Origin of the sequence: Hyphomicrobium sp. CS1GBMeth3 (assembly GCF_900117455.1) — a bacterium.
Taxonomy (GTDB): Bacteria; Pseudomonadota; Alphaproteobacteria; order Rhizobiales; family Hyphomicrobiaceae; genus Hyphomicrobium_C.
This window is the reverse complement of the sequence record NZ_FPHO01000003.1, coordinates 845,573-959,331: the sequence shown is the minus strand read 5'-3', so window position 1 is coordinate 959,331 and position 113,759 is coordinate 845,573. Positions and strand designations below refer to the sequence as shown.

Sequence of the window (113,759 nt, the reverse complement as noted above, 5' to 3'; positions counted from 1 at the left end):
GCGCATGCGTTCGCCTTCGCCGGCGCCGTAGTTCTGGCCGATGATGGGGCCGATGGAGGCCGACAGCGCGAAGATGGCGCCGAACGCTACCGGCATGATGCGCCCGATGATGGCCCAGCCCGCAACCGCGCCATCGCCGTGGGCCGCGATCGCGGCGGTAACATAGGCGTTGGATGCTGGCGTTGCGACATTGGTCAGGATCGCGGGGACAGCGATGGCAGTGAAGGCCGGCGTGTCGGCCACGAACGCGGGCAGGCGGGGGCGCGCAATGAGCCGGTGCACGCCAATGACGCCGTAGAGGCCCACGGCCAGGAATGCGAGGCGCGCAGAGACGGTCGCCCAGGCGGCGCCGTCGATGCCGAGGCCGAGTCCGAATATGAAAATCGGATCGAGGATCGTGTTGACCACGGCGCCGTAGAGCGTGACGTTCATGGCGCGGCGCGCGTCGCCTGCTGCGCGCAGGACTGCTGCCGAGGTCATGGCCACGGTCAGCAACGGCACGGACGGTGTCAGGATGTAGAGATAGCGCGCGGCGAGTTCGTGGGTACGGTCCATGGCGCCCATCAGCGTCAACAACGCCGGGATGGCGAGAAAGACGAAAAGCGCCGTGACGCTGCCGAGGACGAGGCTTGCAAGGTGAGCATTGACGGAGAGGCGGCAGGCCCGTGCACGACGTCTCGCGCCGAGGGCGCGCGAGACGAGGGCGCTCGAGGCGATGGCAAGGCCGATGCCGATCGAGATGGTGAAGAACAGGATCGAGCTTGCGTAGCCGACGGCTGCGAGCACGGCCTGATCCTCGAGCCACGACAGAAAGACGATGTTGGCCAGGTCACTGAGGAAGATCGCGCCGAGGCCAACGCCGCCGGCCCCGCTCATAATCAGGATATGACGCAGGAGCGAACCCGAGACGAATTTCGGTTGCGCGTATGTGGGCGCTGGCGCCTCGGGTCGGGCGTCCATGAACACGTCCTCGGATTTGTCCTCATGAGCCGCTCGAGACGCGGCGCGGGAGGCGGCTACAATCGTTTGCGGGCTTTTATGGCTGCCGCCAGCGTGCCCTCGTCCAGGTAGTCGAGCTCGCCGCCGATGGGAACACCCTGGGCCAGGCGCGAGACGACGACGCCGGTCGGCGCCAGCTGCTCGGTCAGATAGTGGGCGGTGGACTGGCCTTCAACCGTGGCGTTGAGGGCCAGGATGACCTCCTTGGTATCGCCGGAGGCAGCGCGCTCGACGAGGGTCGCGATGTTCAGGTGATCGGGTCCGATGCCGTCCAGCGGCGACAAGTGGCCGCCAAGCACATGGTAGGTGCCGTTGATCACGGCCGCCCGCTCCAGCGCCCAGAGATCCCCCATCTCCTCGACGACGACGATCATGCTCTTGTCGCGGCGATCGTCGCGGCAGATTGTGCACGGCGATACGGTGTCCAGGCTGCCGCAAACCGGGCATTCGACGATTGTACGTACGGCCGTGCTCATGGCTTCCGACAACGGGATCAGCAAATCCTCGCGGCGCTTCAAGAGGGCGAGCGCGGCTTTACGGGCTGAGCGCGGGCCTAGGCCCGGCAGGCGTGCCAAGAGCTGAACGAGCCGCTCGATCTCGGGGCCGGCGATTTTTTTCGACATTTCTGCTTCTTGCTGACGGTCTCGTGCGCGAGACCTATCCCATTTCGGGCGGGACTGGAATATTTCCGGCGCCGGCGCGCAAACGGCTGCCCACACGCACGATCGATGCGGGTGTCCGGCTGCTCTGCTACGCGGTTGCTTTTGGTCCGGATCTCAAGTCAGCGACTGATCCAGTGCGCGTGCGCGTCTCAAGGTGCGCTTCGGCTGGATGATGTTTGCAGGCTGGGCGGCGGCAGCTTCGACGGCAAATCGCCTGTAGTCCGTCGGCGTCAATCCATAACGGTCCTTGAAGCGCCGCCCGAAGTGCGAAAGGTCCGAGAAGCCCCAATTGAACGCGATCTCGCTGATGGACCGGTGGGCCTGTGTGCGGTCCTCAAGGGCGTTGCGGCAGCGCTCAAGGCGGCGCTCCAAGATGAAGCGCTCGATCGAGGTGTGTTCCTCCGCCAGCAAGGTATTGGCGTAGCGGACTGAAATTCCGGCTTCCGCTGCGACGCGGTCGGGCTTCAGGCCGGGCTCGGTGAGGAGGCGTTCGACGGTGGCCTTGAGCCTTACGAGGGCGGTGGCGCGCGGGGAAGAGAGTGTCGGGCCTCTGTTTTCCTCGGCCGTGAAGGCCAGTGCGACGAGGTCCAGCATCTGCTCGGCAACCTTGACGCTTGTCGTGCCGTCGATCTTCTCGGCCTGCTTGGGCAGAAGCTCCAGGAAGCCCATCGCCAGGGCGCCGATGCCGCTTTCCGCCGTGATCGGCCGGGCCGTCAGACCGGCAACATTGCCGACCCGGGCCTCGAGCCGGGCGCGCGGGATGCGAACTATGAGGTGCGAGCAAAACGACTTCAGGTCGACTTCGAACGGACGTTGTGAATCTACCAGGAATAGCCCGCGCCCATGAATGGTCACGTCCCGCCCGTCTTGAGCGATCCTGGTTTCGCCTGCGCGGACCATGCTGATCAGAAGATCGCCGTTGTCGGAGCGGGCGGCTGCTCGCTCGGTGCGGCGGACGCGAGCAGGTGCAGCATCAAAGATGGCCATACCGACCCCCGGCAGGGTTGCGATTTGAACGCTACCCGTGAACGAGGCGACGTCCTCGGCCTGGAACTCATGTTCCACGTAGCCGCGCGTCGCGACTTCGAGCCAGTAGCTCAGCCGTTCGCGAGGGTGAACGTCGTGCGTTGAGTAGATCATCCGCTGGCCATTTCTCGGATAACTGCCCCGTCAGTCGACAGATAAAGCCGTGTGGTGCGAGCGCCACCTCACCCTTTGCTATTTCAATACAATTCCCGAACTGAGGTGTCGACGGACGATTCTGCATAGCAGCAAATCGTGGCATGTCAGGCTCTTCGAAATGCAACTACACCGCGAGCAAAGGAACGGTAGGGCAGCTATGGCGCGTAACTCAACTGAAGCAGATCTGGGGCAGTCGCCTCTGCATCTGTTCCACCGCGCGGTCCAGGTGGTGACCGAGATCTATCAGGCCGAGATGGCGAGCTACGATCTCACGGCCCGCCAGTACGCCGTGCTCTTCGCACTTGCACACTCGGATGGCATGAGCCAGAGCAGGCTGGTCGATGCGACCGGGATCGACCGCTCCACCATGGCGGACATCGTTCGGCGGATGCTCAAGAAGGGCATTATCCAGCGTAAGCGCGACAAGGACGACGCGCGGGCTTACGACGTGAAGATCACTGAGGAAGGCCAGCAGCTCTTCGAGTCCGTGGCGCCGATCGTACGCCGTATCGAGGAGAAGCTTCTTTCCTCGCTGAACGGCAAGCGCGTCGATGAATTCCTCGACAATCTCGGATTGATCGTCGGGGGCGCTCCTGCGGCGCCGGTCGGTAACGGTCACTTTGCCGAGGCCGACGCCCGGAAATAGCCAGGGCCCCGCGATATCCGCTCTTTTTGGTCAGGCCCGGTCTTCCGGGCCTGATGCGTTTCCGCTTCGTTAAGGATGCCGTTACGGCTCGCGGTTAGGATCTTGCCGTCGGCCCTGGGGCTTTTTTGCCTTGGGGCAGGCTCGGGCAAGCTCTCGGCCGCAGGATTGGCTGCCGAAAGTGCGATTCGCGGCATCGCTGCCGCGCGGGTGCAGGCGGCAATCGGGGCGACCGCGTCAAAGAGCCGGCGATGATCTCCACTTTCGTTTCCTATCGCATGTTGACCGCCGACCTCGCCAAGTCGACGCAGCGGACGCTGTCGAGCGCGCAGGTGGCGCGCGAGCACGCCTACTACAAAGAGAACATCGGCAAAGTTCAGTCAGTCGATGATCTGCTCAAGGATCAGCGTCTTTATGCCTATGCGATGAAAGCGCATGGGCTCGAGGACATGACCTATGCCAAGGCATTCATGCGCAAGGTGTTGGAGAGCGACGTCAACGACGCCAACAGCTTCGTGCGCAAGCTCGTCGATTCACGGTATCTGGCGTTCGCCCGCGCGTTCAATTTCAATGAGGACGGGACGGTAAATGCCGGAACGCCCGTCATTCAGGATGCGATGGACCTCGAGAACATCGTCGGGCTCTACTCCGAGCAGCGCATGCGCAAAGGACAGGCGGCCGCCGCAGAGGTCGAATACTATCAGGCGCGCATGGCGACGATCACGTCGGCGGACCAGTTCGTTGCCGACGAGCGTCTGTTCACGTTCGCGCTGACCGCGTACGGCATAGATGCCAGCATCGCCTCCACGTCTGCGATCAAGAGCGTGATCACCGGCGATCTGTCGGTGGTCGCAACCTCGCCCAACTATGCAAAATACGAGAAGCTCGCGGCCGCGTTTTCCTTCGGAGCCGACGGTAGCGTGGCGGCCGGGCAGGCGCAGACGGCGGCGAAGCTCAACGAGACGATCTATTTCAACTACGATGAGACCGGTGCCGGGGCTTCCCCCGCCGCTGCCGCCTTCAAGACCAGCGTCTATAACGGCTCGATCGCGAACGTCACCTCGGTTGACGATCTCCTCTCCAATCCCATCCTGCGCGAGTACGTGCTGGTGGCGGCGGGCATCGATCCCATCCTGGTCTCGGACCAGATGGTGCGTGACATGCTGACCAGCGACCTCTCGGATCCGGACAGCTACGCGAACACCAAGCCGGAGTATGCGCGGCTTGCGGCGATGTTCAATTTCAATAGCGATGGGTTGCTCGATACCGGCGTGCCGGCGCAGTCTGCTGAGCAACAGCAAACCCTGATCGACGGCTACTTCGCCAACTACGAGGCGAAGGCCCTGGACAGCGAGGTGTCGAGTACGAAGGACTATCGGTTCGCGATGACGTTATTCTCGTCGGTTGACGATATCCTGAAAGATAGCCGGGTTTTCAATTATGTGATGAAGGCATTCGGTCTCGATCCGGACGAGGAATCGAAGGTCAAAATTCGCCAGGTTCTGACCAGCGACACCAGCGATCCTTTCAGCTATGCCAGGAGGCTGCGTGACTCCCGTTACGTGGCGCTCGCGGAGGCCTTCAATTTCGGTGCCGACGGCAAAGCGCAGGGTCCGCTCCAGGCACAGTTCGCCTCTTCGAAGTCCGAGGCGATCGCGCTCTACACCGAGACGCTCGGGCCGTATGATCACCAGAAGGCGGCGGGCGAGGTCGAGAGCGATTATTACAGCGCCACGATCGATACCATCGAGACCGTGGATCAGCTCATCGCCGACAAGCGCCTCGTCAGCTTCATCAAGACCGCCTACGGCTTCGGCCGCGAGGCGATCAGCGACGGCATGCTGCGCCAGATCCTGAGCAGCGATCTCGACGATCCGCGCAGCTTCGTCAACACCGGCACCAACACGCGCTTCCGCTCTCTCGCGGAGGCGTTCAACTTCGGGACCGATGGTGTCGCGAAACGCGTCACGCTCGGCCTGGCACAGGACGCCAACTCTCTGAAGGACACGCAAGACCTCTATGTCCGCCAGACCATGGAGCAGAACGCGGGCAACGAGAACCAGGGCGTGCGCCTTGCTCTCTACTTCCAGCGTAAGGCTTCGAGCATCACCTCCGCCTACAGCATCCTCGCCGACAAGGCTTTGATGGAAGTGGTGATGACGACGCTCGGCATTCCGGATGCCGCGACGCAGGCGGATACCGACGTGCTCGCGAAAATGATAGCGAACCGCATCGATCTCGCGGACTTCAAGGATCCGGAGAAGGTCGAAAAGTTCCTGGCGCGCTTCGCGGCGCTCTACGACATCGAGAACCCGACCACGACGGACTCCATTCCCTCCATGCTGCTCGGCCAGCAGGAGGTGCTTGGCTTCGGCCAGGATCTGCTGGCCAGCATTCAGGCTATGAAGGTCCGCATCTAGGCGTCGCGCAGAGCTTCACGGCCTCGCCCGGATTCAATCTTAAATAGAATTTTTCCCGCTGACTTCGGCGCGCGGCGACGTACGCTGTCGTAAGTCCTCATTCGAATAATCGTTATTTCTCCAAACTCTAACGATCAGCTTTTCGTGTTATTTCCCCAACTCTTAGCCAAGTTCGTGCTGTACGTATACAATTTATGGTTGCACAATAGATTTCTCACCCCTAGAACTTGCGCACGAGCAGAAAGGCGGCAATCGCCCGCGCGTCGCTACTCTGAGTTGTCGGCCTTTCGTGCGCCACGTTCGTCATTTGGCTCGGGGGATATGCGATGCCAGATCTGGAGACACGCCTCGCTGCGCGTCCGCTTTATCTGCAGGTGCGCGACGTCCTGGTGCAACGGATCATCGTCGGACATTGGAAGCCCGGCGCGTCGCTTCCCAACGAAACGCAACTTGCCCAGCAACTCGGGATCAGCATCGGCACTGTACGCAAGGCGCTGGATCTGATGGAGGTCGAACGCATCGTCACGCGGCGGCAGGGGCGGGGCACGTTCGTCAACGACTACGCGTCGTCCGAGACGACATTTCCGTTCTCAATGTTTCACAATTTCGAGGGGCGGCGTATCTCCGGAACCAAGCATGGCCGCTCGATCTCGCGTGTGCAAGCCTCGGCCGAGGAAGCGGCCAAACTTGGATTGAGGCGCGGCGACGAGGTTATCCGTGTCGAGCGAACGCGCGATCACGAGGAGCAGACGTTTCTCACCGAAGTGTGTCTGCTGCCGGCGAAGCTGTTCACCCGCTTGCCTGAGGATTTCGGCAGCTACCGCCTTTCGGCGCTCGCTCAGCTCAACTCGATCCTGGTCGGCCGGGCGGACGAGATTGTCGATATCGCGCTTGCCACCGAGCAGCAGGCCCGCGATCTCGATATTGCGAAAGGAACGCCGGTGCTCAGGCTCGACCGGGTCATTTTCTCCGATCAAGACGAGGCGCTTGAGTGGCGCGTCGCCTACTGTTTCCTGCGCCACGAGCGGTATCTGGTGCGCTTCAATTGATACCCTGCTCTATCGGTTGATGACGCAGCAGCCCTGCTGAAAGACCTCGTCGTTAGAAAGCAGCACCTCGAAGGCGTAGTCGTAGTCTGACATGCCGTCCGAGCACCAGCTCTGGCGGGAGACCGTGGCCTGATACTTTTGCCCGCTTGCATCCTTCAGCCGATAGAGCAGCGGGAACAAGCGTGCGGTGGATGGCTGGACGCTCTCGGTGGTCAGCTTCGTTTTTGATTCCGGGTCGGAATACTCGCCTTTGGATGGGCCGAGCGTGACGCCCCAGAACGGCTCGGTTCCGGAGCAGCTGAAGGTCTCGGTCTTGAGATCGGCGGGATCACCCGCTTCGAGAAACTTGCCGTTCACCCATCCGCGTGTCTCGCCAACCACGACTTCGAACCAACGCTGCGCTCCGACGCTCTTCGAGCGGCCGGTGCCGAGGACGTCCTTCGTGTCAGCAGGGAGACTTGCGATCTCTTTCCAGTCGGAAAGCTTGCCGCCGTCGAACGGCTCCTCGCGCACGACGAGCTTGTCGGCCGCCGCGACGCCGGTGATGCGATAGCTCTCGAATGCGTGGGCACCTGTTATGGGCGCGGCGGCGCACAGCAGGGCTAGGCCGGCGCGGAAAGGTTTAAAGATCTGGGGGCTCATGGCGATGATGCGGGCTCGGCGGAGAAAGAAGGAGCCGCGTTCATGCCACGAGATCAGCGTGCGGACAACTGAAGCCATCTGGCCGTTGGTGCTGGCTGAAGCGGGTTTGTTGTGGCGACGTCATCTCTTCGCAAGGCAAAGCGGGCGGTACGAACCTAGTGGGCTCGCTCGTCGGAGGGGCATTAATCCGGTTGCAGAGATCATCAATGTTGCCGTTGTGCCGACATCCTTCGGACCGGTCCTTGGTGGACTTTCGAAGAGCTCTCCTTTGCAACGCGCTCAGCGTTTTCCAGGAGCTCATTGAGACCTCACACGAAATCCTGACCTGCTGACCTATGCGTGTCGGATTACGTCGCGAATGTTTACGCACCCATAAGGACGCAAACCGATACCTCTGGCAAAAGATCAGTCCGCACACATACAGTTTTGATGGGCGACCTGTGATTTTTGGTCGCTGAGCTAGAAGACGTTTTTTTAAGCTTTTCTCTGGGAGCACTTTCATGCGCGACACCCGCGAACCGATCAATGTCGTACAGGCAACGAGTGCCGAAGCCGCACAGGAAGCGCCGGCCGATTCCTCACGCCTCAACAGACATCGCGGCCTGTGGAGCTTCCTGACGCGCAGCTTCTTTCTCGGTCAGATGCTTGTTGCCCTTCCGGCCCTCAGTCGCGGCGCACAAGCCAGCCAGGTAGACGGCGACATTGGAGCTGGTCTGAACGCGACAAGCGATCCATCTGCATCAACACCCTTTGGGCCTGCTCAGCATCTCACGGTAACAGGGGCGGACGATCTGGCTATTTCCAGCGCTGCGAACACGGAGCCCGCTGCGACCATAGCAGGCACACCGCCGCAAGCCTTCAGCGCTGTCGACGTCTCCCCTGTTGGCGGTTTTCAGACGACCGCGTCGCTAACGGTTGGTGCTGCGACTCAAGGCAGCAGTACGCTCGTAACAAGCAGCAAAAGCATTCAGGGGCCACTGCCCAACGTTGCTCTTCCCGAGCAACCGCCTCAGTCGGGCGGCCCGATCGCTCCCGAGCACCCGGGCCACGGTATCAATCCGGTCGAAACGATTGTGGAAACGGTGGTGGTCACGGTTTCTGAGCCTAGTGAAACGATCGTGGAAACTGTGGTCGTTACGCTCCCTGAGGTCGAGACGGTTGCCGGAACCGTGGTCGAGCCTGTTCTCGATATCGTGGATGACGTCGGGAGCATCGTGGAAGAAGTTCTCAAAGGTGTCGACGACACCGTTGACGCCATTGCGGAGCTCGTCGACGATACTGTCGATACGCTCCTTTCGACGGTCGACGAGACGATCGATGTCGTCTTCGATGTACTTCAGGGCGTCACGGGGGCGTTGCCACTCGTCGGCCCGGTTCTTGCCGAGATCATAGACTTTCTGGATGAGGTCGTTTCTCCAACGCTGGAGGACGTGTCGACAACCTTGAGCGGCGCTGTCGACGTTGTGACGGACACGCTCGTTGAGGTGGGGGGCGTTTTTTCTGCTCTCGGGGATGCCATTGGCTCAGATGTCATTCCGGCCTTTACCGAGACCTTGTCGAATGCTCTTTCCGATCCACTCGGCGCGCTCGTGGGGCTTGATGTCGGAGACATTGTCGCGCCGGTCGAAGATGTGGTGTCGAGCGGCGCCTCATTTGTCGACACGCTGCTCGATGGCGTCGGCAATCTTTCGATCGTGCCCGTGGCTACGTTGACCGAGCCTCTCCTCGAGGTCGTGAACGACGTCGGTGCCGTCGTGGAAGACGTTCTCGAAGCCGTGGACGAAACCGTCGGCGTGACTGCTGATCTCGTCGATGACACCGCCGATATCGTCGTTGCAACGATCGATGAGGCCACGGATCTCGTCTTCGATGTCGTTCAGGACGTCACGGATTCAGTGCCGCTCGTCGGCACGGAGCTAACCGAGGTCACGGACGTCGTAGAGGATATCGTATCTTCGGCGCTGGTGGCTGTAACGACCACCGTGAGCGATTCCGTCGACGTCGTGACAGAGATGCTTGCTGATGCAGGCGGCATTTTCTCGGCGCTTGGCGAAGCCATCGGGTCGGACGTTGTTCCAGCTCTTACCGACACGGTGTCGGACATCTTCTCCAATCCCTATGTCGAGAACGGCCTACACACGGATCTGGGTGTTGTCCTGCAGTCTGACATCATCGTTCCGGTCGACGACGTGGTGTCCGGCGTCGACTCTGTCGCCGACACGCTGCTCGATGGCCTCGGCGATCTTGCAGGAGGCGATCAGGACGCAATCGGAACTCCTGCCTTCAGTCTAACAAGTCCATTGAGCGGGCTTAAGAGCGGGTTTGCCGACCTATTCGGCTAATTGCTGCTCGCAACGATGGGCGCGCCGCGGCGTCGCTGATCGTCGTCGGGGCACTGCCAGGCGCGGCTAAAGAGGAAAAGCGCGAAGCCGCCTCAGACGCCGCCGACGGTAAAGCGCCGGAGCCCGTGGCCGATAAGAAGCCCGGCCGTAAGCGCTCGCGCGCGCTAGACGACATCCTCGCGAAGATCGAAAGCGCCGGCGGCCAGCTCGAGGGCTCGATTGACGAGATTGGCGGGCGGCTGGGCTTGTCGCGCTCATCCGCCCATCGCGCACTTCACGCGTTGGACGGCTCGGCGCTGTAAGCCTTGCTACGAGCGCTGCGGGGACGTTGGTGCAGTTGCGGGCTTAAAAAGGGATCTCGTCATCAAAAGGCGAGGTCTCCTTTCCCTTCCTGGCGGGGCGCGGAGGCGGAAGCTGCTTCGTCTCCGCGCGACCAAGCGCCTTCTTCGTCGTCGCAGCGATGCTCGCGATTTCCTTTTCGAGATTGTTCTCGTCTTGAAGGATGACCAGAACTTGGTGAACGGCGTCTCGCAGCTTCGTGTCGCCGTCCCATACCTTGGCGACGATATCAAAAACTGCCGAGAGGGGCGTTCTAACCTTTTCGATTTCTCGCTCTAGCCGCGAGATGGCGCCCAAGATGTCTTGCTTCTGCCAGTCCGCGACACGCTCCGAGTCGACGATGCTGCGGAGTTGGGCGAGATGGAAGCGCAGCTTTTCTTTGGCTACCGGGCCTAGAGCTACGGTGTTGGGGTCGGAGGTTGCTCGGGCCGCATGCTCGAACATGATGCGCTGCGAGATCATTGTGGCGGCTGCGCGGAAATCGCGGCAGATCATCGCCCACTCATCTTCGCTTCGCGAGGGCAGCTTCCAATCTGCCAACTCGCTTATCCCGAATGCTTGTGCCGCGGGGAGAACCGCGGACATATAGTCGAAGTCGTCAAAGACATGCGTTTCGTCGAAGTTCGTGGTGGTCTGGAGACGCCTCAAGGCGAGCCGCTCAACGTACCGAAACTGTTGTGTCGGTTCCTTCGCGTGAAGTGCGGCATCTGCCAAATCATCTTCATCGATCATCGCACGGTGTCTCCCGCCATGGATGCAGCATAGGCGGGCGTTGTGTGATTCGTTGGCAGGCTGAGAAATGTCCACAGACTTTGGGTGGTGGAACCCCAGTGGAACCCCCAAGCGTCGCATGCAGCGCTGCGCGCCGCTAGAAAGAACGAAATTACCTAATGGAAAGGGTTGGTTGCGGGAGTAGGATTTGAACCTACGACCTTCAGGTTATGAGACTTAAGGTCATGGAAAATGCAGTGATCTCGCCGCTTTTGGCTCGCTCTCTATTGCTGCATAATTTATATGCAAGTCGGAGAGTTACTGCCTTTTTCTTATTCTGTATGTGAGAGTCGCGCGACGAAGATGGGTCAGGGGATGTCACACTTGATTGCCACGTTATTGCCACAGCCGTAGACAGGTTCAGCGCTTCGTGGTAATCCTTGCCTGAAGGTCATTTACGGGGGGCGCACATGCCAAGGGCAAGCACAAACAACTTCAGCACCGACGGAGAGCTGGTCTCAATAGCGAAAGCTGCGAAGGGAAATCCAAGGACCGAGTGGCGAGACACCACCACGCGCGGCCTTGTATTCATCACGCAGCCGACCGGAAGCTGTTATTGGTACTTGTTCTATGTTCCCAAGACAGGCGAAGGACTGCGGAAGCTGAAGCTAGGCGAGTACAGCCGAGAGTTCAGCCTGAAGAAAGCGCGTGAGATCGCCGTTGCTAAGCGTGCGGATGTTGATCAAGGGGCTGACCCGGTTGTCGCGGCAAAGGCAGCTAAAGCGCGCATTCATGGACTAAGGTTCCGGGGGCTGGCTGAGCGCTTCCTAGCCGAGAACCACCGCCTCTCTGCTTCTACGCGCAAGGTCTATGAGTACGCGCTGAAGAAAGATGCTTACCCGCGTATCGGTGACAAGCTCGTAGACGATGTGACGCGCGAGGACATCATCGGTATCTGTCAGGCCATCGAGAAGCGCGTGAAGGTGGATAAGGACACCAAGGAACGCCACAAGCCAACCTCTCAGTCAGACCATACGAGGTTGACGATCAGTGCCGTCTTTACGTGGGCAGTCGAAGAAGGGTTGGCCAAGTCAAATCCCGCACTTGGCATCAAGAAGCGTGGTGAGAAGCTTGCACGTGACCGCGAGCCTACGGCTGACGAAATCAAAGCGCTCTGGAACGGCATTGAGGATCGCCTGTCTGAGGCGGTGCGCTGCATCATCCGACTTTCAATCCTTACTGGTCAACGGAGAACTGAGGTCGCAGGCGCGCGGGTATCTGAAATCCATGGGCTGGATACTGATGCACCGACGTGGGTGATACCGGGTGACGTAAATAAGCGCGGGAAGCTGATTGAGGGACGGACGAAGAACGGGCTCACCCAAATTGTGCCGCTATCTGTCCAAGCCGCGAAGCTGTTCCGGGAGGCCATGGAGAAATGCGCCAACGGTGAGTTCGTCTTTCCCGCCGACACGGGTCGCGTAAAGGCCGGTAAGAAGCCACGGCTGCCGCATGTTCACGGAGAAAGCGTGACAATGGCGATGCGGCGGCTGCGTGTGGACTTTGAGTTGGATGACGTTTCCATCCACGACATGCGGCGTGGTGTCTCGAACTGGCTCAAAAACGAGGGCGTTTCCCGTGACGTCCGTGACTTGATCCTGAACCACAAAGATCAGAGCGTGACGGAAAAGAGCTACACGCAGAACGCGCGTATGGAGAAGCAAGTTCGGGCGGCGCTACAAGCTTGGGCAGATCACGTGACTTTGATCGTAAGGGGCAAGGCCGCAGGTGGCGACAAAGTTGTGCAGCTACGCGCCTAAAGCCCGATTTGACTCAGCTTGCGGCAGTTCGGACCTCGCGCGCACGCATACACGCGCGTCTGTGCCGCAATCTTCTCAGAACACAGGATTTCTGTGGACGCATTATTTGCGCCGTTTGCTGATTAATCGGAGCTTCGCCACGGATATCGAGACAGCAAATTTCTTCGGGGTATCATGCTGGTTTTCGACGGGCCAATCCATATTTCTCAGTTGCCCCCTGAGTGCATCGAGGCGTGCTGGTTCAAGGGCTATGAGAGCGGCGCAGCGCAAGCTTGGGTTCGGCGCTTAGATGTCCACGTCAACAGACGGAAAGCCATAGATGCGCTGTCAGGCTCTCCGTTCTGGTCGGGCGACAACCCGAGCGAACTGGATGCCGATGAGCTTGCCGCTGCGATCTTAGAGCTAGCCTGTGGCCGCTTCGCTGAATACTTGCATTGGCGCAAACGCAATCCCTATGCTGAGACGGCTCAGTGTCCTCACGGCTCCCCGTACTTTGAGATGTAAGCTGCTGATCAAATCAACGGGCAGGTGCTAGGCGAAACTGAGGGAGCGCATCGTGCGGAGTGACTTCGAATTTGGTCTCCTGATGGGGTTCTTAGCTGGCATGGCGACCGCTCTTATATTTCCTCTCGTCACTCAAGCTTCGTGGCTGAAGGACTGGCAGACGTTGGCGACGGGCGGCATAGCGATATTCGCTGCATTCATAACCGTCCAGCCTGCTAGGCGCCAACTCAAGCTCATGGCTGTGCAGTCGTCCATTATGGCGCGCGATAGCTTAGCCGCACGCTTGCGTGAGACAAAAACGCGGGGCGCAACATTAGTGCTCGAAGTGAATAAGCTACTCGATGACTGGCGCCGCGCTGCTCCTTTTGGGGATCACCTCGAACGAAAAATTGAACCTGAATGGGCTTTCGATGCCGAGAAAGCCGTAACGCGAGTGCGCGACCTGATTAGGTCTGATCGCCTCGCGAAGAACGATCCCGCGCATTTAGACGAAAGCAAAGTAGCGTTGCAGAAGTGTCTTAGCGCTTTGAGCAAGTGCCTACGCGACATTCATTTCCCGGACAGCGCTGACTTAGCTGATCCTGCACGAGGACATTCGGACCAAGAACGCTCAGAGCTGCAGGCGGAACTCGATAGTGCGGCTGAGATCGCTTTGAATCTTCTCGGAACGCGGTATTCTGACGTAGACAACGCACGCATTGCTCTCCGACAGGCCTATGCGGCGCGAGTGGCCGATTTGCGGAGACGGCTACGAGCGATCGATGATCTCATAGATGAGAGATCGATGGGAGATCGCGAAGGAGGGCGGTGACAGCAAAGCATTCGAATGATTGGGGCGGGCGGAGTTTAGCTACTAGCTACTCGCGACCGGACAACCGACCTACGGATCGCACCAACTCGGGGTAGGTTCTGAGGACGCTTCTTCCATCGAGTTGTGGCGATACTCCACTGCCAACCTTATTCAACTCTTCGAGGAAGCGGTCATACACCCAACCACGCACACCCTCCTCCCTCCTAGCTACGTTGACAATATCAATGAGCTTTGAGCCTGCGCGCTCCAAAAGACGTTGCGTAGGTTCAAAGATTCCCGCGCGAACTGGCTGTCCGTTCTGTCTTTGCTTGGTTGGTAGGAAGATGTTGGAACCTGCCCATTGCTTTTGAAGCTCACCCGCATCGAACCGTGCAAGGCTGTCAAACAAAGACTTATCGCTTCGGCAGTAAGCAACGGTCAACGGGAGCAAGTAAGCAAGCTCCAATCGCGCTCCCTTGCTTTGATAGGGCCATATGGTTATAGCACTTCGAAGCACATCCATGCAGCGTTCAATCTCGCGAAGACTGAGTTTGAAAGCCTGGGCGACACCGGATGTGTAGCCGACGTGATCATTCAATACTGGCGAAGACAATAAATCGTCGGGCACCTGATACTGGCCGAACTGAGTCGCGATGAAGTCGTTTGGATCGGGTGTCGCAAACTTGTAGGTTCGGTCGAAGAACCGCAGCAAGTAACCCGATCCGTCAAAACCTGAGCCATAGATTGCGCTGACTGCATGCCGCAACTGTTCAGTGTCAGTCGCCACAACGAATACAATGTCTTCAATATCGAAAAGATGTTTGACGCGCTCCAACAGCGCAATAGCGTAGGAGGGTCGGCAACGGTCAAGCTCATCGACGAGCACGAAGAATGGCCTGCGAACACTCTTTAGCTCTATAGCTTTAGAGAGCTTCTGCTTAAAATCGGTTATTGTTTCTTTCGCGATCTCAAACTTTTGCAAGGCAGCGTCGGCGTAGTGACCGACGATGTCTTCGACGGCTTCCTCCGAACTCTCTTCGATCTGGCTCGCGGCGGCATCCGAGATGGCCTCCGATATGTCGTCGATACCCTCTTGCCCAATGAGCCGTTTGGTCAGTCCGATCGCGGCATGCTTGGCTGCGGTAACGGCTATCTTGCCCGACGCTCGTTTGACGGCTGCTAATGTTTTAGATGCTTTCTTCCCTTTCGCGATGAGCGCAGTCTCTATTGCTATCATCATCGCAATCAAAGGATCGTCGGCGTGATCGTCCTCCCATGCGTTGACGTAGGCAACTGAGTAGCGTTCCGACAGATCTTGCTTGAAGCGCTCAAGGAAATAGGTTTTCCCCTGCCCCCAGCCGGCGTCGAGATTTAATACGTATGCTCGCCCCGCTCCCCGTGCTCGACGTTCCTCAACACGACTTACGAGGAAATCGCGAAGAAACACGCTGTCGTGCTGTCGGCCCAAGCGATCGTCGGCCCAACGGTCGCCATTTAAAGGTTTCGTACTCATGCTCGCTGTCCGATTGACACTAGCCGTGATCAGTATACGTCGGTTTGGACCGCTCAATGCTTATGGCTCAAACATCGGCGATTTGCTAAGAAACCCTGAATGGACGGGCACGGCATTCAACGAGTCAGCCGCTCTATCACCAGCACCCACAACATCCCCGCACCTAATATCGCTAGCGCAGCTTTCCACTTGAAGAATTGTCCTGACTTCCGCGCCTCGCGGTTCTCCTTTCCCAGTGACCCATGCGCTTTAGTCAACCCAGCGGCTTCTTTTCCTTCATCAGCATACACGTCTTCGGCACTTCTGGCGGTCGCGTCTCTGGCGGTACCACATACGGTCCACTGCACTTTCGCCGTCCCGTCCGCACTTGAGCGAAACCGCAGTCCGCCGACACCATCGCAACAAAGCGATCAAGTGTCATGTCGGCCCCGCACTCTTTGATCAAACGCGCACGCCGATAGCGCCCTTTGCGCGGGCAATACCGACACGCCAGGTCGATGAATTCATACGGATACGTTCCTAGCGTTGGCTCACGCACACTCACCTCGCAAGTCGGTGACCGCTCGCCATCAAGACGGAAGCGGGAGCGGGGGAAAGCTTCAGTCGAGAACGCAGGCGAGCGGCTTGACAGCAGTAGCATCTATGGAACAAAAAGGGAACACGCAATTTATGGAGGTAAGTTAGATGACCGAGTTGAACCGAACACATGCCGCGCTTTTCGATGAGCTAGAGCGCCAAGGCATCTACTGGGCCGATGTCGTCAAGCACACCCAGGCAGCGTTGGCAGCGCAGACGATTATCGCGAGCGCGCACGGTTCGGCGTGTGGCGTCGAGCCCTATCAACGATGCGAGACGTGCGAGTAAGCTGCTGTGGTTCGGCGCAAGGGAGAGATGACCAAATCCGCAGTTGATCGGGGCTGGCCGTACCAAGTGGCGCTCGAAGCGCGGCTAAGCATGGGCGACCGCTACTACACAGTGCACTACTTCTGCAAAGAGCTGAGCCTTTGCCCACGTGGTCACGGCTTCTATCGCGACGGCAAAGACTTCAATGTGTACTGCTTTGCAGAGCGAGAGCACGCCGAGCAATTCCGCGCGAAGTTCGGTGGTGAGCTTCACGACGCTACGTTAGAGCCGCGATGGTGGCGACAACCGTGGCGGTAACCAAGCTCTTGCGCTAGGTTCGGAGCACAATGTTGGTGTCGGTGACTCTCAGAATGGCTCGTAAGCCTCATGTATTTCAATCACGCGATGAATTGCTAGCTGCGCTGGCCAGTAAGAAAAATGCCATTGCGGTTGCCAAGCTTCTAATGCCGCGAGAAGCGCCTATCAAAGCGCTCGTAACGCAGAGCGTGAGCGGAAACACGTTTAGGGCGTTTGCAATCAGAAAGTTTGGGGTGAGGCCTTCTGAGGTCTACCGAAACTGGGCATCTCACACCCTAAAAGACGATCTGCCAAGGTTCGCGGCTTTTGATACGGAAATGGAGTTGCGCAACTATTTGTTCGAGCGTGCCGAGAGGCTTCAGGCGCGCTGGTTAGAAGCGACTGGTGGAAAGCACTCGCTAGGTTTTGGGCGCGCCACTAAATTGCTGAACCTGTCCTTCAAGGTCGTCAGCGGTTCGTCAATGCTACCGCAGACGCAGCGTACTGCTCTCCTACGTATGCTAGATGTCCCGCTGGATAGCTTTACTCTTCGAGGTATCCGCCTGCTTGCTCCGCAGCTTCGTATTACAAGACACGCATCGATGAGGTTCGTAACGACGCGAGAGCAGTATGTGGAAATCCAGACAGTCATCCGAGAACTTTGCAGCCCCGACTTCTTTCCAATCCACTACGAAACCGCTGCCTGGGATTTGGCACACGACACATCCGAGAAAACTTCATGAACAAAGTGTCGAATCTGGCCCTCCTCATTCAGATCGCGGTGTGCACAAGTGTCCTTGCCGTCGAGAGCGAATTGCATACCCCTAACCCAGGCACCCCGGAGCGCAAGGCCATCATGGACGCCATCCGCTTAGGAGTTTGCCGCGAAACGATTTTCAAGGTCCATCATCTCAAAATCATGAGGCTCGATAAGAGCGCCATTGCCGTTGCCGAGGTCTCGGACGCATCGGAACAAACCGAATGCGGGGGCATAGTTTTCCTGGAAGCGCTCAATCAACAATGGCGTGCCAATTTCCTGATGGACGCAGGGGGCGGCTCGGCCTTATGCACCGACGCCAAATCGATTCATGAAACCGTACTTGCGCGGATCGATAAATTCGGGTCACCGCGCACCATCCTGCCTGCGGGGTTTTGGCTCTCTCTTAAGGAAGCCACTGACGGAGCTATCAGCCCCGATATTGGATGCGGTAACGCGGAGAAGCTTTAGTCACACGTGCTTTAGATTATGTGCACCCTCTACGCCAATACCAAACCACGCGAGCTGATACGCAACCTCTTTCTCGTGTCAGACAACCGCGCCGCAACGTTCGAACCTAAAGACGCGATCCTTCCGAGTGACAGTGCGCCAGTGGTTCGTTTGGCTGACGACGGCGAGCGCGAGCTTGTGAACCTGTCGTGGGGCTTCGTTCGCCGTGAGCCAGGGAAAGCACCACGCCGCGTCGTCAACACGAGAGATGAGCAAGTGCGAGGCAATCCATTCTGGCGCGAAAGCTTCATCAAGCGACGTTGCCTTGTGCCAGTGACGGCCTATTCCGAGCCCAAAGGCGTGAAGCCTGCGACTTGGTACTGGTTCGCGATCAATGATGCTGACGACACGCGTCCGTTGTTCGCTTTCCCTGGCATCTGGCGTCGCTACTCCGGGCCGCTCAAGACAGACGGGCCAGAAGTCGAGCTTGACGTGTACTCGATCATGACGACCACGCCGAATGAACTGACGGCCTCGATCAATCACGAACGCATGCCGGTGCTGCTCACGTCGGAGGCGGAGTGGGAGACGTGGATGCAGGGAACGCCCGCTGAAGCATTTGCGCTATGCAAACCTTGCTTAGCGGATGCTATGCGGATTGTTGGGTCGGGGCTGGAAAGGCGGGATAGCCTGTCGCGCATTGCCTAGGCCGCTTTAGCGCGTGTCCGACCTCTCAGCGCGCTCCGCGAACATTTTCGCAAGATCGGGAAAAGCGTCGGCGGTCACGGCGAAGCTCCGATAAAAAAAAAAAATCGAAGCATCGCTCAAACGGATTATTGCGCAGACGGCTGAAGAACGTTAATCTCGTCTCACGTTCTGGAATTTCTTTCGACTAAGTTTTACTAGCTGCGCTCGCCGCCGCACTACGTCCTTATCAAAAAGCAAAATTTCCGAGGGTTCGATGGACCATAAGCATGGGCACCACGGGTGCTGTGGCTGCTTTTCGTCATTCCAACTCAACCGCCGAACTTTCCTGGCATCGACAGCAGCTCTCACGCTGGCTGGTAGATCGGCAGTCGCGCAAGAGCAATGGAGCTTCGACCTTGAGAACGCGTGTAGCTTCTACCCTGAGGACGAGTTGGAGGCGGAGATCTATACGTTTGGATCTGTGCAGCAGGCTCAGGAAGTAGTGCAGAAGATTGCGGATGCAGTCGGCCTCGAACCAAACTTCCAAGTCTTACAGGCCAACGTCCCAAATGCGTCGGCGGTCATCCAGAACGGTCAGCGCTTCATCCTCTATAGCCAGGTCTTCATTGCTCAAATCACTCAGTCCGCAGCGACCGAATGGGCATCGTGGACGATCATGGCTCACGAGGTTGGTCACCATCTCAACGGCCACACGCTTTCCGGAGCAGGAAGCCGACCGCCGATAGAACTACAGGCTGATCGCTTCGCTGGGCACGCCGTGGCTCGAATGGGCGGAACATTGCAGCAAGCGCAATCGCCCTACCAACAGATGGACCCTGCAGGATCTCCCACGCATCCTCCGAGGAGTGCGCGGCTCGAAGCCGTTACGAAGGGCTGGACACAGGCGCAGAATGGCAAAGCACCTGACAAACCGAAAAACGAACAGCCAGGAGTGGGAGACGTAGCCAACACGCTCAAGATAACGATCGAACAGATACGAGCCGGGACACCCCCCTACAATAAAATGACGCCGCAGCTCGCCTCTGCCGTCCAGCAACAATTGCAGATGGTAATCGCGCGCATCCAGCAGTTGGGAGCCGTTAGGAGCACACAACAAAAGCAGCAGCAGACCGGTCCTGACGGAGCGACATACTACCAGTTTGATGTCGGTTTCCAGAATGGCCAGACGACGTGGCAAATCGGATTGATGCCGGATGGAACAATGACCGCGCTGTATTTCCAATGAGATGGCCGGAGGGCCATCAGACGTTAGCAGGATATCTTTCTGGAACGGATCGCTTTAGCATCCTCATCGACGCGTCCCCACGATGCCAAACGTGTTGCCACCGGCTATCATTACGTTGCTGTCAGACGTAGTGGCTGGCCAGATAGGGCTGGCGTCATATCTGAAAACGGACGGAGCATATTGGCCAGTGGATTTGGCAACAGCCGCTGTCGCGCGTTGTCGTCTACACTTTCGCAATTGTACAATCTTCAGATCAACCATGCTGTCTCAACTCTGCCCCCGCTCGATGGTAAGCTGAGAACACTGCGTGTTGCGACTTCCGTCGATCATCCACAGGCATAGTTGCGAAGCTTACTGATCAATTGTAGGTTCGATGAGGGGGCGCACTATGTTTCAGCGTCACGCATTGATTGCTTTAGCTCTTTCCGTTTCTGGATGTGCCACGGTAACTGCGCCGCCAGTTGAGCAAGCGCTTGTGTCCGAGCAAGCTTGGGTAACCTCAGACAGACAGGAAACATCCGAACGTTCGCGCGTTATTGTTGGGGCACCTTCCTCATTGCCTACGCAAACCGCGCAAGTTGATGCCAGTCCACATGTTTCCGAGACAGGTCCGACCGAGAAAGCTCCGCGGCCGAAGAAGTCATCCGATCTCAGTGACAGCGTAATCATTCAACAACTGATCGCTGGGTCTCGCACCCGCTATCCGGGGAACTGTGCTTGTCCCAATGATCGCGACCGAGCCGGACGGCGTTGCGGTGCCCGAAGTGCATATTCAAAGCCGGGAGGTTATGCGCCGCTCTGTTATCCGCGTGACGTAACGGCAGAAATGATCCAGAAGGCGCGGCGAGAGATGAGGCTCTAGCGTGCGGGAGGTGACTTGGTACATCTACCGTGACGGTGCGCAGTATGGTCCGTTCTCCGATCAACAGTTCCGCGATTTATGCGACAATGAGCAAGTTTATCCTGACGACTTAATATGGCGTTCGGGGCGGGAAAGTTGGACTCGCCACGATCATTTTCATGCACGTACAAAGACGCCGGAAATTCAGTTGGCTTTGCGGGTGCTGGTTCGAAACATCATTTCGCGGTTTGCTAGGTTCGCAAGGACTGTTCGAAACATCTTGTTCGACCCGGCAGTCCTGGGGCTACAGCTAATTGACCAGCGTCCCGGAGATACTTGGCGCGCGGTGAGCTTTCACGTCAACATATTCGTGTTCCTGTTCGCGCTGTCTAATGCTCTGTCGTCCATTTCGTACTTTGGCGGACTTTCCCAATGGCGGGCCGTTTGGCAGCACGCTACCCAAGTAGTCCTTGGTGCGCTGATTTTCTATCTGCTGAACATAGCATGTCGCCAGCGGGTTCGAGTGTCAGGAACAGCTCAGTCGGTACTCTATGTTGACGGTGTTTTCCTGATTGCGCTTTCTATCTTTAACCTCGCCATCGCAGCGGTTATTTTCGGATTGGTGGGTCAAGGTGGAGACGTCGATATTATCGAGACGGAGTACCAGAGGTGCTTGGCGGAAAGCTCCCCTATTTACAATTTCCTGCACGGCAAACAGGTGTTCTATACGCACGCTGAGTATTCTCCCCTAGCAAGCTCTCTGGACTGGGTCAGAGAATACTCAGATTTCATTCTCTTCATTCCGTTTTGTTATCTTATCGCGAAGGCGCTCAATGCGCGGTACGGTGCGTCGGTACCGCTAAACGTATTATTGGCGCTACTTGCTTATGTAACTGTCACTTTTGGCCATGCGCAGATTAAATCCACTATTGGCAATATTGCCGCCTCGAATTCAGGATGCATACAGAGGATCGTTCCGGAAGTTACGCGAAAGTACGGATTACAAGTCATTCTCGAACAGTTGCAAGCTCGGATAAAACCAGAATTTGACAAGATGGGCGAGCCAAGCGGGCTGGTGCCAGCACTTAGGCTTGATGGCCTAGTGCCAACTTGGGTGCAGCCGGTTCCCGGCACAACCGTGCTCTCCGACGAGAGAGGTGTTCGTTTTCGTGAGCTTGTTAAGTCGATCTACTGCAGCGAATGGCTGGAATTTCAAGTCATCCGGGAGGCTGGTTTAGGCCTTCGCTACGAAATTGTCGCAAATGAAAGCGGTGGCCTTTTCCACCGGGGACAAATACAACGATCCGAATGTTCTTCGTCCGACAACGAAAATTGAGGTTCGTCGTTCGCTTCGGGAAAAAAGGGCGGTTAGGCACTGGCCGCCCTTGCTGTCGATTTACTTAAGACAGTTCACGCAATCAACCGCAGCATTGTTCCGTTCCGCGTTGCCTCGGCAGCGATCACACCAGCCGTCACAAGGCCGTTGATCGCACGGCGCATGGTGGAGCGGTTCGCACCAATCAACTTTGCCAGACCGCGCTCGCCACTTGAGACTGAGCCACCGCTGACTTTGAGCTGCTTCACGATTGCTGCCTTAACTTTTTCTCGCGTGTGGTCCACGGGCTCAGCAGCCGCCGTCTTTTCAGCGTGAACCACCTGAACCGGCCTGGTCTGGACCGCCGCTGGTTCGTTCTCTTGTTTACGAATTGCAGGAGCTTGAACCGCACGGGCTGGACCAGCGAACGACTGGGCAAGAATGCCTGCCATTGCCGAGCCAACTTCAAGAGCTAGCACGCCAACAAGCACGAGCCATTCTGAAAGTACTGCTGGTGCGACCGCAAATCCGAGGAGCGAAAGATATGCCGATAGCGCCGACGCAGCGGGATCGGACTTGCTGACGGCCTGCATTGACGATTGAGGGATTGAAGGGAGGGGAGTAGCGAGGATGCTCTCAAGCTCGGTGCGGCGCTCGGCTCTTGCTCTCTCTGCTCGCAACGCTGCCACCTTCGGGCAGACTTCGCGCGTCACCTTGCCGTTGATCTCGGCGCATTCGTCTGCACCTGGCGTTAGCAACAAGCCATCGATCTCTGCTTGAAGCTCGGATGCTGGGCGTGTGGAAGGAAGCGCATCAAGTTCAGCCGTTGCTCGCTCGTACCGATCTCGTGCCCGCTGCGCTTCGTCCTCTATGGCGGACGCTGCTTTGATTGAAGCTTCACGGTTTGCCGCGAGGTCTCCACGACTTGTCGCCATTAGAGACAGTTCCGCAGTCAGTGAATAGGCTACCGCCACGGCGGCGAGGATCGCAAGAGCTGCGCCCCGAAAGATGGACCATGAACGGAACGCGGCGAAGGCGGCTGCAACTGACAGGGGCTTTGCCAGTTCGAGCGCGACCGCCATCACGACCATGAGACAGCCAAGCGCGATACCGTGGTGTGCTCCGGTCGTCCAAGCATAGACAGCACCGAAACCAGTGCTCGCGATGACGAGACCGATTGCAGCCGCATTCGCGAGTCCTGCCGACATCTTAGAGGTGATTTGCTGAGATGGTTGTGAGCCGACAGGCAGTAGCAGTCTGAGGCGACTCAAAAATGTCGATGAGTCTGTGCAACTAGTCCAATTGGTGGTAGCGATAGACATGGGTTTCAGTCCTCTCTACGGAAGGATTGAGATCAAGAGCCCTCGGCAGCGCGCCAACGCTTCCGGGGGTTCGCTGTTTTTACGCGGTATTCACTGCGAATTTCTTTCGTAGCTCTCTCGTGCGCACAACGCGGGCAGTCACGGCGGCCTCGTGTCTCGCGAGCAAGTCGGCTAGCTTTTGCGGCACAGCTACTTTGTGCTTACGCAAGAGGCGGAGTGCCGCGAATAAGGCTTTCTTCGTCTCGTTTAGCTCCTGTTCGTGCAGACGATGCCAGCGCTTTCGGTTCTGTTCACGCCGGGTCTGACGATTTATAATTTTCTGTTTCCGCGAGACGTAGGCGACACGCGGTGGTGGTTCGGACGGTTCAGTTTCGATGACCGGCAAACTAACTCGCCGGTCTTGACGGCTGCCTGAGTAATCTTTGACGACAAGCTCAAATGGCTGCTGAAGCCTGGGCATATCCAATTCCGAAATAGGCGCGCCTTCTAGGACGTGCACGAACCTGAGGACGGAGGCCAAGTTCAGCAGCCTTGCGCCGCTTAATCCGCTCGTCCTCGCGATATTCTCGGTACATTTCCCGCAGCTCAGCTAGAGTGATTGTCCCGGCGCAGAGATCGAGGATTTCAGCCATATGGGCTACGCTCATTCTGATCCAATTTGGAAGGGCGTCGTTCGTTGTCCACTCATGCAATTTCGTCGCTGCGGTTGATAGGGAGGCGGCGAGGCTGTGTTGAATGTAATTCATAGCGATCTCCATTTGCGTGACGGCTTCAGTTGCCGTCTAAAGAAACACTGCTTCGCCGCTGCTCTTGCAAATATATTTCCTTCTCCCTTGATTGGTTGCGTCGACTCCTGTGACTCCGAAGACTCAAATTTCATCTCAACGCGTAAGAATTACTCTCAATCGAGAAAGTCTTGCTCCAAACAGTGGAAGGTTCGAGAACGTACGTATGCTCCCGAACCTTTACCCGCTGTCTTGCTCAGCAGCTTCGGGCTAGTCGCTCATCGCAAATCTCTTCGCACGATTTGCCGTCGTCGCAGCGCCACCGGATGAGGTTGCAGAAGTATTCCCACGCTCGGACACCGCGCCACAGCGTATCGTCGTAATCCATTGGGTCATCGGTTTTCGATGGAACCCAGGGAGGATCGAGCTTCCAGAACTTGCGGCTCGACGGCCCGATATATTTTCTTCCGCTGACACCGCCGCGCGGATTGCGGAACTGGTCAAGGGTGAGCTTCACGCCTTCAGAAGTCACGTAGCGATAAACGTCAGACTCGACATCACGCCACTTCAAAACTTGATCGTTCAAAATCATTTCCTCAAAAATGGACTCGCACACCGGAGGCGCGTCGTGGCCAAAGAAGCGGTGTGCGAAGGTTTAGATTAGCTTTGGATACGCAGCAACGAAGCCCGCCATCATCTCGACAAGCAGCTTTGCGCTTCCGACTTTGCACCCTGCCTTCCGAAGCCAACGCGGAACTTTCTCGACTTCGCTGAAGGGGATAAGCTTGGCTTCGAGGTGGTTACAGGCAGGCGGCATGTACGCAACTAGCCACGACGTGCCAGTAGTCGCGAGGACGTGGAACCAGCTCGCGATGAACGTTCCTGACGCAATGTGCCAATAGCCGCCCGCCACCTTCTCCCCCTGGGCTAACAGCCGCAGCTCATAGCCAAGAGGTGCCCGGAGAAGATCGGCAGAGGATGCCTGCTTGAAGAGGACAAAGGCTGCATCCGCAACCGACGTATTTACCCGACTACGCGCTTTCAGGCGACACGGTGCCGCTGTAATGCCGTTTAAACGACTCTGGCGGGGTGCTACGCGGCGATTTGGCGTTTTCGAGTCCTCTGCAACCCCGGAACGACGACGAGTCTCAGCGGCTCTCTGACGAGGCTTGTCGGTTGCACGCGCAACGTTTTCCTTAGATCGCTGGCCCATCGGCTAGTGGACGCCGTGGCCGTCGGGATCGTTGAGCCAGCGCTGCACGTCACGCTCCATCTGCGACTTAGGACGATGGCCAGCTTTGAACTGCGTCTTGCTGGCAAACGAGGCTTCCTCGACATCCGGCACGAAGCTGTCTTCAACCATCTCGACTTGGCCACGATCATTGCGGAACCAGAGCTGGTAGCTCGGCGGCCGCCCTCTGCGCACGTCATCTGTCGTTTGCGCAGTCGGGATCAGGCGGATCTCAATCGACTTTGCCTTGTCCTCAGCTTCCTTCCATGCTGGCACCGCTTCCTTGAAGTCTCGGCCTGACTTGCCGCCAGCAAGACCGGGATCACCTTTGATACGTCCCGTGGTGAGCAGATAGACGGCCACTCGGTTACGCGCCTGCTCGATTATCCAGGCATGTCCGTCATTCTCGCCCCAGCTCGCCAAACTTCCGAGGGAAGGGGAACGGCTCCATTTCGACTGCCCGTCCCAAAGCGCCGGATAGTGGGCCTCAGGCGGGTGCATCGTAATGATTGCGCCACTCGACGCTGCGGCGGACGAAACACCGAAAGCAGACCGCAGCGAAGTCATAGCCAGCGCGTCCGCCTCGCTCTTGTCCTTACCGTCTTCGCGTGCATCACGATAAACTGTCTCGTAATGCGACCGGATCAATGGCGTCAGTCGGTTCAGGTCGTAGTCCGCCGAACCCACGGAAAGCGATCCAAGCGGCGTGTGCGCTCCGCTGAAATTTGAAATCAACTTCCTATCCGTGACCTTGCCGAGTTCCTTGTTGATGTCGCTCGACATGACTTGCGAACGAACCTTGCCGTCTTCAGAGCGTGCCTTGTCGATACGCGAGATTGCTGTTTCAGGTGGAAGCAACATCTCCGTCGTGTACGCTTCGAACTCTTCAATGCGCTTCTTGGTGTCGCCGTCAAAGTTCGAGGCGTTGAAGGCGGTGCGGTCTGCTTTGCGAAGGTCAAGGAGAGTGCCGTAGACGCGCGACTTCGCAGATGGCTCGCCGGTTTCCAGTGTCGTCCGCATCGCATTGCGCAACGGCTCGGGGATGTGACGCACTTCGCCAGCGATGGAGCGAACCGTGCTGAGCGAACCGCCGTCACCTTGTGCGATGCCTTCGACCAGCGGAGGGAAATTGAGCTCTAACGCCTTCTCGACATCCTTCTTATGATCCGAGCTGTACGGGTCCATAGGAAGTTCGCCATTAAGCCGTGCCCGTCCGCGCTCAAGTTCGAGGTTCGCCTTCTGTTCTTTGCCGTAATCCGCAATCACATCCTCGGCAGTCTTAGCCAAGTCTGCGGCGGTGACGTGCTGATTGTCGGGCGAGATACCGGCGAACTGAGTAACGAACGTCTTCGCGCGATCTTCGACAGTGAGGCCAGCGCCAGCCGTGATCTTGCCGACTGCGTTCTTGGCGCTCCCCATCTTCTGCTCGTAGTTCGCGATGACCTGTCCGACCGTCATTCCCGGCTTATACATTGACGGGTTATTGTTGAGTGCGGTCTGTACGAATGCCGGACCCTTCGAAGCCCACACGCGCGACAGAACGGTTTCGATGCGCTCGTTCGGATTTGCACGCATCACCGCAGCAGCCGCGCCTTCGCCAAGGTTCCACATCATGTACGTCTTGCCGGGCGTCGGCTCGATACCATTGGCGCGCATCCACTCTTGCTTGCGGACAAGGAACGTGGACAAGCCAGCGGAGACTTTGTTTACGTCTCTGACATCGGCACGAGTGAGCCCGAGAGCGTTGCGCGTAGCCTCAGCGGTCGGGTTGTCGCCAGCCAGGACTTGGAACATCCCTTCGGCCGACGACATCTGCGTTCCGTCTTTGCGCGTCGGTCGGCCAGCGTTCGGGTTCAGCCTGCTTTCGATCCAGCCAATCGCCAGGATGGTCTGCGGGTCTGCGCCTTGGGCCTGTGCGTTCGCAATGGTCGTCGAGATGTGCGGCGGCAGCACTGCGCTATTCGCGTCGGCGCTGATCGTCTTCTTGTAGTTCTCAAGGAACGCCTCTTTATCGCGACCGGCCAGCGAGGCGATGTACGCCGATTGAATGGTGCGAAGGCCGTACTTATAGCCCTGCTCGCGGACCTTCGGGTTGACCGAGATCGACTTGTCTACGAACTCTTTGAACTCGGCTTCGGCTTGTTCGAGCGTGACGCCAGGGCCAGCAGCGAACGAAGACGAGATGCTTGCCACCTTCTCGTCGAGAACGGTCTTCCGAAACTCTAGGCTCTTCGTGAACTCGAATTTGGAAGCGCCGTCGATTAATGGGTTCTGCGCCTGTGCGATCTTGAGACGAACGTAGTCCTGATCGTGATGGTTCGCGTACTTCGTCGTAAGCGCAGACACGTCGTCTTCCATGCCGCGCTGATAATCTTCGGTGAAGTTCGCTGCGTCAGGGGAAGAGTTTTCCTGCGCCTCTTGAAGCTTCTCTTGCCAACGGTTTTGGGTCTGCAAGAGATCGTATTCGAGTTGCAGGTTTTCGCTGCGCTCGCGTTCGGCCTGAAGCTTGGCGTTCTGCTTCTCATTACGGCGAGAGATGTCTTCGGACGCGTCGATAAGCGTGCGACCGACGCTCGAAAACGCAGATGCGATAGCCGTGTCAGGCGAGCGGAGACGCGGGCCACCGCCGATGTCCAGCGTGCCGCCTGCTTGGTAGGAAGGAAGTTTCATTCGGAGTTCAGTTCCTATTGATCGATGGGATTTGTTGAAATGAAAACCCGCCGATCCGGTGTGGAACGACGGGCCAAAAGTTGACGTGATGTTGGCTAAGGCCGGATCAAATGCGGAAGCGCTCTACGTTGCCACCAGCTTCGATGATCCAGTTGGGACGCCTTCCACGGCCGGTCCACGTCTGTGATGGATCATCCGGGTTGCGGTACTGGACTGTAGACTGAGAACGCCGACCGCCCCGCCCGAAAAGCTCATTGACACTGAAACCGGCTTTGGACGCCATATCGGACAGCTTGGCTTTTAGCTCAGCGCGCTCGACACGCTCACGCTCGGCAATTTCGTCGTCAACGCGTTCGCGAAGACTGCGACGTTCCTTAAGACTCATTCGTCCCAGGGCGACCGTTGCCATTTACTCTACTCCATTGCGCCGTTTGCGAAGTGGCCGTACCGAACTCGCGAATTGCAGTCAACAATTCAGTTTCGGTTTCACTAAAGCGGCGCCCACTGCCGACTGTACGGACGAAGCCGCAACGCCACATCCGGACAAGCAAGGAACCTTCGCAGCTCAGCATACGCCCCTTGATCAGTCACGCGAACCGTCTTGTGCGCCCATACATGATGAGCGGCATAGTCGAGGTACGATGCGTCGGCCGACTGCCACTTTCGCCAGATGTGCAAGCCAGTGACGACCACGCGCGCCTTCATCTTGAGCGACTGCGGTTGCGCACGTTGCCACGCTTTGATGGTTGCAGTTTCGAGATCAGGAAGTGCGCGAGCTACGGTTTCGACGGTGAACACGAAACTTTCAGGTGTGAAATCCGTAGCGCGGTAGGTTTTTAGGGTGAAATCCTGCATTTTGAAGCGGAACCCTGGCATTTTGCCAACCCTGAGCCGTGGGGTTGGCAGTCAGTTTCCCCCTATTTTTCCGTATGTTGCATCGTTTCTGCCAACCCTGCCAACCTGTCAACCCTATTTCACTTCTCCGTCCTATGCGTGCGTATGACCACACGTAGGCGGAGCGGCCTCTATATATATACCCTTATATCTATTTAGGGTTGGCAGGGTTGGCAGAAGACCAAGTTGTGCCCGAAAAATAAGGATTACTTGACTGCCACCCTCCCTGGCAGAGGGCCGGCAGGGGTTGGCATTATCCGTCGATATTGACGTTGAGCGCTCTTCGCACGTTGTCTCGAAGCTTTGCGAGTGGCGGAAACAAATACGCGCGCTTGTTATCGGCGCGGACGTATTGAACGCCAAAGCGCTCTAGTTCCTTGCTCGCTACTGTGTGGAGATTGCGTGCCTCATAGGGATTACAGAACTCTTTTATCGCTTCACGAACGCTCTCAGCGTGCAGTCTCTTGTGTTCCTTGCCTAGCGTGCCGTTTTCAGTTCTGAACGCTCTTTGCTCGGGCAATGGAACGCATCCCTCGCGAGCTGTTGACAACATGAACTTCTCGCAACCCGTCAAACCGTGTTCCCGCTGTTCCTTGAGCCCATCAGTATCAGGCGGGTTCCGAAGGTCCGACGTGATCAAGCGGTTTTGGAGATCGTGCATCATCGCTCTCACGCCAGCGAAATCGTTACCTTCCATCTGCTCAAAGATGGGATCGAAGTACTCAGCCTTCTTGGCTTGATCGGACTCGAAATCCAATACGAAGTAGCGGCGCTCGTCTGTTTCAGCGGGCACCGCCCAATTTTCGTTGCTCGTGAACAGGAGCGCCAAGTAATTCTGGATGGTGACGAGATCGACGCCCTTTCCTTCAACGGCCAACGTCTTGTCGGTAATGAGCGTCTTGAGTTTGCTTTTCGCTTTGTTATCGCCAGCCCATAAAGCTTCGGAGATCACGACGAACTTGAGCCGCTTCATGTGGGCGTTAAACCGGCCCGTGAGGTGTTGTTCGTCGGAAATTTCCATCGCGTGGACGCCAAACATGTGGGAGATGAACCGACCCACCATGCTCTTGCCAGTGCCCTTGCCTTTTGACTTGAGCACGACCGCACTACCCGGCTTCTCCCCTGGACGCTGGACAAGGTGAGCCATCCAGTCCATGAGCCATCGGAAATGGTCTTCATTGCCTTTGCAGACAACTTTTCGCAGGTGCTTCCGGAACAGCGACCAGTGGCCTTGCTTTGGCTCTACTGGCCATCCGGTCCAGAGGTTCAGGTAATCCTTTGGAACCGGGGTGGATTTGCTGTGTGGCCCGATCCCCTGCGGATAGAACCCCACTCCTGCATACTGCTTGCGCGAGCGCCACGTCTTCCACTCGTCGAATGCCGTGACGACTTGTTTCCCTTTCCCAGAGAGCACGACACCCTGGTATAGCGCGGCCATGTCTTCTGACCGCATGAACATGATGTCTTGACGACCTTGCTCATCGGTGACGTTGCGCGTGTACCTCACTGATGAGCCAATGGGGACAACGCTGTGCTCCCTATTCATACGCGAGAGCATTCCTTGACGTTCGGCGTCATCGCTCCATCTGCGGTTTTCCATCGTGCCCCAGCGAACTGCTGAAAGGCCATCACCATCTGTCGCCACCTCGTCGAGTTGCTTGGGCGTGAAACCCTTCCATCCGAATTGCTGCGCATGAGCAATGATCGAGCCGAGCGTGACAGGAGTTGCGGGGTTCGGTCGCTCCCACATCCCGTCGATTTCATCAGCGTCATACACGTCAGAGTGTTTGGAATACTCGTGTGCGATGTCGCGGCCGTCATCGCTTCCGTGCGACCAATGTTGCAGGCCGAAAATGATCATGCGCCAAGTGTCGTGACCATCGCAGTTGGTATCGTGTTCTCGGATAAAATCTAGCAGCTCGCGCGCCTTGTCAGGAACGAATGGTTCCGATTGCATACGGCTAAAAGCTTTGATGGCTTTCGGTGCCGTGCTGTTTGATTTCGAGCTAATCGGCGTCTTTGGCCGGTCGTGCGGTTTAAAGGCTTCGATTAGTTCCGAGGCTGTGTAGATATCAGCTTCCTCGTCGCCCCCAGATGCAAACCGGACCTGATAGGGCGTACCCTTTGTGTGGTAGAAGCCAGGAACGCGAAGAACGCGAGCAAGATCCTTCGCCCCCTTGTCACCGCCCCAGTCCGAGACGATGCACCTCATTATTCGGTCGAATTCGTCGAATGCGAGCGGTTCTTCGTAGTCGTCGTCGCCTTCCGCGGCAACTAACCAGTACGCCTGATACTTTCCAGGGCTGGTGTTGACGACCATTGACGGCTTCAGCGGAAGTTTGCCGTTTGGTCTGCCGTGATCCCAATCGGCCCACACTGCGCGAACGCGGGTGACATCTTCCTTCTTCCGGCGACCCTTCGAGGTTTCGTTGACGGTAACGAAGATGCCGTAGCCTTCCTTGTTGTGCCGAACCAGCTCATCGCGCAAATTATCGAGAGTCCCGCTGAGATTGCGGGTTTCTCGCTGTCCGTTTGGGTGGATTGCGCGCCACTCAAAGTGTTTCGTGTTAGGATCGAGCTTACGCAGAAATTTTTCTGCTCTTGCAATCGCCGGCTCATTTTTGACGCTGCCGGCGGTGGCAGTACGTTTCGTGGTAATAGTTTCTTCTCCGCTCTGCGGCTGTTTCTGGTTTCTAGATGTGTTACTCAAACTGACTGAGGATCGCTCGTGCCGCCGCGAACTGGCCAATCATGGATAGCGTGGTCCGCGTGGCTAACAAGGTCGTGCCGCGTGATTATTTATCTGGCTTCTTCGATCGCGAGACGCTTCGCATAATTTGTGCTGCGTTGCGCTCCGCCGTCTGCAGTTTGTGCTTCGCCGCAAACTCGGCTTGCAGTTTCTCGCGGTACGCGATGACCTCGGCACGAACGAAGAACCAGCTACGCCCTACTTTAAAGGCCTTGGGAAAGTCGGGCTTCTTGCGCATCGCGTCCCAGATGCTGCGGCGTGGCGGTCCCAGGATCTCGGAGACCTCGTTGATTGTTATGACTTCTTTCGGTGGCTTGCGGTCATCGCTCATTGGCTCTGGCCTCAATCCACTCGCGAACTTCGGTTGCGCGCCATACGCGTTTCCTCGGTCGTCCAGCCTTGTCGCGGAGGACGACGATGGGCCGTGGAAACTCACCGCGACCGGCCATATCGAAAAGCGTGAGAGCCTTGAGCCCGATTGCCCGCTCCACTTCGCGTGACGACATGAGCTGAACGTCCGCGAGCGTTTCGGCAATGGTCGCGTGAGGATTGTTGATTGCTCGTTCTGAGAGCACGTTTCATCTCCTTTGGTTGCAAATGCAAAGGCCCCTAAAGCGGCTTGGGTCGCTTTAAGGGCCTCTAATAAATAGGTGGCCAAAAACAGAGGTAATTAATTCGATGTACTCGTCCTGTCTCACGCAACTAGCTGGAAACTAAGATCATTTTCTATTTCAGCTATTTCCTGTCCGTGCAGGAGGTTGTATTCGCAGCCTTTAGATCCCTCAGCGCCGCCCTAAAGCTTCTTACTGTCTTTACCAGCGCATTGTCTTTTCGGTCTTCAGGCCAACGCAACTCTGCGACCTCCCTAAGTGTCAGCCCCTTTTCAAACACGTCGTCGAGTGGCCAAAAGAGCGGCATGTTCTTCAGCGGATGTGTTCGCCGCCTGTCTCTTAGCCGTCCTCGCGCTTGCATGACTGACCTGATCACCGCTTCTCTCGGGCTGCTCGCTCGACGACACATGAGCAAGTGCATCGCAGATCCGCGCCACCACTTCTCGTGTCCGTGTTTGCGACACCCGCTCGCTTTTTCTTCGCGCGCTTCGTTCCATTCTTCTTCAATTGCTGCGAACAGCCCCTTGCTGCCGGGCTTTTCACCGCCGACGTAGAAACCGATGGCCTGTGCTTCAGCAAAGAGCTCTTCAATAGGCGTGACAGCAGCGGTGGTGCCTACGCCGTTGGCTAGCTGCCACGTGCATAGAGCCCTCTCATCTTCCAAGGACATAAGGGGTTCACGTCTCATCCCTGGTACGCCTCGAAAGTTCAACTCTGCCACGTCGCCCGCGCGATAACCTGCCTTGGGATTGTAGCCCGGATCGCCAGAGCGTTTCTTTCGATAAGGCTCGCGCTCGCGATTTGTTTGTCTCTCTGTCTTAGGCTTCCAAATAGGCAGGTCAGACCGCTGCGCATTCTTTGCCTCACGCAGAGTGGCGCGGTCCAACTCCGAGAACTCAACTTTCACTACAGGATTGGCCGCAAGCCATTCTCGAAATCGCCTGTCCTCGGCGGCTCTGAGACGCAGGGTAAATTCGCCTGGGACACGGCGTTGCAGCTGGCGCGAGGATGTGGACCAAGAGACTGCAATTCGAACGTGCGTACTTCGGCGGTCTAGGCAAAATAGGTCATCAGATCCGGTGGTCTTCAGTACGGCCCGCTGGTAGGAATATAAAAGCCGTGCTCTACTCGCAGCCAGCGCTTTGTTCGCAGCATCGTCCGCGTCAGCGAGAGCGTTGGCTTTCTTTGTTACGTAACCCTTCCACTTCGCGAACACAGCATCGACGCCCTGTGCGACTAGCTCGGCGCGGAAAGCCTCCAGCCTTTCGCTATCGGGTTCAAGCTCCCACCAATCAGGCAACTCATCCGATGCAGGTCCAAGTATATCGGCGGTGGCTGTAGGTGAGAGAAAGCGAAGTAGATCGAAGTCCCGTGCGCGTTCAAGCACAAGCTGGTCATACGCAGACCAAGGGCGACGATCAGAATGGTTCGCGATCTCTTTCAAGCCGCGTTCAACGTCGGGCCAGCCCGGTTTAAGATGCCATGACGGTATCTCGACGTAACCACTTGGCTCGGGATACTTTTCGAAATGTTCAACGAAACAGCGGTGGCGCTCGGCGGGATCGTCTAACTGATCTCTCTTACTCGGGACATCGCCGATAAGCGCATCTGCGCTCATCCCACCTTTGAACTAGAGGTCTCGATCTCACGATGCGGTACTATGATCGTGGTCGGAATAGAAATCTGGTGAAGAGCCATTGTTCTCCAATTGCTAATGGCTCACTTATAGTCTGATTTGCAGCCCTATGAAACATCTAATGTTTCTGTCTCAATTGCGACAGAAGGGGCCAGGATTATCTTTTTCTGCGCCTTCCGCAGTTTCTTGGAAATCGCTCGAAGCTCTGCCTCTAATCTCAGCAGCTCTTCCTTCACCTCGTGGAAGCCGCCGCGTTGAGCGCAAGCACGCGCGTCGCGCATATAGTGACCAGCGTTGACGCAATAGTCCGCCAGATCCTCTGTGCGCTTGTATTCCTCCATTCGCGCGAAAACGTCTGGGCCTAGCTCCGCATCGACGGCGCGCTTGAAGGCAATGAGGTTCACGTCGTTTGCACCATCTGCTGCTGCCTGGACCAGCCTTTTGAGAAGACTGTGTACCCTACCAGCAGCGACTTTTACCGAGGCGGGATAATTATCGATGATAGTCAGCGCGGCTCTTACGTTCCCTTGTCCGGACGCCGCTGACCGTGAGAATGCCGCCCGGTCTACCTCAGCCCACTCCACGAGCCGCTTTTCTCTCTGATCTGCACGGAACTGGTTGTGAAACTGCCACTCTCGCAAACGTTGAGGGGAAAGGGACATTTGGCTCTCCGAGGCACGTTGGTATTAATCACCCTGCGAAATCGAGACTTCTGGCGCGCGCTCCTAATCATCCATAGAGTCTCATCTGCGAGTTTGGACCCCCGGGGGTGCCTGCCGTGATTTACGCGAGGGGGTGTACCCGGTCAGGCGGCGCGCTGTTTCGAAATGCAGCAACTGCGTCCATGGTGATCGCGTGAGCTAGCGGCGACGCTTCTTCGTCCGAGCAATCTCCCCCTTGAGCCACGCGTGTACGTCGTCCGCCTTGAAACGCACGGCTCGTTCCATCCCCGGCACGGGCAATGGCCTGGGAATGTCGCCAGCGTCTACCGCTCGCTTGACCGTGGACAGGGAGACGCCAGCGCGCTCGGCAACCTGCTTCCACGAGAGCGGTTCTTCTGGGTCGTGGACCGCTCCCAAGTGAACGACTGGCACGGCGACCATCGGCACTTGGCCTTCATCGTTCACGTATGGTGTGCCGTTGCTGTCAACGAACACTGCGTAGATGCGGCCGTCATTTGGTTGCTGATCGGGGTGCGGGACTTCCGTCATAGCAAAAGCGCGCTCGCGGAACTCGGTCACGCGGCCATCGCTCATCAGCACGTGGATAACCGGACGGTGCACGTCCTTGCGCACCTTCTCCATACTAAGCGTAACGGTCGCTATGTCGTCGGCGCTAGTGGTGTCGTCTGTCTTGGTCATCGCATTGCCTGGTGCGGGCTACAACACGACGACGGTCATTGATTTGCCGACCCAACGCAACGAGCACGCGCCGTGTGCACACAAGCTTGGTTGGCAGGGGTCGTGGACTTTGATTGCCACGGCATTACCACAGCGAGCAAAATGCAGCGGTGCGCGCTGTCTAGCCAACAACTCGTAAACGCTTGATTTTATTGATTAAAGGGTTGGTTGCGGGAGTAGGATTTGAACCTACGACCTTCAGGTTATGAGCCTGACGAGCTACCGGGCTGCTCCATCCCGCGATACCGACATGTCGACCCGCCATGAACCCCAAAGGAGCCCTGTCGCGTCGTTCGAACGATCCGGCCACCGCATCTGGTCTTGGTTTGATCAGGGCTAGGGGCTTGATCAGGCCTGTGTCCGTTTGATCGCGGACTGGCCCGTTCGAAGGCCGCCTCCCGGGGCGGCTCGGCAGGGTCTATAGCACGATTTTCGACTTTGTGAACCCCACTCGGACTTGGCCTTGCCGCCGCGGTGGATTACTCACCCTTTCAAGGTGCGACAGGCTGATTTTCTCGTGCTCCGTCGCGGCCATCCGCCCGTAAACGTCGTATAAGCTCGTTCCGGTAAACGAGCGCCTGGCACTGAGACGAGACCTCGCACGCATGACTGCAGCAGACCCGAAACGCGCCGACCGAACGCAGGAAACGCGCACGGGCGCCGGGCTCGACGAAACGTTCGTCCTGCTCGACAACAGCAGCGGGCGGGGCGCGCCGACGCTCTTGTTCACCGAGCCGGTGGAGATCGTCTCGGCGGCGGCGCCCGAGGACGTGCCGGCGGCGCTGGCGCGCCTCGAAGCGGCGACGGCATCGGGGCTCTATGCGGCCGGCTATTTCGCCTATGAGCTCGGCTATGTGTTCGAGCCCAAGATCCGCAGCCTGCTTCCGGAAGGCCGCAGCGTACCGCTTCTGTGGTTCGGGCTCTACAAAGCGCCGCGCGAGATGAGCGAGCGCGAGGTCGATCACTGGCTTGCGACGCACACTCGCAGCGGCTCCTACCAGTTCACGTCGGTGACGTGCGCCTGGGACCAGGCTGAATATGAAGCGCGGTTCTCGGCCGTGCAGGACAAAATCCGGGCCGGCGATATCTATCAGCTCAATCTGACGTTCAAGGCGCGCTTCCGGCTCGAGGGCTCGCCGCTGACCTTCTACCGCGACATGCGCCAGCGCCAGCGCGTGGCTTACGCCGGGATCGTCGACACGGGCGAGGTGACCGTGCTGTCGGCGAGCCCGGAGCTGTTCATTGAGAAGCACGGGCAGGTGGTTTCGACGCGGCCGATGAAGGGCACGGCGCCGCGGGCCGGCACGCCCGAGGCTGATGCCGATCAGAGGCGCGTGCTGGCGACCGACATCAAGCAGCGGGCCGAGAACCTGATGATCGTCGACCTCATGCGCAACGATCTCGGGCGCATTGCAGAAATGGGCAGCGTTGAGGTGACCGACCTTTTCACGGTCGAGACGTTCCGGACACTGCACCAGATGACGTCCGGCGTGCGCGCGACGTTGAAGGATGGTGTCGGGCTTGCCGATCTCATCCGCGCGATCTTCCCACCGGGATCGGTGATCGGGGCGCCGAAGATCCGGGCCATGGAGCTGATCCGCGATTACGAAACCGAGCCGCGCGGGGTCTACTGTGGCGCCATCGGGCACATCACGCCTGAGGGCGGAGCGCTGTTCAACGTCGCTATTCGCACGCCGGTAATTTTCCGCGGCGGGCAGGGCGAAATGGGGATCGGCTCGGGCGTCGTCTACGATTCCGTCGGCGCCAAGGAATACGCCGAGTGTCTGCTCAAGATGAAGTTCCTCACCGATCCGCCGAAGACGTTCGAGTTGATCGAGACGCTGCTCCATGAGCCGGGGCCAGGGTTCTGGCTGCTCGAAGGGCATCTCAACCGGCTCGCCGCGTCGGCTGCCTATTTCGAGTACGCCTACGATGAGCAGAAGGTGCGGGTGGCACTCAAGGGCGCGGTTGCGGGCCGTGAGGGAGAGCGGCTGCGCGTACGCCTTTTGCTGGCCGAAGACGGGACGCTGACCGTCACGGCCACTGAACAGCCTCCGCAAGCACCGGATGCGATCATGCGCGTTGTCGTCTCTGATACGCGGGTCGACAGCACGAACGCTTTCCTGTTCCATAAGACGACGCGGCGCGAGCTCTACGATCGCGAGTGGCAGCACTACGCAGAGACGCTCAAGGTGGACGAGGTGCTCTATCTCAACGAGCGAGGCGAGCTGGCGGAGGGAAGCCGGACCAACGTGTTTGTCGAGTGGGACGGCAAGTTGCTGACGCCGCCACTGTCGAGCGGGCTACTGCCCGGCGTGTTGCGCACTTCACTTCTCGCAGCCGGCAGGGTGCACGAAGCTGTGCTGACGGGCGACGACCTTGTCGCAGCCGATGCGATCTATGTGGGTAATTCCGTGCGTGGGTTGGTCAGGGCAGAGTTGATCGGCGTGAGCGGCGATTAGTCTGTTTAAGATCGCTTCGTGCTGCCGAACGCAAAAGCTGCTCAGTTGGATCGGCTTTGGGGAATATCGGTCGGACCGGTTATCGAGGCCGTCTCAGGTCCGGCGTTCTGGATCGCGGAAATCACAAACACCACAGCGGCCAACGTCAGCACCGTGGCGAGCGCAATCCCTCGCGCAGAACGGCGAGCGCGCTCAGCAAAGGGGCTGGACTGGAACTTGCGCAGGATCCTCATCATGGGTGCCAATCTGCGGACGCGGACGCCGTCTCGCCAGAGTGCTCAACGCCGCGCGACAGATCGGCACAGCGTTCGGTCGTAACCTTGATCGAAGTCATTTTCGCGCTGCAGCGTACGTCCGATCAGCGCCCGTCGGGGTGCGGCTTGCCGCTCAAAGCCCTCGCATGATGCAGCCGAAGACGAGCACGATCTGAGCGATCACGAGCACCCAGAATTCTTGACCCGTAATGTAAGGAATTGATGCCCCGAAGAAATATGTGACCAGTGCGAGCACCGTTAGGATGACTGACAGCATGTAGGTCAGGATGCCAGGTGCCTTCAGGACCATGGTCGATTACCCCCTCGTGGCTAGGCCTTAGTGAGCGGCGACTCGCTCGATGCATAGGGCTTATAGCAGCCGGCTGCAGCCCTGGCACGGGCTTGAGGGCCACACTTGCAGAGCCTGTGCCGGACTGCTGACGGAACTATTTGGAACCAGCGCTGTTTTGCCTCGTGGAATCACCACGTTATCCATGGTTTCGTAGAAGTGTTGGATGGGGGCGGGCGCGCCCTGTAGAGGTTTGTCTCGTTTCCGGCAGTTACCTGTGGACTGGGGCGGGCCGGCCGAAGTCAAGGAGACTGCAATGCTACGTGTGAGCCCGATTGCCATCGCCCTTGCCGCTTGGCTTCTCGTGCCCGCTAGTGCGGCGGCCTACGGACCCAAGGTCAGGAAACTCTGCGCTAACGACTATATGGACAATTGCCACCTTTATCGGCTCGGCACGCCGGAGGTGCGCGCGTGCATGCGCAAGGCCGGCGCCAAGCTGAGCCCCCGCTGCGTCGACGCGTTGATCGAAGAGGGCCACGTGTCCGCTTCCGAGGTCCAGCAGCGCCGCGCGGCCGCCGGCAGATAAGCTTTTCACTTTTCTTTGGCTCGCGTGCCTAGGTTCCGCGGGGTTTAGCGCGTGCCGTCGGCATGGCGTTGGCTGGGTCATCCGGCCAGGGGTGCCGCGGGTAGCGGCCTTTCATCTCCGCCTTAACGGCTGCCCAGGATCCTTGCCAAAATCCCGGCAGGTCGCGCGTGATCTGGATCGGGCGCTGGGCTGGCGACAGCAGATGCAGCGTCAGTGGCAGGCGGCCGTCCGCGATCGTCGGGTGCGTCGTGAGGCCGAACAGCTCCTGCACGCGGATGTGCAGCGCTGGCGCGCCGGCGCCTTCGTAGTCGATGGCGTGCCGGTTGCCAGTCGGGGCCTCGAAATGCGTCGGAGCTTCCTCGTCGAGACGGCGACGCAAGGCCCAGGGAATCAGTGCGTCGAGCGCGTGACCAAGATCCTCGGCGATGACATCGGCAAGGCGTGTTTTTCCGGCGAGGTAGGGTCCGAGCCAATCGGGCAGCGTTGTGGTGAGCGCGGCATCGGAGAGGTCCGGCCAATCCGCTTCGCCCGCGGCGCGTAGGAAGCCGACGCGGTCGCGAAGCTGGAGCTGAGCCTTGCTCCAGGGAAGCTTGTCCGCACCGAGCGTGGCGAGACCGGAGGCAAGGATGGCCGCGGTTTCCGGCGTTGCGTCGGCTGGGCGAGGCTCGCTCGAAAGGGTTATCGCGCCGAGACGGCGCACACGCCGTGCCCGGACACCTCGGCTTTCCTGATCAAAGGTGATTTCGTCGGTGGTCCTGACGCGGTCTCCGGCGATACGCAGCGTTTCCGCTTCGTCCGTCTCGGCGGCGAGCAGGATGCGTGTCGCGCCGGCCGCGCCTTGCATTTCCGCGACGACGAGATAGGGCGCGCGAGCCAGAGGATCGGCGGGATCAAGGTTTGCGCCGCGGCCGTTGGCGAGCAGGTATTGGCCGCGCGGACCTCGCGCCTTGGCCATGCGCTCCGGATAGGCGAGGGCGAGCAGGGCGGCAGTTGATGGCGGCTGTTCTCCTCCCCCCTGGTGGGGGAGGCCGGGAGGGCGGGATTCCCGCAAGCTTGCCGTCGGGAATCCCCCCACCCCTGCCCCCTCCCCACGATGGGGAGGGGACGAGGCACGTGCCGTCTTGGCCCAGCCTTGGGCCAGGCGGCGCATTTCGGTGGCGCGGCGGGAGCGATCGCGACGGAAGGTGTCGAGGCGGTGGTCGAGGGCTGTGTCGTTGCCGCCAAGCCCGCGCTCGACGAGAACCGCCGCAATTTCCGCTGCTTCCTCCTCGGCGCCAAGGTGCGCGGCGCCGATCAGCATGGCGGCAAGGCGGGGCGGCAGCGGAAGCGCGCGCAGGCGCCGGCCGGCTTCCGTGATGCGTCCGTCCGCGTCGAGCGCGCCGAGCGCCTGCAGTTCCTCGCAAGCGGCATCAAGGGCGGCAGGGGCCGGCGGGTCGAGCCACGCCAGCGTGCGCGGGTCTGTGACACCCCATTCGGCACAATCGAGCATAAGCGGCGCAAGGTCGGCGGTGCGGATTTCGGGGTCTCCGAAGGCGGGAAGGCTCACCGTTTCGGCCTCGTCCCAGAGTCGATAGCAGACGCCGGGCTCGGTGCGGCCGGCGCGGCCGCGGCGCTGATCGGCGGAAGCACGAGGGACGCGTACGGTTGCGAGCCGTGTCACGCCGACGTCCGGGTCGAACCGCGGGATGCGGGCGACGCCGCAATCGATGACGACGCGCACGCCTTCGATGGTGAGCGAGGTTTCGGCGATGGAGGTCGCGAGGACGACCTTGCGCTGGCCAGGTGGCGCGGGTGCGATGGCGGTGTCCTGCTCGCGACGGTCGAGCGCGCCATAGAGCGGGGCGATGATGGCGTCCCTGGCATCAATGCGCTCGCGCAGGCGTTCCTCCGTGCGGCGGATCTCGCCCTGGCCGGGCAGGAACGCCAGGATTGAGCCCGGCTCTGCGCGCAGCGCGCGCACGATGGCACTCGCCACGCGGTCCTCAAGGCGCTCGGACGGATTTTTGCCGAGGTAACGCGTATCGACCGGAAAGCTGCGACCCTCGCTTGCGATCAATGGTGCGTCGCCCAAGAGGCCGGCGACTTTGTCTCCGGCGAGTGTCGCGGACATGACGAGGAGGCGCAGGTCTTCGCGCAGGCTGCGCTGGGTGTCGATGGCGAGCGCGAGGCCGAAGTCGGCGTCGAGCGAACGTTCATGGTACTCGTCGAACAGGACGGCGCCGATGCCCTCAAGCGTCGGATCGTCGAGGATCATGCGCGTGAAGACGCCTTCGGTTAGCACCTCGATGCGCGTCTTCTTGGAGACGCGCGTTTCGAGGCGCGCACGCAGGCCGACCGTCTCGCCGACCTCCTCGCCGAGGGTTGCTGCCATGCGCCGGGCTGCGCCGCGGGCGGCAAGGCGGCGGGGCTCGAGCAGCAGGATTTTTCGGCCCGCGAGCCACGGCGCGTCGAGGAGGGCGAGCGGCACACGCGTCGTCTTGCCGGCGCCCGGAGGCGCGACGAGCACGGCGGCCGGCCCGCGCGCGAGCGCTTCCGCCAACGGCGCAAGCGCATCGTCGATCGGCAGCGGCTCCGCGAATCGCCGTAAGGAATTGGGGGGCGTGGCGCCTGTCATCGTGGCGGGCTTAGCACGGCGCCGACGTGAAGAAGAAGGTTCTCGACGCGCCGCCTTTACAACACGGCGGCGCTGGACGATACGGGTTCCGGACGAGTGCGAGCAAGCTCGGTCCGCCGCGTGCTGTAACAGTGGTCAGCCAATCCAATGTGCTGGGGGAGCAGATTGATGCCTCGCTTTGCAGCCACGTTTTTGTCGCGCGCCGCAGGTGCGGTGCTTTTCGCCGTCATGGGCGTCTTCTCCGCCGGTGCGACGGAGCTCGACGGCTACTGGATGGATTCCCACGGCGAGGTCGTGCTCGAGGTCAAGAATTGCGGCGACGCGATGTGCGCCAAGGTCGTGTGGCTGAGGCTGCCCTACGGCCCAGATCGCAAGCCGCTCAAGGACTACCGCAATCCGGACACGTCGCTGCAGAACCGGGAGGTCTGCGGGCTTCGGGTCATCGAAGGGTTCACGAAGCAGCCGGATGGGACGTGGGGCGGCGGCGACGTCTACGTTCCGGACCTCGGCATGGGCTTCAAGGGCTATGCTACGCCGATCAGCCCGACGCAGATGGAGGTCAGGGGCTACGTCTTCCTGCCGCTGTTCGGGTCGTCGGAGGTGTGGAGCAAAGTGGCGAAGCCAGCCTACCACTGTGAGCGCGATGGCGTGCCGCCCGCGCCTCCAAGACCGGCTGAGTGATCGTCAGCCCGGAGGGCCGATGCCGCGCGTGGCTTCAAGCTCGCGATAGGCGCGCTGGGTGTCGGTGATGTAGTCGCGCGCGAGCGGCACTGCGTCCCGCTTCTTGGCAAGCTGCATGTGGAAGACGAGCTGGCTGCCGGTGCGGAACATCATTTCGGCACTGATCAGGTAGAATTCCCACATCCGGCAGAAACGCTCGTCATACATCTCCGCGACGCGCGCGCGGTTCGCCTGGAAGCGCTGATCCCAGTGCGCCAGCGTCTTAGCGTAGTGGACGCGCAGGAATTCCAGATCGGTGACCCAAAGGCTGTTCTGCTCGACGGCCGTGAATACCTCCGAAAGCGCGGGCGAATAGGCGCCCGGGAAAATGTACTTGCGCAGCCACGGGCTTGCGGTGCCGGGCGGGCTCATGTGGCCGATGGAGTGGAGCAGCATCACGCCGTCGTCGGTGAGGAGATCGTTCACCTTGGTGAAGAACTCGCCGTAATGATGCACGCCAACGTGCTCGAACATGCCGACCGACACGATGCGGTCGAAGCGCTCGGTGAGGTCCCGATAATCGCGCAGCTCGAAGCGGACTCGGTCGGCGACGCCGAGCTCTTTCGCTTTTTCGTTGGCAAGCTTGCACTGCTCCTTGGAGAGCGTGACGCCGACGGCTTTGATGTCCGCAAGGCGCGCCAGGAAGAGCAGCATGTCGCCCCAGCCGGAGCCGATGTCGAGCACCTTCTGACCGGGCTTCAGGTCCAGCTTGGAGGCGATCAGGCGCAGCTTGTTCTGCTGGGCTTCCTCCAAGGTGTCGCTGTCGGAGAGGAAGTAGGCGCAGGAGTACTGCATGCCGCGATCGAGGAACAGGCGGTAGAAGTCGTTGCCGATGTCGTAGTGGTGGGCGACGTTCTTCTGCGCCTTGCCGATGGGGTTGGCCTGCTGGAAGCGCTTCAGCCCGCGCGAAACGGTGCGCAGTACTTTCTGCAGCGGATATGAGCCGAGCGAGAGACGGTTGACGGAGAAGAGAGTCAGGAAGTCGCGCAGCGTCGAGTTCTCGAAGCTCATGCGGCCGTCCATGTAGGCTTCGCCTGCTGCCAGCTCCGGGTTGAAGAACAGCGAGCGATAGAGCGTCGGGTCGGTGAGGCGCATCGTCACCTCAGGGCCCGGTGCACGGCCGCCAAAGATGTGCACGCGGCCTTCGGCGTCGATTACCTTCAGCGTGCCAAGGCGGACGAACGATTTCAGCATGTGCGAGAGCGGAAACATATGACCTCGCTATTGGCGATCGAGCGAATAAAGGGAAGCGGATGAACGTCTCAGGCCGCGGATCTTGCCGTGCGGGCCTGTTCGGCGGTGGAGCGAATGGCCTTGATGTTAGAGGCGTAGCTTTCTTTCGTGCCGCCCTTGAAGACAGCCGAGCCCGCGACCAGCACGTTGGCGCCGGCGGCGACGACAAGCGGCGCCGTCTCGGGCGTGACGCCGCCATCCACCTCGAGGTCGATGTCGCGCTCGCCGATCATGGCGCGCACGGCGCGGATCTTGTCGAGTTGGGCCGGGATGAAGGCCTGGCCGCCGAAGCCGGGGTTCACTGTCATCAGCAGGACAAGGTCGACGCGGTCGAGGACATGCTGGAGCGCGCTCTCGTGCGTTCCGGGATTGAGCGAGACGCCGGCGCGGCAGCCGACAGCGCGGATGGCCTGCAGCGAGCGGTCGAGGTGTGGGCCTGCTTCGGCGTGGACGGTGATGATCTCGGCGCCGGCCTTGGCGAAGGCTTCGATATAGGGATCGGCCGGAGCGATCATCAGATGGCAGTCGAAGGTCTTCTTCGAGCTTGCCCGGATGGCACTGATGACGGGCGGGCCGAAGGTGATGTTGGGTACGAAATGGCCGTCCATCACGTCGAGGTGGATCCAGTCGGCGCCTGCGGCGTCGACGGCAGCAACCTCCTCGCCGAGCTTCGAGAAGTCCGCGGACAGGATCGAGGGCGCGATGATAAGCGGCCGGGGCATCGGGGTTCCGCCTCCCGTTCAGGGTTTCGAGCCTCTGCCCTACACGGCGCGCCGCGGGCGGGCAAGGGCACAAGGGATAAGACCTGGGGAGCTTGCCGATGTCGGCCTATTTCGGCTGAGCGTGCAGGCGGCGCCAGTCGGCTGGATTGTCGAAGGTTCCCGACCAAATGCCGCGTTTGCCGGCCTTGGCCTCGCTTTGCTCGCTCGCGTAGGGCGCGGTGAAGCCATCCGTGACGGCCCAGCCTTCTTTCACCATCCAGGCGTTGATGTCGGTGCCGTCTTTCTTCGTGCAGGTTACGACCGAGCGACCGAAGTTGTCCCGGGCCCGCGAGCGGCAATGGACGGTCTCGTTGCCCAGATATCTTCTGAGTGTCCGCGTGGCGTCACGCCCGCAGGGCCAATCGCGTCCGTCGCGTTTGCAGATCTGGTCCCCCTCGGGTGCATCGATGCCCGTCAAGCGAAGCTTCTCGCCTGCGATCAGCAGCGTGTCGCCGTCCAGTATTTTCGCTGGGCCTGCGATCTCGAAGATGGGGCCGATGACCCACTCGTTTATGGCCGTGAGCGCGAGCAAGACCAAGCCGCTGGCCACGAGGAGGAGGATCGCTCGCATGCTGTTCGTCCGCGACGTGATATGTCTCATTTCTAGTATAAGGAGTTTATACTAGAAAATTGGTCCGCGAATTTTACCTCGCGATTATCTTTATTGCCCCTTAACTCAAGACTTCGTTTCGAACCGTGTTTTTGTGCCCCCCGTACCCAGCGAGTTCGGGAGCACACGCCATGATGAAAGTGCTGAAACGTCCGATCAGTTTTGTTGTGCTGGTCGGATTCTTCGCTTCGCCCGCTCACGCAGATGATGAGCTTACCCCATTAGCCAGCGCCATCGCGTCCAATGCGGGCCGTGCTCTCGACTGGCCACCGACGCCTCGCCAGACCGCCGTGCAGGCGTTCTACGAGGAGCGCGGCTATAGCCCGTTGTGGGTCGACGAGACGGGTTTCAAATCCGAAGCTCAGTCTGTGATCGAAGAGATGGCCAAAGCCGACACGTGGGGGCTTTCGGCTGGGAGCTACACCGTGGCGCCTCCTCGGGACATCAGCGATGCAAGCCTCGCGGAAGCGGAGATTCGGCTGTCCTTCACGATCCTGGATTACGTCGAGGCGGCGCGGGGCGGCCGTATAACCCAGCCGTCAGAGCAGCTGAGTTCCTATCTCGATCGCCGGCCAAACCTGCCCGATCCGCTCACGGTTCTGCGCGAGTTCGGGACCAGCCATGAACCTGTTGCCACTCTGCTCTCCTATCACCCGCAACATGAGCAGTTTGCGAGACTGCGCGCGGCCTATCTCACCATCGTGAGCGATGCACAACGCATTCGGGATACGGCCATTGCGATAAGAGGGCCCAACCTGCGCAAGGGCATGGATGATCCCGAGGTCGCGGTTCTGAAAAAGCGGCTGGGTCTTGCTTCGACCACCACGCTTTTCGACGACGAGCTGGATGCGGCCGTGAGACGCTTTCAGCGCGAGCATGGTGCGCGGGGTGTCGATGGCATCGTGGGCTATCGCACGCGCCGCGCCTTGAACACTACGGATACCTCGAAGCTCGCGACCTTGCGCGCCAACATGGAGCAGTGGCGCTGGATGCCCGCCGATCTCGGCGCGTCCCATGTTCTGGTCAACATTCCCGAATTCAAAGTCGAGCTGATCAGAGATGGCGCGGTCGCCTTCAGCGAGCGGGTGGTCGTCGGCAAGACGGCGACACAAACGCCGATCTTCTCTCACAGAATGCAGACGGTCGTTCTGCATCCCCGCTGGTATGTGCCGGAATCCATCAAGGTCAAAGAGTTTTTGCCGTCTCTTCTGAGGGGGCGATCGCTCGAGAGCCGCGGGTTCGTGCTGTCTCGCAACGGCAAGGAGATCTCGTCCCGGCGTGTCAACTGGAGCAAGGCCGACATCCGAAACTATGATGTCTACCAGTCGTCCGGCGATTACAACGCTCTGGGCCAGGTGAAGTTTCTTTTTCCAAACCAGCATGCCGTCTATCTGCACGACACGCCGAAGCGACATCTGTTCAACTCGTCGGTGCGCACTTTCAGTCACGGGTGCATCCGAGTCAGAAATCCGCTCAAGTTCGCAAAGCTGCTTCTCAACGACGACAAGGGCTGGAGCGAGCAGCACGTTAAAGATCTGGCCGCCGACGGTCCGTTGGATAACGCAATTACCCTCGACGACACCGTGCCCGTGCACATTGCGTACTTTACCGCGTGGGTCGATGATGACGGTACGCTGCGCACCGTGCGCGACATCTACGGCCACGAAAGGCGTATCAAGCTGGCGCTCGAAGGTCGTTGGTCGGAAATCGACAAGGGGAAGAACCACCTGGCTCCGGTCGACATGGCCGAGGTGAAAAGGTCCCAACCAAAGCGATCAAGCTCGCGCAGGAAAACTGCGACGGCATCCTCTGGGTGGAGTGCCCCCATGGGTTTGTTGGGCGGCAGCTCGGCTCAGCGTCCGCGCCGCTCTTCTGGCTCCAGTGCGAACGATGTCATTCGTCGCGCCTTCGGATTTTGAGTGGTGGCTGTGATGATCTCTTACCAATTGAGAAGCGCGATATCCGGTTTTGGACCCAGGGCCTGCCTGGCGCTTGGTCCGATTGCAGTCCTCGGGCTCGCCATGTTTGCGGGAGGGCGCGCCGAAACGGCTCACGAGCGTGAGGATGCTCGGGAGATCAATCGGTCCGCTCCGAGTAAGAGAAAACCACCCGTGCGTCTGCGGTTGCTCAATCCACATGCGGAGTCCGTCACGACGGTACGTCACGATGAGGCGTTGGGCGATGTTGCCGAAGAGGCGCCGAGCGAGATCGTGGCGGCGCGGCCGAGCAAGGCTGTTCGCTTTAGAACCTGGTGCGTGCGGCTGTGCGACGGCTTCTATTATCCGATGAACTATCTCACGACGCGCGGCCGGCTGCAGGCAGACGATGACAAGTGCCGGGCGAGCTGCTCGTCGGAGGCACGCCTTTTCGTCAACGCTGTCGTTGGCCGCAAGGCCGCGCCGCTGATGGATCTTTCGGGGCTTCCCTACACGGCGCTACCAACCGCTTTCGCCTATCGTCGTGAGGTCAGCTCGTCGTGCACCTGTGACGGATCGCAAATGATGGTCACCAGCTCTACGCTCGGTCATGGCCCGGATTGAGCGGCACAGTTCCGGGTACGGATACAGGCGGCGCGCTCTGAGGGGCGTGCTCAGAGCGCTTCGAGGTAGGCGAGGAGGGCGGCGCGCTCAGCGGGTGTCAGCTCGAATGGCTCAAGCTGCGGAGATTTTCGGGCGGCAGCCTCACGCAGTGCGTGCCGCTCGGGTGGGAGTTGTTGCTCCATGCGCACGCGTCCTCCGCCCGCCTCGTAGAAGCGGATCAGCCCGGCGAGCGAGGGGAATATGCCGTTGTGCATATAGGGTGCCGTGCGCGAGACATGGCGCAGCGAAGGCGTCAGGAAACGGCCGGCGTCGGCGGGATCTCCTGTTACGCCGTGGCGGCCGAGGTCCTCGAGCTTACGATTGAAGAAGCTGAGACCGATGTTGTGGAAGCCGCCGTCGCTGAGCGTCGGGCCGGAATGGCAGTTGGCACAGCCTGCCTTGGTGCGGAAAAGGTGCAGGCCCCAGATTTGAGTGTCGCTCAGAGCGTTGGCGTTACCTTGCATAAAGCGATCGAAACGCGTTGGCCGCTCGAGCGTGCGTTGAAACGCTGCGAGGGCGCCGGTGACATCGGTGAGATAGATTTCCGGATCCTGCGTGATGGCGGAGAAGGCTGCACGATAGCGCTCCGTGGCATTGAGACGTTCGAGAAGCGCGGTGATGTCGTGGTTGGCCATCTCGCGGTCGTCCGTGAGCGGGGCCAACGCCTGTTGCTCAAGCGAGGTTGATCGACCGTCCCAGAAGAACTGCGATTTGTATCCGACGGTGAACAGGCTCTGGGCGTTGCGTTTGCCCTTGGCGCGCGCGTGGCCGAACGACGTGGGCAGTGCGTCTCCCCAACCGAGGCGGCGGTTGTGGCAGCTCTGACAGGAGACGTGGCCGGAGGCTGAGAGCAGCGGATCCTCGAACAGGCCCGCGCCGAGGCGGGCGAGCTTGCGCGCCTCGCCTTCGGGTGGTGCGTGGAGGGCGAGCGGGGCCATCTCGGTGAAGCGGGCGCGAGGCAGCAGGCGCGGGCGCGGCCAGGCGCTCGGCGGGCCGGCGTAAGCCTGGCGGAGCGCGGCGAGGTCCGCGGCTTGGGGCGCGGCAGGGAAGCGAGCGTCGAGCGGCACGCGGTGCTCGGGGCGGAGCGTGAGGACAGTAGCGATCACGACGCAGAGGACGGCGAGCGCCATCGCGCTCGCCGTCCAGGTTGTGATGTGGGGTGTCGTGGTGTCGTCGGCGTTGGTCATCAGAACCGCACGGTCGAGCCGACCCAGTAGCTGCGGCCGCGAACCCAGGGGATGTTCGAGGTCGTGATGGCGTTGCCAGGGGAGTTGGTCACGTTGTTCACCGAGAAATCGATGGAAGCATATTCGGTGACGTTGATCTGCCCGAACATGTCCAGCTTGAACGCCGGATCGAACGACGTGTCATCCCACACGTCGTGCGTCACGCCGTTAAACAGCTTGTTTATACCGGTGTCGTAGACGCCGTCGTAGCCAAAATTGTACCCGGCGCTAAAGCCAAGCAACAACAGATCGTCGAACCAGTTCGTGGACAGTGTTGCGCCGACGCGGATGGGGATGTCGAGGTTTCCGGTTACCTCGTTGAACGTCAACGGGGTGTACGATTTGCCTTTGTAGAGAATGTAGATATCGCCGTCGTAGTCGTCGTGGAAGGTGTTCCGCGACGTATTCTGTTCCGACCAGGTCACTGTCCCGGTGAGCGCGGCAGCGTTGAGGTGGAACGAGTTGTTCAGATTGAACCAATGCTTCGTGTATTCGGCTGTCGCCGATCTGTAGAAGCTCTCGCCGTCGTTGGTCAGGCGGTAGCATTGCGGGTCGACGCCGGAGACGGAGCAGTTCTCGCGAGCAAAGCGGTCCTCTCCGTAACGCTCAAGGTATCGCAAGCGAAGGTGGCCGCCGAAAAGCGGATCCTTGATGTTTACCGCGCCGGTGTACTCGTCGTTATAGGGCGTGTCGAGATCCGAATCCCTGTAGCTCAAGGTATAGGGCGCGCCTGGTTCCACAAATTCGTTGGGTACGCCGGTTGCGGTATTGTGGTTGCGCGTCACGGTGTATCCGCGAGGCTGCTTGTCGCGAATGGCGAAATAAAGCGTTTCGCCCAGGTAATAGCGATTGAAGCCGGCGGTAAAGCTCAGGCCATGGAACGGCGTGATTGTGCCGGCTACGCGCGGGGCGAGATTGAGGTTCTCGAAATAATCTTCATAGTCGAGGCGAACGCCTGCGCGGATGTTGAACCATTCCCATGTCTGGTCGATTTCCGCGTAGGTGTGGAAGGCGTTGACGCTTGCGGTGACGTCGTATTCCTCGAAGATCGAGACGGAGCTTGCGTACTGTTCCGGTGTGCAAAAGCGATCGTCGCCGCAATTGAAAGATCCACCGACAGGGTTGGCGTCGGTCGCCAGTCTACTGACCGCCACGAAGTAATAGTCTTCGAAACGCGCGCGGCGTCCCTCGATGTTCTTGGCCTCGGCTCCAACTTTGAAATTACCGAGAAAGACGTCGCCCGTAACGTGCGCCTGAATGCCGAGGTCTTCCTGGCCCTGCAGCTTGTTGCCGTAACCGCCTTCGCGGCAGCTCAGGACTCCGCCCGCGTCCGACGGAGCTGTTGCGGGATCGACGCCGCGGCACCAGTCGTCGTGAAGCGTGGTGTCATAGTTCTCCGTCCAGCCGGTATCGGGATTGTAGTTCGTCAGGCGCTGGTTGTACCACATGTACGTCGTGTCGCCGCCGGACAGGTTCTTGGTTTCGCTCTTGTTGTAGTAGGCGCGGCTCTTGAGGTTCACGTTCCCCAGTCCGATGCTGTCCACGGCGATGCCCGGGAACCTACCTTCGTATTCGAGCTTCGTGGTCGAGCCCTGGCTTTCGGTGTCGATGTAAAGATCGCGGCCGTAGATGTTCTCCCAGTGCTGCGTGTAATCGGTGAATGACGAGTCGAGCGTGAACTTGCCGATATCGGTGCGCAGCGTGGCCGCGAGGCGGAAAAACTTGTTGTCCGAGTCCTCGTCGACCCAGTCGTCGCTGATGTAATAGGCCTTCTGCTTCCGCGTCTCGGCGGTCTGTTGGCTGACTTGCGCGATAAAAGACAAATCGATCGTGATGGGTGCTCCGACGGAGGCCGCGAGCTTGTTCTTCTCGAACTCGGGTGGTTTACGATTAAGCGGGTTTGTTTTCGACGGCGTGGCCAAGAGGTAATTGACCATTGCATCCGTCTGCCGTTCGTAGCTGACAGATCCGTGGAGGCCGTCGGTCGGCGGTTTTTGCAGATCGTAAATAACGACACCGCCCTGGAACTCTCCGTATTCCGCCGATGCGTTGCTGTCGATGATCGTCGCCTGCCCAATGAAGTCGGTCGGGACGAACACCTGCTGCGGGTGAAGCCCGAACACGGCATACTGGTTCGGCGTCAGCTCGCCATCTCCGAGCTCAGGATCGCTGAGCTCGACAGGTCCGGTAATGTTGTTGATCGAGACGCCGTTGAGAATGAAGTTGTTCTCGTAGGTTCTGCCGCCGTTGATCGACAGCAACTGGGGCTTCGTGTCGATCGTCTTCGCGGCCGTGATGCCGGGGTTGTCATCGGTGTCGTTCTGGTACTGCACGTTCGGCAGATTGCGCATGAAGCTGTTGGCGTCGCCGCTTCCGTCCGTGCGGATGCGCACGCCTTCATATGTGAAAACTGTCGTACCCGTGTCGGAGATCGCCGGGCCTCCGAGGGTTACGGCATCTGTCGTTGTGTTTGCGTTCTGGCCGCCGCCGATGCCCCCACTGTCTTGTGCTGCGGCTTCGCCGGTGGTGCCGCCTTCCGATGTGCCGGAGCCCGTGCCTTTGCCGGTGACCTTCTTAACGCTCGCCTTCTTCTTTTCTTTCGGTGACGTCACGACCACTTTGGGAAGCGCCGTTGCGTCAGCGGGCTCGGCGGCTGTCTGCTCGATCGTCTTGTCGCTTGTCGCTTGTGTCTCTTGTGCTTGGGCGGCCCCCGCCGCGGAAAAAAGCACGCAAATACCCATTGCCGCGGGAAGCCCCGCGGGCATGCACGTCTTCATCGGAATCCCCCAGTCCTTAATCGCTTGCTGGCTGGGATCCGGCTGGACGAGCTACAAATCCGCTGGCTGGCGTGAGGCGAGACGGCGCCATCGGGTTGCGACCCTAGAAAAACTTTATACTCACAGTCAACAATTAATCGATGTGATGCAGATCTCTGTCAGCCTTAAAAAATATTCTGATGGCTGAGGGGCGTAGCAAATAAGAAAGCCCGGAGCGTGAGAAGCGCCCCGGGCGGGTGGTCTGGCGTCGAAAGGCCGTTGGGCTTAGGCAGCCTTTGCAGCGGCGGTCGAGACCCCCGAGATCGTCTTCAGAACCTGCGAAGCGATGGCGTAGGGGTCACCCTGCGAGTTCGGACGGCGATCCTCGAGGTAGCCCTTGTAGCCGTTCGTCACGAACGAGTGCGGGACGCGGATGGATGCACCGCGATCGGCAACGCCGTAGCTGAACTTGTTCCACGGAGCCGTCTCGTGCTTGCCGGTCAGGCGCATGTGGTTATCCGGACCGTAGACGGCGATGTGGTCCTCGAGGTTCTTCTCAAACTCCTTCATCAGCGCCTCGAAGTACTCCTTGCCGCCGACTTCGCGCATGTATGCGGTCGAGAAGTTGCAGTGCATGCCCGAGCCGTTCCAGTCGGTGTCGCCGAGCGGCTTGCAGTGCCACTCGATGTCGATGCCGTACTTCTCCGTGAGACGGAGCAGCAGGTAGCGCGCGATCCACATCTCGTCAGCGGCCTTCTTGGAGCCTTTGCCGAAAATCTGGAATTCCCACTGGCCCTTGGCCACCTCGGCGTTGATGCCTTCGTGGTTGATGCCGGCAGCGAGGCAGAGATCGAGGTGCTCCTCGACGATGCTGCGCGCGACGTCGCCGACGTTCTTGTAGCCGATGCCCGTGTAGTAGGGACCCTGCGGAGGCGGGTAGCCAGCGGTCGGGAAGCCGAGCGGGCGGCCATCCTTGTAGAAGAAGTACTCCTGCTCGAAGCCGAACCAGGCGCCCGCGTCGTCCAGAATGGTTGCGCGCTTGTTCGAGGCATGCGGCGTGACGCCATCCGGCAGCATGACCTCGCACATCACGAGCACGCCGTTGGTGCGGGCGGGATCCGGATAATGAGCAACCGGCTTCAGCACGCAGTCGGAGCTGTGGCCCTCGGCCTGCTTGGTCGAGCTGCCGTCGAATCCCCAGAGCGGGAGATCGGCCAGATCCGGAAAGGAGCTGAACTCCTTGATCTGCGTCTTGCCGCGCAGGTTGGGAACCGGCGTATAGCCGTCGAGCCAGATGTATTCGAGCTTGTACTTCGTCATCGATTGCTCCTCGTTTGACACATGAATTTCGCATGAGCCCGCCGCTTGGCATGGCTCAAAGGTGCGTGTCGGATTCGCTGATTTGGGCGATGGCGCGGACGAGAAAGTGAGCGCGCCGAGCTCTGCTCGCTGCGCGAAGGCGGCGCCCTTCTTCTTGCGAGCCGCCGATACTCATCCGCCTACTGTATTCCTCGAGGGAAAGAGCGTTGTTTGGTAGCGAACAAAACACGCGCCTTGTGTGTTGAGTTGGTCAGTGAAGAGGCAGAAGAACCCCTGTACCTCACTCCAAAATGCTAGCCAGATAAGCAATAAATATCATGCACATAATATAGGCAAACCGTGATTTTTAGCGAGCAATCTGTCTGTTCATCAGGCAAAATAGGTCAAATCGACACTGTGTTCTGAGTGTCTACTATGTGAATGGAATAGGAGAGACTGACGATGACTGGAAAGGCTCAGCGCGAAAGCGCAAAGATCTACCAATTCCCTGCAGGCGGACGTACCGGCCTCGAGGCTGAGCGAGCCGCCTGGCGCAGCGCGATGGACCCGTCTGTGCCGTATGCAAAGGTCGTGTGCGGCAGCAGCTGGTATCACGACGAAGCCGTTCGGGAAGCCGACCAGTCCGAGCAGCACAAATAGGCTAGCTGTTGGCTATGTGCGCGTATGTTGCCAAGCCTGATGTTTATGTGAGGGCGCGGATGTGGAGTGTTCCACGTCGCGCCGGGGTGGGCGCGCTGATGGGGGCGCCGCGAGATGCGTGCCGACCCACTGCCGTCGTTTGAGCCTTAGGCTTCGATCGGCTCAAGGTATCTGTTTCCAACGTTTCGTAAGCTCAGGGTCCGAAGATGGACCAACCCATGCGTTTGGTCAGCGCCTCGAGCGCGATGCGGCCAAGGTGGGAGTTGCCGTTGGCATCGAGTCCGGGAGACCAGACGGCAATCGATGCCTTGCCTGGTGCCACAGCAAGAATGCCACCGCCGACGCCGCTCTTGCCTGGCAGGCCAACCCGGTACGCGAACTCGCCCGATCCATCGTAATGACCGCAGGTCAGCATCACGGCATTGATGCGGCGTGCACCCTCCGGGGGTACGACGGACATGCCCGTTTCCGGATTGCGTCCCGAGTGGGCGAGGAAGCGGCTGGCCATGGCGAGCTGTTTGCACGTCATGGCGATGGCGCAATGGTGGAAATAGACTCCGAGCGTGTATTCGACCGGGTTCTCGATCACGCCGAAGGATTTCATGTAGTTGGCGAGCGCGGCGTTGCGAAAGCCGGTTCGTTGCTCTGAGGCCGCCACGGCCTTGTCGATGGAGACGGTCTGGTCGTCGGCCAGAAAGCGCATGAAGCGCAGAATGTCGCCGAGCGCCTCCCGAGGCTGGTGACCCGACAGAATCAAGTCGGTAACGGCAATGGCTCCGGCATTGATGAATGGATTGCGCGGGATGCCGCGCTCGTACTCGAGCTGCACGACGGAGTTGAACGGGCTGCCCGACGGTTCCCGTCCGACGCGGCGCCATAAGCGGCCGCCAACCTTGCCGAGGGCGAGCGTCAAGGTGAACACCTTCGAGATGCTTTGGATCGAGAACGGCACGTCGCTGTCACCGGCCGCGGCAATGTTGCCTTCGGCATCGATCACCGCGATGCCGAAGGCGTCCGGATCGACGCGTGCGAGCTCGGGAATGTAGGTTGCGACCTCGCCGCGGTCCGGCCGCTTGCGCATTTCCTCGGCGATTTCGCTTACGACGACGTCCAGGTGGGGCACGGTGCTGCTCGTTATTTGCGGAGTTTGTCTTGCGGGTTGGATGCGCGCGCGTGGTTCGCGCAGCCCGCAACCCTACTTGGCCGCGGTGGCGGGGGGCAACGTCCATCGAGCCGCGGTCGCAAGCTTGTTGTGAAGCATCGCGGTGAGATGAGGCGCTGCGCGTGCGCTTCGCGACGGTGGTTTTCTTCAGAAAGAGGAAGGTTTTACGTCGATCTCTGAAATTCTCGTGCTTGAAAACGGTGTTTCCCTAGGGAATCAGCACAGGGCTGGTTCTCACCGGATGCGGGAACTACATGCCCGCGGGTACGTTGCCGATCTTATCGAACCCAACCTCCGGAGAGCGTCAGCATGCCCAATCCCGCTCATGCGCCGTCGTGGCGCCTTGTCTGCTCGCTGATTGCGTTCGCCGCCTTTGTGGTGGTGCTGGCGTCGGGCCGGGCGCTCGCCCGTGATCTTGATGTGCCGTATGTGCCAACGCCGCAGGCGGTGGTCGATAAAATGCTCGAACTGGCAGGCATCAAGTCTGGAGACGTGCTGCTGGATCTTGGCTCGGGTGACGGACGGATCCCGATCACGGCGGCCAAGAAGTATGGAATCACCGCCTCAGGTGTCGATCTCAACCCCGTGCGCGTGAAGGAAGCCAAAGAGAACGCGGAAAAGGAAGGGGTCACGGACAAGGTGCAGTTCCATGAGCAGAACCTGTTCGAGACCGATCTCAGCAAGGCCACGGTCATCACCATGTACCTGCTCTCGGAGGTCAACATGAAGCTTCGGCCGAAGCTCGAGAAGTTGAAACCGGGCACGCGTATCGTCTCGCATGCCTTCGATCTCGGCGATTGGAAGCCGGACAAGAGCGAGGTGGTCGACGGCCGCAACGTCTACTTCTGGGTGGTGCGCGAGAATATGATCCGCGAGACCAATGCCGGCAAAGCCGCAGACTAGCCCCGCCTCTCGCGGAGCCACATAGCATGGATGCAAGCGTGCAAGGCCGGAGCCCGACACTGTCGGTGCTTCAGGCCAGCGCGATGCTCGTCGGCATCGTCGTCGGTATCGGGATCTTCAAGACACCTCCGCTTGTGGCGGCCAATTCGGCAGGTCCTGCGGAATTTCTCGCCTTGTGGCTTGCTGGCGGCGTTCTGATGATTGTCGGCGCGCTCTGCTACGCAGAGCTCGGCTCACAAAATCCTAGCGCTGGGGGCGAATATTTCTACCTTACACGCGCGTACGGGCGCGCAACTGGGTTCCTGTTTGCGTTCGCACGCATGACGGTGATGCAGACCGGTGCCATCGCGGCGGTGGCATTCGTATATGGGGACTACGCCAACAAACTCGTGCCGTTGGGCGAGCTCGGGCCGTCGTTGCATGCTGCGATGTCTGTCGTCCTGTTCACAGTGCTGCAGCTCTTCGGGACAACGACGAGCGGTCGCTCGCAAACCCTCCTTACGCTGCTGACGATCGTTATCCTGCTCGTGGTGGCTGGCGCGGCGATGTTCGCCGAGCCGCATGCGTCCGTTGCGAATGTTGTCAGCAGTGGGCCGTCGTCGGGCGCTGCCGGGCTTGCGCTCGTCTTCATTCTGCTCACGTATGGAGGCTGGAACGAGGCCGCGTATCTCTCCGGCGAGGTGCGGGACGCTCGGCGCAACATGGTGCGCGTGCTCCTTCTTGGAACATCGGCCATCATCGTCCTCTATCTCATTTATAACAGCGCGCTTCTCTATGCCTTCGGCTTTGAAGGGCTGCGTCAATCAAAAACGATCGTGGAAGGGCCTGTGGCCGAGGTGTTCGGCCAGGCCGGAAGCGCTGTGGTCGCACTCATCATTTGCGCAACCGCGATCAGTACGATCAATGCCACCATATTCACCGGCGCGCGGTCGATGTTTGCCTTGGGTCTCGATTTCCGACCCTTTGCGACCCTTGCGCGCAGAAGCCCCCGTAACGCTGCGCCATTGACGGCCCTCATCGTGCAGGGCTGTATCGCTCTCGTCTTGATCGCTTTCGGAGCGGGCGCGCGAAATGGCTTTCAGGCCATGGTCGAGTATACGGCGCCGGTGTTCTGGACGTTCCTGCTTCTAGTTGGGCTGTCGCTTTTCGTCTTTCGCCGGCGTGGGGCTTCGAGCCCGTCGGCCTATCGCGTGCCGCTTTACCCGCTTCCGCCGATCGTGTTCTCGGCCATGTGCGTCTATCTCATCTATTCGAGCGTGATGTACACGGGCACTGGCGCGCTGGTGGGACTCGGTGTCTTGGCGGCGGGTATTCCGGTCTATTGGCTTGGCAATCGGCGAGAGGCCGGTCGATACGCGACGCGGACAGTTGCTCGCAGCCCTGCGGGCTAACAAAGTCTGGGCTGGAGGTCGCGTAGAGGACGCTCCCAGCTCTGTGTGTCGGCCAGGTTTTGGTTTTCAAGCCCGTTTGCTGCTGCCGCTGTCATGAATCCTTTGAATCCGCCGTCGTTGCTGGCGTCAGGTGGGGCGGCAGGCCCTCTCGCTTGTTCCAATCATGGTTTCGACGAGGCGTAAAAAGGTCAGGACCTCGTTTGTGAAAGGTAAAGCTCGCCGACCAGCCCTTGTTGACCCTCATCCTTTGCAAGTCATCCTCCAGCGCACTCCAGAAACTCCAAGCTCGTGAGGAAGACGCAATGGCGAACGGTTCTTACGGAATGCTGGCGGGGGCAGTTGCTCTCTCGATGCTCGCACTTTCGCAACCCGCGCATGCATTGACCATGCAGGAGTGCAGCGCGAAATACAAAGCGGCGCAGGAGGCGGGGGCTGCCAGTTCGATATCCTGGAATGATTTCCGCAAGAAGGAGTGTGGGGCCGACGCAACCATGGCCCTCAAGCCCGTAAAAAAGGCACCATCCGAGGCTGCCGCCACTGGTGGCCCGAGTATCGAGGAATGCAGCGTACGCTATAAGGCGGCGAAAGCAGGCGATACGCTCGGTGGTCAGAGCTGGAACGATTTCCGCAAGGGCGGCTGTGTTGCCCAGGCCGCGCCTCCCCAGGCGAAGACTTTGGCGCATGAGGCCAAGACGGTCACGCATGGTGCCGCGACCAAGCCTGGCGCGTCTGACACGGAAACCGTCAGTCAACGGGAGTGCAGCGCCAGGTATCAGGACGCCAAAACCACCGGACAGCTTGGCGGCATGACGTGGAACGAGTTTCGTCACGCGGGATGCCCTCAAGCTGTAACGGGTACGCATGCCGCGCTGCTCTCGAACGCAGTGTTCCCGAGCGGCGTCTCCAAGAAGTACGCGGGCGAAGCCGCCGGCCGGGCCCGGCTTCTTACCTGCCGCGATCAGTATGAAGCCAACAAGGCCGCAGGGCGCGCCGAGCTCAAGTGGAGCGAGGAGGGCGGCGGCTACTACAGCGAGTGCAACAAGCGGCTTAGCCAGAATTAGCCAAGTTCAATCGTACCTTTGAAGCCTACTGACCAAAGGAGGGTCACAATGGGACTGCTCGACACTCTTGCGCAGCTCGCGCAACAACAAGGCAATCAACAATCGCAGCCGGTCCTGGGGGATCTGCTGAAGAATCTTCTGCAGGGCAAATCGCCGGATGCAAGCGCTCCTTCGGCATCGCCTCCTCCCAGTGCGGCCGCTCCCCAGGCCGATAATCCGGTGAACTTGGATCAGGGGCTTGCCGATCTACTTGCCAAGCTTGAGGCCGGCGGACTCGGAGAGCAGATCAAGTCCTGGATCGGCACCGGCCAGAATGCTCCCGTCGAACCTAGCGACTTGGGATCGGCGCTCGGGAAGACTACGGTGACACGCATGGCGGATCAGGCTGGCGTGAGCCGCGACGATCTCCTGTCGCAGCTCGCCAAAGCGCTCCCCGGTATCATCGACTCGCTAACGGCCGATGGGCGTGTGCCTGGGCAGGCCGCGAGCGACTCGACGAGACGCGTATAGCTGCTTCGCGTTTTTGCTTCCCGGTTGGGAAACGCAGAACAAAGGCGCCGATCGCGATGTGCGGTCGGCGCTATTTTTTTGTCGGGGCGGTTTGCGTTCGCGCTGTCAGAAAAACGTGCGGCGCTTGCGTTCGATGAGCTGCAGGATCATCGGGGTCAGGATCAACTGCATGGCGAGATCGAGATTGCCACCGGGGATGACGATCGAGTTCGCGCGCGACATGAAGCTGTCCTTGATCATCGACAGCAGATACGAGAAGTCGATGCCGCGCGGATTCTTGAAGCGGATGACGACCATGGATTCGTCGTTGGTCGGGATCCAGCGCGCGACGAAAGGGTTCGACGTGTCTACCGTCGGGATGCGCTGGAAGTTGATGTCGGTCTCCGTGAACTGCGGACAGATGTACTTCACATAGTCCGGCATGCGGTGGAGGATGACGTCGGTGATGGCCTCGGGGGAATAGCCGCGCTCCTCCTTGTCTCGGTGGATCTTCTGGATCCATTCGAGATTGATGACAGGCACCACGCCGATGCGCAGGTCCGCGTAGCGCGCGATGTTGACCTTCTGCGTTATGGCGCAGCCGTGCAGGCCCTCGTAGATCATGAGGTCGGTGCCGTAAGGGATCTCTTCCCAGGGCGTGAATGTGCCGGCCGGCGAGCCGTAGATTTCGGCTTCGGCATGGTCGTGTACGTAATGGCGTGCGCGGCCAGTGCCGATCTCGCCGTAGGTCTTGAAGAGAAGCTCTAGCTCCTCGAGAAGGTTCGCGTCCTCGCCGAAGTGGCTGAGGTTGGGATTGCCTCTCGCGGTCGCTTCGGCCGTGGCCGCCGCCATATCCTCGCGATTGTAGCGGTGGAAGGCGTCGCCTTCGATGAAGACCGCGGAGATCTTCTCGCGCCGGAAGATCTGCTCAAACGTGCGCCGGACGCTGGTTGTGCCGGCGCCGGATGAGCCTGTGACGGAGATGATGGGGTGCTTCGCGGACATTGCGTTTGGGGCTGGCCTCAGGCGGCAGATGCAACTTTGTGAGCTATTCGATTATGCCACTAGGTTCTGAATAAACCCCGGCGCCCGAAGAGGGGTGAGCGCTCGCCGACCCCGAAGGGGTTCTGGTGGAGACGCACAAGATACTCGACCTCGTTGCGCGAGCCGGCCATGAAAGGTGTGTGTTGGTGAAGAGACGTTGGCGTGAGGGAGAGGATGCGCTGGCATCCGGTGGTGGCTGAGCCACCTGCCTGCTCGATGATCCAGGCGAGGGGATTGGCCTCATAGACGAGGCGCAGGCGGCCCATGGTGTAATTCTCGCGCACGTCGCCGGGGTAGAGGAAGATGCCGCCGCGCGCCAGCAGGCGGTAGATGTCCGCCACCGGGGAGGCGGTCCAGCGCATGTTGAAGTTCTTTCCGCGTGGTCCGTCGAAGCCGCGCAGGCAATCGTCGATATAGGTGCGGATGGTCTCGTCCCAGTAGCGGTAGTTGGAGGCGTTGATGGCGTATTCGCGCGTCGATGCCGGGATCTCGACATCGGCCTGCGTCAGCACGAAATGGCCGTTGGTGCGCTGAAGCGTGAAGATGTGCGTGCCGCTGCCAACCGTCAACACGAGCGACGTATAGGGACCGTACACGGCGAAGCCGGCTGCGAGCTGCGTTTCGCCGGTGGCCAGAAAGCTCGACGCGTCGACGCCATTGGCGCGGGCCGGCAAGACGGTGAAGATCGTTCCGACAGAGATGTTGGAGTCGATGTTCGAGGACCCGTCGATGGGGTCTACGGCGACGGCCAACGGTGCACCGGGATTGATTGGGAGCGGCCACTCGAGCTCCTCCGAGCCCAACGTGGCGACGGGCGCGTTCTTGAGGGCCTTCACGATCAGGTCGTTGGCGCGGACGTCGACTTCCTTTTGCGGATCGGCACCGGTTTGGCGACCGGTCTGGGAGGCAAGGTCGCCGGCCAGCTGGCCGAGGCTCACGAGGCTGCCGATCCGGCAGCAGGCTTCGGCCATGCGGACTACGGTGACGGCCACGTCGGCCCGAACGGGGTTGCCTTGCGCCCAGCGATCCAGGAATGCCCCCAGATCGATCGGGTCTGTCATTTCACCGTGTCCTCCCTGGCGCCGGGGGCCGCATGCGGCCGAACGGCCGCCGAGCCGTTTCTTACTCCGCGATTATTCGGAGTGAGCCGGTGCGTTTATGCAAGTTCAGCTTAATCGAATGCCAAACGGGAATCCGTTGTGATGATCAATTCTTAGCAATCATCCCTATATCCTTTTGCGTGCATGACTTATAGCACACACGCTGCGGATGAATAATGGAGAGACGGCGTCAAATTCAGCAAAGAAGGGTCGTTGCGGCGCGTTTGGCGCGCCTCAGGCTCGCTACCGGGCTGAAGCCAGTGCTCGGGCTAGATCTTGAATTCATCGATGTTGCGGAAGGCGCCACGCAGGGCGTCCGACCACGAACTCGATAGCTGCTTGAAATAGGCATCGTCCTGCTCGATGCGCTTTTCGCGGCGGACATCGAGGCTGTCACGCTCATACAGCAGGATGTCGATCGGCATGCCGACAGAGAGATTCGAACGCAGAGTGGAGTCGAAGGAGAGGAGGACGAGCTTGGCGGCCTCGCCAAGCCGCATCTCGGGGCTGGCCACGCGGTCGAGGATTGGCTTGCCGTATTTGTGCTCGCCGATCTGAAGGAACGGGGTGTCGTCGGTCGCCTCGATGAAGTTGCCTTCGGAATAGATCTGATAGAGCCGCGGGCGCTCGCTGCCGATCTGGCCGCCCAGGATGAAGGATGCCGAGAAGCCGCCCTTGGTTGCCTCGAGCGCGGCGCCATCCACGCGGCGCACCTCGCGCACGGCTTCACCGACAATACGCGCGGCCCGATACATGGATGGTACCGAGAACAGCGTGGGGGCGTTCAGCTCCGGGGTGGCCAGAGCCTCGTTGAGGTTGCTGACGACGGATTGCGTGACGGCAAGGTTGCCGGCCGAGAGCAGCACGATCACGCGGTCGCCTGGTTGACGCCAGAAGTGGAGCTTGCGGTACTGGGCGACGTTGTCGACGCCCGCGTTGGTGCGGGTGTCGGCGGCGAAGACAAGGCCGCGGTCCAGCCTCATCGCGACGCAATAGGTCATCGCGAGTATCCTTTTGACGTCAGGCAGCTATTGCTGCTGTTGCTGCTGACCGCCTTGCTGCTCAACTTCCACCCTGACGTCAAGGGCTTCGTTCTCGCCGCCCTTCTGGGTGCCCCGGATCGGGGAGGCGGAGCCAGCGTCGAAGCCGCAGGCGAGGCGCACATAGCGCTCCGTGGGGCACATGCCGTTGGCCGGGTCGAAGCCGACCCAGCCGAGGCCGTCGACCCACACCTCCGCCCAGGCGTGTGCAGCCTCGGAGGGGGCGAGGGTGCCCGACAGGAAGTAACCATTAACGTAACGGGCTGGGATGCCGATGATGCGCGCGGCAGAAATGAAGACGTGGGCGTGGTCCTGGCACACGCCTTTGCCGGCGGCGAGTGCCTCGGCGGCCGTGGTGTGATGGTGTGTGGCTCCGATCTCGTACTCGATGGCGTCTTGCACAGCGCGCATCAGGGCGTGCATGCAGTCCAGCACATCCTTCGGCACCTTGCCGTTGCTGACGCTGCGGGCCAACTCGCGGACGCCTTTGTCGGGCGCCGTGCGTTCAGTTTCGCGCAGGAAGACGCGGGGAGGGGCGACCTCGGTCAGGCCGCGCACGATGCCGCTTCGATCCTCGGTCTCGACGATCCCCGAGGCCTCAATTGTGACGCCGTCATGGAGCCCGGTCACGGAGGCGAGCTGGACGGTGTTGCCGAAGCCGTCGCGATATTCGATGTGCTTGTCGAAGCCCGGCGCGGAGATGGCCCAGGCGAGGATGTCCTGGCCGTCGAAGGAGGGGGGCGTCAGCCGCAGGCTCCGGATCGAGTAACGCGCCGGCGTCTCGTAGCGGTAGGTCGTGACATGGCGAATCTCGATCAGCATCCGCCCCTCATGAGTTAAAGTGATAGGCCTCGGAGATCTCGTGCGCGACGCGATTGTTGCGCCCGATGAACTCGAGCAGAAATTCGTGCAGGCCTGACTGGAAGATGGTGTCGATCTCACCCGTATCGAGGAGGGAAAGCGTCGATTTGGCGGTTTCGAGGCATGGCTTCTGTTCGCCGTACAGCGACGAGAGGTCGTCGAGCGCCTGGTCGATCTCGCTATAGCAGGCGCGAAGTGAGCGCGGCATGTAGCGGTTGAGGATCAGATAGTCGGCGATGCGCCAGGAGCGGTAGCTTTCCTTATAGACCCAGCGATAGCTCATGTGCGCCGAGACGGAGCGCAGGATCGCCTCCCATTGCGCACTGTCGACGCCCGAGCCGATCATGCTCGTCGAGGGGAGCAGCACGTAGTATTTCACGTCCAGGATGCGGGCCGTGTTGTCGGCGCGCTCCAGGAACGTGCCGAGCTGGCTGAAGTAGTACGTATCGTTGCGCAGGATGGTGTTGAGAAGGGCACCTCGGTAAGCGGCCGAGCGCTCCTTGATCCAGTCAAGGATGCGCGGCAGTGCGTCGGGACGCAGCGTTTCGGGGCGGATGGACTGTAGCTCAAGCCAGGTGCTGTTCAGAGATTCCCACATCTCGCGTGTGAGCGCGGTGCGCTGGGCGCGGGCGTTGCGACGGGCGGTAGAAATGCAGGAGTAGATGCTCGACGAGTTGGCATGGTCGAACATCAGGAATTCGACCACGTTCCTCGTATCGAGGGTGCCATGCTTGGCGTAGTACTGCGGGGCGCAGCCGGCGCTTTCGAGCGTGGAGGCCCATTCCTGCTTGCGGTCGTCGCCGATGCGGGGCAGGAGCGCTATGCGGTAGCCGGCCTCGATCAAGCGGGCCATGTTCTCGGCACGCTCGACGTAGCGCGAGAGCCAGAAGAGATCGTTTGCGGTGCGCCCTAGCATTGTCTTTTGCGGCCCCTGCCCTCAGGCATTTTTTTGGTCGTTGTCAGGTCTTCTCAGTCCTGGAGCACCCACGTGTCCTTGGTTCCGCCTCCTTGGCTGGAATTGACGACGAGAGATCCCTTGCGCAGGGCGACGCGGGTCAGGCCTCCAGGTACGAGACGAACCTCGTCGCCCACTAGCACAAAGGGCCGAAGGTCGAGGTGGCGGGGCGCGATGCCTTCCTCGGAGAGCGTCGGACAGGTCGAGAGAGCCAATGTCGGCTGGGCTATGTAGTTCTCGGGCTTTGCCTTGACGCGCGCGCGGAACTCCTCGACTTGCTCCTTCGTGGCCGTGGGACCGACAAGCATGCCGTAGCCACCGGAGCCGTGCACCTCCTTGACGACCAACTCCTCCATGTTCTCGAGCACGTACTTCAGTGCGTCGGATTTTCTGCAATTGTAGGTCGGCACGTTCTTCAGGATGGGCGGGCGGCCCATGTAGAACTCGATGATCTCGGGGATGTAGCTGTAGATCGCCTTGTCGTCGGCGATGCCGGCGCCGGGGGCGTTGACGATGGTGACATTGCCGGCGCGGTAGACGTCGAACAGGCCAGGTACGCCGAGGACCGAGTCGGGATTGAACGTCAGCGGATCGAGGAAGGCGTCGTCGACGCGCCGGTAGAGGACGTCGACGCGGGTCAGCCCCTGCGTCGTCTTCATGTTCAGGTAGCCGTCCATGACGACGAGATCCGGGGCTTCCACCAGCTCCAGGCCCATCTGGTCGGCAAGGAAAGCATGTTCGAAATAAGCGCTGTTGTAGGTTCCCGGCGTCAGCACGGCGATCACGGGATCGGTATCGAGCTTCTCCGGTGCGACGCTTTCGAGCGTCTTCCTCAGGTAGTCGGGATAGATCTCGACCGGGGCGACGCGGTTCTCTGCGAACAGGTTCGGGAACATGTGCATCATCGTCTCGCGGTTCTCCAGCATGTAGGAGACGCCGGACGGCGTGCGCGTGTTGTCCTCGAGGACGTAGAATTCATTCTCGCCGGTGCGGACGATGTCGATGCCGATGATGTGTGAGTAGATGCCGAGCGCAGGCTCGACGCCGATCATCTCGGGAACGAAGGCGCTGTTCTGGACCACGAGCTCGGCCGGGATGCGCCCGGCCTTGATGATCTCCTGGCGATGGTAGATGTCGTACATGAAGGCGTTGAGCGCCTTCACGCGCTGCTCGATGCCGGCCGACAGGCGGCGCCACTCGGTTGCCGAGATGATACGCGGGATCATATCGAACGGGATCAGGCGCTCGGCTGCCTCTGCGTCGCCGTAGACGGCGAACGTGATGCCGGTGCGCCGGAAGAGCAGCTCGGCCTCGGTGCTCTTTTTCCTGAGCTCCTCGACCCGCATGGACCGGAGCCATTCGGAAACGGCGGTGTATGGCTCGCGGATACCCTGTCCGAAGCCGTTCATTTCGTCGAAGGTTGGCTTCAAGTCGGCGGCCTTGATCTGCTCCATGACTTAACCAATGGCAAAAGCCGGGCCAAACGCAGGGTCGAAGAAAAATCCTGTAATAACGGTCGCTTAGGCGGACCTGCCTGCTTGTCCGATGCGCACCTGCCTGTTGGATGGGCAGTGTCCGATCAATCGACGGTCAGTGCACGCGCCCTCGCGCCGACTGGTTACTCTTTGCATTCGCCGTCGTAAGCTTTGTGAGCTGCGGCGGCGATGCGTTCGCAATCGTTGCCGTAGGTCTTGCCGTCACAGCCGCAGACCGGGCGATAAATCTTCGTACAGGCCTCCGTGCGCACGACACAGGTGCCCACCGGATGGTCTTCCTTGCATTGGTTCGGAGGCGCGTCGCAGAACAGGCCGACGGAGCAACTGGGCCCGTCCGCTCCTCCGCAGGACTGGCCGACGCCGGCTTGGGAGAGCGCTTGGTGGCTGATGCTTGTGGCGACCCCGGCGAAAGCGATCGCAAGGAGTCGTGTGCGGTGCGGGGGCTTGAACACTGATGTCCTCCGAAGCGCCGGCGCTCACCGTTCCGGTGTTCCTCTCAGTCATAGAAGCTCGCGCCGGTACGGTCCAGCGGTGCTCGTCCCTCAGGGGTTGGGGATATGGCCCCGGGCCTGCCTTGATTTGCGGTTAGGGCCCGTGTCCGTTAGGTCCCGAGAGGTGATGCGTTCGAGCTTCGTCATCACAACGGAGAAGCGCCATGATTGGATCCCCTAAGGAGTGGGCTTCGTTGCTCGGTTTCGACCGCGATGCGGACGAGAGGACGATGGCGGCGCGCACGCGCGTGGTGGCGCAGACGCTCGCCTATCTCGAGGATCATTTCTCAGATCCGGACGGTGCGCGACCGTCGGAGGCGCTCGTCATGGAGCTCGGGCAGTTTCTGGTGCTGGCAGAGGCCATGGAGTCGAAGGGGCGCGGCGCCAAGTTCAAGGAGATCTACGAGGCGATCCTGCAGCTTCACTTCCGTTGGGACGAAATCGATCGCGACGAGGTGTTCGAGGGGCTCGCGAAGAAGGTGGCTCTGCTGAAGGGCATTGTCGCGTTCTCCGACGCGTGGCTCGGAACGGAGACGGTCATTCCGCGGAGCCGGCCGCCGGCCGAGCCGGCCACGATGCACGACGAAGCCGATGTGAAAACCAGGATCGTCAGTCCGTCGTATTTACGCTCGTAGGGCGCCGTCACATCTGCTTCATGACGTAGTTCGTGCTGTAGCGTAGCAGATGGAACGTGGCGCGGGGCCAGGACTGCCCCTCGATCTCGCGATAGATGCTCCAGATGCAGCGTGCCTTCTCGAGTTTGTTCGACGACAGGGAGGTTCCGCCGGTCCGGTAAATGCCGAGAACCTCGTCGAGCCCGTGCGCCTCTGGCACTTGCCGCAAGATCTGCAGCCAAAGGGCGTAATCCTGCCCCTTCGCCAGATCGGGCATGTACTGCTTGCCCAACGCCGCCGTGTCGTAGACGACTGTCAGGCATCCGATCGGGCATGTCCTCAATAACTCGCGGTGCGTGAGGCGCGGAGGAACCGGTAGCCGATTTCTGAAGATGGCACCGTCCCTTCGCATCAGGGCATAGCTCGCGTATGAGAACGGGCTGACCGTGGTGGCCATGAACGCAAGTTGACGTTCGAGTTTTTCAGGCACCCACAGGTCGTCGCTATCGAGAAAGGCAATGTAGCGCCCTCTTGCCAGCTCCATGGCAAAGTTGCGGGCGTGGGCGGCACCCTTACGGCCCGACGGCAGGGAGACCGCGCGGATGCGGTGGTCCCGCTCCGCCGCGGCGGTCACGATCTCGAGGGAGCTGTCCGAGGAATGGTCGTCGACGACGATCATCTCCCAATCGGGCAGGGTCTGGCGCTGAACGGAGAGCAGGGTGTCGGTGATGAAACGTGCGGAGTTAAAGCTCGGGGTAATGACCGACACCAGTGGGTGGTCGAGAGCTTGCTTGACCATGGACCCGTGTCTCGTCTTCTCCGTTGGCGCTGTCGAGGATGCTCTATCGTTTATCGGGTGGTCTTCTAAAGAAGTCTACAAACCGTGTCTAACCCTCGCGTGGTGGTTTGCCTCGTAGCGTGGCGAAGTGTGATCACTCTGCCGCTAGGCCGAAGTGACATCAGGGCATCCCGCGCTGCAGGGCTGTCACAGGCTGCTCGTCTTACGTGCTTGGAAGGTCTTGCATCGCTTCGAGAGCCGGTTTAGGAACGCGGCTCGCTTGCCAGTGGCAGTTGGCGACTCGGGGCTTTGCTCCGGGGTCGCACCTCTCAGGTAAGGCGCGGGACGAAAGCTGCAAGGCCAACGTCCCAAAGACGGGCAATGTCAACCACAAGCCACTGATATTGCTTGAAAAAGGAGAGGTGGCAGAGTGGTCGATCGCGCCGCACTCGAAATGCGGAGTACGGGCAACCGTACCGGGGGTTCGAATCCCTCCCTCTCCGCCAATTCCATCTAGATCACTGTCTGTCCACGTCGATCTTTGACCAGGTATTCCAATCACTTGGTGTCGGGTCTGTCTGGTGAGCGTCGTTGAGCATCAGCGAGCGTTGGCAGCACAAACATGGGCTGGATTGTGGGCTGGAAAGACGCGGCATGGCGCAATTCGCCCGATGGTCCGGGGGGCGTCTGGGTAAGAAGCCCCGTCGGCGATGTACTCACATGTTGCAGCTATTCGTCGAGCGGTTGTCCGCATTGCCCGCTAGCGTCAACGAAAATTTCCTCTCAGATGGCGCTCCTTACGAAACCCGCGGGAGGCAGCTTGATCCTGAGAGGGCAAGTGACGCTCAGGAAGGGAAAGCAGCGCTTACGACTTGCTGGGCATCAATGTCTTGGGATCCGGTGTCACCATTCCATTCTCGATTTTGAACTGCGGGATGTGACCAAGCCCGACGACAAGATCTGCGTCGGGTCCAAGGACCTCGCGCCATTCGTGGGACTCGGTCAGGATCACGCCGATCCCGACAATATCGGCGCCGGCTTGCCGAGCTAATCGGATCGTCGCCGCAAGGCTTGACCCGGTCGCCACCACGTCGTCGACCACGACAACGCGCTTTCCCTCGAGCAGCGGAATGGCGCGGCGGTCGAGCATGAGCTTCTGTGATCCCGACGAGGTCACGGATTGAACATGCTCCACCAACGCATCGCCAAGGTGGATCTTTGGCGATTTCTGCATGATCACGTACTGATCGAGGCCGAGGTGACGCGACACCTCGATCGCGACCGGAATGCCGAGCGTGGCAGTGCTGACGATGATGTCGGGCCTGGCCCCCGCGAGCCGCTCGGCAAGCGCCTTGCCGATGCGCTCGCCGAACGTGACGCCCATGTCGATGACCATCAGTAGCGAGATTGCGAGCGTCTCGTTGATGGCGACCAGCGGCAGGCTGACCGGCTCGCCGGCGATGTCGACGGTATAGGTTTCGGGGTTGAGGCGGGTTCGAGCGCTCATGTCACCTCGGTTGCTGTTGAAGGGGAAAGGAGGATTGAACGGTTAGCAGTCTCACGTCGCGCCACGAGGTGCGCTTCACCTTGGGATCGAAGCCATAGATCGACAACGCGAGCGCGATCGATTCTGCCATGCGAAACGTCTGAACCATCAGCGGCACGCCGCGCGCGAGCGCGTAGAGCACGCGCTTCAGGATTGGCCCGCGGTCGAGTTCGAGCCCGCGCGCGCGCTGGGTTTCGCCGATGTTCTGGAACTCCTCCCGCATCAACGGGATCATGCCGACGATCAGGACCAGCACGAGCGTGAACATGCCCGGAAGACGCGCGCGACCGCAGGCGGCGAGCAGAGTGCCGGCAGAGCTCGTCTCGATCGCGATGAAAAAGCTGCCGGTCGTGACGATGAGGCGGAACGCGAGGCGCAAGGCGTGGTCGGCGGCATCCGCGAGCGAGGCGCCCCCCGCGAGGAAGCTGATCAGCCAGCTCACGGTGACGATGGAGCCGACGAGAGCTGCGATCTTGAAGTAGCCCTTGGCTTGCGGTAGCCGGCAGGCGGCGATGAAGACGATCACCGCGAAGGCGAGCGCGCCGGCGCTAACCGCGTTCGGGGTGAGCCATCCGGCGGTGGTCAACAACACCGCCGCAAATAGCTTGGCGAACGGATTGACGCGATCAAGCCAATGCATAGCGGCCCTCCTGACGCGGCGGCGCGACTGCTTGACCGGGAACGGGCCAGCCCAGCCGCACGAAGGCATCCGATTGCCAGACTTCGTCTGTCCTGCCGTCGTGCGCGATCGCACCGCGCTCTAGGATCAAGACCCGGTCGGTGGCGCTGTCGATCAGCGGGAGATCGTGTGAGACCAGCAATACGGAGCAATTGTCGGCGCGAGCGCGGTCCAGGAATGCGAGCACGTCGGCGCGCCACGCCTTGTCGCAGGCGATCAGCGGCTCGTCGAGGATGACGACCGACGGCTTTGTCGCCTCGATGCAGACGAGCGCAAGCATGAGCTGCTCGCGCGTGGAGAGTGCGAACGGCGAGAGATCGGCCTTTTCTGCGAGCCGAACCCGCACCAGCAGAGCGAGGGCTTGCTCGCGATGAGCGGCCACCGCTTTCGCACCGGTTGCGCCTCCGGAGAGCGAGAACACGACCTCGTCGAGCGCCGTCAGCAGAAAGAACATGCGTTTCAAATTCTGCGCCACGTAGCCGACGCGTTGAGCGCGCCTGGCGACGGTCCATCCGCTGCTGTCTTCGCCGGCGATCTCGATGCCGCCGGTCGCAGCCGCCTGCAGCCCCAACAGCGAGCGCATCAGCGTGCTCTTTCCGGCGCCGTTGGGGCCGATCACGCCGACCACCTGTCCGCGCGGCACGATCAGATTGAGGGCGCTGAGAACGGGTGTACCGTCCGGGCGCGTGAGCTTGCTCGAGAGCTCGGAGATCCGCAGCGCCGGCTCGGCATTCTGCGCCGGCCGCTCGGATTTGGCGGGCTGCGCCGCAAACGGGGAGGTAACGCCGGCCGCGTCGCATCGTTCGGCAAGCTCGGCAGACCCCGACCAGGCGTGCGTCCCGATCAGTCGTCCGCCCGAGAGAAACACCACACGATCGGCGAACGCGCCGCACCAAGCGAGATCCTGCTCCGCGACCAGCAGCGTGATCCCGTCGCGACGGAGCTTTTGCAGGATGGCAGCGAGACGGGCGCGTGCGTCCGGATCGAGTCCGGTGGTCGGCTCGTCGAGGACGAGAAGGTCCGGCTTCCACAGCAACGACGAGGCAAGAGCTACGATTCGCCGTTCGCCTCCCGAAAGCGAGCGCACCGTTCGGCCGACCAGCCTTTGCAGACACATCTCTTCGATCACAGCCGAAACGCGTGTGCGTACCTCCGCCTTCGGCACGCCGCGGTTTTCCAGCGGAAAGGCGATGAGGTCCTCGACGGTGAGGTCCCACACCTGGTCTTCCACGGATTGCAGAACGATGCCGACGCGGCGGTAGAGATCGGAGGTCGAAAGCTTTGCGATGTCGTCTCCGTTGAGCAAAACCTGCCCGTCCATCCTGCGCGGGCGGATCAGCTTCGGGATGAGACCGCTTGCGACCGCGATAAGCGTGGACTTGCCGGAGCCGGCCGCGCCCGTCACCACGACCGCGCCGCCGGCCTCGACCGTGAGGTCGAGGCCAGAGAGAACGTCCCGATCGGGGTCGAAGCCGACAGTCAAATTGCGGAGCGCCAGCATGCAGGATCCTCAGAACCAGTGCAGTGTGCCTCGGCTGATGCCCGCCAGAATCTTCACGGCAGGGCGGATCAGCAGAGGTGTGCCGATCACCATCGGGACGATATCCGACAGCCCGAGATAGAGCATGGCGTACCAGAACGGGAAGATGCCGAGGAACGCAAGGCTCGCCGATACGGCTGCGACCATGATGAGACCGATGACGGCGCAAATGACGGCGATCTTCAGGAGAACGGGCCAGGACAGATCGAAATTCGTTTTACGCAGATTGATCAGCATCGGCGGGATGGCGCCGGTCAGGCCGACCATTATGCCGTCGACGATCAAGGTGTGCAGCGGAATGAACGTGCCGGCGAGCAACGACCAGACCAAGCTTCCGATGTAGCCACAGATGAAGCCCGACTTGGGCCCGAGCAAGAGACCGACGAGCGGCGGCAGGAATGCGAAGATGCGCCATTGGATGACGCCGGGCACCAGTTGGATGGGATTGGCGTAGGCCCACAGCACGCCGGTCGCTACGCCGCAGATCACCGCGAGAACGATGGGAAAGAAGCCTGAGGATGAGGATTCGCTGTAATTGATCTGGGTCGTCATTGGTGCTTGCTCCTGTTGTCAAGAAGGGACGTGCTTCAGCTGGCGTTTGTCCTTGTACCCGCCGCTGAGTTCACGACCGATGGCGGTATCCAACGAATCGAGACTGTCGATGAGGGCCACGTCAGTCTCAGCCAGGATTTCGGTGGGGATGGCAGTAAAGGTTTCGGCCAGCGCCAGCACGCGCGGTCCGTGGACCCACTTGGTCCAGGCGATCTCCGTCAGCGTGCCGCACGAGAGACCGATGCAGACCAGAAGGTCCGACAGCTCGCAGATTGCGGCGTGCTGATGATGCCAGGTGAAGCCGTCGATGACCTCGTCGCAGGCGGCCGCGTTTTCAAGGCAGTTCGGGGTGGCGACCGAATCCGAGGGGCCGCCCGCCGGCACCAGGCCGATGGTCCAAGCGCCTTGCGCCGAGCTGTAGCCGCGCAGGCCCGACATGGCGATGCCGCGGTCCGGCACCATGGCCATGATGGCCTGATGCTTTGCGATCAGAGCGCCAGCGTTCAGAGCGCTGTCGCGGTAGAGGGTCTCCGGAAGCCCGCTTGCCTGCGAGATGCGCCGGATGTTGGTTGGGCCGATCAGGCCGATAACAGGAAGATTGGGTCTTTTGCGCTTCTTCAACGTGTGTCGCCTTTTTTGCAACTTCTCTAGTCGTGTTGGTGAAAAACTATGCATCGCACGACAGCGACCGCTGTCTGTTCTGCACAATTTGGTTTGGGACGCCCCCGCGCTAGCCGATTGAGTTCGGCTCATGACGTTCGAAAAGGTGTTGGGAAACAGCGCCGGTTTCCATCATTGATTTCTGTTCTTTGCGTTGCATAAAATGCAACGGTCCGCTGCCCTGTTGGAGCCCCCATGTTTTCCCGGTTCGTGCGCTATTTCGATGAGGTGGCCCGGCGCGGCTCGATCCGGCGGGCTGCCGAGCATCTCAATGTCTCACCGTCGGCGATCGATCGTCAGCTGCTGCAGGCTGAAGAGGAGTTGGGCGTCCCCTTGTTCGAGCGCTTGCCGCGCGGCCTCCGCCTCACTGCGGCGGGCGAGATCCTGGTTTATGGCGTACGCCGCTGGCAGCGCGACCTCTCACGTATGAAGTTCGAGATCGAGGAGCTCCGCGGCCTGCGCCGTGGCGAGGTCAGCCTCGCCGTCGCGGAGGGAACGACCGGCGAGTTCGTGCCCTATGCGCTCGCGAGCTTTGTGCATGACCATCCGCGGATCAATTTGCGCGTCATCGTCACGAGCTCCGAGCGCGTATGGCAGATGGTGATGGACGGACAGGCGGACGTGGGGATCACGTTCGATCCGAAGCAGGTGCCTGGGCTTCGCATTGAGCACGCGGTGAAGTTTTATCTCGGAGCTATCGTGAAGCCGGGGCACCCCTTCGCTTCCTTAGAGTCCGTAAAGCTCAGCGACTGCGTCTTGCAGCCGCTGATCCTGCCCGACAGCTCGGTGTCCTTGCGCGGCGTCATCGATTCCGCGCTCGTGAGGACGAACGTCGACGTGCGGCCTGTGATGACTGTCAACAGCATCGCCCTCATCAAGATGATGGTGGCGCAGGGCTGCGGCGTGGGTCTGCTGACCGATATCGACGCAATGCCCGAAATTCGCATGGGTCAACTCGTCTACGTGCCGCTTGCCGATCAGGGCATCCCGCCGTCATCGCTGTCGCTCATTGTGGCTCCGGAGCGCCACCTGTCTGCTGCTGCAATTCCCTTAATGCGCTATTTTGCAGTGCTGCTCGAAGAGACGGCGCAATCGGCGAGCGATCGAGGCAGGCAAGGACAGTCAGTTGGGAGCGCGCGAGAAACATCGGCGGCCGTCCTGCGGTCGCGTCAGTAAAGTTGCGCGGCAGGATTTGTCCTTCGGAGCCGATGCCATAACGCGCCTGCAGAATGAGGTATCGCCGGCTGCTAGGCGTATCCCACCCAGCCCTTGAAGCTTAGCCCCGCATAGAACAGGCCGACGTCGGAGAATCCGGCTTCGTGCAGCATTGCTTCGTCTTCCTCGGGCGACAGAATGGATAGTTTGGTAGCGATGGCCTTCTTGGCTCTCTCTGCGTTCGCGGGGTTGGTTCCGCCGAATGCGACGTGCCTGCTGATCCACATGGACCGCTCGGGTTCGGTCTGCGGGAAGCTGATGTGAGCAACGGTGAACGGTGCTCCCGGCACCAGGCGCCGATGGACTTGGCGAAGAGTCTCCAACCGTTGGTCGCGAGGTACGAAATGAAGTGTCAAAAGACAGATCGCACCGTCAAACGGCCCCTCTGGCGCGGTGTCGATGTAGCCTTGATGAAGGCGCACGCGCGCGGAGTGCGGACCTATGATGTGTTCCGCCGTCCTTAGCATTTCGGCCGAAGGGTCAACGCCGTCAAATGTCCAGTTGGCATGATCGTCGGCGAGCGCCTTGAGTTCAAGGCCACCGCCTGCCCCGAGAACGAGGACTCGCCCATGCGCGGGGATGCGCTCCCCTAGGAGCATCGACGTCATGCGGTGAAGGCTGGCGAAACCTGGAACCTGCCTCGGTGGCCCCTCAGCGTAAGAACGCGCATGGGCCGCGTCAAAGGCGTCGGTGTCTTTGGTCGCAACGGCGGACGGATGGTCATTTCTGATCATGTAACTTTTATAGTTACAAATTAGGTTCCGATGTCAAGTTTGATCGGTTTGTCTCGGGTGTGCCATTCCTTGCCGGGATGAAGGTCCGCTTGGGATCCCGCTGCCGATATCAAACTTCTGCAAGGCTCTCTCGCGCAAAGCGGCTCGGAGGCTGCCCGACAAAGCGACTGAATGCCGTGCTGAACGTGCTCGCGGAACTATAGCCAACACGCTCTGCAACTTCGGCGAGGCTGATGTTCTGTGGGCGCAGGAGGTCCTTGGCAAGGGCCATGCCAAGCGAGGAGATACTCCATCGGCGGGACGCCGACGGCGTTTGTAAAGCGATCAAAGAACACCGAGCGCGAGAGCGCTGCCTTCTTAGCAAGCTCCTCGACAGTCCAGGTACGCGCGGGATCGGCGTGCAGCTCCCGTATCGCAATCGCAAGGCGTGCGTCGCCGAGGCCACGCAAGAGCCCGGCCGGTGCCGCTTCGCCTTGGATTGTTCTCAGCGCCTCGATCAGCATCACCTCGACGAGGCGCCCCAGGACAAGATCGCGACCGGGCCTCTCGGCAGTTGCTTCATCTCGGACGAGATGCACGAGGGTGGAGAGCCGTTCCACCCCACGCACATGCACCAGTGTCGGCAGCAACGAAACCAAGAGATCGGCGTCTCTTGAGTCAAAGACGAAGGATCCGCCGAGTAGGCGCACGTCAGGGTCGCCATCCGGTGCGCCATGACGCACCTCGTGCGTCGGGGTTGGCAACACCTTGGGATCGATGAGTTTCGCCGAAGCTGCCTTGAATCCCGACATGGTGAAGCCGGGTGTCTTTGGCAGGAGCAGGAAATCTCCCGCTTCCAGCGTCAGAGGCTCCTCGCCGTCGACGGTAAGACGGCAGCTCCCGTCGAGCACGGTGCAGAAGCTCGGCTGGCCGAAGTCGGAATAGCGCACCGCCCAACGGCCAGCGCCGCTGATGATCTTGGAGAGGACGGTGCGAGGCCGCAGCAGCGCGATGACTTCTGAAAGGGGATCGACCATTTCAGGACGCTAACAAACGAAATCCGGACGATCAATTGCAGATCGTCCGGAAAGCAACGTCTATCGTCCGCGTCGTTCAAACCAGGAGGGACGACGATGAAAACCGTGCTGATTACCGGATGCTCCTCGGGCTATGGCCTGGAGACGGCGCGCCACTTTCACGCTCAGGGCTGGGACGTCATCGCGACGATGCGCACGCCGCGCGAAGAAATCCTGCCGGCAACCGACCGATTGCGCGTGCTGGCGCTCGACGTCACGAAGCCGCAAAGCATCGCCGCCGCTCTCGAAGCCAGCGGTCCGATCGACGTGCTCGTCAACAACGCCGGCATCGGCATGTTCGGAGCCTTCGAGGCGACCCCCATGTCGGTCGTACGCAGCTTGTTCGAGACCAACACGTTCGGCGTGATGGCGATGACGCAAGCCGTGCTCCCGCAGTTCCGCGCGCGTCGCTCCGGCGTGATCGTCAATGTGACGTCCAGCGCCACGCTGGCCCCGATGCCGCTTGTCGCAGCGTATACGGCTAGCAAGACCGCCATCGAAGGTTTCACCGGATCGCTCGCGCACGAGCTCGAAGGCTTCGGCATCCGCGTCAAGCTGGTCGAGCCGGGCTATGGGCCGTCGACCCGCTTCACCCAGAACGTGCAAACGCCGATCGAGGCGGCGATCCCGGAAGCGTACGCGTCTTACGCCCATTCGATACTCGCCGCCTTCGGCCAGCCGACCGCGGTTACTATGGAGCGCGATGTAGCCGAAGTCGTTTGGCGCGCTGCGAACGATGCCTCCGCGCGGCTGAGATATCCCGCAGGCCCTGACGCCGTGGCGCTGGCGCACGTCAGCTAAGTCTGCAGCTTCTGTGGCCACATTGCAGATTAGATTCAGCTCGGTTGCGAACGGGCCACGTGGCCGCGTTCGCGCCGAGTGCCTGGAGCGTCGGGAAGGCTGCTGTTGGGATTTTGTATCTAAGCGGGGGAGTCAGAGATGGCCAGCCGCGGAGCCAGGACGCTTTTCAAGCGACACTCCATCAGATCTCCGACTTCAAAGCGGCAAACGCCTCCCGCAGATATTTTTCGATTGGCTGTTTGCCACCCGCTTCGACCCAGGCTTCGATGGCGAGGCGCATCGCGCCAATCGAAGCCATCGCAACGATCCGCAACCCATTTCGCCTTTTCGCCTGGGGCCACATCTGGCACAGCGCTTCAAACAACGCTTGCTCCTGCAGCACATACTTTGCGTGTTTGGCGGCGACCAGTTGCTCCGTCGATCGCATCAGCCGGTCAACGACGATCATATGCTCCGAGCTGTAGGCTGCGGCGAGCTTCAGAAACGCATTACACACGGCATCGAGTGGAGGCTGGTCCGTCGACTCCTGAAGCACCGCCGTGCGGATGATCTCCGGAACGCCGCGCTGCCACGTCAGCAGAATCTCTTCCTTGGATTTGAAGTAATAGAAGATGGTCCTGCGTGAAATACCTGCAGCCTCGGCAATGGCGTCGAGTGTCGTTGCCTCGAAACCATTTGCAACGAAAAGTCTGAGCCCGGTGTCAGCGATGCGCTGCAGCGTCTCCCGGCGCTTTTTCTCCCGCAGGCCTTCCGGCTCTTCCTCTGTCTCTGGTGGGTCATTTTCCATGCCCCACCTTGCCATGAATCGCACACATTGTAAAATTACACCCAGTGCAATATATGTTTTGCGCCGAGTGTAATCTTAATGCGAGCGAGCAACTCATGGCTAAGTGGACGACATCGGACATACCTCCTCAACGCGGCCGATCCGCTGTCATCACCGGCACCGGCGGCCTGGGATACGAGACAGCGCTTGCGCTCGCTCGCGCCGGCGCCGACGTGATCATCGCGGGGCGTGATCCGGCGAAAGGGCAAGCAGCAGTCACTCGTATTCGGGAGGCCGTACCGAATGCGATCGTGCAGTTCGAGCTTGTCGATCTTGCTAACCTGAAATCGATCGCGACCTTCGGAACGCGCCTGCGCCGGATACGAAGCAGCCTGGACCTGCTCATCAACAATGCCGCCGTCATGATGCCGCCGACAAGGATGGAAACGTCAGATGGATTCGAGCTGCAGTTCGGTACCAACTATCTCGGACACTTCGCCCTGACCGGCGAGCTCTTACCGCTTCTGATTGAGGGGAATAGCCCGCGTATCGTGACCGTATCAAGCGTCGCAGCTCGGAGCGGCGCAATCGACTTCACCGATTTACAGGCGATACACGCCTACAAACCCATGTCGGTCTACGCTCAGTCGAAGCTCGCGAACTTGATGTTCGCCTTCGAGCTGCAGCGCCGAAGCGACAGGGCAGGGTGGGACATTGCGAGTATCGCCGCGCACCCCGGTGTTTCACGCACCGATCTCATTCACAATGGCGTGGGCCGCCTGAGCGTCGCGGGCTTCGCACGATCGTATCTGTGGTTCCTCTTCCAGCCCGCACCACAGGGCGCGCTGCCGACCTTGTTCGCAGCGACCTCTCCCGCGGCCCGGGCTGGGGGCTATTACGGGCCAGACAAGTTGAGCGAGACGCGCGGGTATCCAGCCCCCGCCAAGCCGCCGCAGCAAGCGTTGGATGGCGAGGTTGCAGCGCGCCTCTGGAATATCTCCGAGCAACTCGTGCTTTTGAAGGAACGGACCCAATGACCGCGAGCAAATGCAGTTTCAATCCGTTGATTGCGATGACGTGCCGTGCCGCGTCGGATGCCCCTTCGACGAAATCGGATCTGTTCACATTCTTTCGCGCGTGGACGGCGAATCCGCTGCAGGTGGCATCGATTATCCCCTCCAGCGACGCGCTATCGGACCTGATCACGTCGGAAATCTCGTCCACGACCGGTCCCGTGATCGAGCTGGGGCCGGGGACAGGCGTCTTTACCCGCGCCCTGTTGGATCGCGGTGTCAAGGAGCGAGACCTTACGCTTATCGAATACGGCTCCGAATTCGCGGCGATGCTCAAGACCCGCTTTCCCGAAGCGCGCGTGCTTTGGATGGATGCGCAGCGGCTTGGACAGCTCCGGCCCTATGAGGGCCGACCGGCAGGGACCGTCGTCAGTGGCCTGCCGCTGCTCTCCATGTCACCCCGAAAAGTCTTCGCTATACTCATGGGCAGTTTTCGCCTCATGGGTGAGGACGGCAAGTTCTACCAGTTCACCTATGGTCCGCGTTGTCCCATTCCGCGTCGGATCCTCGATCGGCTCGGGCTGAAAGCGGTTCGCATCGGCTGGACTTCCCGCAACATACCGCCCGCATCTGTTTATCGAATTTCAATGAAACACTGATGTACAATCTACATTATGTGCCGATTTCGTGGGACGCACGGATCTTGGCCATGATGTAGTCGCCCGCGTTGACCGGTTCGTACTTGGCCGGGTTTTCCGGTGCGACGCACGTCTGTATGGCGGTGACGAGCGTATCTGCCGAAGGACCGGTGAATGCGACCATTGAGAGCCGGCGCGTCGAGCCGGTCAGCTTCCGCGACGGATTGGAGACCCGGTGCAAGGTGGAGCGCCAGCGGTCATTGGTCCATCGCGACAGGAGATCACCCACGTTGATCACGAAGGATCGAGGCACGACGCGCGCCTCCTTCCAGATGCCGTCGAAGTCACGCACCTGCAACCCGCCAGGCGCTGCGTCCTGCCGCAGGATGGTGATGGCGCCGTAATCGTGGTGCTCGCCGTAGCGCAACTGGCCAGGCAAGGGTTCATCTTCCTGATCGGGATAGTTGACGAAGCGCAGTGTCAGGGCCGGGTCGGCATACATGGAGTCGAAATAGTCCTCGGGCAGGTCGAGCGCGAGCGCCGAAAGCCGCATCAGGTCAGCGTTCAGGCGAACCATCTCCCCGGTGTAGTGCGAGACCAGGTCCGTAAGACCCGACGGATTTGTCGGATAGAAATTGTGCTTTCGGTCCAGCTCGTCCTCATGATGGGGCGCAGCGAACACCAGCGCCTCGCAGAGGTCCGGTGGTGTCTCGCCCGAAAGCGTCTTGGCGACACTCTCGATCCCCATCGGCAAGTAGCCGCGCCCCTTGGTTTTCTCTGGCGGGGAATAGCTAAGCTTGGTCTCGAGCGGTTCGTCGAAGAAACGGGTCATAACGTCGTAAGTCTCGGTCAACAGTTCTTCAGGCACGCCGTGCCCTACAATGACGGCGAAGCCCACGGTCTCGAAGGCGTTTCCGAAAGATCTGGCGACACGAATCTTATCCTCCGAGCTCCCACTGAGGAACGGAGCGATGTCGACGATAGGAAGTGTGATTTCTGACATCTTCAGTCCCTACTCGGCAGGAACGAATGTGAAGTCGAATGCATCGCGGTACGGAAGGTCCGCTGCGTAGACTCCGGCCTTGGACATGGTTGCGAAGAACGATTCGACCCGCTTGGGGCTAAGGGCACCGATCGGGAGGCCTTCATCGCCTGTCACCATGTTGAGCTTCTGCATCTGAGCGAGCTTGTAATCGTAGAGCCCTTCGGAATGATCGGGATTGGCGGCGAGGATTGCGGCTTTGGCGTCTTTCGCGGTGCCGTCGATGCAAGCGCGATAGCCTTCAGCGGTCGCTTTCAGGAACGCGGCAACGGCGTCGCGATTTTTCTCGATCCAGTCGCCATGGCCAAAGACCGTGGTGGCGTAGTTCTGGTAGCCATAGTCTGCAAGCAGCAGAGACAGCGGCGGCTGCTTCATCTGCGCACCCAGCAGAAAGCCGTCCTCGGTAATGTAGCCTTGCTGTGCGGCTTTCTCATCAGCCAGGAACGGCGCAGCGGAATAGGTATAGGGCTGGACCTGCTCATCGGTGAACCCATGTTCGGCCTTCAGGAACTGCCAGAATTCCTGCTGGCTGAACCGGGCAATCATGATCGGCTTCTTCAATAGGTCTTGGAGCTTCTCGACGCCTTGACCGGAGTGCACGACGATGGTCTGAGGATCCTTCTGAAAGAAGGCCGCCACCGTTTTGCCCGGGATCTTCTCGGCAAGCAGGTTGAGCGTGGTGAAGCTCGAGCCCATGCCAAGCTGATAGCGGCCGCTCGCCACCATGAGAGGTACGTTGATGTCCGGACCACCCGGCGCGATCTTTACGTCGAGGTTGGCGGCTTTATAGAGCCCGCTTTCCTGCGCCTGGTAGAAGCCGCAATGTTCGGTCTGCGGCAGCCAGTTGGTGCCGAAAGTGATTTGCGTCTCTGCCGCGGCGGGAAATGCCATCGCAACGCAAAAGGGTATTACGAGCAGCGTCTTTCTCAGCATGTGATGTGTCCTTTGCAATGTTTCCCGGTTGTGACGGAGCCGTTACCGACCCGATAGACAGACGTGGTTTCGGTCATGCGATGGTCAGCCATCTCGCTGGAGTTCGCTCGCATGCCAGCGGCGCAGGGTCAGCCACGAGGCGAGCGACGTCAGTCCGAAGATGGCGATGCCCGTGACCGAGAGCAGCAGCAGAGCAGCAAACAAGCGGGGAATATTCAGCCGGTACTGGGCCTCGAGCAGGCGATAGGCGAGTCCAGAGCCGGCGCCGGCCGAGCCGGCAGCAAATTCAGCGACGACGGCTGCGATGAGCGCCAGGCCGCCACCGATCTTGAGGCCGGCCATGAAAAATGGCGTCGCGGCCGGCAGCTTGAGGAAGAGCAGTTGCTGCCACGGAGAAGCGCCGTAGAGAGCGAACAGGCTTATCAGATCATGGTCGACGCTCTTGAGGCCTTGCACCATGTTGGAAAGGATCGGGAAGAAGGCGACGAGGAACGCACAGATCAGCACCGCCACCTGTGTGTTGGGCGCATAGATCAGGATCAGCGGCGCGATAGCGACGATGGGCGTGACCTGCAGGATGACGGCATAAGGGTAGAGAGCCAGCTCTATCCATCGGGACTGGACCAGCAGAACGGCCAGGCCTACCCCTCCGATCAAGGCCAGCAACAAAGCGAGGAACGTGATCTGCACCGTGACCCAGAGGGCCGGGAGCAATATCGGCCAGTCCTTATAGAGGGTCGCCAACACGACGGATGGTGCTGGCAGAATGTACTGCGGTACCGCTGCGATTCGGACATAGGCCTCCCAGACGGCGAGCGAAAGCGCCAGCGTGACCGCGGGTACCACGATGGCTGCCACGCGCGCGCGGCGCCTTTCCTGGATCAAAGACTCTTCCGGAGCCTGCCTCATGCGTCCCCGACTCCGGCAGACGCGGCACGGCCTTCCATCAGTCGAGAGATTTCAGAGCAGGTGCGGTTGAAACCTTCGGTGAGGCGATAATTCTGCGAACGGGGCCACGGTGCCTCAACCTTCAGCTCGTGCGCAACCCGGCCCGGCCGGCTGTGCATGACGACGACGCGGGAGGCGAGATAGCCGGCCTCGAACACTGAATGCGTTACGAAAACAACCGTCAATCCGGCAGCTCTGGAAAGACTGAGCACGTCGTCGTTGAGCCTTTGCCGCGTGATTTCGTCGAGTGCCGCGAACGGCTCATCCATGAGGAGCAGCTTGGGCTGGGTTACCAACGCGCGAGCCAGCGAGACGCGCATTTTCATGCCGCCCGAGAGTTCGCGCGGATACGCCTCGGAGAAGTCGTTCAGGCCGACGGAGCCCAGGGCATCCATGATGCGCTCGCGGGCCTTGCGCTTCGACATGCCGGCAAGCCGCAACGGCAAGTAGACATTTCCGAAAATTGTCGCCCACGGCATCAAAGTTGGATCTTGAAATACGTAGCCGATCCCCGCCTCGGGGCGTCCGCGGCTGTCGATCCGCGAGCTCGGCCAGTCGACCTCGCCTGTGCTCGGCTTGCTGAGTCCCGCGATGATCTTGAGTGCCGTCGACTTGCCGCAGCCGCTAGGCCCGAGTAGGGCAACGAATTCTCCTCGTTTGATAGTCAGGTTTACGTCCGACAGGGCGATGGTGCCGTTGCGGTAAGTCTTCGAAACGCGCCGCATGGTCGCCACGGGACGAACGTACGGGGTAGACTTGGCCTCGACGTGTTTCGCCATATGCGAGACCAGCAGCATCAGGTGACTGCAGCGACGCGGAGGGGCGCGACGGCAACTTGCGACATGGCGACTTCCCTCGTTTCATTTGCACGATCGAAGTGCAAATGCATGATCCGCTATTTCCTGAACAGGAAAGCGTGTCCGGTTGGTTGAGGGAAGAGTCGAAGAACGCATAGTCCTCATTGCCGCGCCATTATGATGTCGCCGAATGCATCGAGGGCTGCGGTCGACGATCTGATGGGCCGGACGCACCACGGATGCCGCTAGGACGTGCAAGCTGCGTACTTGTTAGTCACTGTTCGTGCTTGCTCACAGCGCAGTCCTTTGCTCACATGAAACCGTTTGCAAACGCATTCGATGGTCGGAGCGAGAGGTTTCGGACTGCACAAAAGTGTTTTCGAAGCGCCCAGTTCAGTCGCTACAGGCAAGCCGCCTACGCCGCGTGCACGCGCGAACCGGTCATGACATTTGACGCCCGCATCGACCTCCGGCACCTCAGGGTGTTACGGGCTCTGCTCGCTGAAAACAGCGTATCGCGCGCGGCCAAAGTCTTGGGACAAAGCCAGCCAGCGGTGAGCGTCGCGCTCCGCCAGCTTCGCGAGATTTTCGGCGATCCCCTCCTGGTACGCTCCGGCGCAGGCATGGTGCGCACGGAGCGGGCAGAGTCTATTGCCGAGGCGGTCGGGGGTTTGCTCGACGAGATTGACGAGCTCGTGGCTCCGCCGGGCGCCTTTGACCCGGCGACGTCAGACCGGCATATCCGCATCGTCGCTTATCTAGGCCTTGGCTCATTGCTCATTCCCGCCGTCGTGAAAGCGGTTCGAACCGAGGCGCCCCACGTGCGGCTCGAGATTGTTCAGCCAGGCCCGCCCGAAGTGACCAAACAGCAATTGCAGGACGGCGAAGTCGATCTCGTGATCGCCAGTCGCCAAGGCCCGTTTCAGAACCTGCGCTTCGCACCGCTGCTCGAATGCGACTTTGCGTGCATTCTGTCCTCCACCCATGCCCTCGCTGGACAAAAGCGGTTGACGATCGAGGAGTATCTTTCCCTCGATCACTTGTCTCCCAGTCCTTCGGCAGTCGTCTTGGGCGCACCCATCGACGGGCGGCTTCTCGACCTGGGCTATAAACGCAATGTCGTGATCACCGTGCCGGAGTTCGCGCTGGCGCGCTATATCGTGCCTGGCTCGAATTTGGTCTTCACCACCGCTCGCCCCTACGCCGAGGAACTGGCGGCTGACCTTCCGGTCAACGTGCTCGATGCGCCGCCGGAGCTCGGGCGTATGAGCGCATTCTTGTTCTGGCATGAGAAGAGCCATCATTCCGCTTTCGGCAAATGGCTGCGCGGCACCGTTCGCACCGTGGCCGACCGACTCTTTCGCGAGTGCGATTCGGATCGAGACATTCGCTCGACTCTGCGGCGTCGCTAATGGCAAATTTCCAGCGCACGAGGGCGTCATTCGATCGGACCAATAACGTCTATAAGCCGGTCACGGCTTCCGCAGCCTCATGCGATCGCGCCTAATAGCAAGGCGCAAGGATTGAGCAGGAGTCGTCGCGTTCATGCGATCTGGATTGAGCTCCGAGGCTGTATCCCCACCGTTTGGCCGCTACAGCCACGGTGTGGAAGTGGCCGATATAAGCCGATTGGTGTTCTGCTCGGGCCAACTGGGGTTCGAGGCAGATGGAAGCGTTTCCGACGATGTCGGTGAGCAGACCAAGGTCTGCTTCGCCAATATCGCGCGCATCCTTGAAGCGGCCCGGATGAACCTTGACAACGTCGTGCGCATCAACGCCTTCGTTACCGACCGCGCCCACATACCCGCCTATATGGCCGTGCGCGATGCCCTGTTCTCCGATCCGCCGCCGGCTTCGACCCTCGTCATCGTCTCGGGTTTTACTCGGCCGGAGTTCAAAGTCGAAGTCGAAGTGACCGCAGCGGTTTGAGGTACGGGATGGACCAGATGGTCAAGCCGCGGCGACTGTGGTGGGGTGAGATGTCGTCCGCTGATTTTTCCAGCATCGACAGGCGATCTACGATCGCCGTGCTGCCCATTGCGGCCATCGAGCAGCACGGGGCGCACCTGCCGCTGTGCACCGACGAAGCGATCATGAAAGGCATGATTGAGACCGTTGCTTGCATGCTGCCGCCGGACATCGATCTCCGGGTTCTTCCCATTCAGGCCATCGGCAAGTCCGACGAGCATCTGTTCGCGCCGGGCACGCTCAGCCTCTCCGCCATCGCCCTCATCGAGAACTGGGTGGCATTGGGAGCGCAGGTGGCGCAGGTGGGTATTCGCAAGCTCGTCATCGTCAACGCTCATGGCGGAAACGACGAGGTGATGGGGATCGTGGCGCGCGAACTGCGCGTGCGCCATGGGCTGCTGGCGGCCAAGACGAGCTGGCTGCGCTTCGGTCATCCCGAAGGGCTTTATTCAGACCTGGAGTTGCGCGACGGCATCCATGGCGGGGACGTGGAGACGTCGCTGATGCTGCACTTCCGGCCAGATCTCGTGAACATGGCGCTGGCGGGCGATTTTCCTTCCGTCAACGCGGCCGCAGAGGATGATTACACACATCTGCGGGCGGTGGGCCGACACGCATTCGCCTGGATAGCCAAGGATCTGCACCCGAGCGGCGTGGTCGGAAACGCGGCTGCAGCCACCGCCGCCAAGGGTGAAGCAAGCGCGAACTGGCAGGCGCAGAGTTTCGTCGAACTGCTGCGCGACATGCGTTCCGCCGACATCGATACTCTTCTCGCAACGACTGACGGGTACTGAGATGGCGCTGGCGCTGCCGGACGATGGCTCGATGCTGCTCGGCAACGCCCGCGTCCATCGCAGTCATCTCGTAACGCCTGTGGGGCCGGCCGATGCGGAGGGCTTCCATCGCGTTACTCTCGATATCCGTGCCGGTCGGGTCCACGCCATTCGCCGCTACGATCCGGCGGCCGTCGACGAGCGTATCGATCTTGCAGGGCGGGTCGTGTTCCCCGCCTTCGTCGACTGCCACACGCATCTGGACAAGGGCCATATTTGGCCGCGCCAACCCAATCCGGACGGCAGTTTCGGAGCGGCGCTGTCCGCTGTCGCCGCCGATGCCGATGCCCGTTGGTCGGCCGCCGACCTTTACGCCAGAATGACGTTCGCCCTGCGTACGGCCTACGCCTATGGCAGCAAGGCAATCCGAACTCATATCGACTCCCATACGCCCCAGGCCGCCATTTCCTGGCCGGTCTTCGAGACGGTGCGCACGGAATGGTCCGGGCGGATCGATTTGCAGGGCGTGAGCCTGATCAGCATCGAGGAGGTCAGAGACGAGGCGGCGTTCACAGCGCTCGCGCGACGTGTCGCGAATGCGGGCGGAACGCTCGGTGCAGTAACCTACATGGTCGACGATCTCGATGCCCTGCTCGATACGGTGTTCCGCACCGCTCTCGACCATGCGCTCCATCTGGATTTTCACGCCGACGAGTCGGGAGATCCAAACGCGGTTTCCCTGCGCAAGATCGCCGAAGCGGCGCTGCGGCACGGTTTCGACGGAAAGATCATGGTCGGACATTGCTGCTCGATCGCAAGCCAGCATGAAGACGACGCAGCTTCAACGCTCGAGCTCGTCCGGCAGGCTGAGATTTCAGTCGTCACCTTGCCCATGTGCAACCTCTATCTTCAGGACCGCCGCAGCAATGGGACGACGCCACGCTGGCGTGGCGTGACGCTCGTACATGAAATGGCCGCCCTCGGCATACCGGTGGCCATTGCGTCCGACAACACACGCGATCCGTTCTACGCCTACGGCGACCTCGACATGCTCGAGGTCTACCGCATGGGTACGCGCATTCTGCATCTCGACCATCCTGTCGGAGACTGGCCGGCAAGCGTCGCGGGCGTTCCCGCGCGAATGATGGGACTTGATGACGCCGGGTTCATAGCTCCAGGCACGACGGCCGATTTCATCGTCTTCAAGGGAAGATCCTTCGGCGAGGTGATGTCGCGCGCCGAAAGCGATCGGGTGGTGCTGCGGAATGGACGGCCTGTGAGCGCGCGCTTGCCCGACTACAGCGAACTCGACGCACTGATGGAGGTATAGATGGATATCGAAGGTCTCAAATCCGAGCTCGCGGGCCTTTCCATCGAAGAAAACCCCAACTTCGTCCGCATGAAGAGTCGCGACGCCTATTGGTTCTCACCGATCCTCAAGGGCGAGCTGGACGCGGTGATGGGCGATCTGGTCGTCACGCCTCGTAACGAGGCCGAAGTGGTCCGCATTGCCAAGGCCTGTTACGCTTTCGATGTGCCCCTTACGGTGCGGGGCGGCGGCACCGGCAATTATGGTCAAGCCATGCCGCTTTCGGGAGGCGTGGTGCTCGACATGACGGCCATGTCGGCGGTCAAATCAATCGCACCAGGCCGGGTCGTCGCCGAAGGCGGAGCGATCATTGCCGATATCGACAGGCAGACACGCGCGCATTCCGCACAAGAGCTGCGCATGCATCCTTCAACTCATCATAGCGCTTCGATCGGCGGCTTCGTTGCCGGCGGCTCCTCAGGAATCGGCTCGATCACATGGGGTGGGTTGCGCGATCCGGGCAACATCATAAGGCTGCGCGTCGTCACCATGGAGGCCGAGCCGCGCGTGCTCGATCTATTTGGCGATGACATCCAGAAGGTTGCCCACGCGTACGGTACCAATGGCATCCTGACGGAAGTCGAAATGCCGCTGGCGCCAGCCTACGATTGGGTGGACATGATCGTGGAGTTCGATCGCTTCATGGAGGCTGCCGCCTTTGCCAACGATCTCGGCGCCCAGGACGGCCTCCTAACCAAGCTGATCTCGGTGATCGCCGCGCCGATACCCTATGCCTATTTCAAGCGACATCAGAAGTTTCTAAGCGAGGGCAAGCATGCCGTGCTGCTGATGCTGGCACCGCACGCCGTTTCTGCCTTCGAAGACTTTGCCAAGCGCTATCCGGGCACGATTTGCTTCCGCAGCGATGCCGACATCGACACGAAAGGGCTACCGCCTATCTACGAGCTGAGCTGGAATCACACGACGCTGCGCGCGATGAAGGTCGACACGAACCTGACCTATCTGCAATCGCTCTATCCCTTTCCCAATCAGCTCGCTCTGATCGAGAAGACGCTGAACCTCTTTGGCGACGAGGTGCCGCTCCACCTCGAGTTCCTGCGCTTCGACGGCAACGTCACCTGCTTCGGCCTGCCGCTGGTTCGCTACTCCACGGCCGAGCGGCTTGAAGAGATCATGCGCATTCACGAGGCCAACGGCGTGCCGATCTTCAATCCGCATCGCTATACTCTCGAAGAGGGCGGCATGAAACGAACCGACGAGACACAGCTCGCCTTCAAGAAGGAAGCCGACCCCAAGGGTCTGCTCAACCCGGGAAAGATGATCGCCTGGGAAAATCCAGACTTCGATTTCGACGATGACAAGATCTATCTCTACCCCGGCCTTCGACGTGCTGTCGGCTAACCCGGACGTAGCCTCATGCTCAACGTCACGTTCGTGCTCGCCGATGATCACGTCATCACAGTACCGGCACAGCCAGGCCAGTCGCTGATGGAAGCTGCCTTGATTGGTGGTGTGCCCGGGATTGTTGCGAACTGCGGTGGCGGCGCCATATGCGGCACGTGCCACGTCTACGTCGATGCGGGGTGGAGCGACAGGATAGGGTCACCCGAGGATGCCGAGGACGAGATTCTCGATGCGGTGCACGATCCGGGGCCTTTATCGCGCCTCTCTTGCCAGGTCCTTCTAAGAGAAGAGTTCCATGGGCTCGTCGTGCGGGTTCCGATCCGACAAAACACCTGAGCAATTGCGCCGCGCAGCTATCGCTCTGCGTTTGCCGGGACCGCCCGGCGAACTGCTAGGGCTAAACCTTCCCTCGTCTTTGGCCAAGCCATACCGGCCATCGACATAATAACACCCGTTCGATCCCTTCGGCTTGCGGGCTAGGCAAGCGCGGCGGTAATCGAACAATCGCCGAACAAGCTTTCGAATACCTCACTTCCGCACCTATGATCGGCATTCTCGGGTCGTCGGTGACGGTGCGGGTAGAGGAGTCCTTCGGCGGAAGCCCGGCGGCCTGAAGCCGGCATTGTCATGGCCCCGCCGGGAGCTGGAATTTGGAATCCCGAGCATTTTCAGATGCACAACTGACACACTATCGCTCAAAGTTGAGTACATAGGTATGCAATTGGGGGCGACGCTGGTAAGACGCCCAACAACGGCAAGCCAGCAATCGCCAGCCAGCCACACAGTGGATTTTTGCCTTGCGCTGTCGCGCAGGGCAATCATGACGTGGGGATGGCTTCATGAAGCGGCGCGAAGGTTTTCTGGGGCTCGGCTTGGTCGCGGCTATAGGGCTCACAACCGGCGCAAGCTTGGCACAAGAGCCGAAAGCATCGGAGCCTGCCGCACCGGCCGACGGCGCAACGGAACTTCCCGCTGTTACGGTCGACGCGCCAGCGGCAAAGAAGGCCGCGAAAAAGTCTGCAGCCACGAAGAAGGCTCCCTCTGCCAGCGCATCGGCGTCCGCTTCAACTCCGCAGCCACAGGCTCCTTCCGAGGGAGCGGGCGTCCGGGAAACGGCAACCGGCCCGGTCGAAGGCTATAACGCGACGCGGACGGCGACGGGCATGAAGACCGACACGCCGCTGAAAGAGATTCCGCAGTCTGTTTCGGTCGTGGGCGCCGAGCAGATCCGGGACATGAGCGCGCAGAATCTCCAGGATACCCTGCGCTATGTGCCGGGCGTGGTCGCTGACGGCTATGGCACGGACAGCCGTGCCGATGGACCTCTCATTCGCGGGACGGCAGCGTCCGAATATCTCGACGGACTGCGGCGCACCTCCAACTATTACACGTCGAGCTACCGCATCGATCCCTACTTCATGGAACGTATCGAGGTGCTGCGCGGACCCGCATCGGTGCTCTACGGGCAGGCGCCGGTGGGCGGCATCATCAACTCTGTGTCGAAGCGCCCGGAGCAGGAGCACAGCAGCGAGATCGGCGTCGAATACGGCACGTTCGACTTCAAGCAGGTCAAATTCGACACGACGGGCGCCATCACCTCGGACGGCAAATGGTCGTATCGATTGACGGGTCTCGCCAGAGATTCCGATACGCACGTCGATTACGTCGACGATGACCGCTATGCTTTGCAGCCGGCGATCACCTATCGTCCGGACAACGACACCACCATCACGGTGCTCGGCAATTTCCAGAAGGACCAGACCGGCTCGACGCAGCAGTTCTTCTCGCACATTGGCACGATCTACCCCAACGCCAACGGCCGCCGCATCGCCTACGACACGTTCATCGGTGAGCCAACCGACCACTACGATACGGATGTCGCCTCGGGCACGCTGATTGCCGAGCACAAGTTCAACTCGGCGCTTAAGGTGAGCCACGTCTCGCGCTATGCCGATATCAAGAACGATTATGCGTCATCGTACGCGGGGCATTTCTATACCGTGCCGTATTTCGGCTTCATCTATTTTGATCCTGATCAGGAGTATACGGCGCGCGTAAAGTACGGAGCCATCACCGAGACGCAGACCTTCAATCAGGATACGAACCTCGAGGCCAAGTTCGCGACGGGCTGGGTGTCGCACAAGGTGATCGCTGGCCTCGATTACATGAACTTCCGATCGAAGTCGCTCGCGAACGGCGCACTGAACATGACTCCGATCAGCGTTTTCGACCCGGTTTACGGCCAGCCGGAAAATCTCAACTTTGGCTACACCAGCCTCACCGATCAAACGGTCGAGCAGGCCGGTCTTTACGTCCAGGATCAGTTGCGGCTCGGCAACTGGATCGCCGTTCTTGGCATGCGCAAGGACTGGATCGACAACGAGAGCGGCGGCTCGAGCCAAAAGGACGACGCGACGACCTATCGCGCGGGCCTCATGTACGAGTTCGCATCGGGTTTCACGCCGTATTTCAGCTATGGCGAATCTTTTGTGCCCATCATCGGTACTTCGTCTCCGCAGAGCGGCAGCCAGGCCTTCGATCCGCAGGCGGGACGCATGTATGAGCTGGGCTTCAAGTATCAGCCCGCCGGTGCAAACTTTGCCATCAACAGCGCCATCTACGACATCGAAGAGAGCAACCGGTTAGAGGCCGATCCGAATGAGCCCGGATACAACGTTCAGACCGGCGCAGTCGCAATCCGAGGCTTCGAGATCGAACTGACCGGCCAGATCACGAAGAACCTAAAGGTTGCGGGCGGCTACTCTTACACCCAGGCCGAGTATGACAACAACTCGGCGACCGATGGCAATCAGATCGAGTCTATTCCGAAGCATCTCGCGTCTATGTGGGGCGTGTGGGAGTTCGACCAGCCCTACCTCCTGGGTTGGTCTGTTGGAGCGGGCGTCCGCTATATCGGAAAATCCTGGGATAGCCTCAACGTCATCGAGGTGCCGGATGTGACGCTGTTTGACGCCATGATCGCGTACGAGGAGGACAATTGGCGCTGGTCCATCAACGCTAAGAACATCGGCGATGAAGAATACGTTTCGACGTGCCTTTCGCGCGGCGATTGCTTCCTCGGTACGGCCCGTACCATCACGACCGGGATCACCTATAAATTCTAAGCTTGCGCCTGCAGGGCCTTCGCGGCCTCGCGGCGGTCTGTCTCGGTAGAGGTATTGTATTCTCCGGCAGTCATGTTTATTCGTCGTCGGGTTGCGGCTGTCGGGGAGTTCAATGCGAGCGGCGTTCACACTGATCCATCGTTGGGGCGGCCTGTTCATCGCCGTCTTTTTGTTCATCGCCGGCATAACCGGTGCGGTGATCTCGTGGGATCACGAACTCGACGAATGGCTAAACCCGCATCTGTTCGACGCAAAGACCTCCGGCCCGCCGCTTTCCGCGCTTGACCTTGCCAAGCGTGTCGAGAACGCGGATCCGCGTGTTCAGGTCAGCTATTTCCCGCTTTCGTTCGAGGAAGGGCACAACGCCGACTTCTTCGTCGAGCCGAAGGTCGATCCGAAAACGGGCGCGCTCTACCCGGTCGACTACAATCAGGTGTTCGTCGATCCCGCGAGCGGGGACGTTGCGGGACGGCGCTACTGGGGGGCCATCTCGCTCGACACCGAGAACATTCTCCCGTTTCTCTACAAGCTGCACTACTCGATGCACATTCCCGATTTCTGGGGCATCGACCGCTGGGGCATCTGGTTCATGGGCATCGTCGGCATCGTGTGGATGTTCGACTGCTTCGTCGGCTTCTATCTCACGCTGCCGCGGCGTAACGGGCAGAATGGCGCACCGTACGACATCGCCGTCAGCTCCAACACGCGCCGCACATGGTGGGAGCGATGGAAGCCCGCCTGGAAGATCAAGCGCGGGGCCAGCAGCTACCGGCTGAATCTCGACCTCCACCGTGCGTTCGGCCTCTGGCTCTGGGCGGCTCTGTTCATCCTTGCGTTCACCTCGGTCTCGATGAACCTCAACAACGAGGTGGTGCGACCCATCCTGAGCAAACTGTCATCGCTCACGCCCGATGCGTTCGACGACCGAGCCCCGGCCGCGCTCAACAAACCGATCGCGCCGAAGCTCGACTATGCGCAGGCGATCGAGGTCGCGAGCGCGGAAGCACGCCGCCGCGGTTGGGACGAACCCGCAGGCGCCGCATTCTACGGCCGACTGCACGGGCTCTATTCCATCAGCTTCTTCCATCCGGGCGACGATCATGGCTCCGGCGGCATGGGCGTCAAAATGCTCTTCCTCGACGGGGCAACCGGCGCTCTGCAAGGCGGTCGCGTGCCGTGGGAAGGCACGGCGGCCGACGTCTTCATGCAGCTTCAGTTCCCGTTGCACTCGGGCCGCATCGCAGGCTTGCCCGGCCGGATCTTCCTGTCGTTCATGGGGCTTGTGGTGGCGCTGCTCTCGGCGACGGGCATTGTCGTCTGGTTCAAGAAGCGTGCGGCTCGGGTTGCTCGAAAGTTGCCGACACGCGACGCGCCGAACCCTGCGGATCGACGGATGCGCTCGACCTAGGATTCTAAAGCAGCTGCTACGACCTGTGCCGGTCCGCTAATAAAGCGGCTGATCCTGAGGGGATGGCCGGCCGTCGTTGCGCGCCCGATTGCAGTTGGGCGAGACCTGCTGAGCCCAGCCCTCGTCGCCTTCACCTCTTGGCTGTTCCGCCGCGTCAAAAGTCGGTGCGATAGAGCTGTGTCATCATCAAAGCTCGGTGAGAAGCCGCACGTTCCACCAAATTTGCTGCCTGGGTTGTGTCTCGTCGTGGCTTGAGGCACGGTCAATTTCGGATGACATGCCCGTTGCGGCTCATCTTATGCAGAATCTGAAATGGTGGTGAACGCCCGAACGAGCAAGCGGGTCAACAAGAAGAAGCGGGGGAGGGATGGCGCTAACTGCGCTCGACTGGGGGCTCATCGGCGCGTATGTCGCCGTTGTAATTTTAATCGGGGTCAGGGTGACGACCAAGGTCACCTCCGCTCAGGAGCTCTTTCTTGCCGGTCGGAGCCTCGGCTTTGCCACTGTTGGATTTTCGCTCTTTGCTTCCAACATTTCATCGACGACGATCATTGGCGTTGCCGGCGCCGCTTATCAGAACGGGATCAGCGTCGCGCATTATGAGCTCATGGCCGCCCTTGTCCTGATCTTTATGGCGTTCGTTACCATCCCAGTTTTCTTGCGCGCGCAGATCACGACAGTACCCGAGTACCTACAACGCCGTTTCGGTCCCTTCGTATGCAAATACGTATCGGCGCTCACTATCGTGCTTTCGATCTTTGTCGACACGGCTGGCAGCATTTACGCCGGTGTGTTGGTCCTGCAAACGCTCATTCCCGGACTGCCGTTTGTTCCCGCATGCATCGCTCTCGCAGCATTTGCGGGCCTCTATACGGCATTCGGTGGCCTTCGTGCGGTCGTTTACACGGACGTTCTTCAAGCCATCATTCTGCTGGCTGGAACAGGCGTGATTACCTACGTGCTATTTGAGCAGTTCGATTTTTCGTGGTCGGCGGCGATGGCTGCCGTGCCGAGCGATAAGCTCTCGCTGATCCGTCCCCTCGATGACCCGGCTCTGCCATGGCTCGGCGTGCTGGTGGGTCTTCCGATCCTTGGATTCTATTACTGGGCGGCCAATCAGTACATCATGCAGCGTGTGCTGGGCGCAAAGAACCTCGAGCATGCGCGATGGGGCGCCATGCTCGCCGCGGCATTGAAGCTCTTGCCGCTCTTCCTGTTTGCCATTCCTGGAGCTCTCGCGTTCGCACTCCTTCCAGGACTGCCAGATGGCGATCAGGTGTTTCCGACGATGATCGTCACGTATCTGCCAGCGGGTTTGGTCGGGCTCGTGCTCGCGGGACTGATCGCCGCCATCATGTCGACGATCGACTCCACGCTCAACTCCGCGTCGGCGCTGGTCGTTTATGACTTCGTAAATGCCTCTGAGCACAAGCTCTCGCCGCGACGCACGCTGTGGCTCGGGCGTCTGACAACCCTCGTGTTCGTCGTCATCGCAGCGTTCTGGCCGCTCGTCATTCGACACTTTCCAGGTCTCTTCAATTACATCCAGCAGGTTTTTTCCCTAGCGGTTCCGCCGGTCGCTGCGGTTTTTCTGCTTGCAATGTTTTGGTGGCGCGCGACCACCGCCGGTGCGATCACCGCACTTGTCCTGGGTCACACTATCGGATGTGCCATCTTCGTCTGGAAGATCTGGTGCAGCATGCACGGCGTTGCAGACGGATTACCCCATTTCACCATCGTAGCGGGTGCGACGGCTCTGCTCTGTTTGCTCGTCGCCGTAGGCGTAAGCCTCGCTCAGCCACGGGGCCAGACTGTCTCAGTACCAAGCCTACTATGGACGCCACGTGACACGCGGCCGGACTGCGGTGATCGGTGGGATTACAGGTGGGCTGCGGCGGCCATCGGCGCAGCTGTTATCATGTTGATCTGGATGTTCCGTTGATGCGGAATTGACTCATTCTGTGACCGATCGCGGGCGCCGCAGAGCGAGCGCTGGATCAGCTGCGCGATCTCGTCCCTGCGCTTCGCATCTCGAATCTCAAAGATTTGGCTCCCGATCCACCGGCCCGAGCATCTCTCCATATTTGCCGACGGCCTACGAAAGGCGGGCCTGCCTGAATAGCGGCTCAATACGGATTGTTTATTGCGATGGAGCCGGGAGGGGATGTCGTCAATAGCTGGGGGAGCATATAGGGCACGCCCTGAGGAGGCGCACGATTGACGCGGATTTCGCATCCGTAGGCCGCCGAAAGAAGCTCGTCGTTGAAAACGACGACGGGCGATCCGCGGGCCAGAATGCGTCCGCTACTCATGAGCACAATGTCATCAGCCCACGCGGCGGCCAGGTTCAAGTCGTGAAGGACGACGAGCACCGCGCGCCCGGTCTCGGCTTGGCGCCGGGCTTCGTCGAGAACGCGGATTTGATGCGCCAGATCGAGACTGGAGGTTGGCTCGTCGAGGATCAGGATCGCCGCTTCCCCCGGTTTGCGATGGGCAGCATCGAGCTGGCAGAGTGCGCGCGCAATATGAACTCTCTGCTTTTCGCCGCCCGAAAGCTCGCTGTAGAGGCGGGTTCGAAAGCTTTCGAGGTCGACGGCTTGCAGGGCACGGTCGGCGATCCTATGCGCGGGTGTCTCAATGCTGTCGAAGCCGGGGACCGACGCTCCGAGACGCACCACCTCGATCACGGTGAAGGGGAACGACAAGCTCGTCGCCTGTGGAACCATGGCGCGCCGCCGCGAGAGCGCCGCGGCTGAGAACGTCCGAAGATCACGGTCGTCGAGCACTATGGAGCCTATGCTCGGTTTCAGCTCGCCTGCCAGCACCTTCAGAAGCATGGACTTGCCAGCTCCGTTCGGGCCGATAATTGCCGTGACACGCCCGGCCGGGATCGCGAGGTCGATCCCGTCCAGAAGGCGCCGTCCGCGACGTTCGAGGACAATTCCGCGTGCTTCCAGCATGGCTCTACTCCAGGCCACCGATGCTGCGGCGTAAAACGATGTGCAGGAAGATGGGCGCGCCAATGGCGGCCATCACGATTCCAAGCGGCAGCTCTGCAGGACGCACGACCATGCGGGCTATCACATCGGCCAGCAACAACAGCGTCGCGCCGAGCAGAGCGCTGCACGGCAATACGAACCGATGGTCGGGTCCGGCGATGAGGCGCACGAAATGCGGCACGACGATGCCGACGAAGCCGACGATTCCGGCGACGGCGACTGCGGCCCCGACCGAGGCGGCCGTGCTGAGGATCAGCAGCCATTTGGTTCGCTCGACGTCCACGCCCAGGTGGTAGGCCTCGGCTTCACCGAGCAGAAAGCCGTTGAGCGCGCGAATGACGAACGGCAGCACGACGACGATAACAGCCGCAAAGGGGAGAATGGCGATCACTTTGGGCCAGCTCGCGCCGGAGATGCTGCCGAGCGACCAGAGAGTGAGGTCGCGCAACTCGCGATCGTCGCTGGCGTAGGAGATAAGGCCCGTCAGAGCGCCGGCGATGGCTCCGATGGCGATGCCCGAAAGCAGCAACGCGCCGATCATGAGCTCCCCACGGCGGCCGGCGATGAGTACGAGGAGCGTCGTCGTCAGGAAGCCGCCGAAGAAGGCCGCGAACGGCAGGGCGTAGACACCGAACATCTGGACCCACGGTAAAGCGAGGCCATTGCCGAGCGCAATGGTCGCGACGGCGGCCAGGGCAGCACCCGACGAGACGCCGACGATGCCCGGATCGGCGAGCGGGTTACGGAACAGTCCCTGCATCATTGCGCCGCTGACGCCAAGGGCAGCGCCCACGAAGGCGCCGAGGAGCGTGCGCGGCAACCTGATCCCGAAGAGCACGAGCTGCTCCGTTAGAAGCTGAGGGTCAGTGGTGCCGAACAGGGAGGCCTCGACCACGCGCCAGAGTGCGATCAGCGTGATGCCAGTTGCGCCGATGGACAGAGAGAGCACGACGGCCACGGACAGCGCCAGGATCGATGCAACGACGAGCCTCCTACCTATCGTCTCACGATCCAATGGCTTTGCCGCGTTCCTGTCCGAGAGGGCTTTCTGCATTACCTTGCGAGCTCTGCGCGCTTCGGGAGCTCCGGATAGAGCATGCGCATGAGATCCAGTGCTGCGGCCGGCGCTCGCGGTCCAAATCCGAGCAGGTAGAGCCCATCCATGCTGAAGACGCGCTTTTCTACCGCTGCGGGGCTCGTGCTCATGCCCTTCATGGCCAGGATCTGGTGGGCGTCGTGATTGCCATTCGACCGGCGCATGGTGACGATGGCCTCGGGTTTTAGCTCGACCATGGCTTCATCGGAGATTGGCTTGAAGCCGTTGATCGAAGCGGCGGCGTTCTCGGCACCCGCGAGCTTCAGGATCGCATCGGCGCTGGTGTTGCTGCCGCCTACGGTTGCCCGTCCATTGGCGACGTTCAGAACGAACAGCGCGCGCAGAGGTTTCTTTATGGATCCACGTTGCGCGGCCAGGGTTTCGAAGTCGCCCTCGATGCGCGAAGCCAGCTCGTTACCTGCTGCCTCTAGCCCGACGATGCGCGATACTTGCCGTGCCTTTCCGGCAATTCCCAGAGGGCTGAAGTCCTCCGCGATCTCAATATATTGAATAGGGGATGATTTGAGCGTCTTGACGACCTCGGGCGGTCCTGCGCGGTCGGATGCGATGATCAGACTGGCGTTTACCGACAGCACGCCTTCCGTCGAGAGCGCCCGCATGTAGCCGACGTCCTTTTTCTGCTGCAGGGCTTCGGGCGGATACTGGCTTGTCGAGTCGATCGCGACGATGCTCTTGTCGGCGCCGATGGCGTAGAGGATTTCGGTGATGTCGCCGCCGATCGAAATGATTTTCGTCGCATCGGCCGCGGCCGATGCGGCCTTTTCACTGTTGCTTGGCTGGGCCGATGCTGTGCCTGCAAGTGAGGCGAATACAAGAACGCACGCGACGAAGGCCGACGTACATAACGATAACCTAGAGAGTGCTGCCATTTCGGGCCATCCCGCCGGTTGCTACATATTTGCACCATAGAGCTGCGATCTCGCTTCGCAGCTCAAGCGGATACGTGTCATATCTTGACGATGTACGTCAAGATTTGATAAGCGCAATCCATTCAAGATGACGAGTTGCCTGCGCGTGCGAGGCTCGCACCCGGCAAGCGGCAACTTGAAGATAGCCAGCCCGCCATCGCCGAACCCTGCGCGGATCGGTCAGCCAGCCAGCAATGTCGTCTGCTCGAATAGCTGGGGGGTTGAAATGGAATCCGTACAACAGTGCGGCGCGCCGATGTCGTTTGCGCCGTCGTTGAAGCATGTGCGTTTTGGGTCGCTGCTTTTGGGTGTGAGCAGCCTGATCTTGCTGTTGACTGGGGCCGCGCAAGCCCAAAGTCCCGTAGAGCTGGATCCGGTTAAGGTCGAGGCGCAAGCCGCGAAAAAGAAGAAAGCCGCCGCTGCGAAGAAGGCGGCCCCCTCGTCGCCCGCACCGGTCGCTCCCGAACCAGAGCAGCCGCCAATCTCGCCCGAGCAGTCGCGACGTGATGCGCCATATCGCACGCCGGCTTCCGTCAGCTCTGTGAGCTTTAGCGATCTACAGACATACGGTCAGGTCGACACGGGTGACGTTCTGCGATCCGTACCCGGTACTTCGACGCGAGAAAGCATCAACAACCCGGGCATTGCGGTCAACATCCGCGGCTTCGAAGGCTCCGGGCGTGTCAACATGACGATCGATGGTGTGCGCCAGAATTTCCGCTTCACTGGCCACGAAGCACAAGGGTTTGCCTACGTCGATCCAGCGCTTTTGGCCGGCATCGACATCCAGCGTGGCGCGGTGTCCACGGCGGGCGGTGCAGGTGCGCTCGCTGGTACGGCGAACTTTCGTACGCTCGATATCGGCGATATTGTCAAACCCGGACAGACGGTTGGTGCGCTCACCAACGTGAGCTGGGGGGCGAACGAAGCGGGCTGGTCTGAAATGGTCGCTGCTGGTGTTACTAACGGCCGCGTCGGTTTTGCAGGGGCTATCAGCAAACGTGATCCCGGCAATTACGACAACGGAGACGGCGTCGAGGTTCCATACACTGAACAGGACCTTATTTCCGGTCTGTTCGGAGGAACACAAGTTGAAGTTTGGCGGTGTGATCTACGACAACGAATTCCTCGCCAATACGTATCCGCAAGGCTTGCGCTCAGAGACCTTCACGGCCAGCTATTCGTACAATCCGATTTCAACCGATCTGGTGAACCTGAAGGTCAATCTCTATCGCAACAACGTCACGATGAACTATGACAGCACGCCTCTTATCTCAAACGGTGGAGGCTCGGCCGGTCGTGAGATTGATGACGAGAGTATGGGCTTCGACGTCACGAACGTCTCGAAGTTCAATCTCGGAGGTGTGCGGGTCAGCTCGCAGTACGGCTACGAGTACTTCTTTGATGACGTCGATGTCATAAACAGCACTACGCAACCCGGTTATGGCGTCAATCCGAGCGGCGAAAGCAGCATCCAGGGTGTGTTCTCTGAGACGACATTTTCTTACGGTATCTTCGATCTCATCGGTGGCCTGCGCTACGATAGGTTCAAAGTGGACGGCCAAGGATCGGTCGGGCCTGGCAATCCGCTCGGCATGCCTCCTGGACCTTACGTGGTCGATGTCGACGAGGGCCGATGGAATCCGAAAGTCACGCTGGCGGCGACGCCTTGGCAATGGCTTCAGCCTTACGTTACCTACGCCGAAGCGTTCCGCGCTCCGACGGTAAGCGAGCTTCTGACGGGCGGCGTGCATCCGGCCACGGGCGGTCCACCGATGTTTTTCTCGCCCAATCCGTTTCTTGAGCCGGAGATCTCCAAGGGCTGGGAATTCGGCGCCAACATCTTCGTCGATGGTCTGCTGACGCGAGACGACCGCTTCCGCTTCAAGGCCAACTATTACAAGCAGGACGTGGAAAATTACGTCACCGCCTGCTTTAGTCCCACGGGACAGGTCTTCTATTGCAACAACGCGGGTACGTCTGACGTCCAGGGTGTTGAGATCGAGGGCAACTACGATGCTGGCTATGTGTTTGCTGGGATTGCCTACACCTACACCGATAGCGATCTGCCTCCACAGATCAATGGCTTCGGCGCACAGAGCTATCTGCCGGATCACGTTCTGACGCTGACGGGTGGTCTGCGCTTCCTCGATGAGCGGCTGGTCATCGGTGCCAAGGGCTATATCGTGTCCGAGGCTTACATCGGCGAAATCAACGTTGCGCCCGGTGCGCACCCGTTTACCGACGGTTATGAGCTCCTGGATCTCTATGCGAGCTATAAGACCGACTATAACACGACGCTCGGGGTGACCGTCACCAACGTGTTCGACCGTGCCTATACGCCTGAGCTATCCACGGGTGCGTCTGGTGGCTTTACGGGTGACACAGGCAGGGGGCGGACGGCGCTATTCACCCTCCGCTCACAGTTCTGACGAGAGGAGTGGGCGGAGCTGATCGGCAATCTTGGCCGTAAGCCCGCCCGCCTTCATCAGCGATACGACGTGCGTTCTTCCATGGCGGCCGAATATCGGCCGCCATTGGCCATTTCAGAGCGCCACAAGCATGGGACGTAAGCGTGCTGTTTTTTTGGGTCAGCTGTTTTTAGCCGCGAGGCGATCGTTCATCCAAAGGGCAATGACTGTGCAGACGGCGCCAGACAATAGATAGGCACCGGCCGAGATCAGCCCGAAGTGGGTCGACAGCAGCAAGGCGGCGAGGGGAGCGAAGCCTGCCCCGAAGAGCCAAGCGAGATCCGTGGTGATCGCAGAGCCCGTGTAGCGGAACGCCGGCGAGAAAGCGGAGGCGACGGCGCCCGAGGATTGACCGAACGAAAGGCCCAGCAACACAAACCCGAGGATCATGAAAATTGTCTCGCCGACGGATCCCGCGTCGAGCAGTTGTGGTGCGAATCCGCTGAAAGCGGCGATGGCGAGCGCGGAGCCCATCAACAGGGACCTGCGTCCGATCCGGTCGGCGATCATGCCGGAGGCGAAGATCGCGAGCAGGCCGAAGAAGGCGCTGACGGTCTGGATGACCAAGAAGCGCGCGATGCCTTCAGAGGTAAACAGAAACACCCAGGACAAGGGGAATACGGTCACCATGTGAAACAGCGCGAAGCTCGCGAGCGGCGCGAAGGCGCCTGTCAGGACGTTGCCGCCCTCCGCCCGCAGAGTGTCCGACACACGAGCCGGATACAACTCGCGGTTCAGGAACAGCTCGCGATACTCCGATGTCGAGACAATTCTGAGACGCGCAAAGAGCGCGACGACATTTATGGCGAATGCGACGAAGAACGGATAGCGCCAGCCCCAGGCGAAGAAATCTTCCGCGGACAGCTTGCCGACGAAAAAGGCGAACAGAGCGCTCGCAACGATGAGGCCGGCCGGCGCGCCGAGCTGCGGGATCATCGCATACCAGCCGCGGTTGCGCTCCGGCGCGTGGATGGAGAGAAGCGAGGACAGTCCGTCCCAGGTGCCGCCGAGTGCGATGCCCTGGCAGATGCGCGCCGCGGCCAGGAGCCAGATGGCGGCGGCGCCGATGCTCTCGTAGCCGGGCAGGAACGCGATGGCGACCGTCGCCGTCCCGAGCAGGAACAGCGCAATGGTCATTTTCACGCCTTTGCCGTAGGCGCGGTCGATGGCCATGAAGATGGCCGTGCCGAAGGGGCGTGCAATGAAGGCCAGCGCGAAGATGACGAAAGAGTACAGCGTGCCGGTCAGCGCGTCGGCTTGTGGGAAGAGAAGCTTCGGAAAGACGATGACCGAGGCGATGGCGTAGACGAAGAAGTCGAAGAACTCGGACGTGCGACCGATGAACACACCGACCGCGATCTCGCCGGGGGCCACTTCGCTGTGGCGCGCCTCGGGGCCGACTGCGCCGTGTCCTGCCATTGTCGCCGAAGATTGAGCCATGATCGCACCGGAATGATGTTTCGCACGCGTCTCGCGCCGTGTCGGCTGTGCCGCATGGCCGTCCTAGGCGTCCGTGGCCAATCGCGGCATTGGGCAAATTGTCCAATGGGCCGCGCGCGCTTCAAGAGGTAGCGCTGCGACGGAGCCGCCTCGTACGCACGGACCGCCTATCATGAGCCGCTTTCGACTGTTGGCGCTGACGCCGCTTGCCCTGATGCTGGGGGGGTGCGACTTTGTCGTGCTTCATCCTGCCGGTGACATCGCCGTGCAGCAGCGCGACCTTGTTGTGATCTCGACCGTCCTTATGCTGCTCATCATCGTCCCGGTGATGGCGCTCACGGTGTTCTTTGCCTGGAAATACCGGGAGGCAAACCAGTCGGGCGATTACGATCCAGACTGGAATCATTCCACCTATCTCGAGCTGGTCATCTGGGCCGCGCCGCTTCTGATCATCATCTGCCTCGGCGCGGTCACCTGGATGTGGACGCACCTGCTCGATCCCTACCGCCCGCTCGACAGAGTGGCGCGCGAGCAGCCGGTCGCGGAAGCGGTCAAGCCGCTTGAGGTCGAGGTGGCGGCGCTCGATTGGAAATGGCTATTCATTTATCCGGAGCACGGTATCGCCACCGTCAACGAGATGGCGGCGCCGGTCGACAGGCCGATCCGCTTCCGCCTCACTGCGACGTCGGTGATGAACTCGTTCTACGTGCCGGCGCTGGCCGGGATGATCTACGCCATGCCCGGCATGGAGACGACACTGCACGGTGTGATCAACAAGCCGGGCACCTACGCCGGCTTCTCCACCAACTACAGTGGCGATGGCTTCTCCGGCATGCGATTCGCCTTCCACGGAGTGGACCAAGACGGTTTCGACAAATGGGTCGCGGCGGTGAAGGCGGAGGGCGGTGCGCTCGATCGTGCGACCTATCTGAAGCTCGCCAAGCCGAGCGAGAACGAGCCCGTGCGCCGCTACGCGACCGTGGAGCCGCAACTTTTCCGGCTGATCCGCGACCGCTGCGCGGAGCCCGGTAAGATGTGCATGGACGAGATGATGGCGATCGATGCCAGCGGCGGGCTGGGGTTTGCCGGTATCAATCTGCTGCAGCCGCCCGACAGGAAGGCCGGCACCATGCGCAGCGCTCTGTTCGGGCCGAAGGCAACGGCGGTCGCCGGCATCTGCACCACTGAGGAAGCCCAGGCCGCCGGCGAACGGACGGCGGATGCAGCGCGCCCCCGTGATCGCCAGCCGCTTCTCGGGGCCGGTCTGCCGCGTCCCTCGTTCACGCCCTTCTCATCTCCCAAGATCGACGCGAGCCTTCCGTTGCGCTCGCTGTCCGGCACCTGAGTGCGCACATGTTCGACAATTTCGATTTGACCAAGCTGATCTTCGGCCGGCTCACATGGGACGCCATCCCGATTCACGAGCCCATTCTCGTCGGCACCTTTGCGGTCGTTGTGCTGGGTGGGCTCGCGCTCGTCGGTGCCGTCACCTACTATCGGCTGTGGGGCTATCTCTGGCGTGAGTGGTTTACGACCGTCGACCACAAGCGCATCGGTATCATGTACATGATCCTCGGTATCGTGATGCTGTTGCGCGGCTTCGCGGACGCGATCATGATGCGTATCCAGCAGGCGATGGCCTTCAACGGTTCGGAAGGCTATCTCAACGCCCATCACTACGATCAGATCTTCACGGCCCACGGCGTGATCATGATCTTCTTCGTGGCCATGCCACTGGTCACGGGGCTCATGAACTACATCGTTCCGCTGCAGATCGGCGCGCGCGACGTCTCGTTTCCATTCCTCAACAACTTCAGCTTCTGGATGACAACCGGCGGTGCCGTGCTGGTTATGATGTCGCTGTTCGTCGGCGAGTTCGCACGCACGGGGTGGCTGGCATATCCGCCTTTGTCGGGCGCCGAATACAGTCCAGGTGTCGGCGTGGACTATTACATATGGTCCTTGCAGGTGGCGGGCGTCGGGACGACGCTATCGGGCATCAACCTCATTTGCACGATCGTCAAGATGCGCGCGCCCGGCATGACGATGATGAAGATGCCGGTGTTCGTTTGGACGTCGCTCTGCACCAACGTTCTGATCGTGGCGACCTTCCCGATCCTGACGGCGACGCTGGTGCTGCTCTCACTCGACCGCTACGTGGGCACGAACTTCTTCACGAGCGATCTCGGCGGCAATCCGATGATGTACGTGAACCTCATCTGGATCTGGGGTCATCCGGAGGTCTACATCCTGATCCTGCCGGTTTTCGGCATCTTCTCGGAGATCGCGGCGACCTTCTCGGGCAAGCGGCTGTTCGGCTACACGTCGATGGTCTACGCGACCGTGGTCATCACCATCCTGTCCTACCTCGTGTGGCTGCACCACTTCTTCACGATGGGATCCGGCGCCAGCGTCAACTCGTTCTTCGGCATCACGACGATGATCATCTCGATTCCGACGGGTGCCAAGGTGTTCAACTGGCTGTTCACGATGTATCGGGGCCGCATCCGCTTCGAGCTGCCGATGATGTGGACGATCGCGTTCATGCTGACGTTCGTCATCGGTGGCATGACCGGCGTGCTGCTCGCCGTACCGCCTGCCGACTTCGTTCTGCACAACTCGCTGTTCCTCGTTGCGCACTTCCATAACGTCATCATCGGCGGCGTCGTCTACGGCTTGTTCGCTGGCATGATCTACTGGTTCCCGAAGGCGTTCGGTTTCCGGCTGGATCCGTTCTGGGGCAAGGTATCGTTCTGGGGCTGGGTGCTTGGCTTCTTTTTCGCGTTCATGCCGCTTTACGTGCTCGGCCTTATGGGCGTGACGCGCAGGTTGCGGGTGTTCGATGATCCCTCGCTGCAGATCTGGTTCCTGATCGCGGGCTTCGGTGCCTTCCTGATCCTGATCGGCATCGTGGCTTTCATCATTCAGATCGCCGTCAGCATCATGAGGCGGGATCAGCTTCGCGATACGACGGGCGACCCGTGGAATGGCCGCACGCTGGAATGGGCTACATCGTCTCCGCCGCCGAACTACAACTTCGCCTTCACGCCTGTCGTGCACGACAACGATGCGTGGTGGGATATGAAGCGGCGCGGCTACCGGCGGCCCCTCGAAGGCTTCAGGCCGATCCACATGCCGGGCAACACGGGGACGGGTGTTATTCTCGCCGGCCTCAGCGTTGTGCTCGGGTTCGCGCTCATCTGGTACATGTGGTGGCTGGCGGCTCTGAGCTTTGCGGCCATCATCGGTGTCGCGATTGCCCATACCTTTGGCTACGACCACGGCTTCCATATCGCGAAGGATGACGTCGTGCGCACCGAGGCCGAACGGACGAAGCTGCTAGCAGCAAGCGGAGTGAATGCATGACGATGCTTGCCAGAGACACCCACGCAGGCGATGAGGCGCCCGTATTCTACCTCAAGGACGAGCACGCCCATCCCGAAGGCTCGAGCACCATGCTCGGCTTCTGGATCTACCTGATGAGCGACTGCCTCATCTTTGCGGTGCTGTTCGCCATCTACGGGGTTCTGGGCGCCAGCTATGCAGCGGGTCCGGCGCCTAAGGACCTGTTCGAGCTGGAGCTTGTGGCGCTCAACACGGCCATGCTGCTGCTGTCGTCGCTGACCTTCGGGTTCGCGATGCTGGAAATGGTGAAGGGCAACGTGCGGAGTACGCTGGCGTGGCTGGTCGTCACCGGCGTGTTCGGTCTCGCCTTCCTCGGGATCGAACTCTACGAGTTCGCGCACCTGATCCATATCGGCGCCACGCCGCAGCGTAGCGCCTTCCTGTCATCCTTCTTCACGCTCGTCGGCACGCACGGGCTGCACGTGGCTTTCGGCATCGTCTGGCTGGTCACGCTCTGGATTCAGGTGCGGCGCCACGGACTCGTCGAGGCCAATAAGCGCCGGCTGATGTGCCTCAGCATGTTCTGGCATTTCCTCGATGTGATCTGGATCGGGGTGTTTACCTTCGTCTACCTGATGGGAGTCCTGCGATGAGCGCGCCCAACGCTGCCGCGCATGCCGAGGCCGGCCACGAGCATCATCATGCGGATGGACATGCGCATGGGTCGCTCCGCGGTTATCTGATCGGCTTCGTGCTGTCGGTTGTTCTGACCGCGATGCCATTCTGGCTGGTGATGGGCGAGGTTCTGGAGAGCAAACAGCTCACGGCTTTCGTCATCATGGCGTTCGCGATCGTTCAGATCGCCGTCCACATCGTCTTTTTCCTGCACATGACCAGCAGTGCGGAAGAGGGGTGGAGCATGATGGCTCTGATCTTCACGCTGATCGTCATCGTCATCGCGATGGCCGGCTCGCTGTGGGTCATGCATCACCTGAACACGAACACCATGCCGTTCCACGATATGCGGCAGATGCCATGACGGCGGCGCTCCGGCACGGGCGCTCCTCGCTAGCGGTGATCCTTATCGTGATCGCCGCGGTTGCGAGCGCCGCGCTGCTCGGCGCACTCGGTGTCTGGCAGGTGAAGCGGCTTTCCTGGAAGCTGGATCTCATCGAGCGCGTGGAGCGGCGCGTTGCGGCCGATCCCGTTGCGGTGCCCGGGCGTGACACGTGGGGCTCCGTAACTGCAGCTTCCAGCGAGTATCTGAAGGTGCGTGTGGCGGGACGTTTCCTGCACGATAGGGAAACGCTCGTGCAGGCTGTCACCGATCTCGGTAGCGGCCATTGGGTGCTGACGCCGCTCGAGACGACACATGGCTTTACGGTGCTCATCAACCGTGGGTTCGTGACGGCGGAGCGCCGCGATCCGGCAGTACGCGCTGGGGGTGCGATCGCGAGCGATACGGCCGTGACCGGCCTTTTGAGGCTGTCAGAGCCAGGCGGTGCATTCCTGCGCGAGAATGATCCGGCAGGCGACCGCTGGTATTCCCGCGATGTGGCGGCCATCGCGTCCGCGCGGGGGCTTAGTGAGGCCGCGCCCTATTTTATCGATGCGGACGCAGCGCCCAATCTCGGCGGATGGCCAGTTGGTGGTCTGACGCGTGTGAGCTTCACCAACAATCATCTCGTTTATGCCGTGACGTGGTTTACCCTGGCCCTGATGGCATTGGCGGGCGGTGCCTATGTGCTCTACGACTGGCGGCGGAAGCAAGGCGCGCGGGGCGGCTCTAAGTCCGAGCGGTGGGAGCTATCCGGCGAGCTTAGGTAGCGCGATGGCGGCGCCGGACACCACGAACCGCAAGAACCTTCTGCTGCTCGTCCAGCTCCGCTGGCTCGCGGTCGCCGGGCAGATCATCACCATTCTCTTTGTCCATCATATGATCGACGTCGTGCTACCAGTCGCGCCTATGGCGGCGATCGTGCTGTTTCTCGTCGGTCTCAACGTGACGACGTTGCTCCGCTTGCGCAGCTTGCGTCCGGTTGCGCATTTCGAGCTGTTCGTCGAGCTTCTTCTCGATGTCGCCGCGTTGACAGCCCAGCTTTATCTGAGCGGGGGCGCCTCCAATCCGTTTGTCTTTCTCTATCTCCTGCAGGTGATGCTCGGGGCCACGCTGCTCGACGTCCGAGCCACCTGGTCGCTGGTCGGGTTCGCGAGCGCCTGCTTTCTCCTGCTCATGTCATTCAACCGTCCGCTTGCGATTCCGCTGTATGACAGCGAGACCTTTGTCACGCTTCATGTCCAGGGCAGCTTCATCAGCTTCTTGCTGACGGCATGCCTGCTGGTTCTGTTCATCACGCGCATCAACCGCAATCTGCGGGAGCGCGATGCGCATCTCGCCGATCTGCGCCAACAGGCGGCGGAGGAGGATCATATCGTGCGCATCGGGCTTCTTGCGTCCGGCGCCGCGCATGAGCTCGGCACGCCGCTTGCCACGCTCTCGGTCATTCTCAACGACTGGCGCCACATGTCTGCCTTCCGGAAGGATCCGCAGCTCCTCGAAGAGATGGGCGAGATGCAGGTGCAGCTCGACCGTTGCAAGCAGATCGTATCCAGCATCCTCGTGTCGTCGGGTGAAGCCAGGGGCGAGGGTACGATCCGCACGACGATGCGTGACTTTCTTGACGATGCGGCGCTAGAATGGCGTGCCAGCCGATCGCCAGCCCAGGTGGATTACAGCAATACCTTCGAGCCGGATGCCAGCATCGTGTCTGATGCCGCGCTGAAGCAGGTGTTGTTCAATCTGTTCGATAATGCTCTGGAAGCGTCTCCCGCGTGGGTGGGGCTTTCCGTCATGCGGCAGGAGGACATGCTGGTCATCGTCGTCGCGGATGCTGGACCGGGGTTCAAACCGGACATGCTACAGTCGATCGGCAAGCCGTATCAGTCGAGCAAGAACAGGCCAGGCAGCGGTCTCGGTCTTTTTCTCGTGGTCAATGCCGTTCGCAAGCTCGGCGGCTCGGTTTCGGCGCAGAACAATCCTGGAAAGGGCGCGTCTGTCACGTTGACGCTGCCGCTTGCCACTTTCTCCGGTTTGGGTAGTGACGGAAAGCCATCGTTCGCTTCTGATCGTTGAGGATGACACCTCTTTTGCGCGTGCCCTGCGGCGCTCCTTTCAACGGCGCGGCTATTGCGTCGAGGTGTGCGAGGGGCTGGATGGGTTGGACTCGCTATTGGCCGCGACGCGCTTCGGCTATGCCGTCGTCGACCTCAAGCTTGCGTCCGGCTCGGGCCTCAAGGTTGTTAAGACGCTCCATGATCATGATCCGCACATGCGTATCGTCGTGCTCACCGGGTTCGCGAGCATCGTGACGGCGGTGGAAGCGATCAAGCTCGGTGCCTGCCATTATCTCGCTAAGCCCGCGAACACGGACGACATCGAGGCGGCGTTTGGAAAGACCGGCGGTGATGCGGGCGTGCCGCTCAGTCCGCGCCCGTCGTCGCTCAAGACGCTCGAGTGGGAGCGGATTCACCAGACGCTGGTCGAGACCGAGTTCAACATTTCGGAGACGGCGCGCCGCCTCGGGCTGCACCGGCGGACGCTGGCCCGGAAGCTCGAAAAGCGTCGGCTGACCTAGGCGCTTCGGCCCGCTTTACCGGGTTACGGCGGCTTCCCTCCTCCGAGCACAGAGGTAATACGCCGACCGCTGAGCGCCGCCCGGGCAGTTCTGCTCTTTCCGCATGTCAGCCATAACCGCCGTATATATTGCGGAAAATCCCGATTTCGCAGATGCACAATTGTCTCGATGTCGTTGAGAGCGATGCGCATGGGTAAGCCGGCATTCATTGGGAAGAAGTCGAAAGCCGCTGGCGGCTGGGGGGCGCTCAAGAGCTGCGGAAAGAAGCTCCTTGCCAGCGGCTCGCCGCTCACTGGCGCGGCGGCGATGCTGAAGGCGAACCAGCCGGATGGCTTCGATTGCCCGGGCTGCGCCTGGGGCGACCCCGAGCACGGTTCGTCGTTCGAGTTCTGCGAGAATGGCGTAAAGGCGGTGGCCTGGGAGGCGACCCACAAGCGCGTCGGCCCAAATGATTTCTTTGCGCGTCACACCGTCAGCGAACTGCGCACGTGGACCGACTATGATCTCGAGCGTCAGGGCCGCTTGACGCACCCGATGCGCTATGACGCCGCCAGCGACCGTTATGTGCAGGTTTCGTGGGACGACGCGTTCGCGGAGATTGGCCGGGTTCTCAAGGCCCTCGACAGTCCCGACCGCGCGGAATTCTATACGTCCGGCCGCGCTTCGAATGAGGCCGCATATCTCTATCAGCTCTTCGTGCGCCTCTATGGCACCAACAATTTTCCCGACTGCTCAAACATGTGCCACGAGGCGAGTGGCGTCGCGCTCGACCAAGCTGTCGGTATCGGCAAGGGCACGGTGACGCTCGAAGATTTCGAGAAGGCCGACGCCATTTTCGTCATTGGCCAGAATCCGGGCACCAATCATCCGCGCATGCTTGGCGACCTGCGCCGCGCGGCCCTGCGTGGCGCGCGTGTCGTCGTTCTCAATCCTGTGCGCGAGAAGGGGCTCGAGCGCTTTGCAGATCCGCAGGACAAGCTCGAGATGCTGACCGGCGGCAGCAAGCCCATTGCAAGCGAGTACTACCAGGTTCGGGTCGGCGGCGATATGGCGGCCATTCGCGGCATCGCAAAGGCCGTGTTTGCTGCCGATGACGCGGCGCTCGCCGAGGGGCGGCCTTCAGTTCTCGATCATGGCTTTTTGAAACAGCACACGTTCGGTTTCAGTGCCTACCGCGTTGCCGTGGATGCGGCGAGCTGGGATGAGATCGAGCATCAGTCCGGTCTCACGCGTGCGCAACTTACGCATCTTGCCGAGATCTACATCGGTGCCGATCGCACGATCTGCACCTGGGCGATGGGCGTTACCCAGCACCGCCATTCCGTGCCGACGATTCGCGAGATCGCCAGCTTCATGTTCCTGCGCGGCAATGTTGGCCGGCCGGGTGCCGGCCTGTGTCCGGTGCGCGGGCATTCGAACGTGCAGGGCGACCGCACGGTGGGCATCAATGAACAGCCGAGTGCGGCATTCCTCGACGCCCTCGAGACGGAGTTCGGCGTTTCGATGCCGCGTCGGCACGGTCATAACGTGCTGGCGGCGATCGGCGCTATGCTCGATGGCTCGGCACAGGCGTTCATTGGGCTCGGCGGAAATTTCGCGCGCGCTACTCCCGACAGCTCTCTCATCGCCAAGACGCTGCGCAATCAGAAGCTGACCGTCAATATTGCGACCAAGCTCAACCATTCGCATCTTCTGCCGGGAGAGGTGAGCTACGTGCTGCCCTGCCTCGGACGCACGGAGATCGACCGCAACAGCAAGGGCGTTGCCCAGATCGTGACGGTTGAAGATTCGATGAGCATGGTGCACGGCTCGGGCGGGATCAACAAACCGGCTTCGCCAGAGCTTCGTTCCGAGGTCGGCATTATCGCAGGTATCGCGGCGGCGACCGTCGGCTCGGACGTCGTGGACTGGGCACAACTCGCCCAGAACTATGATCGCATCCGTGATCTGATCGCGCGTACCATTCCTGGTTTCTACGGCTACAATGAAAGGGTCCGCAAGCCGCGCGGTTTTCGCCTTTACAACGCCGTCGATCATCGCGTCTGGAATACACCGTCGCAACGGGCCACCTTTTCGTCCGACAGCCTGCCACGCGAGACCGAGCACCAGAAGGCGCTCGGCGAGCAGGGCCTCTTCGTGCTGCAGACCTTCCGCTCTCACGATCAGTACAATACGACTGTTTACGGTCTCGACGACCGCTATCGCGGAATCTATGGCGAGCGCCGCGTCGTGTTCGTCAATCCGGATGACCTCGCCGAGATCGGTGTGGAATCCGGGGATCGCGTCGACATCATCGGACGGCACGACGATGGAATCGAGCGTGTGGCGGAGAGCTTCCGCGTCGTGTCCTACGATCTGCCGCGCGGATCGGTGGCCGGCTACTATCCGGAGCTGAACGTCCTCGTGCCGTTTTCGACAGCCGGCGAGCAGAGCGATACGCCGACGTCTAAGTCGGTCCTCGTCTCGTTTCGCCAGACCGAGCAGTTGAGCGCGGCATGAGCAACACAGCCGAGCGCGAGATCTCTGAGGAGCAGTTTCTCGACCTCGCTGCGAAGGTTGCCTCGGTGGTCGACTCTCTCACCCCTGTCGGTGCGGGTGTGCTCGCTGCGCTGCAGCTCGGCATTTGCAATGACAGCCGGACGTTCTCACGCATTTTCGGCATCGCCCATGCTCTAGTTCTTCGCGAGGTGACGGAGCTGGCCGGAGAGCGCGGCCTGCTTGCTATCGTCGGCCGCAACGCTCGCTCACAGCGTACCGCATTCAGCCTCACGGACACGTCCAGGGATCTCGTGTCGCGCGTTATTTCCATGAATCCGGCGAAGTCCGAGCAATGAAGCCCGGACTGTCCTGATCTCATCTAGGGGAACCTCGGCCTAAAAGCCGAAATGGCTGAGGCCAGGTCGCTTGTCGGGGCGGCGGCCAAGCGGCCAACGGAATTTGCGGTCGGCTTCGGCGATCGGGTGCTCGTTGATGAACGCGCGCAACCTCGAACAAGCGCTGCGATTGCTCGGCGGTCGGAGTGTCGGGCCGGACTTGTTCGGGCTCGTGCCAGCGGTGTGCCGTGCTCTCGAACTGGCTGGCTGGTTGCTCGGGGACGTCGAGCGCATAGAAATCAACGAGGCGTTCGCGGCTGTACCTCTTGCCATCGCCAAAGAGTTCTCCATCCCGGAGGAGCTCACAAACGTCGAGGGCGGAGCCATCGCGCATGGCCACCTCATCGACGCGACGGGCGCAGTGCTCAATCGTCGTTTGTGCTTCAGGGAGGCGGCCGCCTCCTTCCGCGTCTAGTATCTGGGGTGGCATCCGAGCAGATGCGGTTGTCATTGCACCGTCATACTGGGCGTCGACAACGTGACCGGACTTGTACGGGGAGGGTGCTCACTACAAATGCCTCTCAGTATCGGTAAGACCCAAGTGCACGGTTGAGAGGATGCCATGTCGAGTAGTGACAGCGACTTGATCTCCCACAAGATTAAAGCCGAAATTCAGGACAGCTTCGACGAAGAGCTGGAGATGGAGCTCGACGATCGGTCGTCCGGCGAGGGGTTCGATGGCCGGGAGCGCAGTCTCGAGCGTAAACTTTATTTCAGCGAGCTGTTCAGGCTGCAGCGCGAGCTGATCAAGCTGCAGGACTGCGTCGTCGAAGACGGTCTCAAGGTCGTCGTGCTTTTCGAAGGGCGCGATGCTGCTGGCAAGGGCGGCGTCATCAAGCGGATCACGCAGCGCCTCAATCCACGTGTCTGCCGCGTGGTTGCCCTTCCGGCGCCAAACGAGCGGGAGCGGACCCAATGGTACTTCCAGCGCTACACGCCGCATTTGCCTGCTGCGGGCGAGATCGTCCTTTTTGACCGGAGCTGGTACAACCGGGCTGGCGTCGAGCGCGTCATGGGCTTTTGCTCGGAAACCGAGGTCGAAGAGTTCTTTCGCTCGGTGCCCGAGTTCGAGCGCATGCTTGTGCGCTCGGGAATCAAGCTGATCAAGTACTGGTTCTCGATTTCGGACGAGGAGCAGTTCTTCCGCTTCCAGATGCGCATCCACGATCCGCTGAAGCAGTGGAAGCTGTCGCCAATGGATCTCGAGTCGCGTCGGCGCTGGGAGGCCTACACGAAGGCCAAGGAGGCGATGCTCGAGCGGACGCACATCCCGGAAGCGCCGTGGTGGATCGTCGAGGCGGACGATAAGAAGCGGGCGCGACTCAACTGCATTCGTCACCTCTTGAACCAGGTTCGTTATCGGGAAGTCGCGCGCGAGCCTTTCGCTCTTCCCGCGCGCGTACACAATCCGGACTATATTCGCGGACCCGTTCCGGACGAGATGTACGTTCCTGAGGTTTACTGACCTCAGGCGGCTTCCTGCCAATAGCGCTCGGGGCCGAGGTCGTCGGATTCGATCTCGGGCTTCGTTCCGCCGATCAGATCGGCGAGGAGCTGCGCTGAACCGCAGGCCATGGTCCAGCCAAGTGTTCCGTGGCCGGTATTGAGGAACAGGTTCTTGTAGCGTGTGCCTCCGATCACAGGAGTACCGTCCGGTGTCATCGGGCGCAGGCCAGTCCAGAACGTGCTGCGGGTCTTGTCTCCTGCGCCGGTGAACAGGTCCTCGACGGAGTGCTCGAGGGTTGCGCGGCGGGCTTGCGGCAGGTCGAGGCGGAAGCCAGCGATTTCGGCCATGCCGCCGACCCGGACGCGATCGCCCAGGCGCGTGATCGCGACCTTGAAGGCCTCGTCCATCACGGTGGATACGGGCGCGCGGGTATCATCGGCGATCGGGAGCGTGATCGAGTAGCCCTTCACCGGATAGACCGGGACGCGCAGGCCGAGCGGCCGCAAGAGCGCGGGCGTGTAGCTTCCGAGCGCTGCGATGAACGCGTCGGCTTCAATTAAGTCAGACGCTGTCTCGACGGCAACGATGCGCTGGCCCTCGCGACGCAGGCCCTTGATATCGACGCCGAAACGGAATGTGACGCCGAGGCCCTCGCAGATCCGGCGCAACTCGTTCACGAACTTGAAGCAATCGCCTGTCTCGTCGTGCGGCATACGCAAGCCGCCGACGATCTTGCGGCGGGCTGCTGCAAGCCCGGGCTCGACCGCGATGCAGCCAGCCGGATCCAGCACCTCGAACGGCACGCCGCCCTGGCGCAGCACCTCGATGTCCTTGCCGACCGCGTCAAGCTGCTTCTGGGTGCGGAAAAGCTGCAAGGTTCCGAGCGTGCGATGATCGTAGGCGATGCCGGTCTCGTTGCGCAGCGCAATCAGGCAGTCGCGGCTGTATTCCGCGAGGCGGACCATCCGCGCCTTGTTCACGGCGTAGCGTGTGGCGGTGCAATTGCGTAGCATGCCGGCCATCCAGCGCCAAGCGCCAGGCACGGCGGCTGGCCGGATGACGAGGGGCGCGTGCTTCATGAACAACCATTTCGCAGCCTTCATCGGGATGCCGGGGGCGGCCCATGGTGCGGCGTATCCCGGCGAGATCTCGCCCGCGTTAGCGAAGCTCGTTTCGAGCGCGGGACCGGACTGGCGGTCGATGACGGTGACGCGGTGCCCCGCCTTGGCCAAGTAATAGGCGGATGTCACGCCGATCACGCCAGCACCGAGAATGACGATCTTCATGGTGGCCTCTGTTGCGCGTCTCGTAGGTTGGCTCAGCAGTACTGGCGGTGGTAGCGGCGACCCAGCCGGGTCAAGATTTCGTAGGAAATCGTTCCGGCATCGGTGGCGATCCGCTCCAGCGACTGGTTGGGGCCGATGATCTCGACGAGGCTTCCCGGCTTCATGGCTCCGGTCGGAAGCGCAGAGGCGTCGAGGGTGATCGTGTCCATGGACACTCGGCCGACGATCGGCAGTCTCGTGCCGTCGAAGTAGGCCGCGCCACGATTGCTGAGCGCGTGGGGAAGGCCGTCGGCATAGCCGGCAGCGATGGTGGCAAGCCGCGTCCCGGCCTTCGCAACGTACGTTCCGCTGTAGCCGACCCGTGCTTCCGCTGGAACGTTGCGCGTCTGGATAACCCGAACGTCGAGGCGCACCACCGGCCGCATCGGGCTCGGAGAGTTGGCCGTCGGTGCGCCGCCGTAGAGAGCGATTCCGGGGCGCGCCAAGGCGCCATGAAAGTCAGTGTCGAGAAAGATGCCCCCCGAGTTCGAAAGACAGAGGCCGATACCCGGAAAGCGCGCCGCAAATCTGTGAAGCTCGGCGAGCTG

The 113,759-nt window shown here is 60.6% G+C and carries 102 protein-coding genes, 2 tRNA genes and 3 pseudogenes (2 of these 107 running past the window's edge); 53 read left to right on the top strand and 54 right to left on the bottom strand.

Features of this window, described 5'->3' with window-relative positions; all coding sequences use genetic code 11:
* The 3 genes from CS1GBM3_RS11750 to CS1GBM3_RS11740 all read right to left on the bottom strand — a co-directional run.
* On the bottom strand, positions 1-960 hold the 5' portion of the coding sequence (locus CS1GBM3_RS11750) for an MATE family efflux transporter (protein WP_072395504.1). The gene continues 426 nt to the left of window position 1, outside the view; the window shows 960 of its 1,386 coding nt (coding positions 1-960); it begins with the start codon at positions 958-960; its stop codon lies beyond the left edge, outside the window.
* Positions 961-1,016: 56 nt separating this feature from the next.
* A complete protein-coding gene (gene recR / locus CS1GBM3_RS11745; RefSeq protein ID WP_072395502.1) occupies positions 1,017-1,622 on the bottom strand; it encodes a recombination mediator RecR in 606 nt (201 codons plus the stop codon).
* Between the two features lie 153 nt (positions 1,623-1,775).
* Positions 1,776-2,801: an AraC-like ligand-binding domain-containing protein gene (locus CS1GBM3_RS11740; protein ID WP_072395500.1), complete on the bottom strand. Its 1,026-nt coding sequence runs from the start codon at positions 2,799-2,801 to the stop codon at positions 1,776-1,778.
* A 199-nt stretch (positions 2,802-3,000) separates the two neighbouring features.
* Here CS1GBM3_RS11740 and CS1GBM3_RS11735 point away from each other — a divergent pair, with 199 nt between their 5' ends.
* The 3 genes from CS1GBM3_RS11735 to CS1GBM3_RS11725 all read left to right on the top strand — a co-directional run bounded on the left by CS1GBM3_RS11735 (position 3,001) and on the right by CS1GBM3_RS11725 (position 6,955).
* Positions 3,001-3,489: a MarR family winged helix-turn-helix transcriptional regulator gene (locus tag CS1GBM3_RS11735; RefSeq protein ID WP_072395498.1), complete on the top strand. Its 489-nt coding sequence runs from the start codon at positions 3,001-3,003 to the stop codon at positions 3,487-3,489.
* Positions 3,490-3,737: 248 nt separating this feature from the next.
* Positions 3,738-5,906, top strand: coding sequence for a DUF1217 domain-containing protein (locus tag CS1GBM3_RS11730; RefSeq protein ID WP_072395496.1), 2,169 nt, complete (start codon positions 3,738-3,740; stop codon positions 5,904-5,906).
* A 326-nt stretch (positions 5,907-6,232) separates the two neighbouring features.
* Positions 6,233-6,955 carry a GntR family transcriptional regulator gene (locus CS1GBM3_RS11725; protein WP_072395494.1) on the top strand — a complete coding sequence of 241 codons (723 nt, stop codon included), beginning with the start codon at positions 6,233-6,235 and terminating at the stop codon, positions 6,953-6,955.
* Positions 6,956-6,964: 9 nt separating this feature from the next.
* Here the strand turns inward: CS1GBM3_RS11725 and CS1GBM3_RS11720 are convergent, their stop codons facing one another.
* Positions 6,965-7,675, bottom strand: a complete 711-nt coding sequence (locus CS1GBM3_RS11720; RefSeq protein ID WP_072395492.1) for a hypothetical protein — start codon at positions 7,673-7,675, stop codon at positions 6,965-6,967.
* 422 nt (positions 7,676-8,097) lie between these two features.
* Between CS1GBM3_RS11720 and CS1GBM3_RS11715 the strand changes: the two genes are divergently transcribed.
* Both CS1GBM3_RS11715 and CS1GBM3_RS19570 read left to right on the top strand, forming a co-directional pair.
* Positions 8,098-9,939, top strand: a complete 1,842-nt coding sequence (locus tag CS1GBM3_RS11715) for a hypothetical protein (protein ID WP_072395490.1) — start codon at positions 8,098-8,100, stop codon at positions 9,937-9,939.
* Positions 9,940-10,064: 125 nt separating this feature from the next.
* Positions 10,065-10,241 (top strand): helix-turn-helix domain-containing protein, encoded by a 177-nt coding sequence (locus tag CS1GBM3_RS19570; RefSeq protein WP_139247898.1) that lies wholly within the window; start codon positions 10,065-10,067, stop codon positions 10,239-10,241.
* A gap of 43 nt (positions 10,242-10,284) precedes the next feature.
* On the opposite strand, the gene CS1GBM3_RS11710 is transcribed toward CS1GBM3_RS19570, so the two are convergent.
* Positions 10,285-11,085, bottom strand: a complete 801-nt coding sequence (locus tag CS1GBM3_RS11710; protein WP_139247897.1) for a hypothetical protein — start codon at positions 11,083-11,085, stop codon at positions 10,285-10,287.
* 374 nt (positions 11,086-11,459) lie between these two features.
* On the opposite strand from CS1GBM3_RS11710, the gene CS1GBM3_RS11705 reads away from it, so the two are divergent.
* From CS1GBM3_RS11705 to CS1GBM3_RS11695, 3 genes are all read left to right on the top strand, one after another.
* Positions 11,460-12,809, top strand: coding sequence for a tyrosine-type recombinase/integrase (locus CS1GBM3_RS11705; RefSeq protein ID WP_072395486.1), 1,350 nt, complete (start codon positions 11,460-11,462; stop codon positions 12,807-12,809).
* A gap of 174 nt (positions 12,810-12,983) precedes the next feature.
* On the top strand, positions 12,984-13,313 hold the full coding sequence (locus CS1GBM3_RS11700) for a hypothetical protein (protein ID WP_072395484.1): 330 nt from the start codon (positions 12,984-12,986) through the stop codon (positions 13,311-13,313).
* Positions 13,314-13,365: 52 nt separating this feature from the next.
* On the top strand, positions 13,366-14,124 hold the full coding sequence (locus tag CS1GBM3_RS11695) for a hypothetical protein (protein ID WP_072395483.1): 759 nt from the start codon (positions 13,366-13,368) through the stop codon (positions 14,122-14,124).
* Positions 14,125-14,170: 46 nt separating this feature from the next.
* Here the strand turns inward: CS1GBM3_RS11695 and CS1GBM3_RS11690 are convergent, their stop codons facing one another.
* On the bottom strand, positions 14,171-15,616 hold the full coding sequence (locus tag CS1GBM3_RS11690) for a KAP family P-loop NTPase fold protein (RefSeq protein WP_083567500.1): 1,446 nt from the start codon (positions 15,614-15,616) through the stop codon (positions 14,171-14,173).
* A 684-nt stretch (positions 15,617-16,300) separates the two neighbouring features.
* On the opposite strand from CS1GBM3_RS11690, the gene CS1GBM3_RS11685 reads away from it, so the two are divergent.
* The 7 genes from CS1GBM3_RS11685 to CS1GBM3_RS11650 all read left to right on the top strand — a co-directional run bounded on the left by CS1GBM3_RS11685 (position 16,301) and on the right by CS1GBM3_RS11650 (position 22,073).
* The gene (locus CS1GBM3_RS11685) at positions 16,301-16,480 is read left to right on the top strand and encodes a hypothetical protein (RefSeq protein ID WP_072395480.1); all 180 of its coding nucleotides are present in this window, start codon (positions 16,301-16,303) and stop codon (positions 16,478-16,480) included.
* Positions 16,481-16,507: 27 nt separating this feature from the next.
* The gene (locus CS1GBM3_RS11680; RefSeq protein WP_072395478.1) at positions 16,508-16,777 is read left to right on the top strand and encodes a hypothetical protein; all 270 of its coding nucleotides are present in this window, start codon (positions 16,508-16,510) and stop codon (positions 16,775-16,777) included.
* A 53-nt stretch (positions 16,778-16,830) separates the two neighbouring features.
* Positions 16,831-17,499, top strand: a complete 669-nt coding sequence (locus CS1GBM3_RS11675; protein WP_139247896.1) for a hypothetical protein — start codon at positions 16,831-16,833, stop codon at positions 17,497-17,499.
* Positions 17,496-17,984 (top strand): hypothetical protein, encoded by a 489-nt coding sequence (locus tag CS1GBM3_RS11670; RefSeq protein WP_072395474.1) that lies wholly within the window; start codon positions 17,496-17,498, stop codon positions 17,982-17,984. Before CS1GBM3_RS11675 ends, CS1GBM3_RS11670 begins: the two co-directional genes overlap by 4 nt.
* An 18-nt stretch (positions 17,985-18,002) precedes the next feature.
* The gene (locus tag CS1GBM3_RS11665) at positions 18,003-18,671 is read left to right on the top strand and encodes an SOS response-associated peptidase (RefSeq protein ID WP_072395472.1); all 669 of its coding nucleotides are present in this window, start codon (positions 18,003-18,005) and stop codon (positions 18,669-18,671) included.
* Positions 18,672-18,924: 253 nt separating this feature from the next.
* A complete protein-coding gene (locus CS1GBM3_RS11660; RefSeq protein ID WP_072395470.1) occupies positions 18,925-19,896 on the top strand; it encodes a M48 family metalloprotease in 972 nt (323 codons plus the stop codon).
* A gap of 863 nt (positions 19,897-20,759) precedes the next feature.
* Positions 20,760-22,073 carry a DUF4339 domain-containing protein gene (locus CS1GBM3_RS11650; protein WP_072395469.1) on the top strand — a complete coding sequence of 438 codons (1,314 nt, stop codon included), beginning with the start codon at positions 20,760-20,762 and terminating at the stop codon, positions 22,071-22,073.
* Between the two features lie 74 nt (positions 22,074-22,147).
* Here CS1GBM3_RS11650 and CS1GBM3_RS11645 read toward each other — a convergent pair whose 3' ends face one another.
* The 12 genes from CS1GBM3_RS11645 to CS1GBM3_RS11580 all read right to left on the bottom strand — a co-directional run bounded on the left by CS1GBM3_RS11645 (position 22,148) and on the right by CS1GBM3_RS11580 (position 35,532).
* Positions 22,148-23,260, bottom strand: a complete 1,113-nt coding sequence (locus CS1GBM3_RS11645; RefSeq protein WP_072395468.1) for a hypothetical protein — start codon at positions 23,258-23,260, stop codon at positions 22,148-22,150.
* A 548-nt stretch (positions 23,261-23,808) separates the two neighbouring features.
* Positions 23,809-24,120: a hypothetical protein gene (locus CS1GBM3_RS19565; RefSeq protein WP_139247895.1), complete on the bottom strand. Its 312-nt coding sequence runs from the start codon at positions 24,118-24,120 to the stop codon at positions 23,809-23,811.
* A 235-nt stretch (positions 24,121-24,355) separates the two neighbouring features.
* A complete protein-coding gene (locus tag CS1GBM3_RS11635; RefSeq protein WP_139247894.1) occupies positions 24,356-24,685 on the bottom strand; it encodes a hypothetical protein in 330 nt (109 codons plus the stop codon).
* A 630-nt stretch (positions 24,686-25,315) separates the two neighbouring features.
* Complete coding sequence (locus tag CS1GBM3_RS11625) at positions 25,316-28,000, bottom strand: transglycosylase SLT domain-containing protein (RefSeq protein WP_072395464.1); 2,685 nt, start codon at positions 27,998-28,000, stop codon at positions 25,316-25,318.
* Between the two features lie 106 nt (positions 28,001-28,106).
* Positions 28,107-28,409, bottom strand: coding sequence for an H-NS histone family protein (locus CS1GBM3_RS11620; RefSeq protein ID WP_072395463.1), 303 nt, complete (start codon positions 28,407-28,409; stop codon positions 28,107-28,109).
* Between the two features lie 80 nt (positions 28,410-28,489).
* Positions 28,490-28,855 carry a hypothetical protein gene (locus tag CS1GBM3_RS11615; RefSeq protein WP_139247893.1) on the bottom strand — a complete coding sequence of 122 codons (366 nt, stop codon included), beginning with the start codon at positions 28,853-28,855 and terminating at the stop codon, positions 28,490-28,492.
* A 292-nt stretch (positions 28,856-29,147) separates the two neighbouring features.
* Positions 29,148-31,604 (bottom strand): DUF5906 domain-containing protein, encoded by a 2,457-nt coding sequence (locus tag CS1GBM3_RS11610; protein WP_139247892.1) that lies wholly within the window; start codon positions 31,602-31,604, stop codon positions 29,148-29,150.
* 85 nt (positions 31,605-31,689) lie between these two features.
* Positions 31,690-31,974 carry a helix-turn-helix transcriptional regulator gene (locus tag CS1GBM3_RS11605; protein WP_072395460.1) on the bottom strand — a complete coding sequence of 95 codons (285 nt, stop codon included), beginning with the start codon at positions 31,972-31,974 and terminating at the stop codon, positions 31,690-31,692.
* A gap of 404 nt (positions 31,975-32,378) precedes the next feature.
* Entirely contained in the window at positions 32,379-33,872 is a 1,494-nt protein-coding gene (locus CS1GBM3_RS19560) for a hypothetical protein (protein ID WP_139247891.1), read from the bottom strand.
* Positions 33,873-33,997: 125 nt separating this feature from the next.
* Complete coding sequence (locus tag CS1GBM3_RS11590) at positions 33,998-34,552, bottom strand: hypothetical protein (protein WP_072395454.1); 555 nt, start codon at positions 34,550-34,552, stop codon at positions 33,998-34,000.
* A 198-nt stretch (positions 34,553-34,750) separates the two neighbouring features.
* Entirely contained in the window at positions 34,751-35,251 is a 501-nt protein-coding gene (locus CS1GBM3_RS11585) for a helix-turn-helix transcriptional regulator (protein WP_072395453.1), read from the bottom strand.
* 204 nt (positions 35,252-35,455) lie between these two features.
* Positions 35,456-35,532, bottom strand: a tRNA-Met gene (locus tag CS1GBM3_RS11580).
* Positions 35,533-35,895: 363 nt separating this feature from the next.
* Here CS1GBM3_RS11580 and pabB point away from each other — a divergent pair.
* Entirely contained in the window at positions 35,896-37,752 is a 1,857-nt protein-coding gene (pabB, locus tag CS1GBM3_RS11575; RefSeq protein ID WP_083567498.1) for an aminodeoxychorismate synthase component I, read from the top strand.
* Between the two features lie 387 nt (positions 37,753-38,139).
* Here the strand turns inward: pabB and CS1GBM3_RS19815 are convergent, their stop codons facing one another.
* The gene (locus CS1GBM3_RS19815; RefSeq protein WP_171946485.1) at positions 38,140-38,316 is read right to left on the bottom strand and encodes a hypothetical protein; all 177 of its coding nucleotides are present in this window, start codon (positions 38,314-38,316) and stop codon (positions 38,140-38,142) included.
* 295 nt (positions 38,317-38,611) lie between these two features.
* Here CS1GBM3_RS19815 and CS1GBM3_RS11565 point away from each other — a divergent pair, with 295 nt between their 5' ends.
* Positions 38,612-38,881, top strand: coding sequence for a hypothetical protein (locus CS1GBM3_RS11565; RefSeq protein WP_072395451.1), 270 nt, complete (start codon positions 38,612-38,614; stop codon positions 38,879-38,881).
* A gap of 28 nt (positions 38,882-38,909) precedes the next feature.
* On the opposite strand, the gene hrpB is transcribed toward CS1GBM3_RS11565, so the two are convergent.
* Positions 38,910-41,495, bottom strand: a complete 2,586-nt coding sequence (gene hrpB, locus CS1GBM3_RS11560; RefSeq protein ID WP_072395450.1) for an ATP-dependent helicase HrpB — start codon at positions 41,493-41,495, stop codon at positions 38,910-38,912.
* Positions 41,496-41,663: 168 nt separating this feature from the next.
* On the opposite strand from hrpB, the gene CS1GBM3_RS11555 reads away from it, so the two are divergent.
* Positions 41,664-42,176, top strand: coding sequence for a DUF2147 domain-containing protein (locus CS1GBM3_RS11555; RefSeq protein ID WP_072395449.1), 513 nt, complete (start codon positions 41,664-41,666; stop codon positions 42,174-42,176).
* Positions 42,177-42,179: 3 nt separating this feature from the next.
* Here the strand turns inward: CS1GBM3_RS11555 and CS1GBM3_RS11550 are convergent, their stop codons facing one another.
* The 3 genes from CS1GBM3_RS11550 to CS1GBM3_RS11540 form a co-directional block, all read right to left on the bottom strand.
* On the bottom strand, positions 42,180-43,427 hold the full coding sequence (locus CS1GBM3_RS11550; protein WP_072395448.1) for an SAM-dependent methyltransferase: 1,248 nt from the start codon (positions 43,425-43,427) through the stop codon (positions 42,180-42,182).
* Positions 43,428-43,477: 50 nt separating this feature from the next.
* Positions 43,478-44,170, bottom strand: coding sequence for a ribulose-phosphate 3-epimerase (rpe, locus tag CS1GBM3_RS11545; protein WP_072395447.1), 693 nt, complete (start codon positions 44,168-44,170; stop codon positions 43,478-43,480).
* 106 nt (positions 44,171-44,276) lie between these two features.
* Complete coding sequence (locus CS1GBM3_RS11540) at positions 44,277-44,780, bottom strand: thermonuclease family protein (RefSeq protein ID WP_072395446.1); 504 nt, start codon at positions 44,778-44,780, stop codon at positions 44,277-44,279.
* Between the two features lie 170 nt (positions 44,781-44,950).
* Between CS1GBM3_RS11540 and CS1GBM3_RS11535 the strand changes: the two genes are divergently transcribed.
* On the top strand, positions 44,951-46,738 hold the full coding sequence (locus CS1GBM3_RS11535) for a L,D-transpeptidase family protein (RefSeq protein ID WP_083567492.1): 1,788 nt from the start codon (positions 44,951-44,953) through the stop codon (positions 46,736-46,738).
* Positions 46,739-46,930: 192 nt separating this feature from the next.
* Positions 46,931-47,359, top strand: coding sequence for a DUF2865 domain-containing protein (locus tag CS1GBM3_RS11530; protein ID WP_072395445.1), 429 nt, complete (start codon positions 46,931-46,933; stop codon positions 47,357-47,359).
* Positions 47,360-47,409: 50 nt separating this feature from the next.
* Here the strand turns inward: CS1GBM3_RS11530 and CS1GBM3_RS11525 are convergent, their stop codons facing one another.
* From CS1GBM3_RS11525 to CS1GBM3_RS11515, 3 genes are all read right to left on the bottom strand, one after another.
* On the bottom strand, positions 47,410-48,585 hold the full coding sequence (locus CS1GBM3_RS11525; protein ID WP_072395444.1) for a cytochrome-c peroxidase: 1,176 nt from the start codon (positions 48,583-48,585) through the stop codon (positions 47,410-47,412).
* Positions 48,585-51,353 carry a TonB-dependent receptor gene (locus CS1GBM3_RS11520; protein WP_171946484.1) on the bottom strand — a complete coding sequence of 923 codons (2,769 nt, stop codon included), beginning with the start codon at positions 51,351-51,353 and terminating at the stop codon, positions 48,585-48,587. The genes CS1GBM3_RS11525 and CS1GBM3_RS11520 overlap by 1 nt, the downstream gene beginning before the upstream one ends.
* Before the next feature lie 312 nt (positions 51,354-51,665).
* Positions 51,666-52,700, bottom strand: a complete 1,035-nt coding sequence (locus CS1GBM3_RS11515; protein WP_072395441.1) for a glutamine synthetase beta-grasp domain-containing protein — start codon at positions 52,698-52,700, stop codon at positions 51,666-51,668.
* Between the two features lie 441 nt (positions 52,701-53,141).
* Between CS1GBM3_RS11515 and CS1GBM3_RS11510 the strand changes: the two genes are divergently transcribed.
* Positions 53,142-53,339 (top strand): DUF2735 domain-containing protein, encoded by a 198-nt coding sequence (locus CS1GBM3_RS11510; RefSeq protein WP_072395440.1) that lies wholly within the window; start codon positions 53,142-53,144, stop codon positions 53,337-53,339.
* Positions 53,340-53,532: 193 nt separating this feature from the next.
* On the opposite strand, the gene CS1GBM3_RS11505 is transcribed toward CS1GBM3_RS11510, so the two are convergent.
* Complete coding sequence (locus CS1GBM3_RS11505) at positions 53,533-54,462, bottom strand: glutaminase (protein WP_072395439.1); 930 nt, start codon at positions 54,460-54,462, stop codon at positions 53,533-53,535.
* Between the two features lie 348 nt (positions 54,463-54,810).
* On the opposite strand from CS1GBM3_RS11505, the gene CS1GBM3_RS11500 reads away from it, so the two are divergent.
* The 4 genes from CS1GBM3_RS11500 to CS1GBM3_RS11485 all read left to right on the top strand — a co-directional run bounded on the left by CS1GBM3_RS11500 (position 54,811) and on the right by CS1GBM3_RS11485 (position 58,366).
* A complete protein-coding gene (locus CS1GBM3_RS11500; protein ID WP_072395438.1) occupies positions 54,811-55,404 on the top strand; it encodes an SAM-dependent methyltransferase in 594 nt (197 codons plus the stop codon).
* A gap of 26 nt (positions 55,405-55,430) precedes the next feature.
* On the top strand, positions 55,431-56,795 hold the full coding sequence (locus CS1GBM3_RS11495) for an APC family permease (protein WP_072395437.1): 1,365 nt from the start codon (positions 55,431-55,433) through the stop codon (positions 56,793-56,795).
* A 302-nt stretch (positions 56,796-57,097) separates the two neighbouring features.
* Positions 57,098-57,856 (top strand): hypothetical protein, encoded by a 759-nt coding sequence (locus CS1GBM3_RS11490; RefSeq protein WP_072395436.1) that lies wholly within the window; start codon positions 57,098-57,100, stop codon positions 57,854-57,856.
* 48 nt (positions 57,857-57,904) lie between these two features.
* Positions 57,905-58,366, top strand: a complete 462-nt coding sequence (locus CS1GBM3_RS11485) for a YidB family protein (RefSeq protein WP_072395435.1) — start codon at positions 57,905-57,907, stop codon at positions 58,364-58,366.
* 105 nt (positions 58,367-58,471) lie between these two features.
* Here CS1GBM3_RS11485 and CS1GBM3_RS11480 read toward each other — a convergent pair whose 3' ends face one another.
* From CS1GBM3_RS11480 to CS1GBM3_RS11450, 7 genes are all read right to left on the bottom strand, one after another.
* Positions 58,472-59,350, bottom strand: coding sequence for a phosphoribulokinase (locus CS1GBM3_RS11480; RefSeq protein ID WP_072395434.1), 879 nt, complete (start codon positions 59,348-59,350; stop codon positions 58,472-58,474).
* Positions 59,351-59,409: 59 nt separating this feature from the next.
* Complete coding sequence (locus CS1GBM3_RS11475; protein ID WP_072395433.1) at positions 59,410-60,450, bottom strand: class 1 fructose-bisphosphatase; 1,041 nt, start codon at positions 60,448-60,450, stop codon at positions 59,410-59,412.
* 308 nt (positions 60,451-60,758) lie between these two features.
* Positions 60,759-61,490, bottom strand: coding sequence for a proteasome-type protease (locus CS1GBM3_RS11470; protein WP_072395432.1), 732 nt, complete (start codon positions 61,488-61,490; stop codon positions 60,759-60,761).
* Positions 61,491-61,517: 27 nt separating this feature from the next.
* The gene (locus CS1GBM3_RS11465; protein ID WP_072395431.1) at positions 61,518-62,351 is read right to left on the bottom strand and encodes a transglutaminase family protein; all 834 of its coding nucleotides are present in this window, start codon (positions 62,349-62,351) and stop codon (positions 61,518-61,520) included.
* A 7-nt stretch (positions 62,352-62,358) separates the two neighbouring features.
* Positions 62,359-63,306: an alpha-E domain-containing protein gene (locus CS1GBM3_RS11460; protein WP_072395430.1), complete on the bottom strand. Its 948-nt coding sequence runs from the start codon at positions 63,304-63,306 to the stop codon at positions 62,359-62,361.
* 53 nt (positions 63,307-63,359) lie between these two features.
* Positions 63,360-64,754, bottom strand: coding sequence for a circularly permuted type 2 ATP-grasp protein (locus CS1GBM3_RS11455; RefSeq protein ID WP_139247994.1), 1,395 nt, complete (start codon positions 64,752-64,754; stop codon positions 63,360-63,362).
* A gap of 209 nt (positions 64,755-64,963) precedes the next feature.
* On the bottom strand, positions 64,964-65,293 hold the full coding sequence (locus tag CS1GBM3_RS11450) for a Kazal-type serine protease inhibitor family protein (RefSeq protein WP_072395427.1): 330 nt from the start codon (positions 65,291-65,293) through the stop codon (positions 64,964-64,966).
* A gap of 203 nt (positions 65,294-65,496) precedes the next feature.
* On the opposite strand from CS1GBM3_RS11450, the gene CS1GBM3_RS11445 reads away from it, so the two are divergent.
* On the top strand, positions 65,497-65,967 hold the full coding sequence (locus tag CS1GBM3_RS11445; protein WP_072395426.1) for a hypothetical protein: 471 nt from the start codon (positions 65,497-65,499) through the stop codon (positions 65,965-65,967).
* Between the two features lie 7 nt (positions 65,968-65,974).
* Here the strand turns inward: CS1GBM3_RS11445 and CS1GBM3_RS11440 are convergent, their stop codons facing one another.
* Positions 65,975-66,745, bottom strand: coding sequence for a glycosyltransferase family 2 protein (locus CS1GBM3_RS11440; RefSeq protein WP_072395425.1), 771 nt, complete (start codon positions 66,743-66,745; stop codon positions 65,975-65,977).
* A gap of 395 nt (positions 66,746-67,140) precedes the next feature.
* On the opposite strand from CS1GBM3_RS11440, the gene CS1GBM3_RS11435 reads away from it, so the two are divergent.
* Positions 67,141-67,230, top strand: a tRNA-Ser gene (locus CS1GBM3_RS11435).
* 359 nt (positions 67,231-67,589) lie between these two features.
* Here the strand turns inward: CS1GBM3_RS11435 and CS1GBM3_RS11430 are convergent.
* The 5 genes from CS1GBM3_RS11430 to CS1GBM3_RS11410 are packed head-to-tail and all read right to left on the bottom strand — an operon-like array spanning position 67,590 to position 71,662.
* Entirely contained in the window at positions 67,590-68,231 is a 642-nt protein-coding gene (locus CS1GBM3_RS11430) for a phosphoribosyltransferase family protein (protein WP_072395424.1), read from the bottom strand.
* A gap of 1 nt (position 68,232) precedes the next feature.
* A complete protein-coding gene (locus tag CS1GBM3_RS11425) occupies positions 68,233-68,910 on the bottom strand; it encodes an energy-coupling factor transporter transmembrane component T family protein (RefSeq protein WP_072395423.1) in 678 nt (225 codons plus the stop codon).
* Positions 68,897-70,450, bottom strand: coding sequence for an ABC transporter ATP-binding protein (locus CS1GBM3_RS11420; protein ID WP_072395422.1), 1,554 nt, complete (start codon positions 70,448-70,450; stop codon positions 68,897-68,899). The genes CS1GBM3_RS11425 and CS1GBM3_RS11420 overlap by 14 nt, the downstream gene beginning before the upstream one ends.
* A gap of 9 nt (positions 70,451-70,459) precedes the next feature.
* A complete protein-coding gene (locus CS1GBM3_RS11415; RefSeq protein ID WP_072395421.1) occupies positions 70,460-71,041 on the bottom strand; it encodes an aminotriazole resistance protein in 582 nt (193 codons plus the stop codon).
* Between the two features lie 18 nt (positions 71,042-71,059).
* On the bottom strand, positions 71,060-71,662 hold the full coding sequence (locus CS1GBM3_RS11410; RefSeq protein WP_072395420.1) for an SLOG cluster 4 domain-containing protein: 603 nt from the start codon (positions 71,660-71,662) through the stop codon (positions 71,060-71,062).
* Positions 71,663-71,896: 234 nt separating this feature from the next.
* On the opposite strand from CS1GBM3_RS11410, the gene CS1GBM3_RS11405 reads away from it, so the two are divergent.
* Entirely contained in the window at positions 71,897-72,877 is a 981-nt protein-coding gene (locus CS1GBM3_RS11405) for a LysR family transcriptional regulator (RefSeq protein WP_072395419.1), read from the top strand.
* 71 nt (positions 72,878-72,948) lie between these two features.
* On the opposite strand, the gene CS1GBM3_RS11400 is transcribed toward CS1GBM3_RS11405, so the two are convergent.
* Positions 72,949-73,650: a class I SAM-dependent methyltransferase gene (locus tag CS1GBM3_RS11400; protein WP_072395418.1), complete on the bottom strand. Its 702-nt coding sequence runs from the start codon at positions 73,648-73,650 to the stop codon at positions 72,949-72,951.
* A gap of 109 nt (positions 73,651-73,759) precedes the next feature.
* A pseudogene (locus CS1GBM3_RS11395) lies at positions 73,760-74,666 on the bottom strand (AraC family transcriptional regulator).
* A gap of 96 nt (positions 74,667-74,762) precedes the next feature.
* Here CS1GBM3_RS11395 and CS1GBM3_RS11390 point away from each other — a divergent pair.
* Entirely contained in the window at positions 74,763-75,506 is a 744-nt protein-coding gene (locus CS1GBM3_RS11390; protein WP_072395417.1) for an SDR family oxidoreductase, read from the top strand.
* A 181-nt stretch (positions 75,507-75,687) separates the two neighbouring features.
* Here the strand turns inward: CS1GBM3_RS11390 and CS1GBM3_RS11385 are convergent, their stop codons facing one another.
* Positions 75,688-76,293 (bottom strand): TetR/AcrR family transcriptional regulator, encoded by a 606-nt coding sequence (locus CS1GBM3_RS11385; protein ID WP_072395416.1) that lies wholly within the window; start codon positions 76,291-76,293, stop codon positions 75,688-75,690.
* 95 nt (positions 76,294-76,388) lie between these two features.
* Between CS1GBM3_RS11385 and CS1GBM3_RS11380 the strand changes: the two genes are divergently transcribed.
* Together CS1GBM3_RS11380 and CS1GBM3_RS11375 are read left to right on the top strand one after the other, a co-directional pair.
* On the top strand, positions 76,389-77,309 hold the full coding sequence (locus tag CS1GBM3_RS11380) for an oxidoreductase (protein WP_072395415.1): 921 nt from the start codon (positions 76,389-76,391) through the stop codon (positions 77,307-77,309).
* Between the two features lie 35 nt (positions 77,310-77,344).
* A complete protein-coding gene (locus CS1GBM3_RS11375; protein WP_072397442.1) occupies positions 77,345-77,944 on the top strand; it encodes a class I SAM-dependent methyltransferase in 600 nt (199 codons plus the stop codon).
* 13 nt (positions 77,945-77,957) lie between these two features.
* Here CS1GBM3_RS11375 and CS1GBM3_RS11370 read toward each other — a convergent pair whose 3' ends face one another.
* The 4 genes from CS1GBM3_RS11370 to CS1GBM3_RS11355 form a co-directional block, all read right to left on the bottom strand.
* On the bottom strand, positions 77,958-78,926 hold the full coding sequence (locus tag CS1GBM3_RS11370) for an isopenicillin N synthase family dioxygenase (RefSeq protein WP_072395414.1): 969 nt from the start codon (positions 78,924-78,926) through the stop codon (positions 77,958-77,960).
* Positions 78,927-78,935: 9 nt separating this feature from the next.
* Complete coding sequence (locus CS1GBM3_RS11365) at positions 78,936-79,898, bottom strand: ABC transporter substrate-binding protein (protein WP_072395413.1); 963 nt, start codon at positions 79,896-79,898, stop codon at positions 78,936-78,938.
* Positions 79,899-79,982: 84 nt separating this feature from the next.
* Positions 79,983-80,807, bottom strand: a complete 825-nt coding sequence (locus CS1GBM3_RS11360) for an ABC transporter permease (protein WP_072395412.1) — start codon at positions 80,805-80,807, stop codon at positions 79,983-79,985.
* Positions 80,804-81,643 (bottom strand): ABC transporter ATP-binding protein, encoded by an 840-nt coding sequence (locus CS1GBM3_RS11355; RefSeq protein WP_072395411.1) that lies wholly within the window; start codon positions 81,641-81,643, stop codon positions 80,804-80,806. The genes CS1GBM3_RS11360 and CS1GBM3_RS11355 overlap by 4 nt, the downstream gene beginning before the upstream one ends.
* A 287-nt stretch (positions 81,644-81,930) precedes the next feature.
* Here CS1GBM3_RS11355 and CS1GBM3_RS11350 point away from each other — a divergent pair, with 287 nt between their 5' ends.
* The 9 genes from CS1GBM3_RS11350 (at position 81,931) to CS1GBM3_RS11310 (ending at position 93,593) form a co-directional block, all read left to right on the top strand.
* Positions 81,931-83,055: a LysR family transcriptional regulator gene (locus CS1GBM3_RS11350; RefSeq protein WP_171946483.1), complete on the top strand. Its 1,125-nt coding sequence runs from the start codon at positions 81,931-81,933 to the stop codon at positions 83,053-83,055.
* A 133-nt stretch (positions 83,056-83,188) separates the two neighbouring features.
* Entirely contained in the window at positions 83,189-83,572 is a 384-nt protein-coding gene (locus CS1GBM3_RS11345; protein ID WP_072395406.1) for a RidA family protein, read from the top strand.
* An 8-nt stretch (positions 83,573-83,580) separates the two neighbouring features.
* A complete protein-coding gene (locus CS1GBM3_RS11340; protein WP_244534634.1) occupies positions 83,581-84,405 on the top strand; it encodes a creatininase family protein in 825 nt (274 codons plus the stop codon).
* A gap of 1 nt (position 84,406) precedes the next feature.
* Positions 84,407-85,714, top strand: coding sequence for a cytosine deaminase (locus tag CS1GBM3_RS11335; RefSeq protein ID WP_072395404.1), 1,308 nt, complete (start codon positions 84,407-84,409; stop codon positions 85,712-85,714).
* Positions 85,715-87,115 (top strand): FAD-binding oxidoreductase, encoded by a 1,401-nt coding sequence (locus tag CS1GBM3_RS11330; protein ID WP_072395403.1) that lies wholly within the window; start codon positions 85,715-85,717, stop codon positions 87,113-87,115.
* A gap of 15 nt (positions 87,116-87,130) precedes the next feature.
* Positions 87,131-87,454 carry a 2Fe-2S iron-sulfur cluster-binding protein gene (locus CS1GBM3_RS11325; protein WP_072395402.1) on the top strand — a complete coding sequence of 108 codons (324 nt, stop codon included), beginning with the start codon at positions 87,131-87,133 and terminating at the stop codon, positions 87,452-87,454.
* A gap of 503 nt (positions 87,455-87,957) precedes the next feature.
* On the top strand, positions 87,958-90,243 hold the full coding sequence (locus CS1GBM3_RS11320) for a TonB-dependent siderophore receptor (protein ID WP_083567482.1): 2,286 nt from the start codon (positions 87,958-87,960) through the stop codon (positions 90,241-90,243).
* Between the two features lie 112 nt (positions 90,244-90,355).
* Entirely contained in the window at positions 90,356-91,651 is a 1,296-nt protein-coding gene (locus tag CS1GBM3_RS11315; RefSeq protein ID WP_072395401.1) for a PepSY-associated TM helix domain-containing protein, read from the top strand.
* Positions 91,652-92,018: 367 nt separating this feature from the next.
* Positions 92,019-93,593: a sodium:solute symporter family transporter gene (locus tag CS1GBM3_RS11310; RefSeq protein ID WP_072395400.1), complete on the top strand. Its 1,575-nt coding sequence runs from the start codon at positions 92,019-92,021 to the stop codon at positions 93,591-93,593.
* Between the two features lie 184 nt (positions 93,594-93,777).
* Here CS1GBM3_RS11310 and CS1GBM3_RS11305 read toward each other — a convergent pair whose 3' ends face one another.
* From CS1GBM3_RS11305 to CS1GBM3_RS11295, 3 genes are read right to left on the bottom strand one after another with little or no spacing between them, the layout of a single operon-like run.
* Positions 93,778-94,611 (bottom strand): heme ABC transporter ATP-binding protein, encoded by an 834-nt coding sequence (locus tag CS1GBM3_RS11305; protein WP_072395399.1) that lies wholly within the window; start codon positions 94,609-94,611, stop codon positions 93,778-93,780.
* Between the two features lie 4 nt (positions 94,612-94,615).
* Complete coding sequence (locus CS1GBM3_RS11300; RefSeq protein ID WP_072395398.1) at positions 94,616-95,704, bottom strand: FecCD family ABC transporter permease; 1,089 nt, start codon at positions 95,702-95,704, stop codon at positions 94,616-94,618.
* Positions 95,704-96,636 (bottom strand): heme/hemin ABC transporter substrate-binding protein, encoded by a 933-nt coding sequence (locus CS1GBM3_RS11295; RefSeq protein ID WP_072395397.1) that lies wholly within the window; start codon positions 96,634-96,636, stop codon positions 95,704-95,706. Before CS1GBM3_RS11295 ends, CS1GBM3_RS11300 begins: the two co-directional genes overlap by 1 nt.
* 265 nt (positions 96,637-96,901) lie before the next feature.
* Between CS1GBM3_RS11295 and CS1GBM3_RS20130 the strand changes: the two genes are divergently transcribed.
* Together CS1GBM3_RS20130 and CS1GBM3_RS20125 are read left to right on the top strand one after the other, a co-directional pair.
* Positions 96,902-97,933, top strand: a complete 1,032-nt coding sequence (locus CS1GBM3_RS20130) for a TonB-dependent receptor plug domain-containing protein (RefSeq protein WP_244534633.1) — start codon at positions 96,902-96,904, stop codon at positions 97,931-97,933.
* Positions 97,827-99,107 (top strand): TonB-dependent receptor domain-containing protein, encoded by a 1,281-nt coding sequence (locus tag CS1GBM3_RS20125; protein ID WP_244534703.1) that lies wholly within the window; start codon positions 97,827-97,829, stop codon positions 99,105-99,107. Before CS1GBM3_RS20130 ends, CS1GBM3_RS20125 begins: the two co-directional genes overlap by 107 nt.
* A gap of 159 nt (positions 99,108-99,266) precedes the next feature.
* Here CS1GBM3_RS20125 and CS1GBM3_RS11285 read toward each other — a convergent pair whose 3' ends face one another.
* Complete coding sequence (locus CS1GBM3_RS11285) at positions 99,267-100,586, bottom strand: MFS transporter (protein ID WP_139247889.1); 1,320 nt, start codon at positions 100,584-100,586, stop codon at positions 99,267-99,269.
* A gap of 172 nt (positions 100,587-100,758) precedes the next feature.
* Between CS1GBM3_RS11285 and cyoA the strand changes: the two genes are divergently transcribed.
* From cyoA to CS1GBM3_RS11240, 9 genes are all read left to right on the top strand, one after another.
* On the top strand, positions 100,759-101,931 hold the full coding sequence (gene cyoA, locus CS1GBM3_RS11280; protein ID WP_072395395.1) for a ubiquinol oxidase subunit II: 1,173 nt from the start codon (positions 100,759-100,761) through the stop codon (positions 101,929-101,931).
* 8 nt (positions 101,932-101,939) lie between these two features.
* Positions 101,940-103,952, top strand: coding sequence for a cytochrome o ubiquinol oxidase subunit I (gene cyoB, locus CS1GBM3_RS11275; protein ID WP_072395393.1), 2,013 nt, complete (start codon positions 101,940-101,942; stop codon positions 103,950-103,952).
* Positions 103,953-103,954: 2 nt separating this feature from the next.
* The gene (cyoC, locus tag CS1GBM3_RS11270) at positions 103,955-104,584 is read left to right on the top strand and encodes a cytochrome o ubiquinol oxidase subunit III (protein ID WP_139247991.1); all 630 of its coding nucleotides are present in this window, start codon (positions 103,955-103,957) and stop codon (positions 104,582-104,584) included.
* Positions 104,581-104,970, top strand: a complete 390-nt coding sequence (gene cyoD, locus CS1GBM3_RS11265; protein WP_072395389.1) for a cytochrome o ubiquinol oxidase subunit IV — start codon at positions 104,581-104,583, stop codon at positions 104,968-104,970. Before cyoC ends, cyoD begins: the two co-directional genes overlap by 4 nt.
* Positions 104,967-105,758, top strand: coding sequence for an SURF1 family protein (locus tag CS1GBM3_RS11260; RefSeq protein WP_072395387.1), 792 nt, complete (start codon positions 104,967-104,969; stop codon positions 105,756-105,758). Before cyoD ends, CS1GBM3_RS11260 begins: the two co-directional genes overlap by 4 nt.
* A gap of 4 nt (positions 105,759-105,762) precedes the next feature.
* Positions 105,763-107,064: an ATP-binding protein gene (locus CS1GBM3_RS11255; protein ID WP_072395386.1), complete on the top strand. Its 1,302-nt coding sequence runs from the start codon at positions 105,763-105,765 to the stop codon at positions 107,062-107,064.
* Positions 107,030-107,566, top strand: a complete 537-nt coding sequence (locus CS1GBM3_RS11250) for a response regulator transcription factor (RefSeq protein ID WP_072395385.1) — start codon at positions 107,030-107,032, stop codon at positions 107,564-107,566. Before CS1GBM3_RS11255 ends, CS1GBM3_RS11250 begins: the two co-directional genes overlap by 35 nt.
* 189 nt (positions 107,567-107,755) lie before the next feature.
* Positions 107,756-110,065, top strand: a complete 2,310-nt coding sequence (locus tag CS1GBM3_RS11245; protein WP_072397439.1) for an FdhF/YdeP family oxidoreductase — start codon at positions 107,756-107,758, stop codon at positions 110,063-110,065.
* Positions 110,062-110,400, top strand: coding sequence for a hypothetical protein (locus CS1GBM3_RS11240; protein ID WP_083567480.1), 339 nt, complete (start codon positions 110,062-110,064; stop codon positions 110,398-110,400). The genes CS1GBM3_RS11245 and CS1GBM3_RS11240 overlap by 4 nt, the downstream gene beginning before the upstream one ends.
* Before the next feature lie 39 nt (positions 110,401-110,439).
* On the opposite strand, the pseudogene CS1GBM3_RS20120 reads toward CS1GBM3_RS11240, so the two are convergent.
* Positions 110,440-110,553 (bottom strand): annotated as a pseudogene (locus tag CS1GBM3_RS20120) (DUF1348 domain-containing protein); the annotation flags it as partial.
* 31 nt (positions 110,554-110,584) lie between these two features.
* Here CS1GBM3_RS20120 and CS1GBM3_RS11235 point away from each other — a divergent pair.
* Both CS1GBM3_RS11235 and ppk2 read left to right on the top strand, forming a co-directional pair.
* Positions 110,585-110,818, top strand: a pseudogene (locus CS1GBM3_RS11235) (acetyl-CoA C-acyltransferase); the annotation flags it as partial.
* Positions 110,819-111,001: 183 nt separating this feature from the next.
* Positions 111,002-111,904 (top strand): polyphosphate kinase 2, encoded by a 903-nt coding sequence (ppk2, locus tag CS1GBM3_RS11230; protein WP_072395384.1) that lies wholly within the window; start codon positions 111,002-111,004, stop codon positions 111,902-111,904.
* A 2-nt stretch (positions 111,905-111,906) separates the two neighbouring features.
* On the opposite strand, the gene CS1GBM3_RS11225 is transcribed toward ppk2, so the two are convergent.
* A complete protein-coding gene (locus CS1GBM3_RS11225; protein WP_072395383.1) occupies positions 111,907-113,172 on the bottom strand; it encodes a D-amino acid dehydrogenase in 1,266 nt (421 codons plus the stop codon).
* 32 nt (positions 113,173-113,204) lie between these two features.
* Positions 113,205-113,759, bottom strand: partial view of an alanine racemase gene (gene alr / locus CS1GBM3_RS11220; RefSeq protein WP_072395382.1) — the end only. The gene runs 564 nt beyond the window's last position; the window shows 555 of its 1,119 coding nt (coding positions 565-1,119); its start codon lies beyond the right edge, outside the window; its stop codon occupies positions 113,205-113,207.

Bases quoted from the DNA above. Each gene is read 5' to 3' on its own strand.
- recR (WP_072395502.1), bottom strand. From the start codon at position 1,622: ATGTCGAAAAAAATCGCCGGCCCCGAGATCGAGCGGCTCGTTCAGCTC.
- CS1GBM3_RS11740 (WP_072395500.1), bottom strand. From the start codon at position 2,801: ATGATCTACTCAACGCACGACGTTCACCCTCGCGAACGGCTGAGCTAC.
- CS1GBM3_RS11735 (WP_072395498.1), top strand. From the start codon at position 3,001: ATGGCGCGTAACTCAACTGAAGCAGATCTGGGGCAGTCGCCTCTGCAT.
- CS1GBM3_RS11730 (WP_072395496.1), top strand. From the start codon at position 3,738: ATGATCTCCACTTTCGTTTCCTATCGCATGTTGACCGCCGACCTCGCC.
- CS1GBM3_RS11725 (WP_072395494.1), top strand. From the start codon at position 6,233: ATGCCAGATCTGGAGACACGCCTCGCTGCGCGTCCGCTTTATCTGCAG.
- CS1GBM3_RS11720 (WP_072395492.1), bottom strand. From the start codon at position 7,675: ATGGCTTCAGTTGTCCGCACGCTGATCTCGTGGCATGAACGCGGCTCC.
- CS1GBM3_RS11715 (WP_072395490.1), top strand. From the start codon at position 8,098: ATGCGCGACACCCGCGAACCGATCAATGTCGTACAGGCAACGAGTGCC.
- CS1GBM3_RS11705 (WP_072395486.1), top strand. From the start codon at position 11,460: ATGCCAAGGGCAAGCACAAACAACTTCAGCACCGACGGAGAGCTGGTC.
- CS1GBM3_RS11700 (WP_072395484.1), top strand. From the start codon at position 12,984: ATGCTGGTTTTCGACGGGCCAATCCATATTTCTCAGTTGCCCCCTGAG.
- CS1GBM3_RS11690 (WP_083567500.1), bottom strand. From the start codon at position 15,616: ATGAGTACGAAACCTTTAAATGGCGACCGTTGGGCCGACGATCGCTTG.
- CS1GBM3_RS11685 (WP_072395480.1), top strand. From the start codon at position 16,301: ATGACCGAGTTGAACCGAACACATGCCGCGCTTTTCGATGAGCTAGAG.
- CS1GBM3_RS11680 (WP_072395478.1), top strand. From the start codon at position 16,508: ATGACCAAATCCGCAGTTGATCGGGGCTGGCCGTACCAAGTGGCGCTC.
- CS1GBM3_RS11675 (WP_139247896.1), top strand. From the start codon at position 16,831: ATGGCTCGTAAGCCTCATGTATTTCAATCACGCGATGAATTGCTAGCT.
- CS1GBM3_RS11670 (WP_072395474.1), top strand. From the start codon at position 17,496: ATGAACAAAGTGTCGAATCTGGCCCTCCTCATTCAGATCGCGGTGTGC.
- CS1GBM3_RS11665 (WP_072395472.1), top strand. From the start codon at position 18,003: ATGTGCACCCTCTACGCCAATACCAAACCACGCGAGCTGATACGCAAC.
- CS1GBM3_RS11660 (WP_072395470.1), top strand. From the start codon at position 18,925: ATGGACCATAAGCATGGGCACCACGGGTGCTGTGGCTGCTTTTCGTCA.
- CS1GBM3_RS11645 (WP_072395468.1), bottom strand. From the start codon at position 23,260: ATGTCGGCAGGACTCGCGAATGCGGCTGCAATCGGTCTCGTCATCGCG.
- CS1GBM3_RS19565 (WP_139247895.1), bottom strand. From the start codon at position 24,120: ATGAATTACATTCAACACAGCCTCGCCGCCTCCCTATCAACCGCAGCG.
- CS1GBM3_RS11625 (WP_072395464.1), bottom strand. From the start codon at position 28,000: ATGAAACTTCCTTCCTACCAAGCAGGCGGCACGCTGGACATCGGCGGT.
- CS1GBM3_RS11620 (WP_072395463.1), bottom strand. From the start codon at position 28,409: ATGGCAACGGTCGCCCTGGGACGAATGAGTCTTAAGGAACGTCGCAGT.
- CS1GBM3_RS11615 (WP_139247893.1), bottom strand. From the start codon at position 28,855: ATGCAGGATTTCACCCTAAAAACCTACCGCGCTACGGATTTCACACCT.
- CS1GBM3_RS11605 (WP_072395460.1), bottom strand. From the start codon at position 31,974: ATGAGCGATGACCGCAAGCCACCGAAAGAAGTCATAACAATCAACGAG.
- CS1GBM3_RS19560 (WP_139247891.1), bottom strand. From the start codon at position 33,872: ATGAGCGCAGATGCGCTTATCGGCGATGTCCCGAGTAAGAGAGATCAG.
- CS1GBM3_RS11590 (WP_072395454.1), bottom strand. From the start codon at position 34,552: ATGTCCCTTTCCCCTCAACGTTTGCGAGAGTGGCAGTTTCACAACCAG.
- CS1GBM3_RS11585 (WP_072395453.1), bottom strand. From the start codon at position 35,251: ATGACCAAGACAGACGACACCACTAGCGCCGACGACATAGCGACCGTT.
- pabB (WP_083567498.1), top strand. From the start codon at position 35,896: ATGACTGCAGCAGACCCGAAACGCGCCGACCGAACGCAGGAAACGCGC.
- CS1GBM3_RS19815 (WP_171946485.1), bottom strand. From the start codon at position 38,316: ATGGTCCTGAAGGCACCTGGCATCCTGACCTACATGCTGTCAGTCATC.
- CS1GBM3_RS11565 (WP_072395451.1), top strand. From the start codon at position 38,612: ATGCTACGTGTGAGCCCGATTGCCATCGCCCTTGCCGCTTGGCTTCTC.
- hrpB (WP_072395450.1), bottom strand. From the start codon at position 41,495: ATGACAGGCGCCACGCCCCCCAATTCCTTACGGCGATTCGCGGAGCCG.
- CS1GBM3_RS11555 (WP_072395449.1), top strand. From the start codon at position 41,664: ATGCCTCGCTTTGCAGCCACGTTTTTGTCGCGCGCCGCAGGTGCGGTG.
- CS1GBM3_RS11550 (WP_072395448.1), bottom strand. From the start codon at position 43,427: ATGTTTCCGCTCTCGCACATGCTGAAATCGTTCGTCCGCCTTGGCACG.
- rpe (WP_072395447.1), bottom strand. From the start codon at position 44,170: ATGCCCCGGCCGCTTATCATCGCGCCCTCGATCCTGTCCGCGGACTTC.
- CS1GBM3_RS11540 (WP_072395446.1), bottom strand. From the start codon at position 44,780: ATGCGAGCGATCCTCCTCCTCGTGGCCAGCGGCTTGGTCTTGCTCGCG.
- CS1GBM3_RS11535 (WP_083567492.1), top strand. From the start codon at position 44,951: ATGATGAAAGTGCTGAAACGTCCGATCAGTTTTGTTGTGCTGGTCGGA.
- CS1GBM3_RS11525 (WP_072395444.1), bottom strand. From the start codon at position 48,585: ATGACCAACGCCGACGACACCACGACACCCCACATCACAACCTGGACG.
- CS1GBM3_RS11515 (WP_072395441.1), bottom strand. From the start codon at position 52,700: ATGACGAAGTACAAGCTCGAATACATCTGGCTCGACGGCTATACGCCG.
- CS1GBM3_RS11510 (WP_072395440.1), top strand. From the start codon at position 53,142: ATGACTGGAAAGGCTCAGCGCGAAAGCGCAAAGATCTACCAATTCCCT.
- CS1GBM3_RS11500 (WP_072395438.1), top strand. From the start codon at position 54,811: ATGCCCAATCCCGCTCATGCGCCGTCGTGGCGCCTTGTCTGCTCGCTG.
- CS1GBM3_RS11495 (WP_072395437.1), top strand. From the start codon at position 55,431: ATGGATGCAAGCGTGCAAGGCCGGAGCCCGACACTGTCGGTGCTTCAG.
- CS1GBM3_RS11490 (WP_072395436.1), top strand. From the start codon at position 57,098: ATGGCGAACGGTTCTTACGGAATGCTGGCGGGGGCAGTTGCTCTCTCG.
- CS1GBM3_RS11485 (WP_072395435.1), top strand. From the start codon at position 57,905: ATGGGACTGCTCGACACTCTTGCGCAGCTCGCGCAACAACAAGGCAAT.
- CS1GBM3_RS11480 (WP_072395434.1), bottom strand. From the start codon at position 59,350: ATGTCCGCGAAGCACCCCATCATCTCCGTCACAGGCTCATCCGGCGCC.
- CS1GBM3_RS11475 (WP_072395433.1), bottom strand. From the start codon at position 60,450: ATGACAGACCCGATCGATCTGGGGGCATTCCTGGATCGCTGGGCGCAA.
- CS1GBM3_RS11470 (WP_072395432.1), bottom strand. From the start codon at position 61,490: ATGACCTATTGCGTCGCGATGAGGCTGGACCGCGGCCTTGTCTTCGCC.
- CS1GBM3_RS11465 (WP_072395431.1), bottom strand. From the start codon at position 62,351: ATGCTGATCGAGATTCGCCATGTCACGACCTACCGCTACGAGACGCCG.
- CS1GBM3_RS11460 (WP_072395430.1), bottom strand. From the start codon at position 63,306: ATGCTAGGGCGCACCGCAAACGATCTCTTCTGGCTCTCGCGCTACGTC.
- CS1GBM3_RS11455 (WP_139247994.1), bottom strand. From the start codon at position 64,754: ATGAACGGCTTCGGACAGGGTATCCGCGAGCCATACACCGCCGTTTCC.
- CS1GBM3_RS11445 (WP_072395426.1), top strand. From the start codon at position 65,497: ATGATTGGATCCCCTAAGGAGTGGGCTTCGTTGCTCGGTTTCGACCGC.
- CS1GBM3_RS11440 (WP_072395425.1), bottom strand. From the start codon at position 66,745: ATGGTCAAGCAAGCTCTCGACCACCCACTGGTGTCGGTCATTACCCCG.
- CS1GBM3_RS11430 (WP_072395424.1), bottom strand. From the start codon at position 68,231: ATGAGCGCTCGAACCCGCCTCAACCCCGAAACCTATACCGTCGACATC.
- CS1GBM3_RS11425 (WP_072395423.1), bottom strand. From the start codon at position 68,910: ATGCATTGGCTTGATCGCGTCAATCCGTTCGCCAAGCTATTTGCGGCG.
- CS1GBM3_RS11420 (WP_072395422.1), bottom strand. From the start codon at position 70,450: ATGCTGGCGCTCCGCAATTTGACTGTCGGCTTCGACCCCGATCGGGAC.
- CS1GBM3_RS11415 (WP_072395421.1), bottom strand. From the start codon at position 71,041: ATGACGACCCAGATCAATTACAGCGAATCCTCATCCTCAGGCTTCTTT.
- CS1GBM3_RS11405 (WP_072395419.1), top strand. From the start codon at position 71,897: ATGTTTTCCCGGTTCGTGCGCTATTTCGATGAGGTGGCCCGGCGCGGC.
- CS1GBM3_RS11400 (WP_072395418.1), bottom strand. From the start codon at position 73,650: ATGATCAGAAATGACCATCCGTCCGCCGTTGCGACCAAAGACACCGAC.
- CS1GBM3_RS11390 (WP_072395417.1), top strand. From the start codon at position 74,763: ATGAAAACCGTGCTGATTACCGGATGCTCCTCGGGCTATGGCCTGGAG.
- CS1GBM3_RS11385 (WP_072395416.1), bottom strand. From the start codon at position 76,293: ATGGAAAATGACCCACCAGAGACAGAGGAAGAGCCGGAAGGCCTGCGG.
- CS1GBM3_RS11380 (WP_072395415.1), top strand. From the start codon at position 76,389: ATGGCTAAGTGGACGACATCGGACATACCTCCTCAACGCGGCCGATCC.
- CS1GBM3_RS11375 (WP_072397442.1), top strand. From the start codon at position 77,345: ATGACGTGCCGTGCCGCGTCGGATGCCCCTTCGACGAAATCGGATCTG.
- CS1GBM3_RS11370 (WP_072395414.1), bottom strand. From the start codon at position 78,926: ATGTCAGAAATCACACTTCCTATCGTCGACATCGCTCCGTTCCTCAGT.
- CS1GBM3_RS11365 (WP_072395413.1), bottom strand. From the start codon at position 79,898: ATGCTGAGAAAGACGCTGCTCGTAATACCCTTTTGCGTTGCGATGGCA.
- CS1GBM3_RS11360 (WP_072395412.1), bottom strand. From the start codon at position 80,807: ATGAGGCAGGCTCCGGAAGAGTCTTTGATCCAGGAAAGGCGCCGCGCG.
- CS1GBM3_RS11355 (WP_072395411.1), bottom strand. From the start codon at position 81,643: ATGCTGCTGGTCTCGCATATGGCGAAACACGTCGAGGCCAAGTCTACC.
- CS1GBM3_RS11345 (WP_072395406.1), top strand. From the start codon at position 83,189: ATGCGATCTGGATTGAGCTCCGAGGCTGTATCCCCACCGTTTGGCCGC.
- CS1GBM3_RS11340 (WP_244534634.1), top strand. From the start codon at position 83,581: ATGGACCAGATGGTCAAGCCGCGGCGACTGTGGTGGGGTGAGATGTCG.
- CS1GBM3_RS11335 (WP_072395404.1), top strand. From the start codon at position 84,407: ATGGCGCTGGCGCTGCCGGACGATGGCTCGATGCTGCTCGGCAACGCC.
- CS1GBM3_RS11330 (WP_072395403.1), top strand. From the start codon at position 85,715: ATGGATATCGAAGGTCTCAAATCCGAGCTCGCGGGCCTTTCCATCGAA.
- CS1GBM3_RS11325 (WP_072395402.1), top strand. From the start codon at position 87,131: ATGCTCAACGTCACGTTCGTGCTCGCCGATGATCACGTCATCACAGTA.
- CS1GBM3_RS11320 (WP_083567482.1), top strand. From the start codon at position 87,958: ATGAAGCGGCGCGAAGGTTTTCTGGGGCTCGGCTTGGTCGCGGCTATA.
- CS1GBM3_RS11315 (WP_072395401.1), top strand. From the start codon at position 90,356: ATGCGAGCGGCGTTCACACTGATCCATCGTTGGGGCGGCCTGTTCATC.
- CS1GBM3_RS11310 (WP_072395400.1), top strand. From the start codon at position 92,019: ATGGCGCTAACTGCGCTCGACTGGGGGCTCATCGGCGCGTATGTCGCC.
- CS1GBM3_RS11305 (WP_072395399.1), bottom strand. From the start codon at position 94,611: ATGCTGGAAGCACGCGGAATTGTCCTCGAACGTCGCGGACGGCGCCTT.
- CS1GBM3_RS11300 (WP_072395398.1), bottom strand. From the start codon at position 95,704: ATGCAGAAAGCCCTCTCGGACAGGAACGCGGCAAAGCCATTGGATCGT.
- CS1GBM3_RS11295 (WP_072395397.1), bottom strand. From the start codon at position 96,636: ATGGCAGCACTCTCTAGGTTATCGTTATGTACGTCGGCCTTCGTCGCG.
- CS1GBM3_RS20130 (WP_244534633.1), top strand. From the start codon at position 96,902: ATGGAATCCGTACAACAGTGCGGCGCGCCGATGTCGTTTGCGCCGTCG.
- CS1GBM3_RS11285 (WP_139247889.1), bottom strand. From the start codon at position 100,586: ATGGCTCAATCTTCGGCGACAATGGCAGGACACGGCGCAGTCGGCCCC.
- cyoA (WP_072395395.1), top strand. From the start codon at position 100,759: ATGAGCCGCTTTCGACTGTTGGCGCTGACGCCGCTTGCCCTGATGCTG.
- cyoB (WP_072395393.1), top strand. From the start codon at position 101,940: ATGTTCGACAATTTCGATTTGACCAAGCTGATCTTCGGCCGGCTCACA.
- cyoC (WP_139247991.1), top strand. From the start codon at position 103,955: ATGCTTGCCAGAGACACCCACGCAGGCGATGAGGCGCCCGTATTCTAC.
- cyoD (WP_072395389.1), top strand. From the start codon at position 104,581: ATGAGCGCGCCCAACGCTGCCGCGCATGCCGAGGCCGGCCACGAGCAT.
- CS1GBM3_RS11260 (WP_072395387.1), top strand. From the start codon at position 104,967: ATGACGGCGGCGCTCCGGCACGGGCGCTCCTCGCTAGCGGTGATCCTT.
- CS1GBM3_RS11255 (WP_072395386.1), top strand. From the start codon at position 105,763: ATGGCGGCGCCGGACACCACGAACCGCAAGAACCTTCTGCTGCTCGTC.
- CS1GBM3_RS11245 (WP_072397439.1), top strand. From the start codon at position 107,756: ATGGGTAAGCCGGCATTCATTGGGAAGAAGTCGAAAGCCGCTGGCGGC.
- CS1GBM3_RS11240 (WP_083567480.1), top strand. From the start codon at position 110,062: ATGAGCAACACAGCCGAGCGCGAGATCTCTGAGGAGCAGTTTCTCGAC.
- ppk2 (WP_072395384.1), top strand. From the start codon at position 111,002: ATGTCGAGTAGTGACAGCGACTTGATCTCCCACAAGATTAAAGCCGAA.
- CS1GBM3_RS11225 (WP_072395383.1), bottom strand. From the start codon at position 113,172: ATGAAGATCGTCATTCTCGGTGCTGGCGTGATCGGCGTGACATCCGCC.